The organism is uncultured Senegalimassilia sp. (assembly GCF_934630535.1).
GTDB lineage: Bacteria > Actinomycetota > Coriobacteriia > Coriobacteriales > Eggerthellaceae > Senegalimassilia.
The window spans coordinates 57,672-173,014 of the sequence record NZ_CAKTVU010000004.1 but is presented as its reverse complement, the minus strand read 5'-3'; the positions used below and the strand labels follow the sequence as shown (position 1 = coordinate 173,014).

Annotated in this window: 101 protein-coding genes, 1 tRNA gene and 1 pseudogene (2 of these 103 cut by a window edge); 35 read left to right on the top strand and 68 right to left on the bottom strand. The window is 59.8% G+C overall.

Features of this window, described 5'->3' with window-relative positions:
• Nucleotides 1-2,137 carry the 3' portion of a heavy metal translocating P-type ATPase gene (locus Q0D52_RS04320; protein WP_294380397.1) on the top strand. The gene continues 479 nt to the left of window position 1, outside the view, so 2,137 of the gene's 2,616 nt are visible here — the last part of the coding sequence; its start codon lies off the left edge, out of view; its stop codon occupies nt 2,135-2,137.
• Nucleotides 2,138-2,230: 93 nt separating this feature from the next.
• On the opposite strand, the gene Q0D52_RS04315 is transcribed toward Q0D52_RS04320, so the two are convergent.
• Nucleotides 2,231-3,349 (bottom strand): aminotransferase class I/II-fold pyridoxal phosphate-dependent enzyme, encoded by a 1,119-nt coding sequence (locus Q0D52_RS04315; protein ID WP_294380431.1) that lies wholly within the window; start codon nt 3,347-3,349, stop codon nt 2,231-2,233.
• Between the two features lie 107 nt (nt 3,350-3,456).
• Here Q0D52_RS04315 and dinB point away from each other — a divergent pair, with 107 nt between their 5' ends.
• The gene (gene dinB, locus Q0D52_RS04310; protein WP_294380395.1) at nt 3,457-4,755 is read left to right on the top strand and encodes a DNA polymerase IV; all 1,299 of its coding nucleotides are present in this window, start codon (nt 3,457-3,459) and stop codon (nt 4,753-4,755) included.
• On the opposite strand, the gene Q0D52_RS04305 is transcribed toward dinB, so the two are convergent.
• Nucleotides 4,746-5,714, bottom strand: coding sequence for a helix-turn-helix transcriptional regulator (locus tag Q0D52_RS04305; protein WP_294380392.1), 969 nt, complete (start codon nt 5,712-5,714; stop codon nt 4,746-4,748). The two genes, dinB and Q0D52_RS04305, sit on opposite strands and share 10 nt — an antisense overlap.
• A gap of 295 nt (nt 5,715-6,009) precedes the next feature.
• Between Q0D52_RS04305 and Q0D52_RS04300 the strand changes: the two genes are divergently transcribed.
• Nucleotides 6,010-7,584 carry a YfcC family protein gene (locus tag Q0D52_RS04300; RefSeq protein WP_294362441.1) on the top strand — a complete coding sequence of 525 codons (1,575 nt, stop codon included), beginning with the start codon at nt 6,010-6,012 and terminating at the stop codon, nt 7,582-7,584.
• A 98-nt stretch (nt 7,585-7,682) separates the two neighbouring features.
• On the opposite strand, the gene Q0D52_RS04295 is transcribed toward Q0D52_RS04300, so the two are convergent.
• Nucleotides 7,683-8,576, bottom strand: a complete 894-nt coding sequence (locus Q0D52_RS04295) for a DegV family protein (RefSeq protein ID WP_294362443.1) — start codon at nt 8,574-8,576, stop codon at nt 7,683-7,685.
• Between the two features lie 294 nt (nt 8,577-8,870).
• On the opposite strand from Q0D52_RS04295, the gene ileS reads away from it, so the two are divergent.
• The 8 genes from ileS (at nt 8,871) to Q0D52_RS04255 (ending at nt 19,164) form a co-directional block, all read left to right on the top strand.
• Nucleotides 8,871-11,717 (top strand): isoleucine--tRNA ligase, encoded by a 2,847-nt coding sequence (gene ileS / locus Q0D52_RS04290; RefSeq protein WP_294380390.1) that lies wholly within the window; start codon nt 8,871-8,873, stop codon nt 11,715-11,717.
• A 5-nt stretch (nt 11,718-11,722) separates the two neighbouring features.
• Nucleotides 11,723-12,283 (top strand): signal peptidase II, encoded by a 561-nt coding sequence (gene lspA, locus Q0D52_RS04285; RefSeq protein ID WP_294380388.1) that lies wholly within the window; start codon nt 11,723-11,725, stop codon nt 12,281-12,283.
• On the top strand, nt 12,284-13,351 hold the full coding sequence (locus Q0D52_RS04280; RefSeq protein WP_294380386.1) for an RluA family pseudouridine synthase: 1,068 nt from the start codon (nt 12,284-12,286) through the stop codon (nt 13,349-13,351).
• Between the two features lie 91 nt (nt 13,352-13,442).
• Complete coding sequence (gene hemH, locus Q0D52_RS04275; RefSeq protein WP_294362451.1) at nt 13,443-14,474, top strand: ferrochelatase; 1,032 nt, start codon at nt 13,443-13,445, stop codon at nt 14,472-14,474.
• Complete coding sequence (gene coaBC / locus Q0D52_RS04270) at nt 14,467-15,678, top strand: bifunctional phosphopantothenoylcysteine decarboxylase/phosphopantothenate--cysteine ligase CoaBC (protein WP_294380384.1); 1,212 nt, start codon at nt 14,467-14,469, stop codon at nt 15,676-15,678. Before hemH ends, coaBC begins: the two co-directional genes overlap by 8 nt.
• 137 nt (nt 15,679-15,815) lie before the next feature.
• Nucleotides 15,816-15,892, top strand: a tRNA-Pro gene (locus tag Q0D52_RS04265).
• A gap of 280 nt (nt 15,893-16,172) precedes the next feature.
• Nucleotides 16,173-17,000, top strand: a complete 828-nt coding sequence (locus Q0D52_RS04260; protein ID WP_294380383.1) for an ABC transporter substrate-binding protein — start codon at nt 16,173-16,175, stop codon at nt 16,998-17,000.
• Complete coding sequence (locus tag Q0D52_RS04255) at nt 16,993-19,164, top strand: ATP-binding protein (protein WP_294380381.1); 2,172 nt, start codon at nt 16,993-16,995, stop codon at nt 19,162-19,164. The genes Q0D52_RS04260 and Q0D52_RS04255 overlap by 8 nt, the downstream gene beginning before the upstream one ends.
• A gap of 176 nt (nt 19,165-19,340) precedes the next feature.
• Here Q0D52_RS04255 and Q0D52_RS04250 read toward each other — a convergent pair whose 3' ends face one another.
• Nucleotides 19,341-20,801, bottom strand: coding sequence for a DHA2 family efflux MFS transporter permease subunit (locus Q0D52_RS04250; RefSeq protein ID WP_294380379.1), 1,461 nt, complete (start codon nt 20,799-20,801; stop codon nt 19,341-19,343).
• Nucleotides 20,802-21,373: 572 nt separating this feature from the next.
• Here Q0D52_RS04250 and Q0D52_RS04245 point away from each other — a divergent pair.
• The 17 genes from Q0D52_RS04245 to gluQRS all read left to right on the top strand — a co-directional run bounded on the left by Q0D52_RS04245 (nt 21,374) and on the right by gluQRS (nt 39,104).
• A complete protein-coding gene (locus Q0D52_RS04245; protein WP_294380375.1) occupies nt 21,374-23,293 on the top strand; it encodes a proton-conducting transporter membrane subunit in 1,920 nt (639 codons plus the stop codon).
• Nucleotides 23,294-23,308: 15 nt separating this feature from the next.
• Nucleotides 23,309-24,178, top strand: coding sequence for an NADH-quinone oxidoreductase subunit H (locus tag Q0D52_RS04240; RefSeq protein ID WP_294380373.1), 870 nt, complete (start codon nt 23,309-23,311; stop codon nt 24,176-24,178).
• Between the two features lie 10 nt (nt 24,179-24,188).
• Nucleotides 24,189-24,629, top strand: coding sequence for an NADH-quinone oxidoreductase subunit NuoB (gene nuoB / locus Q0D52_RS04235; RefSeq protein ID WP_294163421.1), 441 nt, complete (start codon nt 24,189-24,191; stop codon nt 24,627-24,629).
• Between the two features lie 5 nt (nt 24,630-24,634).
• On the top strand, nt 24,635-25,681 hold the full coding sequence (locus tag Q0D52_RS04230) for an NADH-quinone oxidoreductase subunit C (protein ID WP_294380370.1): 1,047 nt from the start codon (nt 24,635-24,637) through the stop codon (nt 25,679-25,681).
• A gap of 1 nt (nt 25,682) precedes the next feature.
• Nucleotides 25,683-26,771, top strand: a complete 1,089-nt coding sequence (locus tag Q0D52_RS04225) for a nickel-dependent hydrogenase large subunit (RefSeq protein ID WP_294380429.1) — start codon at nt 25,683-25,685, stop codon at nt 26,769-26,771.
• A 4-nt stretch (nt 26,772-26,775) separates the two neighbouring features.
• A complete protein-coding gene (locus Q0D52_RS04220) occupies nt 26,776-27,156 on the top strand; it encodes a 4Fe-4S binding protein (RefSeq protein ID WP_294360921.1) in 381 nt (126 codons plus the stop codon).
• 115 nt (nt 27,157-27,271) lie between these two features.
• Nucleotides 27,272-27,916, top strand: a complete 645-nt coding sequence (locus Q0D52_RS04215) for a CDP-alcohol phosphatidyltransferase family protein (protein ID WP_294360925.1) — start codon at nt 27,272-27,274, stop codon at nt 27,914-27,916.
• 254 nt (nt 27,917-28,170) lie between these two features.
• Nucleotides 28,171-30,237 carry a VanW family protein gene (locus Q0D52_RS04210; protein WP_294380368.1) on the top strand — a complete coding sequence of 689 codons (2,067 nt, stop codon included), beginning with the start codon at nt 28,171-28,173 and terminating at the stop codon, nt 30,235-30,237.
• 104 nt (nt 30,238-30,341) lie between these two features.
• Nucleotides 30,342-31,616, top strand: a complete 1,275-nt coding sequence (locus Q0D52_RS04205; protein WP_294380366.1) for a phenylacetate--CoA ligase family protein — start codon at nt 30,342-30,344, stop codon at nt 31,614-31,616.
• Between the two features lie 5 nt (nt 31,617-31,621).
• A complete protein-coding gene (locus tag Q0D52_RS04200) occupies nt 31,622-32,050 on the top strand; it encodes a hypothetical protein (protein ID WP_294360933.1) in 429 nt (142 codons plus the stop codon).
• Nucleotides 32,040-33,458 carry a D-alanyl-D-alanine carboxypeptidase family protein gene (locus Q0D52_RS04195; protein ID WP_294380364.1) on the top strand — a complete coding sequence of 473 codons (1,419 nt, stop codon included), beginning with the start codon at nt 32,040-32,042 and terminating at the stop codon, nt 33,456-33,458. Before Q0D52_RS04200 ends, Q0D52_RS04195 begins: the two co-directional genes overlap by 11 nt.
• 22 nt (nt 33,459-33,480) lie before the next feature.
• Nucleotides 33,481-33,921 (top strand): FHA domain-containing protein, encoded by a 441-nt coding sequence (locus Q0D52_RS04190; protein WP_294380363.1) that lies wholly within the window; start codon nt 33,481-33,483, stop codon nt 33,919-33,921.
• 65 nt (nt 33,922-33,986) lie between these two features.
• On the top strand, nt 33,987-35,726 hold the full coding sequence (locus Q0D52_RS04185) for a thiamine pyrophosphate-dependent enzyme (protein WP_294380361.1): 1,740 nt from the start codon (nt 33,987-33,989) through the stop codon (nt 35,724-35,726).
• A 3-nt stretch (nt 35,727-35,729) separates the two neighbouring features.
• The gene (locus Q0D52_RS04180) at nt 35,730-36,320 is read left to right on the top strand and encodes an indolepyruvate oxidoreductase subunit beta (RefSeq protein ID WP_294360941.1); all 591 of its coding nucleotides are present in this window, start codon (nt 35,730-35,732) and stop codon (nt 36,318-36,320) included.
• A complete protein-coding gene (locus tag Q0D52_RS04175; RefSeq protein ID WP_294360946.1) occupies nt 36,320-36,751 on the top strand; it encodes an ACT domain-containing protein in 432 nt (143 codons plus the stop codon). Before Q0D52_RS04180 ends, Q0D52_RS04175 begins: the two co-directional genes overlap by 1 nt.
• A 28-nt stretch (nt 36,752-36,779) precedes the next feature.
• Nucleotides 36,780-38,144: a phenylacetate--CoA ligase family protein gene (locus Q0D52_RS04170; RefSeq protein ID WP_294360949.1), complete on the top strand. Its 1,365-nt coding sequence runs from the start codon at nt 36,780-36,782 to the stop codon at nt 38,142-38,144.
• A complete protein-coding gene (gene gluQRS / locus Q0D52_RS04165; RefSeq protein WP_294380360.1) occupies nt 38,145-39,104 on the top strand; it encodes a tRNA glutamyl-Q(34) synthetase GluQRS in 960 nt (319 codons plus the stop codon). It abuts the gene before it with no gap.
• A gap of 122 nt (nt 39,105-39,226) precedes the next feature.
• Here gluQRS and Q0D52_RS04160 read toward each other — a convergent pair whose 3' ends face one another.
• Genes Q0D52_RS04160 through Q0D52_RS04150 form a run of 3 tightly spaced genes read right to left on the bottom strand, consistent with a single transcriptional unit; the run spans nt 39,227 to nt 41,839 of the window.
• A complete protein-coding gene (locus Q0D52_RS04160) occupies nt 39,227-39,667 on the bottom strand; it encodes a hypothetical protein (RefSeq protein ID WP_294380358.1) in 441 nt (146 codons plus the stop codon).
• Nucleotides 39,668-39,704: 37 nt separating this feature from the next.
• Nucleotides 39,705-40,655: a prenyltransferase gene (locus tag Q0D52_RS04155; RefSeq protein ID WP_294380357.1), complete on the bottom strand. Its 951-nt coding sequence runs from the start codon at nt 40,653-40,655 to the stop codon at nt 39,705-39,707.
• Nucleotides 40,652-41,839 (bottom strand): Mbeg1-like protein, encoded by a 1,188-nt coding sequence (locus Q0D52_RS04150; RefSeq protein WP_294380355.1) that lies wholly within the window; start codon nt 41,837-41,839, stop codon nt 40,652-40,654. The genes Q0D52_RS04155 and Q0D52_RS04150 overlap by 4 nt, the downstream gene beginning before the upstream one ends.
• Before the next feature lie 41 nt (nt 41,840-41,880).
• Between Q0D52_RS04150 and Q0D52_RS04145 the strand changes: the two genes are divergently transcribed.
• Nucleotides 41,881-42,312, top strand: coding sequence for a thioesterase family protein (locus Q0D52_RS04145; protein ID WP_294360963.1), 432 nt, complete (start codon nt 41,881-41,883; stop codon nt 42,310-42,312).
• 239 nt (nt 42,313-42,551) lie between these two features.
• Here Q0D52_RS04145 and Q0D52_RS04140 read toward each other — a convergent pair whose 3' ends face one another.
• The 5 genes from Q0D52_RS04140 to Q0D52_RS04120 all read right to left on the bottom strand — a co-directional run bounded on the left by Q0D52_RS04140 (nt 42,552) and on the right by Q0D52_RS04120 (nt 45,147).
• Nucleotides 42,552-43,139 (bottom strand): hypothetical protein, encoded by a 588-nt coding sequence (locus Q0D52_RS04140; protein WP_294380354.1) that lies wholly within the window; start codon nt 43,137-43,139, stop codon nt 42,552-42,554.
• Between the two features lie 192 nt (nt 43,140-43,331).
• Nucleotides 43,332-43,814 (bottom strand): hypothetical protein, encoded by a 483-nt coding sequence (locus tag Q0D52_RS04135; protein ID WP_294380352.1) that lies wholly within the window; start codon nt 43,812-43,814, stop codon nt 43,332-43,334.
• 8 nt (nt 43,815-43,822) lie between these two features.
• The gene (dut, locus tag Q0D52_RS04130; protein WP_294380349.1) at nt 43,823-44,269 is read right to left on the bottom strand and encodes a dUTP diphosphatase; all 447 of its coding nucleotides are present in this window, start codon (nt 44,267-44,269) and stop codon (nt 43,823-43,825) included.
• A 3-nt stretch (nt 44,270-44,272) separates the two neighbouring features.
• Nucleotides 44,273-44,719, bottom strand: a complete 447-nt coding sequence (gene nrdR / locus Q0D52_RS04125; RefSeq protein WP_294380347.1) for a transcriptional regulator NrdR — start codon at nt 44,717-44,719, stop codon at nt 44,273-44,275.
• 134 nt (nt 44,720-44,853) lie between these two features.
• Nucleotides 44,854-45,147, bottom strand: coding sequence for a hypothetical protein (locus tag Q0D52_RS04120; protein ID WP_294360978.1), 294 nt, complete (start codon nt 45,145-45,147; stop codon nt 44,854-44,856).
• A 120-nt stretch (nt 45,148-45,267) separates the two neighbouring features.
• On the opposite strand from Q0D52_RS04120, the gene lexA reads away from it, so the two are divergent.
• A complete protein-coding gene (gene lexA, locus Q0D52_RS04115) occupies nt 45,268-45,906 on the top strand; it encodes a transcriptional repressor LexA (protein ID WP_294360982.1) in 639 nt (212 codons plus the stop codon).
• A gap of 355 nt (nt 45,907-46,261) precedes the next feature.
• On the opposite strand, the gene hflX is transcribed toward lexA, so the two are convergent.
• From hflX to Q0D52_RS03940, 35 genes are all read right to left on the bottom strand, one after another.
• Nucleotides 46,262-47,581 (bottom strand): GTPase HflX, encoded by a 1,320-nt coding sequence (hflX, locus tag Q0D52_RS04110; protein ID WP_294380346.1) that lies wholly within the window; start codon nt 47,579-47,581, stop codon nt 46,262-46,264.
• A 148-nt stretch (nt 47,582-47,729) separates the two neighbouring features.
• Complete coding sequence (gene dapF, locus Q0D52_RS04105; protein WP_294380345.1) at nt 47,730-48,650, bottom strand: diaminopimelate epimerase; 921 nt, start codon at nt 48,648-48,650, stop codon at nt 47,730-47,732.
• Nucleotides 48,651-48,690: 40 nt separating this feature from the next.
• A complete protein-coding gene (gene miaA, locus Q0D52_RS04100) occupies nt 48,691-49,704 on the bottom strand; it encodes a tRNA (adenosine(37)-N6)-dimethylallyltransferase MiaA (RefSeq protein ID WP_294380343.1) in 1,014 nt (337 codons plus the stop codon).
• Entirely contained in the window at nt 49,661-50,995 is a 1,335-nt protein-coding gene (miaB, locus tag Q0D52_RS04095) for a tRNA (N6-isopentenyl adenosine(37)-C2)-methylthiotransferase MiaB (RefSeq protein ID WP_366930325.1), read from the bottom strand. The genes miaA and miaB overlap by 44 nt, the downstream gene beginning before the upstream one ends.
• 72 nt (nt 50,996-51,067) lie before the next feature.
• Nucleotides 51,068-51,397, bottom strand: a complete 330-nt coding sequence (locus tag Q0D52_RS04090) for a stage V sporulation protein S (protein WP_294360996.1) — start codon at nt 51,395-51,397, stop codon at nt 51,068-51,070.
• Nucleotides 51,398-51,505: 108 nt separating this feature from the next.
• Entirely contained in the window at nt 51,506-52,609 is a 1,104-nt protein-coding gene (locus Q0D52_RS04085; RefSeq protein WP_294380339.1) for an ATP-binding protein, read from the bottom strand.
• Nucleotides 52,610-52,624: 15 nt separating this feature from the next.
• A complete protein-coding gene (gene rny / locus Q0D52_RS04080; RefSeq protein WP_294380336.1) occupies nt 52,625-54,178 on the bottom strand; it encodes a ribonuclease Y in 1,554 nt (517 codons plus the stop codon).
• 264 nt (nt 54,179-54,442) lie between these two features.
• Entirely contained in the window at nt 54,443-55,171 is a 729-nt protein-coding gene (locus tag Q0D52_RS04075) for a RecX family transcriptional regulator (protein WP_294380333.1), read from the bottom strand.
• Nucleotides 55,172-55,203: 32 nt separating this feature from the next.
• The gene (recA, locus tag Q0D52_RS04070) at nt 55,204-56,262 is read right to left on the bottom strand and encodes a recombinase RecA (RefSeq protein ID WP_294361009.1); all 1,059 of its coding nucleotides are present in this window, start codon (nt 56,260-56,262) and stop codon (nt 55,204-55,206) included.
• A 250-nt stretch (nt 56,263-56,512) separates the two neighbouring features.
• Nucleotides 56,513-57,742: a CDP-diacylglycerol--glycerol-3-phosphate 3-phosphatidyltransferase gene (gene pgsA / locus Q0D52_RS04065; RefSeq protein WP_294380331.1), complete on the bottom strand. Its 1,230-nt coding sequence runs from the start codon at nt 57,740-57,742 to the stop codon at nt 56,513-56,515.
• Nucleotides 57,743-57,745: 3 nt separating this feature from the next.
• Nucleotides 57,746-59,092 carry a 30S ribosomal protein S12 methylthiotransferase RimO gene (rimO, locus tag Q0D52_RS04060; RefSeq protein WP_294380330.1) on the bottom strand — a complete coding sequence of 449 codons (1,347 nt, stop codon included), beginning with the start codon at nt 59,090-59,092 and terminating at the stop codon, nt 57,746-57,748.
• 8 nt (nt 59,093-59,100) lie between these two features.
• Nucleotides 59,101-59,598, bottom strand: a complete 498-nt coding sequence (locus tag Q0D52_RS04055; RefSeq protein WP_294361015.1) for a YajQ family cyclic di-GMP-binding protein — start codon at nt 59,596-59,598, stop codon at nt 59,101-59,103.
• A gap of 17 nt (nt 59,599-59,615) precedes the next feature.
• A complete protein-coding gene (locus Q0D52_RS04050; protein ID WP_294380328.1) occupies nt 59,616-60,965 on the bottom strand; it encodes a helix-turn-helix transcriptional regulator in 1,350 nt (449 codons plus the stop codon).
• Between the two features lie 9 nt (nt 60,966-60,974).
• Nucleotides 60,975-63,458 carry a DNA translocase FtsK gene (locus Q0D52_RS04045; protein WP_294380327.1) on the bottom strand — a complete coding sequence of 828 codons (2,484 nt, stop codon included), beginning with the start codon at nt 63,456-63,458 and terminating at the stop codon, nt 60,975-60,977.
• A 106-nt stretch (nt 63,459-63,564) separates the two neighbouring features.
• Nucleotides 63,565-65,412: a ribonuclease J gene (locus tag Q0D52_RS04040; protein ID WP_294361023.1), complete on the bottom strand. Its 1,848-nt coding sequence runs from the start codon at nt 65,410-65,412 to the stop codon at nt 63,565-63,567.
• Nucleotides 65,413-65,482: 70 nt separating this feature from the next.
• A complete protein-coding gene (gene dapA / locus Q0D52_RS04035) occupies nt 65,483-66,373 on the bottom strand; it encodes a 4-hydroxy-tetrahydrodipicolinate synthase (RefSeq protein WP_294380325.1) in 891 nt (296 codons plus the stop codon).
• Between the two features lie 190 nt (nt 66,374-66,563).
• On the bottom strand, nt 66,564-67,331 hold the full coding sequence (gene dapB / locus Q0D52_RS04030) for a 4-hydroxy-tetrahydrodipicolinate reductase (protein WP_294380324.1): 768 nt from the start codon (nt 67,329-67,331) through the stop codon (nt 66,564-66,566).
• 68 nt (nt 67,332-67,399) lie between these two features.
• Nucleotides 67,400-69,625, bottom strand: coding sequence for a polyribonucleotide nucleotidyltransferase (locus Q0D52_RS04025; protein ID WP_294380322.1), 2,226 nt, complete (start codon nt 69,623-69,625; stop codon nt 67,400-67,402).
• Between the two features lie 157 nt (nt 69,626-69,782).
• Nucleotides 69,783-70,070 carry a 30S ribosomal protein S15 gene (gene rpsO / locus Q0D52_RS04020; protein ID WP_042434157.1) on the bottom strand — a complete coding sequence of 96 codons (288 nt, stop codon included), beginning with the start codon at nt 70,068-70,070 and terminating at the stop codon, nt 69,783-69,785.
• A gap of 210 nt (nt 70,071-70,280) precedes the next feature.
• Nucleotides 70,281-70,529: a TIGR03905 family TSCPD domain-containing protein gene (locus tag Q0D52_RS04015; protein WP_294380320.1), complete on the bottom strand. Its 249-nt coding sequence runs from the start codon at nt 70,527-70,529 to the stop codon at nt 70,281-70,283.
• 74 nt (nt 70,530-70,603) lie between these two features.
• Nucleotides 70,604-71,380 carry a DNA repair protein RecO gene (gene recO, locus Q0D52_RS04010; protein WP_294380318.1) on the bottom strand — a complete coding sequence of 259 codons (777 nt, stop codon included), beginning with the start codon at nt 71,378-71,380 and terminating at the stop codon, nt 70,604-70,606.
• Nucleotides 71,381-71,384: 4 nt separating this feature from the next.
• Nucleotides 71,385-73,247, bottom strand: coding sequence for a PASTA domain-containing protein (locus Q0D52_RS04005; RefSeq protein ID WP_294380316.1), 1,863 nt, complete (start codon nt 73,245-73,247; stop codon nt 71,385-71,387).
• A 121-nt stretch (nt 73,248-73,368) separates the two neighbouring features.
• Nucleotides 73,369-74,319, bottom strand: a complete 951-nt coding sequence (gene era, locus Q0D52_RS04000) for a GTPase Era (protein WP_294164157.1) — start codon at nt 74,317-74,319, stop codon at nt 73,369-73,371.
• Nucleotides 74,320-74,345: 26 nt separating this feature from the next.
• Nucleotides 74,346-74,774 (bottom strand): diacylglycerol kinase family protein, encoded by a 429-nt coding sequence (locus Q0D52_RS03995; RefSeq protein ID WP_294380314.1) that lies wholly within the window; start codon nt 74,772-74,774, stop codon nt 74,346-74,348.
• A 5-nt stretch (nt 74,775-74,779) separates the two neighbouring features.
• Entirely contained in the window at nt 74,780-75,244 is a 465-nt protein-coding gene (gene ybeY / locus Q0D52_RS03990) for an rRNA maturation RNase YbeY (RefSeq protein WP_294361042.1), read from the bottom strand.
• The gene (locus tag Q0D52_RS03985) at nt 75,222-76,217 is read right to left on the bottom strand and encodes a PhoH family protein (protein ID WP_294380312.1); all 996 of its coding nucleotides are present in this window, start codon (nt 76,215-76,217) and stop codon (nt 75,222-75,224) included. The genes ybeY and Q0D52_RS03985 overlap by 23 nt, the downstream gene beginning before the upstream one ends.
• A gap of 69 nt (nt 76,218-76,286) precedes the next feature.
• Nucleotides 76,287-77,510 (bottom strand): MiaB/RimO family radical SAM methylthiotransferase, encoded by a 1,224-nt coding sequence (locus Q0D52_RS03980; RefSeq protein ID WP_294380310.1) that lies wholly within the window; start codon nt 77,508-77,510, stop codon nt 76,287-76,289.
• A complete protein-coding gene (locus tag Q0D52_RS03975; RefSeq protein ID WP_294380308.1) occupies nt 77,507-78,304 on the bottom strand; it encodes a 16S rRNA (uracil(1498)-N(3))-methyltransferase in 798 nt (265 codons plus the stop codon). The genes Q0D52_RS03980 and Q0D52_RS03975 overlap by 4 nt, the downstream gene beginning before the upstream one ends.
• A 238-nt stretch (nt 78,305-78,542) precedes the next feature.
• Nucleotides 78,543-79,673: a molecular chaperone DnaJ gene (gene dnaJ, locus Q0D52_RS03970; protein ID WP_294380306.1), complete on the bottom strand. Its 1,131-nt coding sequence runs from the start codon at nt 79,671-79,673 to the stop codon at nt 78,543-78,545.
• A gap of 41 nt (nt 79,674-79,714) precedes the next feature.
• Nucleotides 79,715-80,731: a heat-inducible transcriptional repressor HrcA gene (hrcA, locus tag Q0D52_RS03965; RefSeq protein ID WP_294380304.1), complete on the bottom strand. Its 1,017-nt coding sequence runs from the start codon at nt 80,729-80,731 to the stop codon at nt 79,715-79,717.
• Nucleotides 80,732-80,846: 115 nt separating this feature from the next.
• Complete coding sequence (gene hemW, locus Q0D52_RS03960) at nt 80,847-81,953, bottom strand: radical SAM family heme chaperone HemW (RefSeq protein WP_294380303.1); 1,107 nt, start codon at nt 81,951-81,953, stop codon at nt 80,847-80,849.
• Complete coding sequence (gene dusB / locus Q0D52_RS03955; protein ID WP_294361056.1) at nt 81,946-82,917, bottom strand: tRNA dihydrouridine synthase DusB; 972 nt, start codon at nt 82,915-82,917, stop codon at nt 81,946-81,948. Before dusB ends, hemW begins: the two co-directional genes overlap by 8 nt.
• 9 nt (nt 82,918-82,926) lie before the next feature.
• Nucleotides 82,927-83,121 (bottom strand): hypothetical protein, encoded by a 195-nt coding sequence (locus tag Q0D52_RS03950; RefSeq protein ID WP_294164169.1) that lies wholly within the window; start codon nt 83,119-83,121, stop codon nt 82,927-82,929.
• A 15-nt stretch (nt 83,122-83,136) separates the two neighbouring features.
• The gene (lepA, locus tag Q0D52_RS03945; RefSeq protein WP_294380301.1) at nt 83,137-84,939 is read right to left on the bottom strand and encodes a translation elongation factor 4; all 1,803 of its coding nucleotides are present in this window, start codon (nt 84,937-84,939) and stop codon (nt 83,137-83,139) included.
• A gap of 164 nt (nt 84,940-85,103) precedes the next feature.
• A complete protein-coding gene (locus Q0D52_RS03940) occupies nt 85,104-85,529 on the bottom strand; it encodes a hypothetical protein (RefSeq protein WP_294380298.1) in 426 nt (141 codons plus the stop codon).
• Nucleotides 85,530-85,902: 373 nt separating this feature from the next.
• Between Q0D52_RS03940 and rpsT the strand changes: the two are divergent.
• Nucleotides 85,903-86,160, top strand: a pseudogene (gene rpsT / locus Q0D52_RS03935) (30S ribosomal protein S20); the annotation flags it as partial.
• A 329-nt stretch (nt 86,161-86,489) separates the two neighbouring features.
• Here the strand turns inward: rpsT and holA are convergent.
• The 12 genes from holA to carA all read right to left on the bottom strand — a co-directional run bounded on the left by holA (nt 86,490) and on the right by carA (nt 101,083).
• Nucleotides 86,490-87,467, bottom strand: a complete 978-nt coding sequence (gene holA, locus Q0D52_RS03930; RefSeq protein WP_294380296.1) for a DNA polymerase III subunit delta — start codon at nt 87,465-87,467, stop codon at nt 86,490-86,492.
• A 9-nt stretch (nt 87,468-87,476) separates the two neighbouring features.
• Complete coding sequence (locus tag Q0D52_RS03925; protein ID WP_294380294.1) at nt 87,477-89,504, bottom strand: DNA internalization-related competence protein ComEC/Rec2; 2,028 nt, start codon at nt 89,502-89,504, stop codon at nt 87,477-87,479.
• Between the two features lie 362 nt (nt 89,505-89,866).
• Nucleotides 89,867-90,547, bottom strand: a complete 681-nt coding sequence (locus Q0D52_RS03920; RefSeq protein WP_294361065.1) for a ComEA family DNA-binding protein — start codon at nt 90,545-90,547, stop codon at nt 89,867-89,869.
• A 421-nt stretch (nt 90,548-90,968) separates the two neighbouring features.
• The gene (thiI, locus tag Q0D52_RS03915) at nt 90,969-92,186 is read right to left on the bottom strand and encodes a tRNA uracil 4-sulfurtransferase ThiI (protein WP_294361067.1); all 1,218 of its coding nucleotides are present in this window, start codon (nt 92,184-92,186) and stop codon (nt 90,969-90,971) included.
• A 173-nt stretch (nt 92,187-92,359) separates the two neighbouring features.
• A complete protein-coding gene (locus Q0D52_RS03910; RefSeq protein WP_042434108.1) occupies nt 92,360-92,620 on the bottom strand; it encodes a DNA-directed RNA polymerase subunit omega in 261 nt (86 codons plus the stop codon).
• Between the two features lie 7 nt (nt 92,621-92,627).
• Nucleotides 92,628-93,200: a guanylate kinase gene (gene gmk, locus Q0D52_RS03905; protein WP_294380292.1), complete on the bottom strand. Its 573-nt coding sequence runs from the start codon at nt 93,198-93,200 to the stop codon at nt 92,628-92,630.
• 3 nt (nt 93,201-93,203) lie between these two features.
• Entirely contained in the window at nt 93,204-93,512 is a 309-nt protein-coding gene (mihF, locus tag Q0D52_RS03900; RefSeq protein WP_042434102.1) for an integration host factor, actinobacterial type, read from the bottom strand.
• A 215-nt stretch (nt 93,513-93,727) separates the two neighbouring features.
• Nucleotides 93,728-94,456: an orotidine-5'-phosphate decarboxylase gene (gene pyrF, locus Q0D52_RS03895; RefSeq protein WP_294380290.1), complete on the bottom strand. Its 729-nt coding sequence runs from the start codon at nt 94,454-94,456 to the stop codon at nt 93,728-93,730.
• Complete coding sequence (locus Q0D52_RS03890; protein WP_294380288.1) at nt 94,450-95,349, bottom strand: dihydroorotate dehydrogenase; 900 nt, start codon at nt 95,347-95,349, stop codon at nt 94,450-94,452. The genes pyrF and Q0D52_RS03890 overlap by 7 nt, the downstream gene beginning before the upstream one ends.
• Before the next feature lie 51 nt (nt 95,350-95,400).
• Entirely contained in the window at nt 95,401-96,207 is an 807-nt protein-coding gene (locus Q0D52_RS03885; protein ID WP_294380286.1) for a dihydroorotate dehydrogenase electron transfer subunit, read from the bottom strand.
• A gap of 270 nt (nt 96,208-96,477) precedes the next feature.
• A complete protein-coding gene (gene carB / locus Q0D52_RS03880) occupies nt 96,478-99,732 on the bottom strand; it encodes a carbamoyl-phosphate synthase large subunit (protein ID WP_294380284.1) in 3,255 nt (1,084 codons plus the stop codon).
• Nucleotides 99,725-101,083: a glutamine-hydrolyzing carbamoyl-phosphate synthase small subunit gene (gene carA, locus Q0D52_RS03875; RefSeq protein ID WP_294380282.1), complete on the bottom strand. Its 1,359-nt coding sequence runs from the start codon at nt 101,081-101,083 to the stop codon at nt 99,725-99,727. Before carA ends, carB begins: the two co-directional genes overlap by 8 nt.
• A 371-nt stretch (nt 101,084-101,454) precedes the next feature.
• Between carA and Q0D52_RS03870 the strand changes: the two genes are divergently transcribed.
• The 3 genes from Q0D52_RS03870 (at nt 101,455) to Q0D52_RS03860 (ending at nt 105,924) form a co-directional block, all read left to right on the top strand.
• Nucleotides 101,455-102,651 (top strand): MFS transporter, encoded by a 1,197-nt coding sequence (locus Q0D52_RS03870; RefSeq protein ID WP_294380280.1) that lies wholly within the window; start codon nt 101,455-101,457, stop codon nt 102,649-102,651.
• Nucleotides 102,652-102,744: 93 nt separating this feature from the next.
• Nucleotides 102,745-103,932 (top strand): MFS transporter, encoded by a 1,188-nt coding sequence (locus tag Q0D52_RS03865; protein ID WP_294380277.1) that lies wholly within the window; start codon nt 102,745-102,747, stop codon nt 103,930-103,932.
• 795 nt (nt 103,933-104,727) lie between these two features.
• Nucleotides 104,728-105,924, top strand: coding sequence for an MFS transporter (locus tag Q0D52_RS03860; protein ID WP_294380275.1), 1,197 nt, complete (start codon nt 104,728-104,730; stop codon nt 105,922-105,924).
• A 61-nt stretch (nt 105,925-105,985) separates the two neighbouring features.
• On the opposite strand, the gene Q0D52_RS03855 is transcribed toward Q0D52_RS03860, so the two are convergent.
• From Q0D52_RS03855 to Q0D52_RS03830, 6 genes are all read right to left on the bottom strand, one after another.
• On the bottom strand, nt 105,986-107,278 hold the full coding sequence (locus Q0D52_RS03855; RefSeq protein ID WP_294380272.1) for a dihydroorotase: 1,293 nt from the start codon (nt 107,276-107,278) through the stop codon (nt 105,986-105,988).
• Complete coding sequence (locus Q0D52_RS03850) at nt 107,262-108,206, bottom strand: aspartate carbamoyltransferase catalytic subunit (protein WP_294380270.1); 945 nt, start codon at nt 108,204-108,206, stop codon at nt 107,262-107,264. Before Q0D52_RS03850 ends, Q0D52_RS03855 begins: the two co-directional genes overlap by 17 nt.
• A gap of 3 nt (nt 108,207-108,209) precedes the next feature.
• The gene (pyrR, locus tag Q0D52_RS03845; protein WP_294361090.1) at nt 108,210-108,797 is read right to left on the bottom strand and encodes a bifunctional pyr operon transcriptional regulator/uracil phosphoribosyltransferase PyrR; all 588 of its coding nucleotides are present in this window, start codon (nt 108,795-108,797) and stop codon (nt 108,210-108,212) included.
• A 358-nt stretch (nt 108,798-109,155) separates the two neighbouring features.
• Nucleotides 109,156-110,427 (bottom strand): glycosyltransferase family 4 protein, encoded by a 1,272-nt coding sequence (locus tag Q0D52_RS03840; RefSeq protein WP_294380268.1) that lies wholly within the window; start codon nt 110,425-110,427, stop codon nt 109,156-109,158.
• A gap of 53 nt (nt 110,428-110,480) precedes the next feature.
• Nucleotides 110,481-111,614, bottom strand: a complete 1,134-nt coding sequence (locus Q0D52_RS03835) for an aminotransferase class V-fold PLP-dependent enzyme (RefSeq protein ID WP_294380266.1) — start codon at nt 111,612-111,614, stop codon at nt 110,481-110,483.
• 177 nt (nt 111,615-111,791) lie between these two features.
• The gene (locus tag Q0D52_RS03830) at nt 111,792-112,559 is read right to left on the bottom strand and encodes an acyl-CoA dehydratase activase (RefSeq protein ID WP_294380264.1); all 768 of its coding nucleotides are present in this window, start codon (nt 112,557-112,559) and stop codon (nt 111,792-111,794) included.
• Nucleotides 112,560-112,736: 177 nt separating this feature from the next.
• Between Q0D52_RS03830 and selD the strand changes: the two genes are divergently transcribed.
• Nucleotides 112,737-113,798 carry a selenide, water dikinase SelD gene (gene selD, locus Q0D52_RS03825; RefSeq protein WP_294380427.1) on the top strand — a complete coding sequence of 354 codons (1,062 nt, stop codon included), beginning with the start codon at nt 112,737-112,739 and terminating at the stop codon, nt 113,796-113,798.
• A 149-nt stretch (nt 113,799-113,947) separates the two neighbouring features.
• Here selD and Q0D52_RS03820 read toward each other — a convergent pair whose 3' ends face one another.
• The 3 genes in view from Q0D52_RS03820 to Q0D52_RS03810 are tightly spaced (at most 53 nt apart) and all read right to left on the bottom strand, a layout consistent with a single transcriptional unit that may run on beyond the window.
• Nucleotides 113,948-114,190, bottom strand: a complete 243-nt coding sequence (locus Q0D52_RS03820; RefSeq protein WP_294380263.1) for a DUF3343 domain-containing protein — start codon at nt 114,188-114,190, stop codon at nt 113,948-113,950.
• Nucleotides 114,191-114,208: 18 nt separating this feature from the next.
• Entirely contained in the window at nt 114,209-114,808 is a 600-nt protein-coding gene (gene yedF / locus Q0D52_RS03815; protein WP_294380261.1) for a sulfurtransferase-like selenium metabolism protein YedF, read from the bottom strand.
• A 53-nt stretch (nt 114,809-114,861) separates the two neighbouring features.
• Nucleotides 114,862-115,343, bottom strand: partial view of a double-cubane-cluster-containing anaerobic reductase gene (locus Q0D52_RS03810; protein ID WP_294380259.1) — the 3' end only. Its footprint extends 697 nt past the window's final position; only the last 482 of its 1,179 coding nucleotides appear in the window; its start codon lies off the right edge, out of view — the gene reads right to left on this strand; the stop codon is at nt 114,862-114,864.

The following is a 115,343-nucleotide window of genomic DNA, read 5'->3' as shown; positions in this document are numbered from 1 at the left end:
GACGCTTGCCCATGGCGCCCCGAACATGGATTCGCTCATCGCGCTCGGCTCCGCCGCATCCACCATATACGGCATCGCGGCCATCTACCGCATCGGTTGGGGCATGGGACACGGGGATATCGATTTCGCGCATGCGGCCGCTATGGACCTGTATTTCGAATCCGCTGCCATGATCTTGACGCTCATCACGCTCGGCAAGTACTTCGAGGCGCGGGCGAAGGGCAAGACCACCGACGCCATCACCAAGCTTATGGATTTGACGCCGAAGGAAGCTGCGCGCCGCACGCCGGACGGCGGCGTTGAGCAGGTGCCGGTCGAACAGGTGCGCGTCGGCGATATGCTCGTGGTCAAAGCTGGTCAGAGCGTGCCCGTCGACGGCATCGTCATCGAAGGCGACGGCGTGGTGGACGAGTCGGTCATCACCGGCGAAAGCGTGCCGGTCGGCAAGCATGCCGGCGACGCCGTCACGGGAGCAACCCTGAACAAGTCCGGGTGGTTCGTCATGCGGGCGGACCGCGTAGGCGCCGACACCACGCTTGCGGGCATCATCCGCCTTGTCGATGAGGCAACCTCCACAAAGGCTCCCATCGAGAAGATCGCGGACAAGATCGCGGGCGTGTTCGTCCCCGTCGTCATCGTCATCGCCATCGCTGCGTTCGCCGTTTGGATGGTCCTGTCCGCCGATGTGTCCACTGCGCTCACGCATGCCATCTCCGTGCTTGTGATCAGCTGTCCTTGCGCGCTCGGCCTTGCGACGCCTACGGCTATCATGGTGGGTACCGGCCGCGGGGCCGCCAGCGGCATCTTGGTGAAGTCGGCCGAAGCGCTCGAGGTGGCCCACGACGTCAAGACGGTCGTGTTCGACAAGACGGGCACGATTACCACCGGCAAACCCGTGGTCACCGATGTCGTGCGCGCAGGCGGTGCGGGCGAACAGGGGCTCGCAAGCCTTGCGCTTTCCATCGAGCAGCGCAGCGAGCATCCGCTTGCGCAGGCCGTTGCGGCATGGGCCGAAGCCGCCGGTGCGCAGGTGCAACCGGTCGAGGCGTTCGAGCAGGTTGCCGGCGGCGGCGTGCGCGCAAACGTTGGCGGGGCTTGCGCGCTGGCGGGCAATGCCAGGCTCATGCAGCAGGCGGGGGTGGACATCTCCGCGCTCGAATCGCGCGCCCAAGAGCTTGCAGACCAGGGGAAAACGCCCTTGTATTTCGCCTGCTCGGGCAAGGTGTGCGGTCTTGTCGCCGTCGCCGATACCGTCAAGCCTTCGAGCGCTGCGGCTATCGAGGAGCTGCGCGCCATGGGGCTGCGAACCGTCATGCTCACGGGCGATAACGAGCGAACGGCGCAGGCTATCCAGCGTCAGGTCGGCGTCGATGAGGTGATAGCCGGGGTGCTCCCGCAGGATAAGGAGCGCGAGATCCGCCGCCTGTCCGAGCAAGGCCGCGTCACCATGGTCGGCGACGGCATCAACGATGCCCCGGCGCTTGCGCGCGCCGATGTGGGCATCGCCATCGGTGCTGGCACCGATATCGCCATCGAGAGCGCCGATGTGGTGCTCATGCGCTCCGACGTTCTGGACGTGCCCGCCGCCATCCAGCTGTCGCGCTCCACGCTGCGCAACATCAAGCAGAACCTGTTCTGGGCCTTGATCTACAATGCGGTGTGTATCCCGGTGGCTGCCGGCGTGTTCTCGTTCGCGGGTTTCACGCTCAATCCCATGATCGCAGCGGCAGCTATGAGCTGCTCGAGCGTATGCGTCGTCTCGAATGCGCTGCGTCTGCGTTCGTGGAAGCCCCGCTTCTGCTCGGGTGCGGCGCAGCAGCTGGTTGCAAAGCAAGGGGAACCGAATGAGGAAGCTGCGGATACAAGCGTATTCGAGCAGGATATCCAGGCAATCGATGCGGGTGCGCCCGCAGATGAGGAGGTCATCATGGAAAAGAAGCTTACCGTCGAGGGAATGATGTGCCCGCATTGCGTCGCCCATGTGAAGAAGGCGCTCGAGGGGGTCGAGGGCGTGTCGGAGGCCGTCGTCGACCTTGATGCAGGCACGGCTGTTGCGAAGCTCACCGACGCGGTGGAGGATGCCGCGCTCGTAGATGCGGTCGTCGACGCCGGTTACGAGGTGAAGGGCATCGAGTAGGCCGATCATTTCGCGTTCGGAAAAGCTGCGGCGCCGCCGTTGCATCGGGTTTTGCGTTCCGGTGCGCCGGCGGCGCCGCTTGCGTTCGACGTATCAGCGTCCCGCGACGATCTGCCGCAAAACGGCGATGAACCGTTCGTTGTCCGACCTGGTGCGCACGCTCACGCAAAAATGGCTGCCGGGCGCAACGCCGGGCGTGCGGTCGAGCGTGCGAACCGGGAAGCCCCGCCTTTGCAGCTTGCGCACCAGGTCGGGGGTATCGGCGGCTCCTAGATGCATGGAACGCCCTGGGGCGAACGAGCACATCACGTAATTCGCCTCAGCCGGATAGATGCTGATACCGGGGACCAAGCTCAACATGCACTGCATCCAGGGTATCTCGGTCTCAAGCACCTCGCGCGCCTGCTCAAGGTGATGATCGGGCGCTGCCAGCTTCAGCAGGCGAGCGCTCAACGCGGCGGATGCCGGGCGCTTGATCAGCTGCGAAATGCGGGCGGCCACGGCTGGGTGCGCCAATGCGCACGATAGGGGCATGCCGGGCAACGAGAACGTGTCGGTAAGCGACCGGATGACGATGAGGTTCGAGTGCTCGGCAAGCATGCTCGCCGCAGATTCGCCGCCAAGCGTCAGGTCTATCCCGCGCTCATCCACAATCACCCATGTGCAGGCTTGCAGGTAATCGAGCAGCGTCTGCCGAGCCAGCAGCCGGCTGGTGGGGAAGGCGGGGTTGGCGAGCATGGCCGCGTCGAAGGTCAGGCCCATGCGATGGACCGCCTGCGGCTCGGGAACCACGAACCCGTCGGGGCCGGGTATCTCCACGATACGATGCCCGGCGGTCCCCAGGCATCGCTCGTAAGCGGCGCGCGAGGGCACGGGAACGGCAACGGTGCGCGGTTCGAAGGAGTTCGCCACGGCTGCTAGCGCATCGGTTGCGGAAGCGCCTACTGCCACGCAATCAGGGCTCACGCCGTACCTTTTCGCCAATAGCACGGGAATCTGGGCTTGCGCCGCATGCTCCTCTTCGGGCGTGATGGGGTTTCTGGTCAAGAGGTTCAGTGCCGGGCCGAACGCTTCGGGCATGCCGAGCGGGTTGAGCGTCTGCGAGAAATCAAGCCATTCGATGATGGCGACTTCAGAATCGGGCAGCATATCGGGAGCTGCCGGTGCGGGAGCGAGGGCGCCCCACCCGGTGGTGCGAAGGCGTCCGTTCACATCGTCCAAAGCGCCCTCCTTGCGTTGCTGCCCGATATCGCGATAAAGCCGAACGCATATAGTAGCACAGCGTTTCGCGCTCCGCGCACCGTGGTAAACTGGAACGCATGATCGATTCGAGCGAACATGAGGGCGTGCTGCCTTTGGAGGCATGGGAAGGGCCGGCAATCCTGCTGGTCGACCTTGACGCGTTCTTCGCCTCCGTCGAGCAGCTCGACCATCCCGGATGGCGCGGCAAGCCCGTCATCGTCGGGGGAAGCGCCGACAAGCACGGCGTGGTATCCACGGCCTCCTATGAAGCGCGCGAGTTCGGCGTCCATTCGGCCATGCCCGCGGTAACGGCGCGCAAGCTTTGTCCGCAGGCCATCTGGGCCGCGGGCAGGTTCGACCGGTATAAGCAGGTCAGCAACCAGGTTATGTCCATCTTGAACGACGAGACGCCGCTCGTGCAGCAAGTCAGCATCGATGAGGCCTTCCTTGACGTCACCCCCACGCGAACCAACAGGGAGCACCCCGTTGCCGTGGCGCGGCGCATCCAGCAGCGGGTCGAGCAGCTCGGCGTCACGTGCTCGGTAGGCGTGGGAACCTCCAAGACGGTTGCGAAGATCGCCTCCGATATGGACAAGCCTCGCGGCCTCACCGTCGTCTACCCGGGGACCGAGCGCACGTTTCTCGATCCGCTTCCCGTGCGCAGCATGAGCGGTATCGGCGCCGCCGCCGAGCAACGGCTCAAAAGCCATGGGGTGGAAACGCTTGGGCAGCTGGTGTGCGAGGGTCCGGCGCGCCTTGAGCGTCTGTTCGGGAAGAACGGGCGCGTCATGTACATGCGCGCCTGCGGCCTAGATGACTCTCCCATTCAACAGCATGCGCCGGTGAAATCGGTATCGAACGAGGTCACGTTCGCAAACGACCTTCGCATGCGCGAGGATATCGAGGCGGCCATCAGCACACAAGCGGCGAAAGTGGGCAGACGGCTGCGAGCCAAAGGCTTGTGTGGATCGACCATCGGCCTGCGCCTTCGGTATCCCGACAGGTCAAGCCGATCGGTCCAGCGCAGGCTTCCCCGGCCGACCGACGATGAGCTGCTGTTCGCCCCCGAGCTGTGCGGCATGCTTGGCGAGCTTTGGGAACCTGGCGTCTCGGTGCGCCTTATCGGGGTGTCCGTCTCCGGGTTTTCCGAATCGGAAGGCGTGCAAGAGAGCCTCTTCGATGTGAAGCAGGTCGCCCCGATCAAAGGCGATGCAACGCCGCGCATCCAAGACGAATCGAAGCGACGCGGTTTGCTTGCGGCAACCGACCTGGTGAAAGATCGCTTCGGGGAAGGGGCGGTCCGCTTTGGTCACGAGTTGCGCAATGCCGGCAACACCACCGGCACTGCCGCCAAGAATCCCGCTGATTACAAGTAATCCCAGTAATCCTGGATGAGCTCTTGCCTGTTCGCCTTTTGCGCTTTCTTCAGGATATTGTGAACATGTACCTTCACGGTTCCCGGTGCGAGCGACAGCTCTGCTGCGATGTTCTGGTTGTCTTTGCCCAGCAGCACCAGGCGCAAGATCTCGGTTTCGCGGGGCGTGAGCTTATGGGATGCCGCGTACGGAACCAAGTTGTGATCGATATACGTTTCCACCTGCTCGCCTCCTTGCGTGGGAGGTTCGCTGTGGCGCACGGAAAGATACGTCAACGAAGAGCGTAGCGCCACGAACTCGCAGACCAAGGCGAGCAGGTTCTCGGCGAAGTTACGTTCCGGGAAGAAGCCTAAGGGGACATCGATGTGCCCAGGTCCGACCATCAGCAAGAGGAAAACGTTCTCGGCGACCACGGCTAACAGCAACACCCAAAGCAGCACGTAGAATTTTGGGAAGCGGCTCAATCGAAGCCGTTGCTGCTCGTCATCGGTAGTGATGTATTTGAATGCCGCGAAAAACAGTATCCAGGCGATGAACACCTCGCGCAGGGAATAGAACACGAACATGTGCACATACCCTTGCGGAAGCAGCAGCGTCACACCAAGGCTGGCCCCGACGAACAGGTACGCGGGACCGAACCTCACTACAATGGAATCCTCTTCCACGTACGCGCATACCATCAACCAAAACGACATGAGCGTAGCGCAGCCGAAGATGATGGAAAAAGCCGGATCCCCGATGAAGAACGCCTCATGGGACACCGCCGGTGATGAGGCCATCACGTAATCGTCGCGGAATACCAGCAAGCAGTCGCAGTAATACATGAAAAAGCCCACGAAGCAGTACAGTTGGACTTTGTTGCGCGAAACCAAATAGGAGGCCAGGCAGCATGCCGAGGTCAAAATCGCGCACACCTGCATGGCGATCGAGTAATAAAACAGGAACATGCTTGAATCCACAGCACATCGCTTTCATTTTGGTTATGGGTCCCAGTCTGAGCGAGCTCAGTATACGCTAAATCTCCCAAACAAGGAAACGCCTGATGAAAGGCATATATACCCGGTTTATACCTACGTCTATACCCACGTTTCCTCTGGCGGTATATGCCTAAACCTGGCAATGATGTGGTCAGCCCGAACAAGACGGGCGCAAGTCGCTCGCAACCTAAGCGAACTGAGCCAAGCAGGGCGCGCAAGTTGCGACAACGCTACACCGGACGGGGGTCCGGAACTCCATGAAAGGGGGGGGGTGCATATGTCTACCGAGGCCGCTGCCGTCGACTCCGCAGGCGGGCCCGTGGTGAAGGAGAAGAAGAGGAAGAAGCTTAGTTTCCCGACAGCGTTCACCATCTTGTTCGTCTTGACCATCATCGCGGTTATCGCAACGTGGTTCGTGCCGGCAGGACAGTACGCGAAGCTTCAGTACGTGGCCGATTCCAATGTGCTCACGGTCACAAGCCCGCAAGGTGAGATCAGCGAAGTGCCCGCTACGCAAGACGAGCTCGACCAGCTCGGCGTGCAGATCGACATCGAGCAGTTCACCGGCGGGTCCATCACGAAGGCCATTTCGATCCCGGGCACCTATGAGCAGCTTCAGGCTCAGCCCAAGGGTGCAGCCGACATCACGCAGGCAATGGTATCCGGTACGATCGACGGCGTCGACATCATGGTGTTCATCCTGGTGCTCGGCGGTCTGATCGGCGTGGTGAACGCAACCGGAGCGTTCGAATCCGGTCTGATGGCTTTAACGAAAAAGACCAAGGGACATGAGTTCCTGCTCGTGTTCATGGTCGCCCTGCTCATGGTCCTCGGTGGCACCTCGTGCGGCCTTGAAGAGGAGGCTGTGGCCTTCTACCCGATCCTGGTACCGGTATTCCTAGCGCTTGGATACGACTCCATCGTATGCGTCGGCGCTATCTTCCTGGCCGGTTCCATGGGCACCACGTTCTCCACGATCAACCCGTTCAGCGTCGTTATCGCCTCGAACGCGGCGGGCATCAACTTCATGGAGGGCTTCGAGTGGCGCGTCGGCGGCTGCATCGTGGGTGCCATCGTGGTCATCAGCTACCTGTACTGGTACTGCAAGAAGATCAAGGCAAATCCCGAGGCTTCCTACACCTACGAGGATCGCGAGCATTTCGCTCAGCTGTTCAGCGTTGAACGCGGCGAGACCGCCGCTGCCCACGCAGAGGGCTTCAGCCTGCGCAAGAAGGCCATCCTGGTGCTGTTCATCGCCGCCTTCGTCCTGATGGTGTACGGCGTCATGAACCTGCACTGGTGGTTCCCGCAGATGGCCGCCATGTTCCTGGCCATCTCGATCATCATCATGTTCATCTCGGGTACCGACGAGAAGACCGTGGTGAACGCGTTCATCAACGGCGCATCCTCGCTGGTCGGCGTTTCCCTGATCATCGGCCTTGCCCGCGGCATCAACCTGATCATGGAAGAAGGTCTGATCTCCGACACGCTCCTGTTCTGGTCCTCCAACGCGGTTCAGGGTATGGCGGGTCCGGCGTTCATCCTGATCATGATGCTGCTGTTCTTCCTGCTCGGCTTCGTGGTCCCGTCCTCCTCCGGCCTGGCCGTTCTGGCAATGCCCATTATGGCCCCCCTCGCCGATACGGTCGGCATCGATCGCTACTCCATCGTCTGCGCTTATCAGTGGGGTCAGTACGCGATGCTCTACCTCGCACCTACCGGCTTGGTTTTGGCAACCCTTACCATGTTGGATATGAAGTACTCCAAGTGGTTCAAGTTCGTGTGGCCCATCGTGGTGTTCACCTTGGTGTTCGGCGGTATCCTCCTGTGCGCGCAGGTCATGCTCGCATAATGCCGCAAACATACTCCTTATGAAAAAGGCTCCCTGCGGGGAGCCTTTTTCATGCTGCGTAAACGGGTAGAGCGTTGGAGCCGGGAGGGCAGGTTGCCTTAGTCGCGGCTTGAGGCCAGGAAGAACAGCGCCATGGTGCCGGGGCCGGAATGCGCTCCGATGACGGGGTCGACGTAGTTGATGCGCACGTCCTTGACGCCGAAACGCTCGCGGATCTTGCCTTCGAGCCACTTCGCGTCGTCGATGCAATCGCCGTGGGTGATGAACACCGTCTGCTCGGCGATCGGCGCGTTGCCGGAGCGTTCCATGTGGTCGAGCAGCGCGGTCAACGATTTCTTGCGCCCGCGCACCTTCTCCAAGGGGATGAGGTGCCCCTCGTCGTCCACGTGCATGACCGGCTTGATGTTGAGCAGCGTGCCGGCCCAGGCGCTCGTTTTCGAGACGCGGCCGCCGCGCCACAGAAACATCAGGTCGTCGACGGTGAACCAATGGGCGAGGTGCAGCTTGTTGGCCTCGGTCCAATCGCGCACCGCTTCGATGTCCTCGCCCTGCTCGGCGCGCTGGCACGCATGCCATACCAACAGGCCCTGTCCGCCCGATGCCGAAAGCGTGTCCACCGTCAGCAGCTTGCGCTGCGGATATTCCTCGCGCAATTGCTGCGCTAGAAGCTCCGTTGCCTCGTAGGTACCCGACAAGCCGCTCGAAAAGCCCAGGTACAGGATGTCCCTGCCCTGGTCGAGCAGGCTGCGGAACAGCTTCTCGGTGTCGGCGAGGTTGGGAAGCGAGGTGCGGAACACCTTGCCCTCGCGCATCATGGTGTAAAACTGAGACAAATCGGTTTTCCGGCCTTTGAGATAGCTGCGGTATACCGTGTCGTCCCCATCGGCCATGAACGTCAGCGGGAGCACGTGCAGCTCGAAGCGGTCGATGGTCTCCTCGGTAAGGTTGCAACAAGAGTCGGTAACTATCTCGAAGCTTCGGTTCATGATCATGCCTTTCCTTGCAGCTATTCGTCCATGGGACGCGACGTCGCGACACCCTGAGGTTGGGTGCGGATTGCGGCGCAACTCCCCGTATTCGGCGTATATGTCCACAACAGTATAACCTTCTGAAGCCATATCGTTGCATAACCGCAATGAACGGTACCGCGTTTTCTCTGAGTGCTTTTTCGGAATGTGGCCTGCGCGCGCTTCGTCGCCATCCGTTTCCTATATACTAAACGGGTTTATAAGCAAGGGCGGCATGTTCCGCCTGGGCATAGTTAGGCAAAAGGAAGGCGCGAACTCGTGGCGAACACGTACAAGAACACCATGAATCTCCCGCAGACGGATTTCCCGATGCGAGGCAACCTGCCGGCGTCCGAGCCGAAAAGGCTTGAGAAGTGGGAGCAGGAGCACATCTACGAAAAGGTTCTCGAGAAGAACAAGGACGGCAAGCCCTTCGTTTTGCATGATGGCCCGCCTTATGCCAACGGCCCTATCCACATCGGCCACGCCTTCAACAAGGTGCTGAAGGACTTCGTGAACAAAAGCCACGCCCAGCGCGGGTATTTCACCCCGTATGTGCCGGGTTGGGACTGTCATGGCCAGCCGATCGAGCACATGGTCGAGGTCACCTTGGGTCCTGACAAGATGAAGGAAACGCCCCAGCCTGAGCTGCGCCGCCTTTGTCGCGAGTGGGCAACGAAATACGTCGGCATCCAGCGCGACGGCTTCAAGCGCCTTGGCGTCAACGCCGACTGGGAGCATCCTTATCTCACGTATATCCCCAACTTCGAGGCGGGCAACGTCGAGATCTTCCGTGACATGTACCTTAAGGGCCAGGTCTACCGCGGCCGCAAGCCCATCCATTGGTGCAAGAAGTGCCACACGGCCCTGGCCGAGGCTGAAATCGAATATTCCGACGAGGTTTCGCCGTCCGTTTACGTGAAGTTCAAGCTTGACGCCATGCCCGGCATCTTCGAGGCAGCCGGCGCCACCGGCGATGCCTACGTCCTCATCTGGACCACCACGCCGTGGACCCTTCCGGCCAACGCCGCCGTGTGCCTGATGCCCGACGCCGAATACGTCATGGTCCAGGTCGACGGCTGCAACGTCATCTTCGCCAAGGAGCTCGTCGAGCAGGTCGCCGAGATTGCCGGCTGGGAGGATTATGCGCTCGTGTGCGGCCAGGACGGCCAGCCCATCTCCCTTAAGGGCACCGAGCTGTGCGGCCTTACCTACACCTGCCCCATCCGCCAAGACCTCAAGGGCAAGATCATCTACGGCGACCACGTCACGCTCGATTCCGGCACCGGCTGCGTCCATACCGCCCCGGGCCATGGCCAGGACGACTACCTGGTGGGCTTGCAGTTCGATATCCCCATCCTCATGCCCGTCGACGACAACGGCGTGCTCACCGAGGATGCCGGCCCGTTCGCCGGGCTTGATACCGACGACGCCAACCCTGTCATCATCGATTGGCTGCGCGAGCAGGGCACGCTCGTGGCTGCACGCAAGATCAGCCACAGCTACCCGCATTGCTGGCGTTGCCATGAGCCCGTCATCTTCCGCGCCACCGACCAGTGGTTCGTCTCCATGGAGGAGAACGGCCTGCGCGGCAAGGCCATGGACGCCATCGAGCGCGATGTGACCTTCTATCCCGCCTGGGCCGTCAACCGCATCGGTTCCATGGTGTCGGATCGTCCGGACTGGTGCATCTCGCGTCAGCGCAGCTGGGGCGTGCCCATCCCCGTGTTCAAGTGCGCCAAGTGCGGCGAGACCGTTGCCAACGAGGCTACGTTCGACGCCGTCATCAAGCTGTTCTACGAAGAGGGCGCCGACGCCTGGTTCACCAAGAAGCCCAGCGAATATCTGCCGCACGGCACGCACTGCGAGAAGTGCGGCTGCACCGAGCTTATTCCGGAAAAGGACATCCTCGATGTGTGGTGGGAGTCCGGCGTCACGCACACCAGCGTGCTCAAGCACCGCGCTGACGAGGGCCTGACGTTCCCGGCCGATATGTATCTGGAAGGTTCCGACCAGCATCGCGGTTGGTTCCAGTCCAGCCTGCTCACCAGCGTGGGCGCATATGGCTGCGCACCGTATAAGAACATCCTGTCCTGCGGCTTCACCGTCGACGAGCAGGGTCGCAAGATGTCCAAGTCCCTGGGCAACGGCGTCGACCCGGCGGATGTCACCAGCAAGTGGGGCGCCGATGTTCTGCGCCTGTGGGTGGCATCGGCCGATTACGCGCAGGACGTGTCCATTTCCGACAACATCTTGAAGCAGGTCTCCGACGCGTATCGCCGTTTCCGCAACACGTTCCGCTTCCTGCTGGGCAACCTGTCCGATTTCGACGATCAGGCGAACGCGATCTCCAACTGGCACGACCTTGAGCCCATCGACCAGTACATGATGGCCAAGACCGCCCAGCTGCTTGCCGACGTCGAGCAGGCCTACGACAGCTTCAAGTTCAACGGCGTCTACCGCGCGGTGTACGACTTCGTCAACGATCTGTCCAGCGTCTACATGGACGTCACGAAGGACCGCCTGTACTCCGAGTCGCCCGACAGCCCGCGTCGTCGTGCCGTGCAGACGGTGCTATTCAACATCTTGGAAGTGCTCGTGCGCGTGCTTTCGCCCATCCTGTCGTTCACGGCCGATGAGGTGTGGGAGTGCTATCCCGAGGCCATGCGCAACCGCGAGGGCCGCGTGGGCAACGTACAGCTGGCAGGCTGGCCGCACCGCTCCGATTTCGTGCCCGCGCTTCCCGGCAAGCTTGCCGAAGAAAAGGTGCTCGCCGCTTTCGGCAACGCCCTTGAGGTTCGCGACGTGGTCACCAAGGCGCTCGAGGACGCCCGCGGCGCCAAGGTCATCAACAAGAGCCAGGAAGCCACCGTTTCGGTGACCGCTCCGCAGGCAACCCTCGATGCGCTTTTCGCCTTCGATGCCTCCGTGTTCGAGGAGCTGTTCATCGTGTCCGGCGTGGCGTTCGCCGCAGGCGAGGAGCTTGCATGCGAGGTCAAGCCCGCCGAGGGCGATAAGTGCCCGCGTTGCTGGAACTACCGCGAGCTTGGCGGAAATGCCAACCACCCCGATGTGTGCCAGCGCTGCGGCGATGCCCTTGACGCCATCGGCTTCACCGAGGAGTAAACGGTTTGACCCAGCATGAACCTACGATCATCGCTGGAAGCGAAGGGGCCGACGCAGGATGCGCCGGCCCCGCGCCTTCGGTGCGCTCCCAGGCGCTTCGTCTTGGGGCGATGGGCGTTTTGGCCCTTTGCTGGATCGCCCTGGACCAGGCGGTCAAGTTCGGCATGAACGCCCATGTCGCGGGCAGCGTCCTGTCCGACCCCATAGCGGGGTTGTTCAGCCTTCATCTAGTCCACAACACCGGCGGCGCTTGGAGCATGTTCTCGGGCGCCACGGCTGCTCTGGGCGTGTTCTCCATCGTCATGTGCGCAGCGTTAGCGGCGTTCGCGGTATACGAGCGCGCCCGCATCAGCTGGCCCGAGCTCATCGGGCTAGGTCTTGTCATCGGCGGGGGGATAGGCAACGCCATCGATCGGTTCGCCTTGGGCTACGTGGTGGACTTCGTCGACCTTGCCTTCATCGATTTCCCCGTGTTCAACATCGCCGATATCGGCGTGACGTGCGGATTGGCCTTGTTCCTGATCTCTTGGATCGTCCGTGAAAGCCAGCATAAGGAGGTGCGCTAGATGGGTGCGTTGAAAAGCTATACCGCCTGCGCCGATGATGCCGGTTCGCGCATCGATGCCGTGTTGGCGGCGCGCGGGCTGTATCCAAGCCGCAGCGCGGCGGCCCGGGCTGTGGAAGATGGCGCTGTGTACGTTAACGGCGCCACCGTTGCCAAGAAGCATTCGCTGTGCGCCGGCGATACGGTGGTGTACGAGGTGCCCGATGCCCCTGAGCAGGGCCCCGTGCAGGGCCAGGCCATCCCGCTCGACATCCGCTACGAGGACGATGACGTGCTCGTCATCTCCAAGCAGGCGGGGTTGGTTTGCCATCCGTCGGTCGATCACGCCGATGGCACGTTGGTCAACGCCTTGGTCTACCATTGCGGAGTCGAGCATCTGTGCAACGTTCAGGGCGAAAGCGATCGCCCCGGCATCGTGCATCGCCTTGACCGAGACACCACGGGCCTTATGCTGGCCGCAAAAAACGATGCCGCCGGTTTGGCGCTTATGGCCGATATCCGCGACCGTGCGGTCGATCGCCGCTATCTTGCGCTCGTGCACGGCGTCATCCCGCACGATACCGGCATAATCGATGCGCCTATCGCGCGTTCCCTCAACGAGCGCACGCGCATGGCTGTCCGCGAGTGCCCTTCAGCTCGAGACGCCCTTACCACCTTCCGCGTGCTCGAGCGCTTCGAGCATGGTCCGCGTGACAACGGCTACACCCTTATCGACTGCAAGCTGTACACGGGCAGGACCCATCAGATTCGCGTTCATATGCAGTATGCGAAGCATCCGCTGGTGGGCGATCCGGTGTACAACTCCGGCGCGCCTAAGGATGCCGATGCCAACTTCGGTTTGGACCGTCAGTTCCTGCATTCCTTCCAGGTCGGGTTCACGCAGCCTATGACGGGCGAGGACCTGTTCTTTGCCGATAATCTCACCGATGATCTTGCGGCGGTGCTCGATAAACTTGCTTCTCGCAGCTGCGGTCGTACCGAAGCGGGCAGGGAAGTGTTCGAGATGCTGGCCGAGGCCCCGCATCCGACGGCTCCGGTACACCATCTGGAGGATTTCGGCATCCTATAGTATTTGGTAACGTGCTTTCCGTAAGGCGCGTTATCTCAGGCGGCTTTAGAGGCCGCCTTCTTATTGCAGATGAAGTTTGGAGATGCTATCTATGACGGCATGTGAGAACCCACGTATCGGCGTGTTGCTCGCGAACACGGGCACGCCGAAAAGCCCTGAACCGCATGATGTGCGCAGGTATTTGGGGAGGTTCTTGATGGATGAGCGCATACGGCCGATGGCCAAGGCGCCCTGGTGGTTGATCCTGCACCTGTTCATCCTGCCTGCGCGTTCGGTGAAGTCCGGGAAGAAATACGAGAAGATCTGGACGGAAGCCGGGTCGCCATTCGATGTTGAACATGCCAAGCTTCGGGTGCTGCTCGAGCAGCACCTGCACAGCGAGGGCATGGATGTGCGCGTTCAGGTGGGGCAAAGCTATGGCGAGGACACAATCGGCGATGCCCTTGCTGCGCTTCGCGAACAAGGCTGCGCGAAGGTGATCGTGCTCCCGCTCTACCCGCAAAGCGCGCATTCCACCACGCTGAGCGTCAAGGATGGCGTTGCCGCGGCCATGACGGAGCTGTCGTGGCAGGCTCCGGTGACGTTTGTGGAGTCCTATGGCATGGATAGCGCTTATATCGAAGCCGTCGCGCACGCCGTTTCGGCTGCGGGCTTTGATGCGCAGGCGGGCGACAGGCTGCTGTTCAACTACCACTCCATTCCTATCAAGGACATCGAGCAGGGCGATACCTACGAGCCCCAGACCGGTGCAACCGCCTTGGCGGTGGCGGGGAAGCTTCACCTTGACCGTACGCAATGGACCATCGGCTATAACTGCCGATTCGACAAAAGCCGAGAATGGCTTCAGCCTTTCACGCGCGGGGTTCTTGAGCGTTGGGCACGCGCGCGGCAGGGTCGGGTCTTCATGGTTTGCCCAAATTTCGCCGTAGATTGCCTGGAAACCCTTTATGATATCGATTACGAGTTGGTGCCCTGGTACCGTCAGGCGGTTGAGGAAGCCGGACGTTCGTACGAGGGGAGCGAATTCGTGTATGTTCCGTGCCTCAATGGCACGCCGATGCATGCTTCGGTGCTTGCGCATGTGCTGGCGCCGTATCTAACCGGGAAGGATCATCATGAGTAGCGAGGCTGCAAAACCTCAGAAAACCGTGCTGCTGGGCGTCTCCGGCGGCATCGCCGCATACAAATCCTGTGAGATCGTCCGCGGCCTTCAAAAGGCCGGGGTCCGCGTGAAGGTGTGCATGACCGAGCATGCCACGCACTTCGTCGATCCCGTCACCTTCCGATCGCTTACCCATGAGAAAGTGGCGGTCGACCTGTTCGACGATCCCACCGACCCGATCCACCACATCTCGCTTGCCGAGGAGGCGGATGCTTTCGTCATCGCGCCTTGCACGGCGAACGTTCTCGCGAAGCTTGCCAACGGCATCGCCGATGACCTTCTCACCACCACGGCCCTTGCATGCACCGCGCCGCTCGTGCTGGCGCCCGCTATGAACGTGCACATGTACGAGGCCGCCGCCACCCGATACAACATCGGCAAGCTCGGCATCCGCGGCGCCGTGTTCGTCGAGGCGGACGAGGGTTATCTGGCCTGCGGCGATGTTGGACGCGGTCGTTTGGCCGACCCTGCCGCCATCGTCGCGCGCACGCTCGAGGTTTTGGGAGTGAAGCAGGACCTCGAGGGCAAGCACGTCATGATCACCGCCGGGCCTACCGTCGAGCCTATCGACCCGGTGCGCTATATCTCCAACCGCTCAAGCGGCAAGACGGGCTACGCCATCGCGCGTGCTGCCCGCCGTCGCGGCGCCGAGGTCACGTTGATCTCCGGTCCCGTCTCCATTCCCGCACCCACGGATGTTCGTGTGGTGAACGTGAAGACCGCGCTTGAGATGCTGCAGGCTTGCGAAGAGGTGTTCCCTTCGGCGGATATCGCGTTGTTCTCCGCGGCCGTTGCCGATATGCGTCCGGCTCATGCCGCCGATCACAAGCTGAAGAAGGGCGCGGCCGATGCCGACCTAGGCACCATCCAGTTGGTTGAGAACCCGGATATCCTTGCCACGCTCGGGGCCAAGAAGATGCCGCATCAGGTTGTGGTGGGATTCGCCGCCGAAACCGACAACGTCATCGCCAACGCCCAGGCGAAGCTGGTGAAGAAGAACGCCGATGTCATCGTCGCGAATCGCGTGGGCGAGGGGCTGGCGTTCGGGACCGACGATAATGCGGTGTGCTTCGTGGATGCCGATGAGGTCGACGAGCAGCCCAGCATGCCCAAGGATAAGCTGGCGGACGTGATCCTCGATCATGCGCTGGAGTACCTGCGTTAGGATCCGGTGCGCCTTCGCCATGCGTGCAGGTCGAACGTTTTTCGCGATTCGCAAAAAAGTTTGAAATTACCCCTTGCGCGCTTTCCTGGTTTTGGTATTATAAACGAGCTGCTTCGGACAGCAGCAAATTGAAAGTTCGGGTTGTGGCGCAGTTTGGTAGCGCACTTGACTGGGGGTCAAGGGGTCGCAGGTTCAAATCCTGTCAACCCGACCAGCTTACACAAGCGGGTCTCATGATTACTTGAGACCCGCTTTTTTATTCGCGTCATGTTCTCTCGGGTTCGCGCATGCGCTTCCGTGCTTGCTGCTGTCTCGGCATTTGCGTTGCGGCTAAACGTCGTGCGCAACGGCATTAGCTTTGGTGCCGCATGGGCAATCTATTGATGGGAGCGGGCCTACATTCTGATGGTCGCATCAATCCCGCAACACCCTGTTTTCCTGAGGTAATCCCTAGGGTTCGGTTATACTGCGTAGGGGGTGTCAACGAGGTTAGGATGCACATGCGAAATTGGAAGCTTATCGCGCTCATCGCCATGTTGGCGTTAGCGGTGTGTATGCTTGCCGCCTGCGCTTCCTCAAGTTCGAACGAACCTTCAAGCTCTCCGGAACTGCAAACGCTTGTGATCGGCACCGATCCGTATCCGCCGTTCGCCTCCGATGATGCCGAAGGAAATCCCAGCGGCATCGATGTCGATATCCTTACCGAGGCGCTTGGCCGCATCGGATATAAACCCAAATTCAAATACATCGCTTGGGAAAAGAAAAACGAGCTGCTTGCCACAGGTGAGCTCGATTGCATCGCCGGTTCCTTCTCCATGACCGGGCGTGAGTCGGACTATCGCTGGGCCGGTCCCTATATGAAAAGCCGCCAGGTGGTCGCTGTGGAACCTTCGAGCCCCATCGCCTCCTTCGCCGACCTTGAGGGCAAAAGCGTTGCCGTGCAATCCACCACGAAACCGGAGGGCATTCTTCTCAACCGCACGAATCCCGAGGTGCCTGAGGTGGGAAGCGTGCTCAGCTTCTCCGATCGCTCGTACCTGGTGCCTGCGCTATTGAAGGGCTATGTGGATGCTATAGCCGCTCATGAGACCTCTATCTTGCAATACGAGCAAGATTACGGTGTTGACGTGCGTATCCTGAACGACTCCTTGCTCGATGTCGGTCTTGGCTGCGCGTTCGACCTGAACGATGATCGCGGTATCGACGTTGCACTATCGGGCGCATTCCACGACATGATCGAAGATGGAACCATGCGTCAGATCCTTTCGAAGTACTTCGATGATCCTTCACCGTATCTTCGGGTAGGTGATGTGCGTGGCTAAAACGAATCAGCTAAGCGGACGTTTCTGGGGGATCGTCGTCATCATCGGGATCGTGGTCGTCTGCGTGAGCGGCTTGCTCAGTTTCGGATCGGTGTTCAAGCAAGCTGCCGAGCGCTCCGACAATATCGTCGGTTTTGCGAAATCGCAGAGCTTGATCTACGATTCTTTCAATGATTCGGTTGCTATGACCAGTCAAGTTCTTGCGCTCGAGAACGCTACGCAGCTGGCTCGAAATATCGCATATGGCGCGGATAGCGTCGACCAAGCCGGTCTTGAGCAGATGGCGCGACAGCTTGGCATCTCGAATGCATTCGTCCTGACCGCTGATGGCCAGCTTGTAGGCTCGTACTCCAACAACGACGTCACATTCCAGATGGTGCAACAAGAGGTCACGGATGATGTCGCCCTTGAGGTGATCGACCATACCAACAAGGTTTACGGTACGCGCATCGCCTTCGATGACGGCTCGTATATCGATGTGGGCTGCGCAGCGCGTATCGACGAGCCGGGCATCGTCGTCGCAGGCTATTACACCAGCGAGGCGTTCTCTGATCGTTACCTGCTTTCGCTGCAGAACATGTTAGCCGGCTACGATGTGCGGGACAGCGGCGATATCGTCGTGGAATCCGACGGTTTGGCCGTTGCTGCCAACATGATCACGGATCAAATGAGCGGGGAGATCCAGCTCGATCCCGTTGATGCGCAGGTCGTCCAGGACATCAAAGCCCGGTGCTCGCTTGGAAAGACCACGCTGTTGCTGTCTGGTTCGAAGCTTTACATCGCCTCGGTTGACAAGGCTCGCGATTACTATGTGTTCACCTTTTTGCCTGTTTCCGCATGTTTGGGTGACGTGGTGGGGTTCACATCCGTCGTCGTTGCGCTGTACTGCATCGTCGTTGTCGTTTTCGCTTTGTTCAGGCGCCGGTCAGAGCACGAGCACCTGCATGAGCTGGTACAGCAGGAGCGCGAGTACGCCGATCGTCTTGCGAAGTCGGCGCATCAGGCGCAAAGCGCTAACAGGGCGAAGACGGAGTTCCTGCAGCGTATGAGCCATGATATCCGTACGCCTATCAACGGTATCCGCGGTATGGTCGAGGTTGCCAACGCCTATGATGGGGACCTTGCCAAGCAGCGCGAGTGCCGCCAGAAGATTTGGACGGCATCGGGGATCCTCTCCGAATTGGTGAACGAGGTCCTTGATATGAGCAAGCTCGAAAGCGGCGAGGTGAAGCTCGACCTGCAGCCCACCAACCTTGTCGAGGTCGTCGAGGAGGTTTGCCAGATCATGGAGCGGCAAGCCCAACAGCTCGGCGTGACCATCAGCTGCGATCGAAGCGGTATCGTCCATCCCGTGGTCATGGCAAGTTCGCTGCATCTTAAGCGATTGATCATGAACATCGCCAGCAATGCGGTGAAATACAACAAGCCGGGCGGTGCGGTGCGCGTCACGTGTACGGAGCATGCCTATGAAGGCGGGGCGGCTACGTATCGGTTCGTCATCGCCGATACGGGCATCGGCATGAGCTCGGAATTCCAAGAGCGAATGTTCGATCCGTTCTCCCGTGAGCAGCAAAAGAACGCCGAGCACGCGACGGGCACGGGTTTGGGAACGGTCATCGCCAAGCAGCTTGCGGAGTTGATGGGCGGAGATATCGCATACGAGAGCCGCTTGGGCGAGGGCACGACTTGCATTATCACCTTGCCGCTGGCCATTGATCTTGAAGCATCGTCAACGCAGCTCGATCATCGTGCGCATAGCCAGGCAACGCTCGAGGGCTTGAGCATACTGTTGGCCGAGGACAACGATCTGAACCGGGAAATCGCCGAGTTCGTCCTCACCGAGGCTGGTGCGAAGGTGACGTGCGCAGATGACGGCCTCGAAGCGCTCAGCGTGTTCGAGCAGGCGGATGTCGGTACGTTCGACCTGATACTCATGGACATCATGATGCCAAATATGGACGGCTATGAGGCAACGCGCGCTATACGCTCGCTGCCGCGCGAGGATGCGCAGGCTATTCCCATCGTGGCCATGAGCGCCAACGCCTTCACCGAGGACCAGGTCCGCTGCCGCGAAGCCGGCATGGACGGGCATTTGGCGAAACCTATCGATTCGGGAAAGCTCATCGACGCTCTTGCGAAGATCTCGGCGGCGAAAAAGAAGTAGGGTATTGCAGCGGGATCGCTTAAGAGGGGAGGTAACCTGGTATCTCCAGCTATCTGAATCCGCATCCTTGATGCGTGTGATGCATGCTTCGGCGATCGCGTTTTGTCTGGGTGCAAAAACGGCTCGAACCGCAGGTTGCGATTCGAGCCGTTATGCTGCATGGGGTTGGGATCGTGCTATTCGCCGGCTTTTGCGGTATTCGCGACGGTGTCGCGAATCACATGGGGCTGCTGTCGCACCTGCTTTGCCTCGCGAATCTTCAGCACGCCGAAGATCAACGCCACCAAGCCGATGGCGGAGCACGCCATATAAGCTGCGCTTGTGCCCGACACCGTCGCCTCGACGGTTGCCGCGCCTTGCACCGTAGCGTTCGACGTGACGGTGGTCATGAGCGTCACGATGATGGCGGTTCCCAGACCGCCCGCAACCTGACGTCCGGTGTTGGCGATGGCGTTGCCATGGGCGATTTGGCTGTTCTCAAGCGCATTGATGCCCCAGGTGTTAACGGGCATGTTCGCCAACGATTGGCCCGCCGCCTGTGCGGCGCACAGCACCGCCACCATCACGATCGAGCAGCTTGCATCCATGTGCGACAGGGCGAACAGCGCCACGGTCATGAGCGTCAGGCCGCCTACGGATATGGCTCGCGGGCCGAACTTGTCGAACACCACGCCCGAGATGGGGCTGATAAGGATGCCGACCGCGGCGGCGGGAAGCATCGCCATGCCGGTCTGCAGCGCCGTCGCGCCCATCGCGGTCTGCAGCAAAATGGGAAGGATGGTGTTGGTGACCAGACATGCCGCGTTGATGAGGGTGACGACGATGGCGGCAACGGCGAAATCCCCCGATTTCAGGCACCTAAGATCGAGCAGCGGATCTTCCAGGCGCAGCTGACGACGTGCGAACAACACCAAGCAGGCAACGCCTGCGATGATGCATCCGAGCACCACCGGGCTCGTCCATCCCATCGAGGATGCGCTCGAGAAACCGTACAGCATGCCTCCGAACGCCACGGTGGAAAGCGCGATCGACGGTACGTCAAGATGCGGGCGCTTGCCTTCCCCGACGCTGTCGAGCAAGAACACGGCGCATACGAGCGCTGCAAGGGCCAGCGGCACGATGCAGCCCAGGCAAGCGCGCCATCCGTACGCATCGATGATGGCCCCGCCGACAACGGGTCCGATCGCAGGACCCGCCGACATCACGATGCCGGCCATGCCCATGGCGGTACCACGTTTCTCCACGGGGAACACCAGCATGGGAACCACCGATACCAACGGAAGCAGCACGCCGGATGCGGCCGCCTGCAGCACGCGGCCGCAGATCAGCAGGAAAAAGGTGGGCGCCGAAGCGCACAGCGCCGTTCCCGCGGCGAACGCGCCCGTTGCGGCGAAGAATAGCTGACGGGTGGTGAAACGATCGATCAAGAAGGCTGAAACCGGCACCATAATGCCGCTCACCAGGGGATATATTGACATAATCCATTGAGCCGTGGAGGCATCGATGGCGAAATCGGCCATGATGACGGGCAGGGCAGGGGACATGACGGTTTGATTGAGAAGCGCCAGGAAGGCGCCGAAGACCACAACGCCCGTGATGCGAACACGGTGCGCTGCAGCGGAGCTTGCGTTGTTCAAAAGAAGATCCTCCAAAAGCCGATATGATATTGATCGAATGCGCGTGTTCAACGCGCACGCATCATATGAGCATGGAGGACAGGCTGCATGCGCCGAAGGCGCACAGCGTGGCAGGCGCGCACAGCATGCAGTCTGTGTGGCGAATATGTTTGAATATGTTAACAAGCGATTGGAACATGACGGTTTGCTATCCTAGCAAAACGTTCGGCGCACGAACGGGCGTTTCGTTTATGTCACTGAATCGTCATGCAAACATTGCACCTGATATCAATAAGGCCTCGATGCCGGATTGCTCTGGCTTCGTGGTCAAGCCGTAACTGTTCGGAACGTTCACCCAATATCTTCGACAGAGGCGAACCAACACCCCTATATGCCGTCTACCGGTATTTTGTTGGTAAAACAGACCCATTTACCGAGCATACCGCCCGCCCTCAATGCTGCAAGGGGAAATGGACGATTGGATGGTAGAGTGCTATCCGTGCCCGACGTCCGGGCACGTTCGGCTTTAAGCGGCGCCGCATGGTTTGCTGCGTCGGATTCGGCTAGCAAGGAAAATGAAAGGGGGAGGCAGCGTGGCTCTCATCGGGTTTCTGATTCTGTTCCCGTTGCTCGTGGCCGGTGTGCTGCTGCTCGTGGGCAACGAGACGGCGCGACGCGTCATCGTGTGCTCTTCAGCGGTGATCATCGGATTCGGGTCGGTTTGGCTGGTTTTGGCCAACCTGGGCACGCCGTGGGTCGGGATCGAGTTCTCTTCAGGTGCGATCGATATCGTATGTACGATGATCGGCCTGGTCATCGCGGCGGTCATCCTGTGCTTCGGCGTGAAGTACAAGAACGTCCTGGCATGCGTGCTTGCTGTGGTGCAGGTCGTCGGTTCCGTGGTGTTCGACGTGTTCGTTGCACATGGTATCGAAGTGCAGTACGGCTTGTACCTGGATAGCCTCACGCTGGTCACCACGTTCATCATCGGCGTCGTCGGCAGCGGCATCTGCATCTACGCTTTGGGCTATATGGAGGATTTCCAGGCCCATGAGCCGGCTGATGCCAAGGATCGTCGTCCGAGGTTCTTCGCCCTCATGTTCCTGTTCCTGTCCGCCATGTACGTCATCGTGTTCTCCAACAACCTGTTGTGGATGTTCACTGGCTGGGAAATCACCACGGTGTGCTCGTTCCTGCTCATCGGTTACACCAAAACGCCCGAGGCCATCAACAACGCGTTCCGCCAGATCATCATGAACCTGGCTGGCGGCATCGGCTTTTTGGTGGCGCTGTTCGCCATCGCGCTGACCATGGATACGCTCTCGCTCGTGGAGTTCATCGCCGCCGGCGTCATGGCTCCGGCGCTTGCGGCTCTGCCCGCGGTCGCGTTGGCGTTCGCCGGTATGACCAAGGCGGCTCAGATGCCGTTCCATACCTGGCTGCTCGGCGCTATGGTGGCACCTACTCCCACCTCCGCGCTGCTGCATTCGTCCACCATGGTTAAGGCCGGCGTGTTCTTGCTTATCAAGCTCTCGCCGATCTTCCTCGTATGCCCGGTGGCGTCTGTCATGACCATCCTCGTGGGCGGCATCACCTTCCTGCTGTGCAGCTTCATGGCCATCTCGCAGACCAACGCCAAGCGCGTGCTCGCGTACTCCACTATCGCCAACCTCGGCCTGATCGTGGCCTGTGCCGGCGTGGGCACCCCCGAGGCCGTGTGGGCGGCAACCTTCCTGGTGCTGTTCCATGCTGTGGCCAAGAGCCTCCTGTTCCTGTGCGTGGGCACCGCCGAGCATCACATCGGCAGCCGCGACATCGAGGATATGGACCTTATGTTCGAGCGCATGCCGCGTCTGGCCCGTTTCATGATGGCCGGCATCATGATCATGTTCGTGGCGCCCTTCGGCATGCTCATCGCGAAGTGGGGCACGCTCGTCAGCTTCGCCGACACCGGCAACGTCGCCCTCATCCTCATCCTGGGCTTCGGTTCTGCGGCCACGTTCCTGTTCTGGGCAAAATGGCTCGGCAAGCTTTCGGGCATCGCCGCCCATCCCCTGAACGTCGAGACCACCGTGCATCGCAGCGAGTGGATCGCGCTCATGGTCATGGCCGTGCTCTCCATGCTGTGCTGCGTGGGCCTGCCCGTCCTGTCCACGTTCCTGGTCGAGCCCTACATCTTCGACGTGTTCGGCGTATGCTCCCAGGGCGTCAGCCAGGCGAACTTGTGGGTGGCCGCCCTGCTTTCGGCTGTGGTGTTCATCGTCCTGTTCGGCGGCTTGGGCTCCCAGCAGGTTAAGCAGGTGCCCGTATACCTTGCCGGCGTCAGCGTGAACAACGCGAACCGCACGTTCCACAACTCCTTGTCCGGCGAAACCATGGCAACGTCGCGCAACTGGTACATGGAAGGCGTCTTCGGCGAGCCGAAGGTCGCTCCGGTAGGCGTTTGGGCAACCAGCATCATCATCGTCATCGGGTTCTGCGCAGCAATCGCCACGCTGTACGGACTGCTCTAGGAAGGGAAGTGTCTCATGTATTTGATCCCCATCATCGTGGGCACCATCGCCTTCGCCGTGCTCGCCCCTGTGATCGGTTGCCTGCTTGCCGGTCTTGATCGCAAGCTGTCGGCTCGCATGCAGGGCCGCGTCGGACCGCCCATCTTGCAGCCCTACTACGATGTCCGCAAGCTTCTGGAGAAGGACCGCGCAGCGGTGAACAACGTCGAGGGCACCTACATCACGTGCGCCCTGCTGTTCGCCATCATCGCCGGCGGCATCTTCTTCGGCGGCGGCAACCTGCTGCTGTCCGTGTTCGTGCTCACGCTGTCAAGCCTGTTCTTCATCCTGGCCGCGTATTGCACCCGCAGCCCGTATTCCGAGGTCGGCGCTGCCCGCGAGGCGCTGCAGATCATGGCCGAAGAGCCCATGAGCCTGTTCATCGCCGTGGTGTTCTTCCTGGCAACGGGCTCGTTCAACAGCTGCGCCGTGCTCGGTCTCGAAGGCCCGGCCATTGCAGGCACCTGGATCGCGTTCCTGGGCTTTCTGTTCATCCTCACCATCAAGATGCGCAAAAGCCCCTTCGACCTGAGTTACTCGCATCACGCGCACCAGGAGCTCGTCAAGGGCATCACCACCGAGATGAGCGGCCGCACGCTTGCGAAGGTGGAGGTCATGCACTGGTGCGAGAACGTGTTGGCGCTTGGCTGGATCGGCCTGTTCTTCGTGTGGGGCAACCCCGTCTCCATCGTCTTGGCCGTGGTCGCCGCTCTTGCCGCGTTCTTCCTGGAAATCCTCATCGACAACAACTTCGCCCGCGTGAAGTGGCAGATCATGCTCAAGAGCGCGTGGGCGGTGGCCCTGGTGGCCGGCGGCATCAACATCGCCGTCCTTATGTACCTGTAAGGAGGTCGCAATGGCTTATTTCGCGAAATCGCCGTGGGTCATCCACTACGACGCCTCAAGCTGCAACGGCTGCGACATCGAGGTTTTGGCGGCCCTGTGCCCGGGCTTCGACGCCGAGCGCTTCGGCGTGATCAACACCGGCAACCCCAAGCACGCTGACATCTTCCTGGTCACGGGCAGCGTCAACGAGCAGAACATCTCGGTCGTCAAGGAGATCTACGACCAGATGCTCGAGCCGAAGGTGGTCGTTGCATGCGGCATCTGCGCATGCTCCGGCGGCATCTTCCACGATTGCTACAACGTCATCGGCGGCGTCGACCAGGCTATCCCCGTCGACGTGTACGCTCCGGGCTGCGCGGTGCGCCCCGAGGCCATCATCGATGCGGTCGTCGAGGCCGTCGGCATCTTAGAGGAGAAGCGCGCTGCAATGAAGAACGGGAAGGAGGCGTAAGCGTCATGGCAATACCCGCACAGTACCAGGAGATCTCGGTCGAGGGCCTGCCCGCCCTGTCCGAGCGCATGCAGAAGGAAGGCCATCGCTTCGTGCAGGTGCTCGCCGTCAACACCGAGGCCGGCATCGACGTGCAGTACACGTTCATGAAAGACGGCGTGCTCGAGGTGTTCACCATCAAAGGCGTCACGCCCGAGATTCCCATTCCAAGCATCACCGACCGTTTTATCGCCGCATTCGTCTTCGAGAACGAGATCCACGACCTGTTCGGCGTGAACGTCCGCAACATCGCCATCGATTTCGGCGGTAACTTCTATGCCACGGCGCAGCCTACCCCCATGACCATCATCTCGTCGGCCCAGAAGGCCGCCCGCGAGAAGGCGAAGAAGGCCGCTGCCGCCAAGGCCGAGCGCACCCGCCAGGCCGCTGCCGCCAACGCCAGCTTCGTCACTTCGCATCCCGATGCGAAGGGCAAGGTCACGGGCGTGGCGCCTTCGGCAAACGCCGAGGACATCGAGCTGAAGATGGCCGGCGCCGATCCCGAGAAGATCGCCCGCGTCAAGGCCGCGCTCGCCGCAAAGGCCAAGCGCGCCGAGGCCGAGGCGCAGGCCGCCCGTCCGCAGGTGTACGACGAGGCGCTTGAGGCCAAGCTTGCGGCCATGGACCCCGAGAAGGCCGCCAAGGTGCGCGCTGCCATGGCAGCTAAGGCCAAGCTCGCGGACATGGACCCCGAAAAGGCCCAGGCGGTTCGCGGGGCGCTTGCCAACGAGGCGAAGATGGAAAGCCAGCGCGCCACCGGTCAGGCAACGGCCCAGCAGCAGGCCGAGCTCGACGCCAAGCTCGCCCAGCTCGATCCCGAGAAGGCCGCCAAGGTGCGCGCCGCGCTCGATGCGCGTGCCCGCCAGGAAACCGCCCAGGCAGAGCATGATGAGAAGGTCGCCGTGCTCGAGGAGCGCCTGAAGAACATGGACCCGGAGAAGGCCGCCAAGGTGCGCGCCGCATTCGAGGAGAAGCAGCGCCAAGCGCAGGACAGTGGAAAGGCTGGTGAGTAGCATGGGAAAGGCAACCGTCATCCCCTTCGGCCCGCAGCATCCGGTTCTTCCCGAGCCGCTTCACTTGGATTTGGTCGTCGAGGACGAGAAGGTCATCGAGGCCATGCCGCAGATCGGCTTCGTGCATCGCGGTCTTGAGAAGCTTGTCGAAACGCGCGACTACAACCAGTTCATCTATGTGGCCGAACGAATCTGCGGCATCTGCGCCTTCGGCCATTCCATGGGTTACGCCGAAACGGTCGAGCAGCTCATGGGCGTGGAGGTCCCTGACAGGGCCCAGGCGCTGCGCGTCATGTGGCATGAGCTCTCGCGTATCCATTCGCACATCCTGTGGCTCGGCTTGGCTGCCGACGCCTTCGGCTTCGAGAGCCTGTTCATGCACTGCTGGCGCCTGCGCGAGCGCGTGCTCGACATCTTCGAGAAGACCACCGGCGGCCGCGTCATCTTCTCCGTGGTCAAGGTCGGCGGCGTGGTTCGCGACGTCGACGACGCCATGTTCGCCTACATCAAGCAGGTGCTCGAGGGCCTGAAGGAAGATTACCGTCAGATCATGAACACGCTGCTCACCGACTCGTCGGTGAAGAATCGCCTGGTGGGCGTGGGCTATGTCAGCCATGACGATGCCGTGGCCGAAAGCATGGTCGGCCCGTTCGGCCGCGCTTCGGGCGTGAACTACGATGTTCGCATGCTCGGCAACGGCTGGTACGGCAAGCTTTCCGAGTTCCAGCCCATCCTATCCAACGACGGCGATTGCTATGCTCGCGTGCAGGTTCGTTGCCTTGAGGTGCTGCAGTCCATCGACATCATCGAAGAGGTCATCTCCCGCATGCCCGCCGGCGACATCGAGGTGAAGGTCAAGGGCAACCCTGCCGACGGCGCCGAGGCCTGCAACGTGCTCGAGCAGCCTCGCGGCGAGTGCTATTACTATGCTCGCGGCAACGGCACGAAGTTCTTGGAGCGCATGCGCATGCGCACGCCAACCTCTCAAAACATCGCAGGCATGACTATCGCCCTGAAGGGTTGCGATCTGGCTGATGTCAACAACATCATCCTGACCATCGACCCCTGCATCAGCTGCACGGAAAGGTAGAGCGATGAGCGGATTCAAACTTGGAAAAATGACGTTCGGCTCGCTGTTCAAGAAGCCCGAGACCGTGCTGTATCCGTTTGTGAAAAAGGAACCCCCTGCGGGCTTGAAGGGCCATGTGGTGGTCGACGAGGCCACGTGCATCCTGTGCAGCCTGTGCGTGAAACGCTGCCCCTGCGGCGCCATCGAGGTGGATAAGAAGGGCCGCACCTGGTCCATCGACCATTTCCGTTGCGTGCAATGCGGCAGCTGCACCTATGAGTGCCCTAAGGGCAGCTTGACCATGGAGCCTACCTACCAAAGCGTGTCGCGCCAAAAAAGCGTGCATACCTTCACCATTCCCGAGCAGCCCAAAGCGGCTCCTAAACGTGAAGATGCCGGTGAATAGGTAGACCAATCGTAACCTTTGCGTGTGGGGTAGGTTAGTATAATCGGAAACGAAACTTGCGCGGGGCGCTTTCGGGCGCCCCGTGTTGCGTCGCAAGCCACGGGGTAGGGAACCTATGTCAGCTCAGAAAACCGAAGAAGTCACCAACCGCATCTTCACCATTCCTAACGTCATCTCCTTCATCAGGTTGTGCATGGTGCCGGTGTATATGGTGCTGCTGCTCAACGGCTACGATCTGCTTGCCACGTTCATGTTCGCGCTTGCTGCGGGCACCGACTGGATCGACGGTCAGCTTGCCCGTCGCACGCACTGCGTGTCCAAGCTCGGGCAGTTGCTTGATCCTGCGGTCGATAGGATCCTCATGAGCTGCGGCGTGATCGGCCTCATGCTGGTCGGCCGCCTGCCCATCTGGATCGTGGTGGTCGTCCTGGGGCGCGACCTGATGCTTCTGATCGGGGGCGCGTATCTGCTGAAGCGTTATCACGAGCGCGTCGCCGTCATCTATCCCGGCAAGGTAGCCACCACGTTTCTGTTCGTCGGGTTCGCCGGTCTTCTGTTGAACATGCCGCTCCTTGGCGGTCTTGGCTGGTTTGATGCGTCCTGGTTGCCGGGCTTCGGTTCCGAGGCGTGCTCCTGGGGAATCTGGTTCGTGTACGCCGGTTTGGTGCTCGGCCTGTTCACCACGCTGTACTATCTGCTGGCCGGATATCGCAAGATGCAGAAGGCCCGCAGGCTTGAGGCGAAGGGGCGCGCAAGGTGAGCGCCCCGCAGCATAGCGGTTCTCCCCGCAGGGGCTCTGAGCGTCCTAGTTCGCGAACACGTTCGGGGGATCCTTCCCGCGTGAATGCCGGAAGGCCGCGGCACGCCGGGGGGTCGCCCCGTCACGGGGCTGCCCGCACTTCTTCCCGCACCGCTTCATCTCGTGCGCAACGACAAGGGAATAGAACATCGTCGACGGCTCGAACCGCACAGCGGTCGGGTCGTCGTGCGCGTTCGGCGGCTCACGGCTCCGGCGTGCAGCCTACCTTGTGGACCAAAGAGCAGCGCTCCTCATCGCGTACGGGCGCCGCTCGCGAACGCGGGCAGGTGCGGTCTTCGGGCGGGTCCGCTGTTCTGTCGGTGGCGGGAAGCGTTCTATCCTGGCTTCTGGGTGCGTTGTCGGTCGTCGTTCGGGCGATCGGCCGTGTTCTAGGTGCTTTGCTGCGCGCGTGGTTCAGGCTTGTTCGCAATAGCAAGCCGGCGCTGATCGTTTCCTTGTGCGCCATCGCGTTAGTCGTCGTGTTCTCGTTCGACGGCATATCGCATGCCGGTCGCGCTTACTCCGGCGTCAAAGTCGGCGATATCGACGTGTCGGGTCTGACCGCTGGCGAAATCGAGCAAGCGGTTGAACAAACGTATAATCAGCCGCTTCAACAGGCAAGCGCCACGGTGTTCGCCTCCGAAGAGGCTGCGCAGCAAACCGATGAGGCTGCGGCAGCGCAAAACCAGCAGGACGCGGCGCTTGCCGAGCAGATGGCGGTGGATGAGGCAATGGCCTCGAAGAAGGCATGGCAGACCACCGGCGCCGACCTAGGCGCTACGTTGGATTCCGCGCAGCTTGCCGAGCAGGCGCTCGCGGTCGGTCGTGGCGATGGCGGTTTTTTTGCGCGTATGGGTGCTGGGTTGTTCGGCAAGCGCATCGAGGTTGAGCCTTCGTTCGACGAAGCGGCCCTTGAGGAGTTCGCCTCCGGCATCGATGCGGCGATAGGGCAGGCACGCGTTGACTATGACGTGAAGGTTTCAGGCGGCGTGGCCTATGTTGTGCAAGGCAATGACGGTTGGGAGGTCAACCGGCAAACGCTTGCGCAGCTTCTCAGCGGTACGATGCTCGGCTCCTCCGACGAGCACATCATCGCGCATACCGAGTTCACTCCCGTCCGCATTTCCTCCGATGCTGCCGCCGAGGTTGCCCAAGATGTCACATCGGCGCTCTCCGGCGGTGCGCGTTTCAAGTTCGAAGGGCATACCTGGCAGGCAACTGCTTCCGAGCTGGGCGCTTGGGTCTCCACCTCCGTCGAGCAGGCGGGCGACGGTTGGCGCCTGCGTCCTTATATCGATCAGCAGCTGTCCAAATCGGCGATGGCTTCGGGCATCCGGCAGGCAGAGGGGGATTCGCTCTCAGGCGTCGGATTCGAGGTTAACGATGCGGGCGCGGTCAGCGTCACCACCAACGGCCAAGGCAAGTTGCCTGATGTTTCCGATGCTGCCGAGGCGCTGTCCGTTGCGTTGTTCGGGCAAGGGGACATGGTTTACCCGGCGCAACAGGCTCCCGAAATCTCAGTGGATGCCGAGGATATGCCCAAGCGGCTTTCCTTCCAGGAAGCCGTTGACAAAGGCGTGGTCGGTCCCATCGGCAGCTTCACCACCACCTACACAACAGGTCAAGGCACCGAGAACCGAAACCACAACATCGAGCTTGTGTCCCAGATACTCGACAACTCCGTCTGCAAATCCGGCGAGACCTGGTCTTACAACACCACCACAGGGGACTGTAACGAGGAAAAAGGCTTTCTGGGTGCGGGCGCCATCATCAACGGCGAGTACACCGATTCGGTGGGCGGCGGCATCTGCCAGGTTGCCACCACCGTTTTCGACGCCGTCTACGAATCCGGCCTTCCCGTTGTGGAGCGTCATAACCATTCGCTCTACATTGCCAGCTATCCCGCTGGGCGAGATGCAGCGGTCTCGTACCCCGATCTTGACCTTGTGTGGCGAAACGACACCGCCAGCGATGTTTTGGTAAAGGTTTCCACCCAAGTCGGGTCGGTAACCGCTACACTATATGGAGTCGATCCCGGCTATCAGGTAACCACCGAAACCGGTCAATGGGAAGCGGGCAAGAAGTATTCCACCACCACAAAAGTTGACGATACGCTTGCGCCGGGTACCAGCTACGTGAAAACGCGCGGCACCGACGGTTCGACCATCGAGGTGACGCGTACGGTCAAGGACGTGAACGGAAACATCGTGCGCCAAGACCTGTTCGCCAGCGTGTACGATCCCATCAACGAGGTTATCTTGAAGGGTCCGGATCGAAGCTAGCGGGTTACTTCATATTTAAGCGGCGATACGCGCCCACCGCACGCCAGGCGCCGCGCACAAAGAAAGGTAAAAGAAAGGTGTACTTCCAGCCGGAAATCGAAACGATGTCACGTGAGGAGCTGCGCGACCTGCAGCTCGAGCGCATGAAGTGGTGTGTCCAGTATGCGTATGACAACGTCCCTTTCTATCAGAAGAGCTTCAAGGACGCCGGCGTCGAACCGGGCGACCTGAAAACGCTCGAGGACATCACGAAGTTCCCGTTCATCCTTAAGCAGGACATGCGCGACAACTATCCTGATGGGCTGTTCGCCGTGCCGCGCTCGAAGGTGGCGCGCCTGCATGCCTCTTCCGGCACCACCGGGCAGGCTACGGTCGTCGGATCCACGGAAAACGACCTGCAGCACTGGGGCGAGTGCTTTGCTCGCGGCCTTGCCATCTGCGATTGCGACGAGAACTCCACCATGCAGATCGCCTACGGCTACGGCCTGTTCACCGGCGGCCTGGGCGCCCATAGAGGCGGCGAGACCGCAGGCTGCGCCGTGGTCCCCATCTCGTCGGGAAACACCAAGCGCCAAATCCAGATGCTCAAGGACATGGAGGTCGACGTGCTGGCATGCACGCCGTCCTACGCGCTGCATATCGCCGACACCGCCATCGAAATGGGCATCAACCCCGCAACCGACCTGAAGGTCCGCGCCGGTATCTTCGGCGCCGAGCCCTGCAGCCAGGGCATGCGCGACGAGATCGCCGAGAAACTCGGTGTGCAATATTGCGATGTGTACGGTTTGTCCGAGGTCATGGGCCCGGGCGTCGCCTTCGAGTGCAAGGAGATGAGCGGCCTGCACCTGGCCGAGGATCATTTCTTCGCCGAGATCATCGACCCCGAAACGCTGCAGCCCGTCCCCGACGGACAGTATGGCGAGCTGGTGTTCACCACGCTGACGCGCGAATGCTGCCCGCTCGTGCGCTACCGCACGCGCGATATCACGCGCATCATCTCCGAGCCTTGCGCCTGCGGCCGCACGCATCGCAAGATCGACCGCATCATCGGCCGTTCCGACGATATGCTCATCCTGCGCGGCGTCAACGTGTTCCCGTCTCAGATCGAGCAGGTTCTCACGAGCTTCCCCGAGATCGCCACGCAGTATCAGATCATCCTCACCACGCGCGGTCCGCTCGATCATGTCGAGCTGCGCGTCGAGACCGTGCCCGAGTTCCCGTTCGATGAGATCCGCAAGCTTGAGTCGCTCAAGAAGCGCCTGGCTGCCGAGCTCAAGGCGAATCTGCAGATCGCCGTGGACATCAAGCTCGTCGAGCCTAAGTCCATCGAGCGCAGCGAGGGCAAGGCCAAGCGCATCATCGACCTGCGAAAGGAGTAATCGCGATGATTTCCCAACTCACCGTTTTTTTGGAGAACGAAAAGGGCCGTTTGGCCGCAGCTACCCGCGCGGTCGCTGATGCCGGTGTCAACATGCATGCTTTGTACCTGGCCGACACCGAGGATTTCGGCGTGGCCCGTATGCTGTGCGATACTCCGAACAAAGCAGCTGAGAAGCTGACGCTGGCCGGATGGCGCGCTGCCGTCACGCCGGTTATGGCCGTGCGCGTCCCGGATGTGCCGGGCGGCTTGGCTTCGCTGCTCGAGTTTTTGGACGAGTGCGATGTCAACGTCGAATACGGCTATTGCATGTCGGTTGAAGGCGGGCACGCCATCGACGTGCTGAAGGTTTCAGGCGACGAGGATATCGAGCAGAAGCTTGCAGATGCCGGTTTCGCGCCCGTTTCCGCAGAGGATGTGTACATTGTCGACTAGCTTCACCTTGCATAGTGGGCTGAACAAGCACGCACGCGCTATCGCGTGCGTGCTTGTGTTCGTGCTGGCCCTCACCCCCGTGATCGGCGGCGTTTCCGAAGCGTATGCCGATGTGCGCAAAGCCGATATCGTCATGGGCGAGACGGTGGATTCTCGCGGCTTGGCGGTTGCCCAATGCCCGAACATCGATGCCGAGCGCGCCACCGTGGTGGATGCGGACGGGAACGTATATTTCGAGCGCAATGCCGATCAGGCTGCGTGCATCGCCTCGGTCACCAAGATCATGACGGGCGTCGTGGCGCTCGATGCCGTGGCTTCCGGATTGACGTCCCTTGATTCGACGATCACCGTTTCAGCCGCTGCTGCTGCGGTGGGCGAGTCTTCTGCCGGTTTGCAGGAAGGCGATACGATGTCGCTCAAAACCGCGCTCTACGCGTTGTTGGTGCCTTCGGGCAACGATGCCGCTATCGCCATCGCCGAATCGGTCGGTGCGGCGCTCAGGTCGAGCGGCACCGCTTCGGGGGATTCCGATGTGCAAGCCTTCGTTGCGCAGATGAACGCCACGGCCCAAAAGCTCGGCTGCACGAACACGGTTTACGAGAACCCTCACGGCCTTGATTTCGATCAATACGAGGGAAACCTGCATTCCACCGCAGCCGATCAGGCGAAAGTGGTCGCCTATGCCATGACCAACGACACGTTTCGCTCCATCGTCGGAGGCGGGTCCACCACTATCACGGTGAAACGAGGCGGGTCTTCGGCCGATGTGTTCCTGGAAACCACCGATGGTTTCTTCGATATCAACGATGATGCCATCGGCGTCAAAACCGGTTACACTGAAAAGGCTGGAGCTTCGTTTGCCGGCGCTGTCAACAAGGACGGGCAGGAGCTGTACGCCATCGTTTTGGGTTCAAGCTCTGAAAGCCAGCGCTTCTTCGATGCGGACGAGCTGGTGGAGTGGGTGTTCGAACACCGTAAAACCTATCAGCTTGCCAATTGCGATCAGAACACGCAGATGAACGGGGCTTCCGTGCCCTTGGTGGCGCAGGTTGCGCACGACGATTGGATAGACCGTACGGTTCCGGCAACGTTCGCCGATCCGGAATGCGCCGTAGAGGTGTTCGACCTCAACGGCAATGTCAGCCAAACCGTGCAGTTCAACGAGCTTCACGGCACGGTGAAGGCCGGGCAGGTTGTCGGCACCGTTACGTTTAAGCAACGCAATCAGGTTATCGCCACGCAAGATCTGGTGGCTTGCAAAGACGTTGCCGCCCCGAACTTCTTCGAGGGCATCGGCATCGCCTTCGACAGGTTCATGCGCGGTTTTTCTGGCGGGGACAAAACAGCAACCTCGCAGCTGTTGAACACCACGCCGCTTATCGTCGACAAAACCTCTTCGACGCAATAGCGGCATGTAGGAAGGAGCAATCATGACCAACGTTTGCCCGGTGTGCAATAACCCGGTAGGTCCCGAGGACTCGGCGTGTCCCCATTGCGGCTTCAAGCTGCAAGGGTCCACGCAGCGCTTCGCGCCGTTGCAGTTCGGGGAAGACCAGCTGGTTGCCGCCGCTAAAACCAAGCCAACCGCTGTTCTGCACGTTGTTCGCGGGCCGCAAACCGGCGTATCCTTCAAGTTGGGCGACATGAAGCTCAGCATCGGCCGTAGCCCGCAGTGCGACGTCTTCCTCAACGATATGACCGTATCCCGTATGCATGCCTCCGTTCAGCCGGTAGCTTCAGGATATGAGATTTCCGACGAGGCATCTTTTAACGGGGTATGGGTTAACAACAACAGCATCGATACCTATCTTCTTGCCGATGGCGACGTCGTTCAAATCGGCGCATTTTGCTTGGTGTACAAAGAGGAGTAGCGCCGCAGGGTATCTTGCGGTTTCAAATGGACGTCGCTTCAGGCGTCCCCACAGACGGGAGCAACATGGAACTGTTATCTGGAAACGAGGCGATAGCCCAAGGCGCATGGGAGGCTGGTTGCCGTATCGGAGTGGCATACCCCGGCACGCCTTCCACCGAAACGCTTGAGACTTTTGCGAAGATGGATGGCGTGTATGCGGAATGGTGCGTCAACGAGAAGGTTGCCGTCGAGGTAGGCGTCGGCGCTAGCGCCGCCGGTGCCCGCGTGCTGTCCACCATGAAGCACGTCGGCGTCAACGTTGCCGCAGACCCGCTTTTCACCGCCGCATATACCGGCGTAGGCGGCGGTTTCGTGGTGTTGGCCGCCGACGATCCGGGCATGTATTCTTCCCAGAACGAGCAGGACTCCCACTACTATGCTGCTGCTGCGCACATTCCCATGCTCGATCCTGCAGACTCCGCAGAGGCATTGGCGTTCACCCGCAGCGCATTCGACCTCTCCGAGCGTTTCGACGTCCCGTTCTTCATCCGCTCGTCGGTGCGCGTATCCCATACGAAGTCGCCGATCGAGCGCGGTCCGCGTACCGAGCACGCGCTCAAGCCCTACGAAAGCAACCCGGGCAAATGGGTTATGATGCCGGCGTTCGCCAAGCCGCGTCGCAAGGTCCAGCTCCAGCGTCTCGATCAGCTGTCCGAATGGGTTGAATCCTGTGAGTTCAACCGCATCGAGCGCAAGGATTCGAAAATCGGCGTCGTATGCGCCGGCGCCGTCTATCAGCATGTGGTGGAGGCCCTTCCGGACGCTTCCGTATTCAAGCTGGGCGTCACGTACCCCTTGCCGAAGCTGGCGCTGCGCGACTTCCAGGCATCCGTCGAGGAGCTTTACGTTGTGGAGGAGGCTTCGGAGTATTTGACCGACGCCGTTCGCGCCGCGGGCGTTCAGGTTGCCGAGTTCCCGTGCGGCCTGGTTCGCGATGGCGAATTGTCTCCTGGCCTGATCCGCGCTGCATTCGGCCAGGAAGCTCCTGCGCATACTCAGGCTCCCGATGATGTGCCGGGTCGTCCTCCTGCGTTGTGCGCCGGATGCCCGCATCGCCTTGTGTTCAAAGAGCTCTCCCGCATGAAGGCCGTCGTCACCGGCGATATCGGCTGCTATACGCTCGGTGCGCTGCCCCCGCTGTCCGCTGTGGACACGTGCATCGATATGGGTGCATCCGTTTCCATGTCCCATGGTTTCGAGCTAGCTTGGGCCGGCACCGAGCATCGTCCCGTGGTCGCGGTCATCGGCGATTCCACCTTCGCGCATTCCGGTTTGTCGGCGCTTATCAGCACCGTCTATAACAAGGGTGCGGGAACCGTTTGCGTGCTTGACAACCGCACTACGGCCATGACGGGCCGACAGGGCAATCCGTTCAACGGCGAAACGCTGCAGCATCGTCCGTCCCGTGAGCTTGACATGGAAGGCGTGCTCACCGCCATCGGGGTGCCCGATGTCCGCACCGTCGATCCCAACGATATGAAGGCGGTTCGCCTTGCGTTGCGCGAGGCTACCCGTTCTGACGAGCTGTCCGTTATCGTGTTCCGCAGCCCCTGCGTGCTTATCGACCGCATCCGCAAGCCTGCCTACACGATCGCTGATTCGTGCACGGCGTGCGGCGTATGCACCACGCTTGGGTGCCCGGCGATCGCGACCAACGACGACGGCCACGCCGTTATCGATCAGGCCATGTGCATCGGCTGCGGCCAGTGCGAGCAGTATTGCGCATTCAAGAGCATTGTATCCACGGTTAAGGAAGGGGAGTAACCCATGTCCCAGGCAACTACCGTTTTGCTGTGCGGCGTCGGCGGTCAGGGCACCATCCTTGCTGCCGATTTGCTGGCCCGCACCGCCCTTGCGAGCGATTACGACGTGAAGATCTCGGAAATCCACGGCATGTCCCAGCGCGGAGGCGCCGTCACCACGGTGGTGCGCTTCGGCGCCGAACCGGTTGCAAGCATGGTGGCCGACCACGGCTGCGCCGATTGCGTCGTTTCCTTCGAAACCACCGAAGCGCTGCGCAACCTGCCCTTCGTTCGCGAAGGCGGTTATTTGCTCGTTGCCGACGAATCCATCAAGCCGCTCCCCGTGCTCACGGGCAAGGCGAGCATGCCCGAAAACGCCCGCGAGAAGCTGCAGGCGGCGGGCGCTTCCCTTATTCCCGCCGGCCCGATTGCCGAGAAGGTGGCAACGGTGAAATCGGTGAACGTGGTATTGCTCGGCGCCTTGGCAACGCGTTTGGATTTCTCCGAAGCTGTTTGGAAGGAAGTCATTTCCAAGCATGTTCCGCCTAAGACGGTTGAGGCGAACCTGCGTGCATTCGATGCAGGTTACGAATTTGCCCGAAAGGGGGCCGAATAATGAGCGTCCAGCAAATCAGCGTGTTCGTTGAAAGCAAGCCGGGGCATCTGTCCCGTGTCGTTGATGCGTTTACGCAGGCCAATGTCAGCGTGCGCGGTTATAGCGCTTCCGATACCGGCGATTACGGCATCGTTCGATTCGTGGTCGATGACCCCGATCGCGCGCTGCAGGTATTGCATGATATGAATTGCGCTGCTACCAAAACGCGCGTGCTGTGCCTGCGCCTCGAGGACAAACCTGGCGAGCTTGCTCGTGTATTGAAGGTGCTCTCCTCGTGCGGCATCAACGTGCAGTACAGCTATTCGCTCATTTCCACGTATATCTGCCTGTATGTCAAAGATCTCGATCAAGCGGAGAAGCTGTTGGCCGACCAGCCCGTTGAGCTGCTTGATCAGAAGGATTTTCTCCATATGACGGCTGATATTGCCTAGCCTCGCACGTTAGATAGGGTGTTGTCTCATGATCGATATCACGGAAAAGGGCGCAGCGCTTTGCGCGGCTGCCGAGGGCCGCTTCGATGAGCTGCCCATCCATAACCCCGATGTGGAATGCTGCTCACGCGAACGCATTCGAGCCATTCAGCTTGAAAAGCTTATTGCGCAGGTGAAGTGGACCTATGATCGCGTTGCTTGGTATCGCGACCAGATGGACGAGATGGGCGTGAAGCCCTCCGACATCAAGTGCCTGGAAGACGTGCGGAAGCTTCCCTTCACCGACAAGCATGCGCTGCGCAAGACGTTTCCCTATGGCATGTTCGCTGTTCCCTTGGATGAGGTGGTGGAGCTTCATTCGTCTTCCGGAACTACGGGAAAGCCCATCGTCGTGGGCTATAACCGTCATGACATGGACGTATGGAACGATTGCATCATGCGTCTTGTGCAGATGGCCGGCGTCGTGCCCACCGATCGCGTGCAGATGGCCTTTGGCTACGGCATGTTCACCGGCGGGTTCGGCTTGCACTACGGTTTGCAGCGACTTGGCTGCATGATGATCCCCGCAGGTTCGGGAAACACCGAGCGTCAAATCCAGATGATTCAGGATTATGGCACCACGGTGCTTGTGTCAACGCCTTCCTATGCTTTGCATATCTGCGAAGTCGGAGAGAAGATGGGCTACGACTGGTCCACTTCCACGCTTCGCGTAGGTCTTTTCGGCGGTGAGCCGTGTCCTCCGGGTATGAAGGCGGAAATCGAATCGCGCATGCATATCGTCTGCACCGACAATTATGGCCTGACCGAGGTTATGGGTCCTGGCGTGTCGGGCGAATGCCTTGCTGAGCGAGACATGCAGCATATCGCCGAGGATCATTTCCTGTGGGAAGTGGTGGACCCTGAAACCGGCGAGCCTGTTGCCGATGGCGAGATGGGCGAGCTGGTACTCACTCCGCTTGATAAACAGGCTATTCCGGTTTTGCGTTACCGCACACACGACTTGACGTGCGTGGTAACGGAGCCTTGCGCTTGCGGTCGTACTTCCGCAAGGATGAAAAAGGTTCGTTCTCGTTGCGATGACATGCTCATCATTCGCGGTACGAACGTGTTCCCCAGCCAAGTGGAGGATGTGCTTTCGGGCATCGAAGGCGTCACTCCCCATTATCGCATCGTGGTCGACAACGAAACCGGTTTGGACCGCATGGTCGTTCATGTGGAACTGAAGCCGGAGGCGTTTAGCGACTCGTTCGAGGAGATGGACAAGTTCCGTAAGCGCATCGAGAAGGAGCTCAAGAGCGTTATGCTCGTTGCTTCGAAGGTTAAGCTTGTTGAACCGGGTGGAATCGAGCGCTCGCTTGGGAAGACCAAGCATGTCCAGGACTTGCGTAAGTAAATGATGCCGCAAACTCATTCTTTTGAAACAGGAGCGAACCGTCCCGTGGTGGGGCGGTTCGCTCCATCTCCGACCGGTCGTATGCATGCGGGGAATATCTATGCCGCCCTTACGGCGTGGCTGGTTGCCAAGTCTCAAGGTGGAACGATTGTTTTGCGCATTGAGGACTTGGATCGAGACCGTTCAAAGGCTGAATATATCAGCGCAGTGCAACGTGATTTCGAGTTATTAGGCCTTACGTGGGATCACGGTCCGTTCTTCCAGCATAACCGAGATGAGGCGTATTCGGAAGCGTTTCAGGTTTTGGAGCGTCTGGGATTAGTGTACCCGTGCTTTTGCACACGCGCTGACTTGCATGCTGCATCTGCGCCGCACAGGGGAGAGAAGTTCATCTATCCCGGCACCTGTCGCAGTTTGTCTGCGGAACAGGTTGCTGCCAAAAGCTTGCTAAAGGCTCCTGCTCAGCGTTTACGCGTACCGGATGCCATGTACTCCTTCGAAGACATGGTGCAGGGACATTATGCGCAAAACTTAGCCGATGACTGCGGTGATTTTCTTATTCGCCGTTCCGATCAGGCTTTTGCGTACCAGCTTGCCGTAGTTGTTGATGACGCGGCGCAAGGTGTTACCAGCGTGGTAAGGGGCGTTGACCTGCTGTGCTCGACGCCTCAGCAGCTCTACCTGCAGGAACTGCTTGGCTTGGGTCATCCGCGATACGCTCATATCCCTTTGCTGGTAGCGGAGGAAAATCGTCGGCTTTCGAAACGCGATCACGATGCCGGTTTGGAAGAGCTGCTTGCAAGGTATAAGACTCCGGAAGCCGTTATCGGTCACATTGCAGGTATTTGCGGACTTACACCTACGTGCGATCCGGCAACGCCTGAACAGCTTTTGGAAACGTTCGATATCGCGAAGCTGTCTGAGCTATTCAGCGACCCTGTTCAAATTCCCTGGAGCTAACCATCTCTTGATGCTACCAGCGTCAAGAGATGGTTAGCGTTTCGCGCGATTGCGATTATGGTCGCACGCAATGCGTTCGTTATCTTCTCGAAGAACTAATTTGACAGCTGTGAGTGCAAGCCTTAGAAGACAACCGCCATCACGCTGAGCAGAATGCATTGCACTAAAACGAAAATGGTTACGCGCACGTTGCTGCTTTTGAATTTTGCTTTTGGGTCTTTCGAGCCGATTAGTTTCAGATACAGTCGAACTATTGTTACCAAGAACGCAACCATTGCGATATCGCATGCAATTGAGAATATCTGGGCCATTTCGTAAATGCCCATGCTTCGCCCGATTTCATAGAACAGCAGACTTGCGTCGGTGGCAAAAAAGGCAAACGTAACAGCGCATGCCAACATGCCGATTTCCTTGGCTTTTGCATCTTGTTGCTGTTTCTGATGATTTGCTTTCTCGTCATATTTGTATACCAGCTGAAGACAATTGCCATTCATCAATTGAAAAGCAACGAACAGCGAAGCGCATCCAAAGATGACGGCGAAGAAGATTTGCAGCAATCCCATGAATGGACCTCATCTCTCTAGTGTTTGAGCATCGTTTCTACCACACGATAACAGAATTGCTTGCGAGAATCGCTGCTGCGTACCAGGCACCTAAAGCGATGTTCACCGAGCAAATCTGCGACATTGCGGCTTGTCGGGTATTGGGTGCCAGTGGATTGCTTCGCAAAGCTTTCAACAACGGATATGTCGAGAGCAACATGAAGGGAATCATGATAAGACCTTGCGTAAAGAAGACGCCGACGATAAGGATTATCGCAATCAACCATAGCCACAGTATAGCGTGGTACAACGTACGCGCTTTCTCTCGATTCAGCAGCACGGATAGCGTGCGTCGATGAGCTACGATATCTTTTTCGATGTCGCACGTGTTGTTTGTGAACATGATCAAACCGATGCCGAGAATCTCCGGTAGAGCCCAAAGCATGGCAAGGGGAGTAAGAACGCCTGTGAGAACCTGATAGCATGCCAACGGGATAAGGCCTCCCATGACGATGCCGCTGACAGCTTCCCCGAGCGGAAGGTAGGAAATAGGAGTTTTGCCCGCAGAGTAGAGCACAACGAACACTGCCCCGACAGCGCCGATTGCAAGGGGAATCAATCCTGCGTGATAAATCACGTAGCCACCAAGGACAAATGCTGAAATCAGCAAAGCAATGGCAAACACAAGCGCGCTTCTGGGGTTTACATTGTTGTAAATCAGAACGGCATCGGTGGGATCGACATCGTCTTCCGACGAATCGGTTCCCTTCACATAGTCGTAGTAATCATTGAACGTGTTTACTGAACTTTGCATCAGAATGCAAATTGCTAGTAAGACAACAGCTAACGTGGCCGATACCTGGTAACCGGTTGCGATAGCCAATGAAGTTGCTACAGCAACAGGCACAATTGCAGCTGGCCAGGTGTGGGGTGCGGCGATATCCAATGCCATTTGAGCCGTGAAACGACCATAGGCCCGTTCCTTAGGATTCGATGAGAGGCTTGTCATTGATTGTTTCGCTTTCTAGGATCGTTTTGCAGAAGACCGTTTCCCGCATCTTTAATGCGGGCAATAGTTTGATTTTTCAACGTGGCGCCAAGACTTCCCAAGGTAGATGCCAGGAACTGCTTGGTATCGGAGTCGAGTTTTGATCCGGCGCCCATAACGGTGGCGACGTTGGCTCCCAAACGAGTTTGAAATTCAGCCCAGCTTGTTGCGTTGGTCTGCATGATCAAATCATATATCGTTTGAATGAACCGTTCGCGCTCCGCGGGCGTTTTACTGCGCAACCACGTGTCCAATGCTTCATCGAAGAACTGAGCGGAAGCGTTCAAATCTTCTTGATACACGAAATCGTTCCCATCCACTATCCACGAGAAAGGATGGTGTTGGAAAATGGCCGATGCCGACGACTGCACTACACGGTAATCATCGCGGCGTTCCAGTATCATTCCGAATGCGGAAGACTCGGGGACAAGCTTGTGCAGTTTGCGATCGTAATCTGCGGTTGTGCGACGAGGGGAGGGGTCTTCAAGAAACGAGGGTCCGTCGTGATCGTACACGGCCACGATTCGCTGGTAGGTACCTTCATCTGTGCACAAAGCCGCGTATTGCGCAAGGTTTCCGCCTTTCGAATGACCGCCAAGTATGAGCGGGCATTGCGTGGCCGAAGAGACACCGGAAACATATGCAAGGGCGGAGCGTTGGGAGGGAATGACGGGTTTATATGAGAGATTGAAATCCTCTTTCCAGCCCGTTAGCGTTCCGTCGGTTCCACGGAACGCGATATAAGCCATGGCCCCGCTCGTAGAATGCAAGAAAAACGTAGTAGCCGAGAATTGCTTATCAACTGCGTCGGAGATTTCGTCGACGAAGAACGCTACGGAAACGTTTCGATAGCGTCGACTTGCCCGAATTGCTTGAACAAAGCGTAGGGTGTCCTCAGAGTCCTTTAGCCAGCTCCCTTCAGTGAGCCAGTCGACTTCGCATAGGGCCAATATATCGGATAGCAATACGGGAGTTGAGGTGTGCGTATCCAATGGGCAGCTAACCGTGGAAAGCTCAGGTTTGAGAACAAGCTTATCGAAATTGAAATAACATAGCGATGAAAGCACTAGTGAATCAACCGCGTTCACGGGTGATTCGGTAAACGTTCGCTGTTCGCGTTCGATATACGTTACGATTGAGTCCATTACTTCATTCTAATCGTTTTACTAGGTTCTTGGAGGTTGCTATGAAAGTTTGCACACCCATAGCCGTTCGTTATGCGGAAACCGACAAGATGGCGGTTGTCTACCATGCGAACTACTTGCTGTATTTCGAGGATGCCCGCACCCATTTTCTCGAGGAACTTGGGTATCCCTATGAACAAATCGAGAAAGCTGGATATTTGTCTCCCGTTGTGTCGTTTGAGATTCATTACGGAGAGCCTTTGCGGTATGGCGATGTGGCCGTTGTTCGCACTTGGGTCAGCGAATCGCGGGGTACTAAAACTACCTATTCGTACGAGGTGTTCAAGCAAGGCGACGATATCGAGACCGCTAAACCTTGCTGCACCGGCAGCAGCGTACATTGCCTTGTCGATGCCAGCACGTTTAAGCCGGTGAGCATTAAACGCACGTTGCCTGAACTGTTTAATCTTTATGAACAGGTTTGTGAAGGATAGGCAATGAATGATAGCGGACTCCAAGGCTAGCGATCAGCAGCATCTGAATCTATCATTACGTGGGTAGCGATTCGATCGGTTTGCATAGCAATCTCAAGCCTACACATACTTAATTGAACTTACAAGCAAAGTTATAACGCTTTGCAGAGTTAACGGACGGCCCCTTGAAGTTGCGATTGCGAACAAAAACCTTTTAACAAAATCCTTTTCACATTTGCTTACATGTTCGCAAAACTGAGCTAGCCTTGCAGGGCTTTCAGCAATGCTCCGTTGATGTCGCTGTCGACAACCCATGACTTATCGACCTTATGCAAGGTTACCGTAATAGGGTCATGTGTCACGGGTGCTGCTGCACTGATGATAGCGAGTGTGCTTTCGGCAACTTCGGATTTCGTTTGCTCCTCAGTGTTGTTTGCACTCGCACCGGATTCGAAATCTTCCTTGGCTTTCTGGTCAAGGGCGGCAAAGATGCTGTTCGTGGTTTTGCAGGTTATGGTGACATCGACGGTTGCCGTGTCCTTGTTGATATCGATAGAACCTAGCGTGTAGTCAAACCCATCAAGGAACGTGGAGATATACGTTACCGGGTCTATGCCGATATCTGAGATCTGCTGCTTGGCATCGTCTGAGAGCAAGCTTGCCAATGTAGCCTCATCTTTTGATTTGATAGCTTCCAGGGGTTGAGAGATCGCTTGTTCGATGCGCTCCTCGTTCGAAGGGCCGCAACCTGTTAATCCTAACAACAGAAAACTAGTAGCGACCATCACTGCAGCGACACAGGCGACACGAATCGATATCGACTTGAAATCTAGTGCTTTAGAGTTCATGGACCTACCACCTTAGAATTTCAGTTCGCTAGTTTACATAACATATATTATCGATAAATTAATAGACGGCCTTTAATTCACTCGAGTGGGCTCTTGGATTTCAAAGAGCCCACTCTTCGGTTTTGGATTGCTGATTAGCCACGTTTGCTGATGGTCGGCAATTGACATATCGAAGGACTTGCGGAATACGCCTTAACCCCATGTCGAGGAACCAGCAGCGGTTCCTGCGCTCATATTGCCGGCAACGCTTGCAAAGTCCCCGCTTTGGAGCATCTGCTCGATGACGGGAAACATGATTACAAACGAGATCGCGTTAAGCGCTACGGCTACCAAGCAGATGGTCAATGCGGTACGCGTTGATTTCAGCATGTCACGAGCCACTGCGGCGGTTTCGTTGGATTTCTGCATGAGTGCTCGCAATTTGCGGTATGCCAGAAACGCGCAGATGGCGCCAACGCTTCCTAGCAAGATGCCACCAACAAACAGCGAAACAGGACCTGCAATGTAGGCAAAAGTCGTTTGCGAACGTACAGACCTCAGCGTACGTTCATCTAGCGCGTTCGGCTTAAACTGCTTATCACCGTTATCGGGGTTCGATTGCGTTTCCGCATTGTTATACGGCTTACGATTCTCGTCGAGGTAAGGACCTGGACGGTTGTCATTTTGATCGGCCACATTTGCTCCTAATTGCTTACTCCGCTGCTACCGAAACCCGATGCCCCTCGTTGCGAGCATGACAATTCCTCGACGTGCTCGAATTCGATTAATGGCACGGGCATGACGATAAGCTGTGCGATTCGGTCACCGATTTCAATCGTAAACGAATCGTTTGGGTCGGTGTTCACAAGAACAACCTTTAACTCGCCTCGATAATTGCTATCAACAAGGCCGGGTGCGTTGACGATAGAGATGCCATGTTTAGCGGCCAAACCGCTGCGGGGTAAAACGAAACCTGCATATCCTTCAGGAAGCGCGATTGCCAATCCGGTTGGCACCATTGCGCGCTCCTGGGGTTTCAGCACGATTCGCTCAACGGATCGCAGATCTACGCCAGCGTCACCGTTATAGGCGGTATGAGGAATCTGGGCATCGTTGCAAAGGATTTTTATCGGGATATGCACGGTACTCATAGGCTATTTCAACCCTTCAAGAGCTGCAGCGAACTCCTCAACATTTTGAAAATCTTTATACACGCTTGCGAAACGTACGTACGCAACATCATCAAGCTTGGCTAACCGCACCAACGCCATGTCGCCGAGTTCTTTTGAGCCGATCTCGCTCTTGGATGCATTGCGAAGCTCCGCTTCAATGCTGTCGATCAATGCGCCCAATTGCTCGGGAGCGATAGGTCGCTTTGCGCAGGCAATCAAAAGACCCCTCATTAGCTTCTGTCGGTCGTAGGCTTCAGACGACCCATCGGACTTGATGATGATGAGCGGATTGTCGCCTAAGCGCTCATACGTAGTAAACCTTCGACCGCATTCGAGACATTCGCGCCTACGACGAATGCTGCTGCCATCATCAGATGGACGGGAATCAACTACTTTGGATTCTATGTTTCCGCATGCCGGGCATTTCATACAATCGCACTCCTTCGCTCGATGATATGTAGCCTAACATACAAGATATAGCGGTTAATACCCAGTTGTAAAAGAGTGCATCAAATCGTGACACAAGATATTGACCTTAGAAGTAAGCTGGGACAAGCAAGGTTTTACAAAATCCCGGCAACAATGGTAAGCAACGTAATCAGACCAATCACGCCAATGGTTTGGGCTGGGGTTGCTCGCGATTCTGACCGGCGAAGCGTATGGGGGTTATGGCGATTGTCTATATTGGCGCAATCGTACTGCTGATTCGGAACGCGAGAAGATGACGTTGCCCCGCTGATTTGCCGTGAATCATTGCCGGCTCCGGGGAATTGAATAATATGCGCAGATGAAACGCGCATATCGAGCTTAAGTGCCGTCGTTCCGTTAACCGCCGGATGAGAATCACCGTGTTGCATATTTCCTCCCCTTTGCTCTTGCGTAGAACCTTTGTTCGCATATATAATAGAGCGAACAAAGGTTCATGTCAACAGAGAAACAAACGGATGTTCGTTATGCAAACCTCGAAAGGAAAGCCCATGACCGAGAAGATCACTAAGCGCCAGCAGGCTGTGCTCGATGTCATCGAGCAGTGTATTCGCGAAAAGGGCTTTGGTCCCACGGTTCGCGAAGTGTGTCAGGCTTTGGGGCTTTCCTCTCCTTCCACGGTGCATGTTCACTTGAAAGCCCTTGAGGAAAAAGGCCTCATCAAACGCGATGCATTGAAATCGCGCTCGATTGCGCTCACCTATCCGCTAGACCATACGGAAGACGCAACGAATATCATCCAAGCTCAGTTTGACGATATCGTTTCTGTTCCGTTGGTTGGAGATGTTGCTGCAGGCGTCCCCATCCTTGCCGAGCAAAACATCACCAACACCATGTCGCTGCCTACCGAAATCGTTGGCGATGCCCCGTCTTTTATGCTGTCTGTGCATGGCGAAAGCATGATCGAGGCAGGCATTAACGATGGTGATTACGTTGTGGTTAAAGAGCAGCCGGTCGCAAACAACGGGGACATTGTTGTTGCCATTATCGATGATGGTGCCACGGTGAAACGCTTCTACAAAGAGCAGGATCATATTCGACTGCAGCCGGAGAACTCCTCCATGGACCCCATTATCACCACCAACTGCTCTATTGCCGGCAAAGTGGTCGCTGTCTTCCGTCGTTTGTAATCGTATCGTTTTGGGTCAAGGCGTCCTATCGGACGATGTTTGCTATGCATTGTTCTAACGGGCGATTACCTGATAGATATTTGTGGTCGAGAAATACAGGAGAGCACGAATTCGGTCAACTCACCACCGGTATATCTTGATCGTTCGATCACGTGCTTTGCGTTCATTGCTCATGCCCGCAAAACCCAGATGTTCGAGCCGTCATCAATTAGGAATGTCAATGGCGGCTCGAATGGTGCAAGTTCGATGAAACTGATTTGACTTCGTGCAAGTCTTTCATGCAAATGTAATCGGTTGCGATCCTGTTATTTGCTGATAGCTGTAGGTGGTGTCTAATCCGCATAAGGCCTACTTGCTATTCCCCCCTTTGCACGTTGCAAAACGCTGTGAACTCATCAACAAATGGTTTTGGTACCAACATCGTAAGATGAGTGCCTGTTTCGATGTGTTCTTCGGTGATGATCCTGCATCGCTCATGCGCCTTCGACACCATATCGCCTCGTTGATATGGAATCACTACATCAAGGTGCGTGTCTTGAGCGGATGCAACATGGGCGATCCTATCGACAAGCTGGTCTATGCCCTCCCCTGTTTCCGCTGATACCAGCAATGCATCATATCGATGAGCTAATGCTTCCTGCTCTTCTGCCGGAAGCAAATCGCATTTATTGAAAACCAGCAATCTGGGCAATGCTTGCGCCTTGATTTGCTCGAGCACTTCATCGACTGCAAGTATTTGCTCTTCGAATTCTTCTGATGACGCATCTACAACATGCAATATCAAATCCGATCCGGTGATTTCATCCAAGGTAGATTTAAATGCTTCAACCAGAGTAGTGGGAAGCTTTTGAATGAACCCGACGGTATCGGTCAGCGTTATCTCGCGTCCTTCTGGTAATTCATACTTCCTTGTTGTGGAATCAAGCGTTGCAAACAATTTATCGTAAGCAAGCACGTCGGCTTTCGTCAGTCGATTCAGCAAGCTAGACTTTCCAGCATTGGTATAGCCGGCGAGCGAGACCTTGAACATTCCGCTTTCGTATCTGCTCTCTCGCTGTACAGCACGAACTTCAGCCAAATGCGCAAGTTCACGTTTAATGCTGGTAATTCGTTTGCGAACCAATCGGCGGTCTACCTCCAGCTGGCTTTCACCTTCGCCGAAACGACTGCCTACACCACCGCCCATGCGGTTCGATGCCAAATGGGACCACATGCCTCGAAGCCTAGGAAGCAAATATTGGTTTTGTGCAAGGCGAACTTGCAAACGGCCCTCTTTAGTTGTTGCGTGAAGTGCGAAAATGTCCAGAATCAAGGCGGTGCGATCGATCACTTTCAAGTCTCGATCTACGGCTTTCTCAAGGTTCGATTGCTGCGAAGGGGTCAGCTCGTCATCGAAAATAATCAGGTCAGCACCAGTCGATCTGCAGAGGCGTGAAATCTCCTCTACCTTTCCGCTTCCCACGAAAGTCCTAGGATTGGGAGATTCAAGCTTTTGGGTGGTAACAGCCACCGTATCTGCTCCGGCAGTGTCCGCCAAACGCTCAAGCTCTGCCAAAGAAGATGAGATATTCCAACGCATACCGGGACGTTCGACGCCGACAAGCACGGCTTTTTCACGCTTCTCTTCAAACGTCGTTTTTGCGCCTTTGACTAACACCGATTGGTATTCTGACATCGGCAATCCTCTCGGGTGGTTTCAAGCTGGTTTTCGTCAATTGGGATGGATTACTGCCTATGCTTGATTAGTTCCTGCGAAATGAAAACAAGCGCAGGTTCTTGCCTGCGCTTGTCGATAGTAACATAAGCGATTCAGCTACGAAAAACTACACTTCCACGGTACCCTGGAAAGCTTCCGTTGCGGAACCAGTCATCATGACATGATCGTCGGAATCCCAGTTGATGTGGAGCGTACCACCACGCAGCACCACATCGTTTTCCCTGGATGCACGCCCAGTCAATGCTGCTGCAACGTTAGTAGCACACGCGCCGGTGCCACAAGCAAGAGTCTCGCCGCACCCACGCTCAAACACGCGCATTTCAATAGCATTATCCCCGACATGGGCAAACTCGACGTTGGTTTTCTCGGGGAACGTTGCATGGCTTTCGTAATATGCGCCGATTCGATTTAAATCAAGCGTTGTCAGGCACTTATCACCGGCATTGACGAACAGTTCATCAGGAAGCATGCCGAAGTCATCAATGAAGCAAATAACATGAGGATTGCCCATCGAGACACAGGTAAAGGCAAAATCACCCCAAGGAGATGGGATAACTTGTTCTTTCACAAACCCGATACCTTCATCGGTTTGAGCGTTTGCAGGCAAATCAACCGGAACATCTTGCGGATCAAGCACCGGATGACCCATATCGACGGTTGCGAACGTCAACTTGTCATGTTTGTCAACTTCGAAGCTGATCGGCTTGGGACCGGCTAACGTGTCAGCTACGAAACGGCCATCGCTGGCAAGCACGTAACCGCGGTCGACAAGATACTTTGCAAAACAACGAACGCCATTGCCGCACATTTGAGCAAGCGTGCCGTCGGCGTTAATGTAATGCATATACGCTGCGCATTCAGAGCGTTCCGAAGGGCGAACCATAATCACCCCGTCTGCGCCGATACCAAAATGACGATCGCAAAGCAAAGAAACCTGCTGTTGCGTCAATTCGATATCTCGTGAAAAATCATCGATGAAAACGAAATCATTGCCAAGACCATGAAGCTTAACAAAATCTAATTCCATGAGGTATTACGCACGCTCCTTTGAGAAGTTAATACACGTTCTATAGTTTATCAATCAAAGCCAGGGCTTCGTTTGCGAGTGCTTCGGTATCCCCTGAATCTGCGCAAAGCCAGTGAATCCTCTTGTCTTTCTTGAACCAAGTTCGTTGACGCTTAGCGTATCGGCAGGTTGAAACCTTTATAGACTCAACGGCCTCTTCCATAGGAGTGTTGCCGTCAAGTGCGGCTACGATTTCTTTATAGCCGATTGCCTGTGGTGCGGTTATCCCATCGCGGAAGCCGGATGCAAGCAGGGCTTCAACCTCCTGAATGAGCCCTTTGTCGATCATGGCATCTACTCGCGTCCGAATACGTCCGCGCAGTATATCTGGGTCAACCGATAATCCAATAAACACCGCAGGAACCCATTGCGGCAAGGTTTGAAGGCGCTGTTTTTGAATCGCATAGCTATCCCCTGATTCAAGCAGCTCAAATGCGCGAACTACTCGTTTCACATCGGCTGGCGGAATGATTTGGGCGCTTTCAGGGTCACGCTTGTTCAACTCGCTCCATAGCGCATCGACCCCATGTGCAGCGGCAAAAGTGTTCCAACGTTCACGAATAGGGTTATCGACTTGCTCGCCATCAGGGAATTCATAGGCATCGATTGCCGCGCGCACGTAAAAACCCGTTCCACCGGCCAAGATGCTGCGCTTTCCCTTTGATTCGATTTCAACGAAGCTCTGGCGCGCGTAAGCTTGAAACAATGCTGCCGAAAACGGTTCCCCGGGATCGACCAAGTCAAAACCATGATGGGAAACGAGGCGTTCGCTTACGGGAAGCTTTCCCGTCCCTATGTCCATACCGCGATATACCTGCATGGAATCAGCGCTGACCACTTCGCCGTTTATCCGCTGTGCGATTACTTGTGCGACATCCGTTTTTCCCGAAGCGGTAGGGCCTACTACGCAGATTACAGGCTGAGACAAGGCTGCAGCAGCCGCATTAACGGATATTGCAGCCTTTGATGCGTTATTCAACGATCTCGCCAGCCAAATACCAGGTTTTTGCTTCATTCACCCGAACGTTCACAATGGAACCGGCAAGCTGCTCAGGCGTTTTGCCGGCAGGCACCGGCGCGTGAACCGTTTGATTCTTCGGGCTTTTACCTGCAATGAGCAACTCATCGCGTTTAGAGGAGCCTTCCACCAATACCGGAATGGTAGCTCCCAGATCAAGCTGGTTTTTCTCGAATGCGTGCGCTTGAACGATATCCACCAAGCGGTCGAATCGCTTCTGGATCACGTCGTGCGGGGTATTGTCCTCCATGCTTGCTGCTGGAGTCCCCTCTCGCTTCGAGTAGATGAAGGTGAACACCTGGTGATAGCCGATTTCGTCGACAAGACGAGCCGTATCCATGAAGTCCTTCTCGGTTTCGCCGGGGAATCCCACGATAATGTCGGTGGATAAGGCGATATCCGGGCAAGCATCACGTAATTTGCTCACCAGCTGCCGATAATGCGCCGAAGTGTAGCGGCGATTCATAAGCTGCAAAATGCGATCAGACCCGGACTGAGCCGGCAGGTGCAAAGCCGGCATCAGCGAGCGCAGCGTTCCGAACTGAGCGATAACCTCATCGGACAAGTCTTTGGGATGGCTCGTGGCAAAACGCAAACGTTCAACGCCCGTCTCGTCAAGAGCCTTGAGAATCTGAGTAAAACGAGGGCTACCATACAAATCGCGCCCATAAGAGTTAACGTTTTGGCCAAGCAGCGTGATTTCTTTCACGCCTGCAGCAACATAGCGCTCCGCTTCGGAAACGATATCTTCGATGGGACGCGATTTCTCACGACCGCGCACATATGGAACGATGCAATACGTGCAGAAATTGTTGCATCCGATGGTGATGGGAAGCCATGCTGCCCACGAATGTTCTCGGCTTGTCGGAAGCTCAGTGGGGAATGAAGCGGATGCATCAAGCACCTCGACCTGATGACCGCCTTCTTCGATGGCGGCTTGCAGCAAATGCGGCAGCGAGGAGAGATTATGCGTTCCGAAAACCACATCGAGATGAGGGAGCTTCTTCGTCAGCTCATCGCCGTCGCGCTGGCCGATGCAGCCTCCCACCGCAACGATGCGCTTGCTCAGCGGAGAACCGGTTCTCACGGGTATGTTCTTCAGGGAAGCAACCTGACCGTACAAACGCGTATCTGCCGCCTCGCGCACACAGCATGTCATATAGATCAGTATGTCGGCTTCCTCTACGGTGTCCACCATTAGGCCGCCAAGACCCTCGAGCATACCCGCAATGCGTTCGGAGTCGTGTTTGTTCATCTGGCATCCGAAGGTGCGGACGCAAAAGGTCATATTCATGAAGGGAGTTTGCATAAGGATATGGTTCCGATCGTATTGAGAATGTGAATGCTGCGAATGTCGAATCTATTCGCTAAGAGAAGGGTCTTCGATTGGCGTGCCTCGCGTATATCGAGGGTCGATGGCGAAACGAATGGCGGTGCGATATTCCCCATCGATCACAATGTCGGCAAACGAGGGGATGCACGCGACTTCGATGCCGACCGGCGAGAGAAACCCTCGAGAAATGGCGATTGCTTTGACCGCTTGATTCACCGCGCCGGCGCCGACAGCTTGGATTTCAACGCCAACGCCATCTTTTACCATGCCGGCAATGGCGCCCGCTACTGAAGCAGGAGACGATTTCGAGGAGACTTTCAGGCACCCTGATTCTGGGGCTTGTTGTTCGGCATTCATGCATTCACCTTTTCGTGTTCTGTTTGACCTGTGTTTCGGCGTAATAAAATGCAAGCTAAATTGTAGCTATAACGAAATATGTCCGCAACATAATGTGGAAGACCTGCGCTAAGACTGCATGACAACAGGTATGGTGATGCGGATGGCATCTTTGCTCACCTTGATCTGCGGTTCAGTGCTGTCATCGAGAAAGTACGCATCCGCCAGGTCGGCGTAAGCTTGTGAGATTTTGCGCGCGAAACGCGCAGCATCTTCGTCGGATAGCTTCAATCCTTTCGCGGGTCTCGCTGTGCTTGGCTTCTCGCGCGCGATGCCTTTTTCGTCTTCAAGCGCATCGGATGCTTGCAGCCCTTCGATTTTGATTTTCGAAAGCAATGGTGGCAATGGGGCGATTTGACCATCGAGAATGCGGCGTGCAGAACGTTCGGACATCAACAAACCAAGAGATTCCGCTACTTGATGGAACCCCGAAAGGCTTGCACAAGCTGATAAACGCTTGCATACAGGGAGTTTCTGATCGTTTCCACCAGCGAGCCTATCGGCAGCCGATAGGCTACCGAGCCCGAATGCAAACAGCGTTGCCGCGATATCCGTTGACGAGCCCATGAACACATTGACAGAGGTGCGAGATTCGACAGCGAACTCGCAAGCGGTTCGCAGAATGTTCTTCGGCCCACGCACGGAAACCGTTCCTGCTTCATTGAGTTCAAACGTAGGGAAACTCGATTGATCTGTTTTCTCGGGAAGCTTTTCCAGATTCGTTTCGACAACGAACGCCGAACCTAATCCCGCATCCGAGGCGACGATTTCCGCAGACTCGGCATTGACCGCAATGGAATACAGTGCCATGCCGCGGCCGTGAACGCCCCACTTATCCACATGCATGGAATCAAGCTTCGAGGTGACACGGGGTTCGAAAACCGTGCTCTGCAGATGTTTTGGGACGCCATCCCCGTCATCGATCATCACGATTCGCCTGGTAGTTCCCTCGCGAGTGCAAGCGACGAAGATGTTAGAAGCGTGAGCATCACGCGCGTTTCGCAGCATCTCGATGATGATATCCTCCGATGATCGGATATCCTGTGCTGCTTGCCGACGTTCCGCTTCCGAGCTACGTAAACGAACGAAGCCACCTCCGAGATCGGTTTCGACTCGAAGGTGGCCTTCTCCGCAAACGTCTTCGATAAACGAGGCAAGATTGCCATCGCCCATAGTTGACGCCTTTCGTTATTTTGCGATACCGATAGCTCGGCTCTCGCGGATGACAACGACTTTCACCTGACCAGGATACTGCATCTCGTCCTCGATACGCTTGGCGATATCGTGGGCAAGCACAGTGGTCTGAGCTTCGTCAACCACTTCCGGCTGCACCATGACGCGAACCTCGCGACCGGCCTGGATTGCATAGGTGCGCTCAACGCCCTTGTAGGAGTTTGCGATTTCCTCAAGCTTTTCCAAACGCTTGATGTATGCGTCAAGCGTTTCTTTACGAGCGCCGGGACGGGCAGCGGAAACCGCATCGGCGGCTTGCACGAGCACATCGAGAACGCTGTTGGGCTCAACATCGTTATGATGCGCCTCGATGGCATGCACGATAGAGGGCTTCTCGCCGAAACGACGAGCCAGATCCGCGCCGATGACCGCATGGCTTCCCTCAACCTCATGGTCGACGGCTTTGCCAAGGTCGTGCAGAAGGCCTGCGCGTTTAGCGGGAATTGGGTCAAGGCCAAGTTCGGAGGCCATAACACCGGACAGGTAAGCAACCTCAAGCGAATGATTCAGCACGTTCTGACCATACGAGGTTCGGTAACGCAAGCGTCCAAGCGTGCGAACGAGCTCGGGGTGCAGATCATGGATACCGGTATCGAAAGCAGCCTGCTCGCCTGCCTCCTGCACTCGCTGGTTCACGAGCTTTTCCGCCTTGCCGAACATCTCTTCGATGCGGGCGGGGTGGATACGGCCATCGGCGATAAGGTTCTCCATGGTGACGCGGCCGATTTCACGGCGAACCGGATCGAAGCAGGAGATGGTTACGCATTCAGGCGTATCGTCGATGATGAGATTGGTGCCGGTAAGCTGCTCGAAAGAGCGGATGTTGCGGCCCTCACGGCCGATGATGCGGCCCTTCAGGTCATCGGAAGGGATATGGATCGCCGAAACGGTGGTTTCGGCGGTATGATCTGCAGCTACACGCTGAATGGCAAGGCTGAGGATGGAGCGTGCCTTCTTATCGGCCTCCGCCTTGGTGCGAGCCTCGGAATCGCGGATGATAGCCGCGGACTCGTGCGCCACCTCGTCTTTAAGCGTATCGAGAAGCTCGGTTTTCGCCTCATCGGCAGTCATGCCCGCAACCTGCTGCAGGCGAATGCCGATTTGCTCTTCGGACTCGTCAAGATCGCGCTGGCGGCGATCAAGCTGGCCTTGCATGGAGGAGATCTGATGCTCGCGGGAGTCCAGAGACTTTTCGCGCGTGTCGAGCGATTCAACGCGGCGATCCAAAGACTCCTCGCGCTGATTCACGCGTTGCTCCGCGGCACGCACCTCCTTCAAGCGCTCTTTGTTCTCGGCCTGGGCCTCCTGGCGAAGACGCAATGCTTCGTCCTTGGCTTCGACCACTGCTTCACGACGCAAAGTTTCTGCCTGGCGCTTCGCGTCCTCGACGACGGTATGCGCTTCGTCGGCAGCGCGTTGGGCCGTTGATTTGGCAACGAATTTATTGATGACGAAACCGGCGGCGATGCCGATTACGGCGCCAACGATAAGCCAAATAATGGATTCCATGCTTGTCCCCCTTTCGAGTTTGGACGGGTACTGTGGGTTTCATAGGTTCCATTGCATAAAAAATCCCGGCATAACCGGGCATGAGCGTACGTGCGCAACGACTGGACGTATACATTTGTTTATATATTCCAACAGTGCCGTATAAGGCACGGTAGCTCAGGCTTATATTTCATGATAAAGGTTCTCTTTGAAATGGAAAAGGGCAACCATGCAAAAAAGCCGGTTCTACAGGAGAAACCGGCTTTTTAATGGCCTATGATCGGATCAATGGGCCGAAAGGCCGTCGCACCTGCATCGTTCCTCGAATATACGAGCTGCCGATGCCGCCACACTTGATGCATATCCTTTTTGCACGAGCTTTCGATATGCCGCTTCGCGAGTTCGTTTGGCTTTAGGCGGCTTGGCATCAAGCAGGCACAATGCGCGAGTTAGTTCATCTGGCCCGTTTTCGTTTGATAGCGCATCTTGGTATGCGGGGACGCTGCAAGGGTCGATATCCGCTTGTTCGAGCTCGAAAGCGATGCCCCGAAGCCCCTTTCCTTGGGAAAGCCTGCTTCGAACCAATACATCCGCGTAGCGCTCATCGCATACAAGTCCGCAGTCGATGGCCCTCTGCACAGCTTCGGATGCGACGTGCTCATCAAAACCATTTGCTATCAGTCGTTTACGAAGCAAGGTGCTGGCATGTTCGCGAATGCACAACAGGCGTTGGATTTTCGCAAACGCCTGTTGTGCTTGATCGCAATCTGCATCTGCATGCTTCGTCTGCTTGTTCTGCAGCTTCTGACCGTTGGCGCAACGACTCGAGCCCAAGCAACCATCCTGCAGAGGTGCGCTTTCAGACTGGAAGGTTTCCATGCAAGCAGCGTGTTTGCGATTCGGATTGGCAACGCCTAAAGCATCGGCTTCGTTTCGGGATGCGTGCTCCGAATACAGTTCATGCGCACCTGAGCCTTCTTCGATGGCTTTGATCCGGGCGCGCAGATCAGCCAAACAGCGCTCCCTTGCCATTGCATGCTGCATAGTTATTTCTTGCCCTTGGGTTTCGCCACGGGGTTGACGGCGTCGAAGTCTTCCTGCTCCTTGGTGATGATCGGGATATCGAACGCCTCTCGAACCTTCGTTTCCAGCTCATCGCGAAGATCGGGGTTCTCTTTCAACGTATGCTTTGCCGCTTCACGTCCTTGCCCTAAGCGCTCTTCACCATAGGTGTACCAAGCGCCCGATTTCTTGGCGACCCCTGCTTCCACCGCCATATCGACGATGCATCCCTCTCGAGAAATGCCTTCACCGTACATGAGGTCAAACTCTGCCTGGCGAAATGGCGGCGCAACCTTGTTCTTGACGACCTTGGCACGAACGCGGTTGCCTACGATTTCGCCATCGCGCTTAATGGAATCGATACGGCGAACATCGATTCGCACGCTGGAGAAGAATTTCAGCGCACGTCCGCCCGTTGTGGTTTCGGGGTTTCCGAACATCACGCCGATTTTCTCGCGCAGCTGATTAATGAAGATGCACGTGGTGTTTGATTTAGAAAGCGAGCCCGCAAGCTTTCGAAGGGCTTGGGACATAAGCCTTGCTTGCAGACCGACGGTGGTATCGCCGATCTCGCCTTCGATTTCGGCTCGGGGTACCAATGCCGCGACGGAGTCGATGACAACGCAATCGATTGCGCCCGAACGGACGAGCATGTCGCAAATCTCGAGAGCCTGCTCTCCGAAATCGGGTTGGGAGATGAGCACATCATCGATGTCCACTCCCAAGCGAGCCGCGTAGACCGGGTCAAGCGCATGCTCTGCATCGATGAACGCGACGACTCCGCCGAGTGCCTGTGCCTCTGCGAGAATTTGAAGCGCAAGCGTGGTTTTACCGCTAGATTCGGGTCCATATACTTCTATGATTCGGCCACGCGGAACTCCGCCGATCCCCAAAGCCGCATCAAGCGGCAAAGCGCCGGTGGGGATAGCGCCGATGTTCAGATCATGACCGCCATCGCCGTATTTCATGATGGAGCCTTTGCCGAACTTTGATTCGATTTGGTCGGTTGTGACCTTGAGCATCTTAGTTTTTTCTTCATTCATGCGCTGGTTACCCTTCCTTTGCGCTGCATTGCAACGCTACTGATTATACGAACGCTTGTTTCATAGTCAAGTACCAAATACAAACATCGGTACGACTTTTACTATGATAGCTCCCCCATCTTGCCCAACGCTTGCGCTCAATATCAAACAGGTTCACCTGAACCTTGCACGGTTGTCGGGTGAACCTGTTCGATTTCTACATTGTTAGTGCTGTTTCCGGACGCCGTCTATGGCGATGCGATGCGCGATTTCAGTTCGACCCCTGCTGCTGGCCGCACACAGCGGCATCGAGCATACGCAACGCTTCGAATACGGTCTGCAGGCGCACTTGATTGCGATCGCCCTCGAAATGCTTCCTTTGCGCCGTGATGCCGTTATCGTTTGCGCAAGCGAAGCAGACGGTTCCCACGGGTTTTCCCGGTTCTGCCCCGGACGGTCCGGCGATACCGGTGACGGCTACGGCGACATTGCAGGAAAGATCATTGCGGGCGCCTTGCGCCATATGTCGCGCTACCTGCGTGCTTACCACTCCGAACTCTTCGATAACCTGCTCAGGCACATCGAGGACGTCGGTTTTCACACCGGTAGCGTAGCTTGCTATCCCGCCGCGTACGACGGCGGAGCTTCCGGAAACCGAGGTCAATGCGGCGCTGATCATCCCGCCGGTAAGGCTTTCGGCGGTACCGATGGTGATGCCGCGTTCACTTGCGTGGGCAATCACCTGCGCGGCAAGTTGCCCAACATGAGCTGCATCCACCTCGTTGATACCCGAATCTTCTTCATTGCCGTCGATATTCGATTTGGCGGATGATTGCTTGCGTTTCGCCCGCTTGGAAGGCCCCAAGCCGATCAGCTCACGGGCTTTCGAGATATAGTCGAGCATGGACACTACCGTCAGCAGCAGGGCGATTGCCATGACGATCCAGCTGATCACCCACATCACGTCCGAAAACGCCTCGACGAGCGTACCCATCATGTAGCTATCTTTGATAGTGAACAATACGATGGCGATCATCTGGAACACCGTTTTGAACTTGCCGTACCAGCTAGCGGATATCACCGTACCCTTGCTGGCCGCAACCATGCGCACGCCCGAGACGATGAACTCGCGGGCGACGATGATCAGGGCAACCCAGCTTGGCAGCGAACCGAGCTCGATAAGCGCCAAAAGAGCCGCCATGACCAAGATTTTGTCGGCAAGGGGATCCATGAACTTGCCGAAGTCGGTGACCTCGCCACGGCTTCGCGCCAGATACCCGTCAAGCCAGTCGGTGCAAGAGATCAGCACGAAGATGGCAGCGGCGATAAGGCTTTTGGAATGCTCCGCCAGATCGGGCAGATGAAACCACTGAGGCCAAGGGCTTAGCAGCACGACAACGAACACGGGAACCAAGCAGATGCGGATGAGCGTGACGATGTTCGCCGGTGTCCACAATTTCGCAGAGGCCTGCGGGGCGGCTTCTACTTGCAGAAGATGCATGGCCTATTCGCCTTCCATTTCGTAAAGCAGCGTATCGGTGATAGTGGCCTGAACGATGCGTCCCGGCTCTCCATTGTCGACATAGGTTACGCCATCGACCTCGGGGGCCTGGCACATCGCACGGCCGAACAGCTGACCGTCTTCTTCCCGGCCTTCGATAAGCACGTCTAGCGTCTTGCCGATGCGAGAGGCAACGAGCGGCGTGCAAACGTCATCCGCAAGGTCGCGCAAGCGTTGCGCGCGATACGCTTTCTCGTCATCGTCGACCTGGTCAGGCAGGTCGAATGCCCTGGTGCCCTCTTCGCGGGAATATGCGAACACGCCGATGTAATCGAAGAAGCCCTCTTCAACGAAATCGCAAAGCTCGTCGAAGTCCTCTTCGGTTTCGCCGGGAAAACCCGCGATAAGCGTGGTGCGCAGTGTTACCCCGGGAACCATCTCTCGGATATGCTCGATCAGCGATTCGTACTCTTCGCGCGAACCCTTGCGATGCATAGCTTTCAGGATGCTCGGCTGAACATGCTGGAGCGGGATATCGAAATAAGAGCAGATGTTGTCGTGCTCGGCAACCGTTTGCAGCAGCTCGTCGGTGATTCCTTCCGGTTGGATATACATGACCCTGAACCAGGTTTGGGCGAATTCGTCCGCAAGGGAGCCGACAAGCCAAGCCAGGCTCGATTCGTTTTCGAAATCCTGACCCCAACGTCCCGTATCCTGGGCGATGAGCACGATTTCCTTCACACCCTCGGACACGCGGTCGGCCACATCCGCGCGAACGGTTTCGTAGTCGAAGCTGTGGTACCTGCCGCGGATATAGGGGATGGTGCAGTACGAGCAGAAGCGGTCGCACCCATCCGAGATCTTCACGTATGCCGAAACGGCGCGCGAACCGTTAACGGCAACCGCGCCTTCGGGCACGGCGCCGAGCATAGCGGCCTTCATGCGCTCGAGTTGCACTTGATCGATGTCAAGCGCTTGCGCGATGACCTGGACGATATCGTCTTCCTTGCTGCACGGAACGAAAGCCGAGGCTTCGGAAAGCTCGGATTCCAGATCCTGCCCGTAACGGGCAGGCATGCAACCGGCGACGATGAGCGCCGCGCCCGCCGCGACATTGGGCATGCCCGCAACCTCGAAGATGGCCTCGAGGCTTTCCTCGGTAGCGCTTTGGATGAACGAGCACGTGTTCACCACCACGGCATCAGCGGCTTCGGGATCCTGCTCGATGACGAAGCCGCAACGCTGAAGCTGCGATTGCATGCGCTGGGTGTCCACCTCGTTTTTCGCGCAACCCATGGTGACGAACGCGACGCGAGGACTCTCGATTTCAAAGACGTTTTCGGTTTCCACGGGATTCCTTAGCGGTAGTTGACGTACTGGAGCGGCTGGCCGTAATCCTGGCCCTTCAGGAAGGCGATGACCTCCTGCAACGTGTCGCGAGAGGCGGAGGAAACGCGCAGCTTGTCGCCTTCGATGGTGACCTTCACCTTGAGCTTCTGCGCCTTGATGTCCTTGTTGATCTTGCCGGCGGTTTCCTTATCGATGCCCTCGACGATGGTTGCCGTCTGCCGCACGCTTTGACCGGTTGCCGCCTGGGGGTCGCCCCACTTGACGGCGGTGAGGTCGATGCCTCGCTTGATGAGCTTGCTGCCCATGATGTCGATGACCTGGCGAGCAACGAAATCAGCGGGGGCCGCTACTGTGATGGTCTTCTTCTGCTTGTCAAGTGATAGCTCGGCGCCGGAGCCTTTCAGGTCATAGCGCTGCGAAAGCTCCTTTTTCGCCTGCTGATATGCGTTATCGACTTCCTGCATATCGACGGTGGACACCACGTCGAAACTGGATTCCTTAGCCATGATGTTCTGCCTTTCAACTAGTAAGAATACGTTGACGATGAAGACTGGGTACCCGTTGCGCTTGTGCCAGACCCGGTCGTCGAAGAATAGCCCGTTCCCGTAGACGACGTGGTGGAGCCTGTCGACGAAGAGCCGTTGCCGGTGCTCGATTGCGCAGAGGTTCCGTTCGACGTTGAATTCGTAGACGCAGTGGAACCGGTGGTACTCGATGAGGTGCTAGAAGTATCAAGCCCCTCGACCTTCACGTCAGGGTGATCTTTCGCCCACGATGCAAGGTAATCCTTGAAGTTCACCGTGGCTGTTGGCATGCCCGTGGTCGCATCGCTGGTGAATTCGACCTCCTTGCCGTCCATGGTGACGGTGAATCCCGAGGAGACCCAGGTAGACAAACTCCAGGTGCCGGCAACGTCAACCGTTTCATCAAACGGCCCGGTGAGCATCTGCTCGGTTGCCTGCCCGTCCTGCGTGATGATCACGTAGGCCTGCTGGCCCTTGGCCAGCTTGTATTCCACCTTCACGCTGGTGGGCACCGTTGCTGTGGATGATGACTTCGTATCCGAATCGTTGTTGTTGTCGCTGTTGTTATTGGAATTATCTTGGCTGACCCCGCTGCCATCCGCCGATGTATCGGTGACGCCGGTGATGGGAACCTTAGCGACCTCCTGCGTGGAAGCAGCTCCGCGATTCCCGAAGGCAAGCGCCACGATAATGACGAGCAGCAGCAGGATGATCACAATGACCGCAACATAGGGCAACCTTGCCTGCATGCCCCGGCCGACGTTATTCTGCGACCCGGAATAGAAGTTGGTGAACTGGGTGGTAACGGCCCCGCCGAAATGGTTGGAGCGACGGCTTTCGTTTTCCGCACGCGCCGCACGGGAAGCAAGCGATTCTCGATATTCGCGTTGAGGCTGCTGTTCGCGACGCGGCATGCGCTGCGTGCCCTGGCGCTGGCCCCGCTGAGTACGCTGCGAGCGACGACCATCGGTGCGCTCGTTGTCATAGCGCGACGAACGCTGCGAACCTTGTCCACGACCATCATGGCGCCCGTCGCCGCGCGAAACCGACCTACGGCCCGAAACATGCGCCAGCGAATCGGATTCGCCGCGGGTGCGCCCGACCTGGTAAGCGTATGCGTCATCGAGATACATACGCGTGATATCGGCAGGATTGAGCCCGACCAGCTTCGCATATGCGTTCACCATGTTTCGCGTGTAACCGCGTGCAGGCAAACGGGAAAAATCGTTGTTCTCGAGGGCGCGAAGGATGTCGGGTCGAATGCGCAGCCGACGAGCGGCCGACTGCACGTCGTAGCCTTTCCGCTCGCGCGCTTCGCGCAATACGGTGCCGAATGAAACCTGGCCCATGCCTTCTCCTTATTGATTGTCACCGTCATGTTGCTCGAACGCTTTGAGCGTTTCAAGCTCCATGGCATCGACGAGTACTTCACGGGGCTTGCTGCCGTTCGGCGGACCGACGACGCCCTTATCTTCCAACATATCCATTATACGCCCGGCACGGGAGTAACCCACTTTAAGGCGCCTTTGGATATTGGACGTGGAACCCAAACCGCTCGATACCACCAACTCGGCCGCCTCCCAAATGAGCGGGTCATCATCGGCGCACGTGCCGCCGCTGGCATCCGAGGGGCACGATCCCAACGTGATTAGATTGGTGGATAAGATCTCGGAATGATACTCCGGCTCGCCCTGACTGCGCAACTTCTCCACAACCGCGTTGATCTCGTCCTCGGAAACGTAGCAGCCCTGGATGCGCATGGGCTTTGCATACTCCGGTTTGCTCAGGAGCAGGTCGCCTAGGCCGATGAGGTTTTCGGCGCCCGGCGTGTCCAAGATAACGCGGCTATCGATGCCGCTTGCCACGTTGAAGGCGATGCGGTTCGTGATGTTGGCCTTAATCAAGCCCGTGACCACGTTGGTGGAAGGACGTTGCGTGGCGACGATCAAATGGATGCCGGCAGCGCGCGCCAACTGGGCGATACGGCTGATGGAGAACTCGACCTCCTTGCCGACGTTCATCATCAAATCGGCAAGCTCGTCGATGATGATGACGATATAGGGCAGTTCATCGCCAAGCTCGTTGTCGGGCAGCTCCTCTCCCGCTTCCTGCGCAGCCTTCGCCTCGGCTTGCGCCGCCTGCACCTTAGCGTTGTACTGGCCGATGTTTCGCGCTCCTACCTTCGAAAACACCTTCAGGCGACGCTCCATTTCCGCAACGCCCCAGCTCAAAGCGCTTGCCGCTTCCTTGGGCTCGGTCACGACGGGCACGTATAGGTGCGGAATGCCGTTATACGGTGTGAATTCGACTCGTTTCGGGTCGATCATGATGAAGCGCACCTCGGACGGAGTCGCCCGCATGAGGATGGACATGATCATCGCGTTGATGGAAACCGACTTACCGGAACCGGTGGTACCGCCGATAAGCAGATGGGGCATCTTCGCAAGATCGGAAACGATGCAGTGGCCCTCGACATCCTTGCCGATGGCGATCTGCAGCGGACCGGGTGCCGCATCTTTGATGACATCGCCGAGCAGCACCGTTTGGCGCGTGCGATTGGGCACCTCGATGCCGACGTAATTGGTTCCGGGAATAGGCGCGAAAATGCGCACGCCGGGGGCCGCGAGCGCTAACGCGATATCGTCCTCAAGGGCTGTGACGCGGCTTACGCGCACGCCGGCCGGAAGGTCGACTTTGAACAAGGTGACCGTCGGGCCGGCAACCCAACCCACGACCTTTGCCATGATATTGAAGTCCTCAAGGGTCTCCTGAAGACATGCTCCGGTTTCCTGAAGCTCGGAATCGGTTGCCAAATCCTTCTCCGGATCGGTGGAGACGGCGAGAAGGTCCATAGGCGGAAGCTCGAAACCCTGCTCGGGACGCGGGGTGGCAACCGGCGTAGCGGCCTTCGAGGATTTTTTGGGCATCGACGGTGCAGCATCGCGCTCGATAGGCTTGCGACGTCCCAGCTTGCGCGTGATGGTCTCGGGAGCGCTCTTCGCATCTTCACGGGAAGGGCCGCCTTCGGCGGATGCCGCAGCGCTGCCATGTCGACGATTTGAGGACGCAGGACGCTTGAGCGTTTGCGTTTTCGCGGTTTCCAATTCCGCAAGCTCGGCCTCGTCGAGCGTTTTCGCCTTCGGGCGGGAAACCCTTGCAAACGCCGGGGGCGGAACCACGCCATGCTCGCGCTCGTCTGCCGCTTCCCGAGCCTCGGCAAGCGTGCGCAGCTTCTCGATGATGCTCGATACGGAAAAGCCGATGATGATCAGCCCCGCGATCGCAAGACCGAAAAGCACGATGGCTGATATCACCTTGCCGAACAGCGTCAAGCCGCACCATGCGATGCCCGCGCCGATATAGCCTCCGCGCGCGGAAAGCTGATCGGCTAAGAACAGGTTATCCGTAGCGTCGGGAGCGGCTTCGGGCGTGAACAGCGCGAGAAGGGATAGCACCGCGAGAAACAGCATAGCCAGCCCTACCGAAACACGCAGCGGTATACCTTCCTTGTCGATTCGGACAAGGAAGCTTGCCCCGATTGCAACCAGGAAAAACGGCAGCAGATACGCGCCGATGCCCAGGCACAGATGCAATAGCTGGGACACGAACGAGGTGATAAGCGCATCGGTGGGAACAACGGCGGCCACGAACAGCACGATACCGAGCAGCGTTACGGCAACGCCGGTGATATCGCGCTTGGTGCGCTCGTCGAAGATTCGCGGCTGGGCGGGAGCCGAGGCCGTCTGTTTGGCGGCTCGCTTCTGCGCAGGGCTTGCAGCTTTCGATTTGCCGCCGTCGGCCTTTTTGGATGAGGTTGATTTGTTCGATGCAGTTCGGGCCACGCCCTCCCCTTTCGTGCTAAAGCGTTTCCGCTGTTGTTCGAGCAAGCGAGCACCTGCGCGCAATGCAACGCAGGTGCTCGTCGACAGATTGATGTATAAGGCGATGCTAGATGTCCAACAGGTTCACCACCGTCATGGGACGGGTCTTCGTGCGTTCCCAAAGCAGGGACAGGAGCGCATCGCGAGCGGCCTTTTTCAGCTCCTTGCCCGAAGCGCCCTTCGACAGCGCCTTGGTCAGAGCGTTCTTCACGCACTTCTCGCACTCCTGGACCAGATAGCCGTCGTCGCCGCCGGTGATGCCGTGCATCTCGACTTGCACGTTGCCGGCAACGGCCTTCTTGCGGCCGGAAACCGCAGCCGCGATGACGGCGAAGCCCTGCGCGGAAAGCGCCGTGCGCTCCTCGAGCACCTGCTCGGAGGTATCGCCGACCGACAGGCCGTCGACGAGCACGATGCCGGATTGCACGACCTCGCCGTGCTTGACGCCCTTCGTGGAAAGCTCAAGGCTCTCGCCGTTCTCGCAAATGAAGACGTTTTCAGCGGGAACGCCGACGGCTTCCGCCAAACGGGCATGGGCGCGAAGATGCGTGGCCTCGCCGTGCACCGGCATAAACGCCTTAGGCTGCACGATGGTCAGCATGATCTTCAGCTCTTCTGCCGAAGCATGGCCGGAGACATGCACGCGGCCACGGGACTTGTCGTACACATCGGCGCCGATCTTCGCCAAGGAGTTGACCACCTTTGTGACGGCCTTCTCGTTGCCGGGAACAGGGGTTGCCGAGATGATAACGGTGTCACCCGCCTCCATATCGATGGTTTTGTGCTCACCTGCGGCGATGCGGGCCAAAGCGGACAGCGGCTCGCCTTGGCTGCCGGTGCACATGATGACCACCTGCTCGGGCGGGATGCCCTTCAGGTCGTACGCATCGATGATGTCCTGGTCGGAGATCTTCAGATACCCCAGCTTGCGAGCGATATCGGTGTTCTGAACCATCGAACGACCAGTGACGACCACCTTGCGCCCGTTTGCCACGGCGGCATCGCAGATTTGCTGCAAGCGATGGATGTGGCTGGCGAACGACGCGATGATGACGCGGCCCTTCGCCTGTGCGATGATGCGCTGAAGCTCCTTGCCAACCTCAGCCTCGCTCGGCGTGAAGTTGGGGTTGGTGGCGTTCGTGGAGTCCGACATCATGAGGTCTACGCCCTCATCGGCGAAGCGCGCCAGTGCCCCGAAATCGGTATGCACCCCGTCGATGGGCGTTTGGTCGAGCTTGAAGTCGCCGGTATGCAGCACGTTGCCTGCAGGGCTGCGGAAAAAGACGCCTACCGCTCCGGGGATGGAGTGGTTCACGGCGAAGAACTCGGCGGTGATGCAGCCGAGATTCACCTTGTCGCCCGGCTTGATCTCCACGAGCTTGGCGTTTTTGATCCGATGCTCTTTGAACTTGCCCTCGATAAGGCCCAGGGTCATCTTCGTTGCATAGATGGGCACCTGGCGATCAAGGTCTTTGATGAGGTAGGGCAAAGAACCGGTATGGTCTTCGTGGCCGTGCGTGATCACGATGCCGCGCAGCTTGTCGGCGTGCTGCAGCACATAGGTGTAATCAGGCAGGATAAGGTCGACGCCGGGATGGTTGTCGTCGGGGAACATCAGGCCCGCATCGTCGAGCACCATGTCGCCCTTGCATTCGAACACGGTCATGTTCTTGCCGATGGCATCCAAGCCACCGAGCGGGATGATCTTCAGCGTGGCGCCGCGATCCTTTTTCGAGGAATCGAAGGAGCGCTTACGGGAGCGCGGGCGCTTACGGGTTTGGTCGGTGTTTCCCTCTTTCGTAAGCTTTGGGCGCTCGAGATCAAGCTTGACATGCTTGACCGTTTGCGTGCTTTTGCCGCTGTTCTCAGGGCGCACGTCACCATTGCGCTTTGAACGCTGTTCGTTTTGATCCATGTATTGATTTCCTTACTGCCAACAGACAGCAGGGCCGCATGGATTGGAGCGGCCCTGCTGCGTATCCTGGCTACAGGACGCCGACCTCGCGCATGGTGCGCTCAAGCTCGGCGGACTGCTCGGCAGTGGCATCGACCAGCGGCAGGCGCACTCCGCCTACCGGGAAGCCGGCCAATTTCAGTGCCTCTTTAACCAGGATGGGGTTCGCTGTCTTGAACAGCCCTTCCATGAGGGGCATGAGGCGCTCGTTTGCAGCGGCGGCTTCTTCCCACTTGCCTGCCGCGCACAACTCCACGATCTCCTTCATTCGAACAGGAGCAACGTTTCCGATGGTGGAGATGACGCCCACGCCACCCAATTTCATAATGTCTAAGGTTGCCGAATCGTCGCCGGAGTATACGCAGAAGCCCTCAGGTGCGCCCTCTACGATGGCCTTCACCTGATCGAAGTCTCCGGAAGCCTCCTTGATCGCAACCACGTTATCCAGATCATGCGCAAGACGCAGCGAGGTTTCCGCGGTCATGTTCACCGCGCAACGTCCCGGGATGTTGTACAGGATGATCGGCAGCTCAACCGAACGCGCAATAGTGCTGAAATGCTGATACAAGCCCTCTTGCGGAGGCTTGTTGTAGTACGGTACGACGCACATGAAGCCGTCGACGCCGAGCTTGGCGACATCGCTTGCGAAGCCGACCGTGTCCGCCGTGCAGTTGTCGCCGACGTTGGCGATGACCGGAATACGGCCATCGACCGCAGCCACTACAGCCTTGAACAGCTCGATCTTGTCCGGATAGAACACCGTGGGAGATTCACCGGTGGTGCCGTTGATGATCAGCGAGTCGGCGCCGCCCTTTACCAAACGGTCAGCAAGCTCCTGAGCACGATCGAGATCGAGATCGAGATTGTCCTTCATGGGCGTGACCATGGCCGGAATCATGCGACCGAAACGAGGATTTCCCATCGTTGGCACCTTTCTGTACAAGCATGGTTTACCACCATGCACCTGAATCGCAAAATGCAACTTCGCCATATTATGCCACGGCACCCCGAAGGGCGCCGTGAAGTCATTAAATTGTCACGCTCAAGAAACAAATGTTGCCGTTTAAGTGGTAATAGCAGCCATAAGCGGCACGGATTCGGCAAACAACCGCCTATTCCATGAAGTTCTCGAGGCCGACGATGAGGCCGGAACGCTGGCCGACGCTTCGAATGCCGAGCAGCACGCCGGGCATGTACGAAGTGCGGTCCCACGAATCGTGACGAATGGTAAGGGTCTGGCCCATGGAGCCGAACACCACTTCCTGGCTGGCCACATAGCCCATGGAGCGAACGGAATGCACGGGAACGCCTGACACCAAAGCACCACGGGCCCCTTCGCACCCGGCGATCTCGGTTTCCTTGCCCGGTGCCGCGCTTTGACGGCCATCACGCGCCTCGGAGATGATCTCGGCCGTGCGGACGGCGGTGCCGGAAGGAGCATCCTTCTTGTTGCAATGATGGAACTCGAGCACTTCCACCTCGGGGAAGAACGGCGCTGCCGCTTTGGCGAACTGCATCATGAGCACGGCGCCGGTGGTGAAGTTCGGGGCATAGAACAAGCACGTTCCTTCGGGGGCAAGCGCGGCCAGTTCTTCGAGCTTGTCGTTTGCAAGGCCCGTGGTGCCCACCACGCAATCGATGCCCGCCGCAAGCGCGACGCGCAGATTGCCCTCGACGACGGAAGGCTGGGTGAAATCGACGAGCACATCGAACCCGCCGGCATGTACGGCCTGCTCAACCGTTTCATACACCGCGAAGACCTTCGAGGAGCCATGCGGATCGATTCCGCAGGTCACCTGCATATCGTCGGCAGCGGTGACCGCATCGACGACGGCTGAACCCATACGTCCGGCAAAGCCGGAAACGGCGACGTTGATCATGTTGATGCTCCTTCGTAGAAAGATGGCGGCCTGATTCGGCCGCCATCGATAGCTATCGGATATACCGCTTATTGGGACTCATGACGGCGACGAGGGGTGCGATTGGCGCGACCCGGGCGCACGTCCCGCTGGCCGCCTTCGCGTTTGCCGCCCTCATGGCGATCATGGCCGCGATGCTCGCGCGGCGCGGGGGCGCTTCCTTCGGGAGCATCGGGCTTGTCAAGACGATCAAGCGAGATCTTGCCCGTCTTGGGATCGATCTCAAGCACCTGCACCTTGACGGTATCGCCGAGCTTCAGCACGTCCTCGACCGAGCCGACGCGGCCGTTGGCCACACGGGAGATGTGAAGCAGGCCGTCCTTGCCGGGGGTGAGCTTGACGAAAGCGCCGAAGTCCTTGATGCCGACAACCTCGCCCTCGAAGATCTCGCCGACCTCGGGCTCCTTGACGATGCCGAGGATCATGGCCTTGGCAGCCTCGCCCGCCGGGCCCTCTATGGCGGCGATATGGATGGTGCCATCTTCCTGGATGTCGATCTGCGCGCCGGTTTCGTCCTGGATGCCGCGCACGACCTTGCCACCGGAGCCGATGACGTCGCGGATCTTGTCAACCGGGATATGGATGGTCTCGATGCGCGGAGCAGTGTCGCGCAGACTTGCACGCGGCTCGGGCAGCTCGGCGAGCATGGCCTTCAGGATGTGCGCACGACCTTCGTGGGCCTGCTTGAGCGCACGGCCGAGGATCTCGGTGGACAGGCCCTTGGCCTTATTGTCCATCTGCAAAGCGGTGATGCCCTTCTCGGTACCGCACACCTTGAAGTCCATATCGCCGAGGAAGTCCTCGATGCCCTGGATGTCGGAAAGGATGACGATGTCGTCGCCTTCCTTGATAAGACCCATGGCGATACCGGAGACCGGGGCCTTGATCGGAACGCCCGCATCCATCAGCGCCAGCGTGGAACCGCAGGTGGAAGCCATGGACGAGGAGCCGTTGGACTCCAGGATCTCGGAAACCACGCGGATGGCGTAGGGGAACTCGTCTTCAGAGGGGATCACCGGCAGAAGAGCGCGCTCAGCCAGCGCACCATGGCCGACCTCGCGGCGCTTCGGGGCGCCCATGCGACCCGTCTCGCCGGTGCAGTACGGCGGGAAGTTGTACTGGTGCATATAGCGCTTGCCCTCGGCCGGGTCGATGGTGTCAAGACGCTGCCACTCGTTGAGCATGCCGAGCGTGGCGATGGAAAGCGCCTGGGTCTGGCCGCGCTGGAACAGACCGGAGCCGTGGACGCGCGGCAGATAACCGGGCACGATGTGCAGCGGACGGATCTCGTCGGCGCGGCGGCCGTCGGCGCGCTCACCGGTTTCGATGACCATGGAGCGCATGGCCTTCTTCTCAAGTGCCTTCAAGGCAGCGGCGATGTCGGAGCCCCAAGCGGCAAGCTCTTCCTCGTTGAAGGACTCTTCCTTGATGCGAGCCTTGAGCTCCTCGACCTTGCCCATGCGAGCCTGCTTATCGGCATCGCTCAGAGCTTGGGACATCTCGTCGAAGAACGGGGAGATGCGCTCGTCGATGGACGGGTCGGCAACGTGGATAGGCCACTCGACCGGGGTGATGTCGCAACGATCGAGGAAGCGCTGCTGGGCTTCGCAGAACTTCGCGATGGCCTGCTGGCCGAAGTCCATAGCGCGCAGCATAAGATCCTCGGAAACCTCGTTGGCGCCAGCCTCAACCATGGAGATGTAGTCGGCGGTACCTGCGATGGTGAGCTCCAGATCGGAGGTTTCCTGCTCCTCGTAGGTGGGGTTAACGATGAACTCGTCGGTCTCGGGGTTGTGGGCGATGCGCACGCAAGCCGCAGGGCCGTCGAACGGGGCGCTGCCGATCATGAGCGCAGCCGAAGCGCCGCCGACGCAGATGCAGTCGGGAGCGTTCTTGCCATCGCACACGAGCGTGGTGGCAACGACATGAACCTCGCGCTTGAAGCCGTCGACGAAGCCGGGGCGGATGGGACGGTCGATCATACGGGCGGTCAGCGTGCCCTTCTCGGACGGACGTGCCTCGCGCTTGAGGTAGCCGCCGGGGATGCGCCCGACAGAGTACATCTTCTCCATGAAGTCGACGGTCAGCGGGAAGAAGTCGTAGTTCTTCTCCTCTTTGGAGATGACGGCCGTGACAAGCACGGTGGTCTCGCCCTGCGTGACCAGCACGGCGCCGGTAGCCTGCTTGGCCAGCTCGCCCGTTTCGAAGCGGTAGGTCTTGCCGTACAGCTCGAAGGACTCGACGATCTTTTCCATGTGGTGTTCTTTCCTTCTCTATTCCTTGACCGCCGTAGTGCGGCCAAGCTTCTTCGGCCAGGGGTACTCACGTTTCCCGCTTGCCGCGAGCAGGCACGCCCTTGCGCGCCCGACCGCTATGCAAAAGCCCGCGCAGCGCTGCGCGGGCTTTCGTTGACTAGATGTTGTCGCGGATGCCGAGCTTCTTGATGAGGGCACGGTAACGCTCGATGTCGCGCTCCTTGATGTACTTGAGCAGACCACGACGCTTACCGATGAGCATCATCAGGCCACGGCGGGAATGGTTATCCTTCTTGTGGGTCTTCAGGTGCTCGGTGAGGTTGCGGATACGCTCAGACAGGATAGCGACCTGCACATCCGGGTTGCCGGTGTCATGCTCGTTGGCGCCGAACTCGGCGACCAGCTCTGCGGTGCGCTCTTTCGTGATGCTGAGTTTGCTAGGCATGCTAACTCCACCTTTCCTGCGGGCTTTGCCCGCCTTCCGTGCAGCTATTGCTGCGCTCTACTTGCTTTCCGCTGGGATCCATGCGAAATGGGGACCAAGCTGAAAGTGGCTGCCGATACGGCAACTTGTCTAGAATACGATGACCGAGCGCTTGCGCGCAAGCCTATCGGATCGACCTGCACAGCTTGCGCACATATCCGCTACCTGCGCCTATTGCGCCTGACGGGCCTCGCGCAGGGCTTGGACGAGCTGGTCGGCACAGCTGGTGGAGCGGCGACCGCAGGTGTTGCCCTCGAGAACGGCGGCGACGTCCTCGACGCTTTTGCCGTTGACGAGCTTGCCAATAGCCTTGAGATTGCCGTCGCAGCCGCCGACGAAGTCAACATGCTTGATGGTGTCGCCGTCAAGATCGACGTGGATCTCGCGCGAGCAGACGCCTTTGGTTCGATAGGTATACATGCAGATATCCTCTCTCTTCGATGATGCAAGTATGGCACATCGGCCTTCTGCCAAATTGCCGTTGAGGCAAGCACCTAAAACAATCCGCAGGTGAACATGAAATTGAGCGATTTGAGCCGAACGGAGGCGTGCACCTGCGCCCAGGTTTGGCACAGGCGAAGCACATCGAAGACGCACGACTGGTCCACCTGGGCAGAAGCGATGTCCGAAAGGCGCATTCCCAGCAACGCCCTTGCCCATGAAAGCGTTTCCGGGGCAAGACCCGCCACATCGGAGACGCGGCAAGCGTCGCACACCACGCCGCCCTCGCTCGACGAGAACGCGACCGTCCGATGAGGGAAACCCCCGACGTCGCAGGCCAGCGGCTCGCCGCACACGCAGCATCGATCGAGCGAAGGGCGGATGCCCAAAAACGCGAACGCCTTGAGCAGCCAGGCCGCGCAGATGGCGGGAGCGTGCTCGGGGTCGGAGGCCGCAAGCGTATCGAAAGCCGTATGCGTAAGCGCGAACAGCTTCGGGACCTCAAGCCCCGGCTGGGTGATACGGTCGAGCAGCTCGGCTATGGGGGCCGCGCAGGCGGCAAGCTCCATGCTTTGCCGCAACGAGGCATTACCGACGACCAGCCGTGCTTCCTTGACGATATCAAGCGAACGGCCTTGCGCCAACAGCACATCGGCTTGCGCATAGAGCTCCAAACGGGAACTGAACTGGCTGGTAGGCTTTCGGGCCCCCTTCGCAACAGCACGGATCTGCGACCCATCTTGCGCAAGCAGGGACAAGATCAGATCCGACTCCCCTAGCTTGGTCTTGCGCAAGACCAAGACGCGCGCATTGTAGGTGCTTTGCGCCACTGGGCTACTTGAACGACACCGAGGTGACGTTGTTCGAGGAATCGAAGGTCACCGTTCCCGACACCTGCTTGGAATCCCCTGCAACCGAGATGGTCTGCCCGAGAACCGTGACAGACTTGGACGCCTTGCCCGACGCGGTGAAGGCCACCGTGTTGTTGCCCTGATAGGAGACGCTATCAACAGAGGACACGGTGAATGCCGATCCATCGGTTGCGGTAAGCGTGGTAGATGCCAAATACGAACGGGCAGCAGCGGTCAGCTCGCTGGCACGGGATTTCGCAAGCGAGATGACGACGACCGTGTCGGAGGTGACCTTCGAACCCACGGCAGGCTCGACGCCCATGATGGCCCCTTCGCTTGTAGTCTCGCTGTAGGTGTACACGGCGGTAGAGGAAAGCCCGGCGTCCTTGATGGCCTGCACGGCTTCATTATAGGTCATACCGGAAACATCGGGCACGGTGTAGGCCTGGGCCACCGTAAGCGTGATGGCAGTGGAAGCCTTGGCCTTCTCGCCCTCTTCGGGGCTCACGGAAAGCACGGTGCCCTCAGCCTCGTCGGAACGCTCCATCTGCACATCTACGTTTTCGAATCCATTGTCCGAAAGCGCCTTCAGAGCGCTATCCTGGCTGGTGCCGACCACCTTGGGAACGGTTCGCGAGGTTGACACATGGATGACGACCTCGGCGCCTTCCTCCTGTCGCGCACCGGCGCCCGGGTCCATGAGCAGGACCAAGCCTTCCGTGGAATCGGAGGGGACGGTGGTGGACCTTACCGTGAAACCCTTGTTCTGCAGCATGTAGGTGGCATCAGCCTGCGTCATGCCCGTGACGTCGGGAACGACCTTTCCGCCCCACAGCTCCATTTGATACGTGACACCAGCAGCCGTTCCCGCGGCGAGAAGCACCACCAGCGCCACGGTGGCGGCGATCTTCGAACCGGGAAGACGCTTCGCCTTGGCTTCCGTCTTCTTCTTGTCTTGCTGCTTCGCCTCGCCGGCAACGAGCTTTACATCCTTGTCGGCGTGCTTGGGCTGTTCTTCCTTGGGCGACGCTGCGGGCTTTTCAACAACTTCCTTAAGCTCGGAACTTTGCTGCTGGACCTCTGCAGCCTTGGCTTTTTCAGCTTTCTTCTTCTTGCGATCGCGCTTCTTCTTATTGGGGTCGGGCGCGATGAAATCCTTCTGTTGCGACAGGTCGGCATCGGTGATGCGCGGCATCTGCATGGTGTCTCCCGCATGCCATGCGGCCTTCGGCGGCACATATCCGGGATAGACGAGGAACTCGTCGAAACCGGACAGATCAGGCTCCCAACCCGATTTGAACGCAGGCGATGCGGGCTTGGGCCCGAGCGTTTGGGTTTTCTCGGACTCGAAGGCAAGGTTGCGGATATCGGGAAGATCGAGCACGTGCGTACGCTGATGCGCTACATCGTCGGCCTCGCTATCATGCTCATCAGGACGATCCTTGATATCCCCGCTAGCTTCCCGAGCATCTTCGGTTGCATCTTGTTGCGCTTGGGAATCCTCTTGCGCATGGGCATCCGGGCAGCAAGCATCGTCATCCTCTTGCGTTGCCGTATCTAGCTGAGATGCCTCATCGGGGGTATCCTCGGACGCTTCATCGGAGGAGTCCGCCTCGTCGGCGCCATCAAGCTCTTCGGCTTCTTTGCCAGCGCTTTCGGGGGCATCGTCTTGCTCATCGATGGCCGCCTCTTCTTGAGCGGCCTGATCAGATTCGGCTATCTCCAACGCATGGGCAGGTTCCGCGCCTTCGATCTGCTCGAAGGCGGTACGGGGCAGTTTGGCCCCGCACTCGTCGCAGAACTTCGCGCCATCGCGATTTTCCGTGTGGCAAGAAGGACAGATCATGCTTGAGACTCCCTTGCGCGTGCTTACGTTATAGTTTCCTGTAAATTGTACCCAAAAACAGGATTGAGGTGCCGCTTGGCACCCCAATCGCAAAATATCTTATAAACCTGAAAACAAGCTGTTACAAACCCTCGCCGTACCCGAACCGTCGGATTTGCGTGGCGTCACGGCGCCAGTTCTTCTTGACCTTCACCATAAGGTCAAGGTACACGCGCGTGCCGAGAAGCTGCTCAAGGTCTTCGCGAGCCTCCTGGCCGATGCGCTTGATGGCGCTGCCGCCCTTGCCGATGATGATGCCCTTCTGGGAATCGCGCTCCACGTAGATGCGGGCCAGGATGCGGTTGAGGTCCTTCTTCTTCTCGTATTCCATGTGCTCGATGGTGACGCCGATGGAATGAGGAACCTCGTCGCGAAACGTTCGCAAGATTTTCTCGCGGATGAACTCGGCCACGATGACCTCGATCGGCTGATCGGTTTCCATGTCCGCGGGAAACCACGCCGGTCCCTCAGGCAAGAAGCACTGCACCTCTTCGATGAAGGCGTCGATGTTGTACCCGGACTCGGAGGAAAGCCCCACCATGGCGTCCCAATTCGCCAGCTTCTTGGCAGCTTCGGCCTGCTCGTGCATCTGCTCGGTGGTGACCAAGTCGCCCTTGGACAAGACGCAGATCTTTTTGGCGTGTTTGCAGTGCGGGCCGTCAAGCTGGGCAGCCACCCATTCATCACCGCGACCGACGGGTTTGCTGGCATCGATGAGCATAGCGATGACGTCGACGTCCTCGAGCGCCTTGAGCGCCGAGGTGTTGAGCTCCTCGCCGAGCGCATCGTGAGGTTTGTGCAAACCCGGGGTATCCACGATGATCATCTGCATGTCGTCGCGGGTATATACCGCACGGAAGCGATGGCGAGTGGTCTGGGCGGTGTTCGAGGTGATGGCGATCTTCTTGCCCATGATGGTGTTGAGCAAGGTTGACTTTCCCGCATTGGGTCGGCCGATCAACGTAACGAAGCCGGATTTGAAGCCCTCGCCGGAAGGGGGCGCGGCATGTCCGAAATATGCATCGAGATCCATGAAGTCTCCTAGGTCAAAAAGGTTGTTTACGAAACGATCAGAGCGAGCAAAGGCGGGATGAAGACGATGCAGCCGACCACAAGGGAGGCAAAGGCGCCTGCAAGCGCAGCGCCCGCCGCGCAATCCTTCGCCCGTCGAGCCAGTTCGTGATACCCGGGGCTGGCAAGGTCGACCACGGCTTCGATGGCCGTGTTCACCGTTTCGAGCGCGAACATCATGCCGATGCAGATGATGACGGCAAGCCATGAGGGCGCATCGATGCGCAATGCGAAGCCGAGCGCTACCGCCACCACGGCCATGCATGCGTCGATGCGCAGATTACGTTCGCTGCGAACCGCTTCGACAAGACCGCGCCCGGCATTGGCGAACGCGGAAGTGAGCTTATACCGCTGCCCTTCGCCCTTCGTTTCAGCGGAGCGCACGAAGGACTTGTTGTCGGGAGATGCCTGTCCCATAGCCGTTATCGCGCGTTCCAGGCGGCTAAGATCTCATCCTCTAGGGCCTCCATGACCTTGGCATCCTCTTCGACGATGTGATCGTAACCGCAAAGATGCAGCAATCCGTGCACGAACAGCAGGCTGATCTCCTGCTCGAGCGTGGTGCCGAACTCATGGGTTTGACGCTCGGCCACATCCGGGGCGATGACGACATCTCCGAGCTCGTAGACATCGCCGAAGCCCGCCGGGACCATATCGGAAAGCTCGTCCTCGACGCCGTCGCATTCGAAAGACAGGACGTCGGTGGGTCCTTGCATCTCGCGGTACTGCTCGTTGAGGCGCGCGATCTCCTCGTCGGTAACGAAGCTCAAGGACACCTCGGTGTTCTCAGGCTTTTCCTGATGATCGAGCACGAACTGAGCGAGTTCGACAAGCGGCATGTCCTTCAGGTCATCGCCGCGGTAATCATAGTTGATTTGAACGTCCATTGCTGCCCTTCTTCTGCATGGCGTCGGCCTGTGCGCGGTCGTACGCCGAAACGATGGCCGCCACGAGCGAGTGGCGAACTACATCCTTACCCGAGAACCTGCAAAACGATACGCCTTCGATACCGCCGAGGATATCCTCGATACCCTTCAAGCCCGAAACGCCGCGCGGCAGATCGAGCTGGGTGACATCGCCGGTGATGACCATCTTCGACCCGAATCCAAGACGCGTGAGGAACATCTTCATCTGCTCGGGCGTGGTGTTTTGCGCTTCGTCCAAGATGACGAAGCTGTCGTTGAGCGTTCGTCCGCGCATGAAGGCCATAGGCGCGATCTCGATGACGTTGCTCTCGATGAGCTGTTGCGCGCGTTCCATGTCGGTCATGTCGAACAAGGCATCGTAGAGCGGGCGGATGTAGGGATCGACCTTCTCGTTCAAGGTGCCGGGGAGAAAACCCAGGTTCTCCCCCGCCTCGACCACGGGACGCGTGAGGATGATGCGCCCGACCTCCTTGCGCTTGAGCGCGGCAACGGCCATGGCCATGGCAAGATAGGTTTTGCCGGTGCCCGCAGGCCCGATGCCGAAGGTGATGGTGTTCTTGCGAATGGCGTCCACGTAATGCTTCTGCCCGGAGGTTTTCGGCCTGATGGCACGCCCGCGGTACGTGAGCAGGATATCCTCGCGAAGCATGGAGGGTGTGAACTCGGCCGTGCGGAGCAGATCGAGGGCGCGCTGCAGGAAACCCTCGTCGGGAGCGCCGCCGCCTTCGACGAATTTGAAAAGCTCGGAGAACAGCGCCACGAGGGATTGCACCTCGACCGGATCGCCTTCGAGCACAACCGAATCGCCGCGTACCGTGATACGCGCATCGAACGCCTCTTCGATTGTGTGGAGCAGGCAATCGCCCGCTCCCACCACGAGCGCCATGTTCACGGTTGGCGGCGCGGTGAGCGTGATATGCGTTGAGTCTGTCATGCCTGCAAGTATAGCACGCCCGTTCGCGGTTTCCCCGCGCACGCGAAGGGCGCACATGTAGCGCACAAGCTAGAGCGTGACGGCAACCAGTTGCCCGATGCGCGCCCCTTGAGGCGCGGGCACCTCGAAATAGCTTTCTGTCATGGCCTGCCCCGCTTCCTCCACCAACGCAAGCTCCACCGATCCGGCGCGATCCGAGAGCTGCTGGGCGCGAAGCGCTTCGGCGACCTCGCGCAAATGCTTCGCACGGGCGGAACGGACTTCGGGATCGACCTGGTCGCTTCGCTCGGCAGCCGGCGTTCCCTGGCGCTTCGAGTACGGGAACACGTGGATCTTCGTGAACCTGCAACGTTTCGCAAGCTCCACGGTATCGCCGAACTCCTGGTCGGTCTCGCCCGGGAATCCGCAGATGATGTCGGTGGAAAGCGAGAGCCTGGGCATGGCGGCGTAAAGCTTTTCGACAAGATCCTTGAAATACTCCGCGCTATAGGGGCGATGCATTTCGCGCAACACCTTCGAGTTGCCCGACTGCAAAGGCAGGTGCAGATGACGGCAGATGCGGCCCTGCGATCGCGCCATCAGCCCAATCAGGTCATCGGAGACATCACGGGGTTCGATGCTGGAGATGCGGAATCGACAAGCAGGTTGGCCGATTCCGTGGATATCAGCGGTTTCGGCGAGCAAGCGTTCGAGCAACGCATCGAGGCGTTCGCAGCCGTTTTCGCCCTGCTCGCGCCAGGAACCCAGGTTGATGCCGGTGAGCACGATTTCGCGAACGCCTTCGCGCGCAAGAGCGACGCACTCGGAGACGATAGCCTGGGAAGGGCGGCTTGACGCACGGCCGCGCGCAACGTGAACGATGCAATACGTGCAGGCGTTGTTGCATCCGTCCTGCACCTTCACGCCCACGCGCGTTCTAAAGCCATCGCCGACCGCAAGCGGCACCGCCCCGTGGCCGATAGGCCCGACCAGCCGATCGAGCACGTCATCTACCTGCAGCTTGCCTGCGATATGCACCCGATCGGGGTCCATGGACATGAACGCATCGGCATCGATAGCTGCAGCGCAACCCGTGACCACCACATCCGATGCGGGATTGGCTCGCAAGACCTGCCTGACGGCCTTTCGCGTCTTCTTCTCGGCCTCCCCCGTGACGGTGCACGTGTTGACGACCACCACATCGGCGACATCCGGACCCGTTTCCAAACCGCCGCGCGCAAGCAAGCCGGAAGCGAACGAGTCAGACTCCACGCGGTTGACCTTGCATCCGAGGTTCACGATAGCGAAGTTCATGCGCGCTCACCTGCCCCCAAGCCGCCCATTTCGTACAGCACCAACGCGGGCGCCACGATACCGGCGGTTTCGGTGCGCAGGATGGAGAACCCCAGCGACACTATGCGCGCGTTTGCGTTGCATGCAAGGATTGCTTCCACCTCTTCTTGGGTAAGACCGCCTTCAGGGCCCACCACGACCGCGATCTTCGCAAGACGATTTGCGGATGCATTGCGAACCGCCGGACTAAGGGCGTCGCGCAGCAATGCGGTGCCGGGCGCTTCCTCCCAACACACCACGACGGCGTCGAATGCAGCAAGCGCCTGTTTAAGCTGCGCAAGCTTCATCGGCTGATGCACATGGGCAAGGTGGGTTTGCCCCGATTGCATGGCGGCGCTTTTCGCGATAGCTTGCCACCGATCGGTTTTCGAGGCCGCCTTCTTCTCGTCGACCCTCATGATGCTTCTTGAGGCGGCGAAGGGAATGAACTCGGATACGCCCAGCTCAGTGGCATGACGGATGACCGTTTCCATTTTGTCGCCCTTGGCAAGGCCCTGCACCAGGCAGATATGGGCTGCAAGCGGCTTGGCATCAAGGTGGCCCGATATGGCAACGACGGGCATGGAGCCCTCGAAGGATTTGATCTCGCATTCGAAATAGTCCTGAGCCGCATCCACTACGGCGATATGCTCTCCAGGGCCAAGACGCAGCACCTTGGCATGCTTCGCATCATCACGCGAAAGACCCAATGGGAACTGTTCTTGGGTCTGGTCGGCCAGAACCTGTTCATCAAGGAAAAATTGAGGAAGCGACACGGGAATCCTTATCTTTGAGCATACGGCTTCGGCGCAGATGCGAGCACATGAGGATTGCTTGACCGAAACCACGGAAGAAGTGAAACGAAACAGCTCAGCACCCAACCCCCCCCATCAAGCATAACGGCATGAGCGAGATCGCAAGGGAGCGGAAACGCTTTGCGCAACCGTCCGATCAGCGGTTGCGCAAAGCGTCGCACACGAGCCGAACCGCTTGCAAACCAAGCGGGGAAACGGACTAGTTGAACTTGTCGCGCAGCTTCTGCAGCGGCGTGCGAGCCTCGGCAACGTCCTCGCCCATCTCATGGGCCAGTTGCTCGAGCAGCTCTCGTTGCTTCTTCGTGATCTTCTTCGGCACGACCACGGTGACGTGAACGTACATATCGCCGCGCGCCTCGCTGCGGAATCGCGGCATGCCGAAGCCCTTCACGCGCACGATCTGGTCGTTTTGCAGGCCTTCGGGAATGCGGACCTTGACCTTCTCGTCCTCGAAGATGCCGTCGACCTCGATCTCGGAGCCGAGCGTTGCCTGAACGATGGACACGTTGGCGCGGCAATGCAGGTCGTCGCCGTCGCGTTCGAAGAACTCATGGGGTTGGATGCGGCAGGTGACGATAAGATCGCCGGAAGCCGCGCCGCGCAAGCCGGCTTCGCCGAAGCCGGTCAGACGAAGCTGCTGGGAATCGCGGATGCCGACGGGAACCTCGACCGTGACGCGCTGGCGATCGGGCACACGGCCTTGGCCGTTGCATTCAGGGCAGGGGTTGTCGATGGTTTGCCCGGTGCCGTTGCATTTGCTGCAGGTGGTTGCCGTCTGCATATCGCCCAAGAACGTATGCTGAACGGTGACCACGCGGCCCTTGCCGCCGCACTCGGGGCAGGTGACCTGCTTGCCACCTTCGGCCATGCCCGAACCATCGCAATCGGCGCACGGGGCCAAACGATCGTAGACGATCTCCTTCTTGGCGCCGGTGGCCACTTCCTCAAGGGTCAGGCGCAGCCCGACGCCCATATCGCGGCCATCGGTACGCTGCTGACGGTGACCGCCCGCTCCAGCACCGCCGAAGAAGCTGCTGAAGATATCGCCGAAGCCGCCGCCGAACAAGTCGTCGAAATCGACATAGCCGTTACCGCCGCCTGCCGCGCCGGGAACGGTGCCGAAGCGGTCGTACTGAGCGCGCTTGTTCGCGTCGCTGAGCACATCATATGCTTCGTTGAGCTCTTTGAACTGGTCCTCGGCATCGGGGGCCTTGTTCACATCAGGATGCAGTTCGCGCGCCTTGCGGCGAAACGCCTTCTTGATATCCGCCTCCGTGGCATCACGGGAGACGCCGAGAACTTCGTACAAGTCCTTCGCCATAGCGGCCATATCCACCTTTCCATACCCCGGCAGGGCGCCCCGCCGGGTTCCTACAAATCACCGAGCGCAGTGCCCGCGATGCGGACCGCGCGTAATACCTTCGAATAGTCCATGCGCGTAGGGCCGATGACCGCCACCACGCCGGCGGAATCCCCGCGACCGTACCGGCTGGCCACCACCGAAACGCCGGAGAGCTGGGAAGCCTGGTTCTCCGATCCGATGCGCACCGTTGGGCGGCCATCTGCCTGGCATGCCGTGTCGTCAAGGATATGCAACAGCACCGTGTCGTCCTCGAGCACCTGCATGACGGGAAGCACCGCTTGCGATTGGCTGAACTCGGGCTGAGACAGCAACGCGCTGAACCCAAGGCTATGCGCGCGCGAGCCTTCGCCTTCCCGCAGGCACGAGAGCACCTCGTCGAGCGTCATGCGCACGAGCGGATCGGCGAACGCCTCCGACATGCCCCGGCCCAAACCGTGCTCTATATCGTGCAGCGTGTTGCCGCCGAACACCTCGTTGAGCAGATGCTGCACGCGGGCCAATTCGTCGCTGGAAACCTCTTCGGCGAAATCCATATGGCGATTGAACACCTGGCCGTCTTCGGTGACCACCACGACGAGTGCGTTGGTGGGCGTCAACGAGATGAGCGAAAGCTGCTTGATATGCAGATCGAGCACCGACGGGGCGAGCACGATGGACAGGCAGTCGGTAAGGCGCGTTAGGGCTTCGGAGGTCTGCTCGACCAGATCGTCAAGCTCCGAAGCGCTTTTCCTGAGCTTGTCAGCCGCCTCCTGGCAACGCTCGTCCTCTTGTTCGCCGCCTTCCTGAGAGAGCAGGTCGTCGACGAAGGCGCGGTAGCCTTGGTCGGTGGGGATCCTGCCCGCAGAGGTATGCGGCTGGGCGATATAGCCCCCATCCTCGAGAACCGAAAGCTCGTTGCGCACGGTCGCAGGGCTTACGCCGAGCTGGTAACGTTCGGTAAGCGTGCGCGAACCTACCGGCAGAGCGCGCGCGACGTATTCCTCGATCAGCGCTGCAAGCACTTTTTGACGCCTATCCGAAAGCACGCTTCCCCACCATCCTTTCACCCACTACGGTATAACCATTTCGTAACAGCTAATATTAGCAGCGAGATGATGTGAGTGCTAAATATTGCACCGAATCGTAAGAAACGGCTACTCCCTATGCTAAATCGAACAGGGCGCCGTAAAGCTGATTACCGCACAACCACCCGCGCTCGGTAGGCCGCCACAGGCCGTCGACGTGCTCGCACAACCCCGTCTCAGCCAGCTCCGCCAGCGTCTCCAAGGTTTTCGGGAGCAGCTGCGCGGCGCGTTGCACCAATTCATCGGAAATGCCACGGGACATGCGCATTCCCAGCATCATGTCCTCGGCAACCATTTCCCTGGCATCAAGATCGTCGGTGACTTGTCCGTCCTGCACGCGCATGCGCCGCTCGGCGTTCTGCGTCATGCTAGCTGCGCTGCGCCCCAGGCCAAGATAGGGAACGCCGGTCCAATACGCGATGTTGTGGCGGCACTCGAACCCGGGTTTCGCATAGCTTGCGACTTCGTAGCGCGCATAGCCGGCCTGCGAGAGGATACGCGCAGCAACCTGCATATGCTCGGCCTCGACGTCATCATCGGGCTCTTCGATCTGCCCGGACAAGACCATGGCATCGAAGGGCGTGTGCGGCTCGATGGTGAGGGGGTATACGCTGATGTGCGAAACGCCGCACTCGATGGCCGTTTTCACACCGTCCTCGAACGATTCGATGCTTTGCCCGGGAATGCCGCACATAAGGTCGACGCTGACGTTGTCGAACCTCTCCCGTGCATATGCGATAGCCTGCTTCGCACCTTGCGCATCATGGGCGCGTCCTAAGATGTTAAGCACATGGTCATCGAAGCTTTGCACGCCGATGGAGAGCCTGTTGACGCCAAGCGCCCAGATGTCACGAACCATGGAAGAGGTAAGGCTTTCGGGATTCGCCTCCATAGTGCATTCCACGTCGGGTTCCAGGCGCATGGAGAGCCCCAGGGTGTACAGCAGCATGGACAGCCGCGCCATACCCACATGGGAAGGGGTGCCGCCGCCCAGATACACCGTCGAGATGCTGCCAAGCTCCCCTTCTTTGGACTTACGGCGGATCTGCAGGCACAGATCCTCCACGTAATCATCGATCTGCGAGCTGTCCGCGGGCACGGCGGCGGTGGCGAAATCGCAGTAGCTGCAGCGTTTCACGCAAAACGGCAGGTGCAGATACAGCGCGCGGTAAGGATCATGCATGGCTTCCCGCAATCTCGAGCAACTCGTCGAACACGGCATCGAAATCGTCGACGCCCACGCACGCGTTGATCTTCCCGCGCGCCGCAGCGGCGCCGGGAAGGCCCGTCATATACCACATGGCGTGCTTTCGCATGCGAACGATGTTGCGGCCCTCGCGCTGCGCGAGCAGCCGCGCATGGCGTCGGGCCATGGCGATGCGCTGCTCGACGGTAGGCGCACAAGGCTCCGCCGAACCCGCAAGGGCCGCGCTGGCCTGGGAGAATATCCAGGGATTGCCCTCTGCGGCACGCGCGATCATGACGGCGTCGCAACCGGTTTCGCGAGTGATGGCCACGGCATCGGCGCCGCATTTGACGTCGCCGTTGCCGACCACCGGCACATCCACCGCCTGCTTGACGCGCGCGATGACGCCCCAATCGGCGCACCCGCGATACAGCTGCTCGGCATAACGGCCGTGCACCGCGACCGCAGCGGCCCCGGCATCCTGCATGCGAACCGCGAATTCGGGAGCCGTTTCGCAGCCCATGGCCCAACCACGGCGGAACTTCACGGTAACGGGATGTTCCACCGCCCGGCTTACCGCAGACACGATGGAGGCGGCCAGGTCCGGATCGCGCATAAGCGCGCTGCCATCGCCTTTCGTGACGATCTTGCGCGCGGGGCAACCCATGTTGATGTCGATATAGGCGAGATTCTCGCCCATGACCTGCTCGATCCAAGCGGCTTGGGAAGCCATGGTGTCGGGCTCGTGGCCGAACAGCTGCACAGCCACCATGTCCTCCCCTTGCGCCAAATCGAGCAGATGACGCGTTTTCTCATTGGCATATGAAAGGCCTTTAGCGGACACCATTTCGGTGTACGTCAGATCGGCGCCCTGCTCGCGGCACAGCGTGCGAAACGCCATGTCTGAAACGCCCGCCATAGGCGCAAGCAGAAGGCGATGGCGTCGGAAGAAATCGTACATGGGACCGCCCTACATCGCAGACAGGATGCTCACGCCGGAAACGAGCGTGAACACGAGCAGCACGACAAGGGCAAGCACCACCACGATGCAGCCCACGCCAGCGGCCTTCGTGCCGCCCCGTTGCGCCCGCTCGAGCTCTTCGCGAGCCTTCTTATCGTCGAACGCGTCGTCCAACCAGTTGTATTCGTCGCGCTTTGCGCCCATATTTCGCAACAGCCCCTAATCGTCGACCTTCAAAATAGCCATGAACGCCTCTTGCGGCACCTCGACGTTGCCGATGGCCTTCATGCGCTTCTTGCCCTGCTTCTGCTTCTCAAGCAGCTTGCGCTTGCGGCTGATGTCGCCGCCGTAGCACTTCGCAAGCACGTCCTTGCGCTTGGCCTTCACCGTTTCGCGCGCAAGCACGCGCCCGCCGATGGCGGCCTGGATGGGAACCTCGAACATCTGGCGAGGGATGATCTCCTTGAGCTTTTCGGTGAGCACGCGGCCGCGATCGTAGGCCTTATCGCGATGCACGATGAAGCTGAGCGCGTCGATGGGCTTGCCGGAAAGCAGGATATCGAGCTTGACCAGGTTCGACGGCTTGTACCCGTCGAAGTCGTAGTCAAGGCTGGCATAGCCTTTGGTGTTGGACTTGAGCTTGTCGAAGTAGTCCATGATGAGCTCGGACAGCGGGATCTCCCAGAGCATTTCCACCGTGTGCTGTGACAGATAGTTCATGGTGACGAACGTGCCGCGGCGCGCAACGGTGAGGTCCATGACGGCTCCGACGTAATCGGGCGGGATGAGGATCTTCGCCTTCAAGTAAGGCTCCTCAATGCGCTCGATCTCGCCGGGGTCGGGCATCTCCTGCGGTGAATGCAGGCTGATCATCTCGCCGCCTTGGCGGAACACGTGATACTCCACGGAAGGCGCGGTGGCCAGCAGGTCCAAGTTGAACTCGCGCTCCAAGCGCTCCTTGACCACCTCCATATGCAGCAGGCCCAAAAAGCCTACGCGGAAACCGAAGCCGAGCGCATGGGACTTCTCCGGCTCCCAAATAAGCGCCGGGTCGTTGAGGGAGAGCTTCTCAAGCGCCTCTTTGAGCGGCTCGTATTGGTCGGAGTCGATGGGGAACAAGCCGGTGTACACCATGGGCTTGGCCTCGCGGTAACCCGGCAGGGGCTCGTCGACGCCGCCCTCGGCCAACGTGAGCGTATCGCCCACCTTCACCTGGGAAAGGTCCTTCAGGCCGGTGACCAGGTAGCCGACCTCGCCCACGCCGAGCTGCGGCAGCGGCTCCTCGGCGGGATGGCGCGCTCCCACCTCTTCGGCCAAGATGATCTTGCCGCTGGCCATGAGCTTGAGCTTCTGGCCTTTGCGCATGGCGCCATCGACCACGCGCACGAGCGCCACGACGCCGCGATACGGATCGAAGTAGCTGTCGAAGATGAGCGCGCGCAACGGGGCGTCCGCATCGCCTTGGGGCGCGGGGATGTTGTAGACCACGGCCTCCAGCAGGTCATGCACGCCCACGCCGGTTTTGCCGCTGGCCAGGACGGCGTCGTCGGCCGGGATGGCAAGGCCGTCCTCGATCTCTGCCTTGACGCGCTCGGGCTCGGCGCTGGGCAGGTCGATCTTGTTGATGAGCGGGATGATCTCGAGGTTGGCGTTCATGGCCATCATGGCGTTGGCCACCGTCTGCGCCTCGACGCCTTGGGTGGCGTCGACCACGAGCACGGCACCTTCGCATGCGGCCAGGCTGCGGCTGACCTCATAGGTGAAGTCGACATGACCCGGCGTGTCGATGAGGTTGAACTGGTAGGTTTCGCCATCATCAGCGGTGTAGTTCACGCGAACGGCCTGGCTTTTGATGGTGATGCCGCGTTCGCGCTCGATGTCCATGCTGTCAAGCAGCTGGGCCTGCATGTCGCGATGAGCCACGGTGCCGGTCATCTCCAAGACGCGATCGGAGAGCGTGGACTTACCATGGTCGATATGGGCGATAATGCTGAAGTTTCGGATATGCGATGGGTCGGTCATGTCCCCTCTTGCTTTCTTAACGCCGTGTTATTGCGACGGTTGCACGCCGACGCTATGCAGGCGGGAGCCCCCGCACCGCGCATGATGCGCCTCCGGCGTGCAACCATAATGTTTGCATAGAAACGGATTCTACCAGCTGGCGGCCGTTCCCTGCCGCCATAGCACTACAATTCCACGTCAGCGGGGCCCGACGCCTCCGGCGACACGGTGACGAGCTGGGCTTTGACGTCTGTCCCGGTCGTGCAAAGCGCCCAAGTGCCCTCGGACAGCTGCACCTGGGCCGAACCGTCGACCACCTTCACCGAAGAGACCTGTTCGGGAACGAACTTCGAACCGTCCTGGGTAACGAAGATGGGCTTGCAGACCAGAACCTGATCGGCGGAGGTTCGGACCGACACGGAGCCGTTCGATTGCACGGCGGACGAAGGGGTTGCGTCGTCGTAGACCTGCTTGCTGCCGGAGTGGCAGCTGGAGCAATCCTGCCCCTGGTCGATGGCCTCATGTTGGCCGGACCCGCAGCCGACAAGTGCCAACGCCATTGCAAGCGCACAGGCTGCGCTTGCGGAGATGACAACCTTTCGAGCGTTCATTATCCAACCCCTTTCAAGAGAAAATGCGTTATCGAGTTGTGCATTGTTCTGCACAACTGCAAATCAATAGATGCAAAACCATGCGATATCGGGTATTCTATCTCATTGCGTATCCGGTATATGCGCGGCCTTGCAATCTACGCAGGGCATCCGCAGACAAGGCTGCATGAAGGATCATCGTGGTGCCGGGTGGCCGATTGGCTAGCTGAATGGGAAATCCTGTCCATTCCCGCATATGAACGCTTTTGCGCTGTGCGCACGAAGCCATATGCCAATCCGTCACCTGTGCATCTCTCCCACTCCTTCGCAGCTGCGCCGAATGCGCAAAGCAAGCCGAAACGGCGAAACCACGTTAGAACGAAGGAGTTTCACAATGGCAAACATCAAGAGCCAGAAGAAGCGCAACATCACCAACGAGAAGTCCCGTCAGCGCAACCGCGCCATCAAGTCCGAGCTGAAGACCGCTGTGCGCGCTGCACGCGAGGCCGTTGCCGCCGGCGACGCAACTGCTGCTTACGCCAAGGGTCTGTACGCTTGCCGTCTGCTCGACAAGGCCGTCTCCAAGGGCGTTATCCACAAGAACCAGGCCGCTAACCGCAAGTCCGGCGTGATGGCTCTCGTCAACACCATCGTCACCGACGAGGTGCGCGCCGCTTACGTGAAGCCCGAGGCCAAGAAGCAGGAGGCCACCGGCTCCAAGAAGGCTGCTCGCAAGGCTGAGAAGGCTGCCGCTTACAAGGCTGCTGCCGAGGAGAAGGCCAAGCGCATTGCCGAGCAGCAGAAGCTCGAGGCCGCTGCCGCAGAGCGCAAGGCCAAGGAGGCCGCTGAGGCTGCTGCCGCCGAGGCCGCCGCTGAGGCTGAGGCCGCTGAGGGCGAAGAGGCTGCTGAATAGCATCTCACCTGCTGGTGAATCAAGAACGGCTCCGGATTTCCGGAGCCGTTCTTTTTTATATAGCAGCGCTACCCGCGCTTCGCGGTAACGTTCACCACCCATTCGCGAAACGCCTCATCGGGGTCGGCACCGCTTTTCATGGCCTGCTCGGTATCACGGGCAGTGATGAGGGCGCGCCGCAACTCCTGCGGAGTGTACTTTCGCGCCCAAGCCGCATGGTTTTTCACGCGCCAGTCGGGTTGTTTGAGCGCAGCGGCTATTCCGCGGCCCTGCCCGCGAGCGGCAAGGCTTTGCGCGCACATGAGCTCACGGATACGCGTGACGCACATGGGAAGCAACGCATGAGGCGACACCGATTTCATGCGCTGCAGATTGAGCAGGCACTTGGCGGTATCTCGTGCCGCAAAGGCGTTCGTGAACTCCCAAGGCTTGACTTCGGCTGTGCGGCTGACAAGCGAGCGCACCTCTTGCTCCCCGACCGCAGCGGTGCCGGAATGGGCAAGGGCCACCTTCTTGATCTCGGCATCAAGGTGAACGGTGTCCTCGCCAACCAGGTTCACAAGGGCAATGGCCGCGCCTTCCGAAAACGTGACGCCATGGCCAACCGCCATGGAACGCACCAGTTTGGGCAGGTCGCGAGCCTTTGGCGGAGCGCAATCAATCACCGCGGTTTTGCCGTGCTTGGCAACCGCTTTGTACAAGCACGTGTTCTTCGCAAGCTTCTCGGCGATAAGGGCGAGCACGGTGGTCTCGCAAGGCGCATCCAGATAGCTGACGATCGGTTCAGAGTCGGCCTTTTTCAGCTTATCGGCATCCCGAACCTCCACCAAACGGACAGGCGATGCGAACGGAATGGTGTTGCAAGCGTTGACCACATCGTCGCCGGTGAATTCGGCACCCTCGAACACATCGGAGTTGAACGACAGGTCGCCCATGCTCGAAAGCCGTGCACGAAGCCGCTTCATGACGGCATCGCGCTTCAAGGCGTCCTCGCCGGTGATGAGGTACACGGGAAGCAGGGATTGGTTGTTCTTCGAATCAGTCATGTCCCTATTCTACCGCAGCGTTTTCACGCTGATATGGTCCTTGGCGAATCTGCACGCGACATCCCCGTGCTCGTCGGTGCGCACCACCGCGCTTCCTGCACGCTCGAGAGCCTCCACCGTCGATGCGGCAGGATGCCCGTAGCGATTCCTGGCCCCCACCGAACAAAGGGAGACACGAGGAGACAACTTAGCGGCCTGATCTTGCGTCAGCGCGTTTTTGGACCCATGATGACCTACTTTGTACACGTCGACGCCCTCTATCAGCCCGGCGGAGAGCATTTCCGCCACCTCCTCATGCTCGGCATCACCCACCAACAAGCTTCGCCATTCACGGTTGCCGTCCCTATCGAAATCGGTATCCACCGTAAAGCACAGGCTATCGCCGTTTCCGCCTTCGTCTTTAAACGAAACAGGCCACACACAGGTGAAATCAAAATCGCCGAGCCGCAGCTTATCCCCTTGCGATAGGCCCGCGACCCGGTCCTTCCCCACCAGCGATTCGGCTTCCCGGCGAAGCTTTCCGCAAGATTCGCACGAGCACGCAAGGCCATCACGGGCAAGTAAAACGCGATCGACCTGCACCACGCCCTGAAGCGATGCGAGCGACCCCATGTGGTCGTCATCGGGATGCGTGACGACAAGGGCATCAAGCCGAGTTACGCGATGCCGCGCCAATGCTTGGCGAAGCAAGGCATCTTGGTTTCCCGTGTCCACCAACACCGAACGACCGCCGCTGCGGATCAAAATGGCATCGCCTTGTCCGACATCGAGCGCCACGATCTCACTGCCTCCATACGCAATGGGCAACTTCAACAGGGCAAACGCAAAAGCGACCACTACGCCGGTCACCGTAAGCAACCGATATACCGAGCGGGAATCAGGCTTCGGCCACCGCAACCACAACACGCAGGCCACCGCGAAACCCGCAAGCAATGCGACCGAGGAAGGACCGATGACCGGGATGCTCGCGTAGGGAATCGACGCACAAGCCTGGACGACTTTGAGCAGCAGCGACGCGCCCCCGCAGGCAAGGGAGGCAACGATATCAGGCGACGGCAACGATGCGCATGCGACCGCCCCTATGATTCCGGCTGCGCATACCGGGCCGAACAGCGGCGCGGTAGCGATGTTCGCAAGCGGAGCAGCTAAAGGGAGCTGGCTGAACAAGGCTGCCGAAAACGGCGTTGCGAGCACCGATGAGGCGAACGTCAACGCCAACACCTCGCGGACAAAAGCCGGTAACCATCCCATGCAAGCCTTCAGCCACGAGTTGACCAACCCACCGAACACGACGATCCCAAGCGTGGCCAAAACCGACAGCGCGAACGAGGAGGACAACGCCGCCTGAGCATCGAGCGCAAGCATAACGGCGATGCAGCACCCGAGCGCAGATAACGACGACGCCCGTCGCCGGGCCGTCCATGACGTCATACCGGCCAACGTCATGAGCGTAGCTCGAATGGCGGAAGCAGGCATAGCGGTCAGCGCCAGATACGCGGCGAGCAACGCGATTTGAACCGATACCGATATCGGCTTGGGAAAACGCAACGCGCCAAGTATCGAGGCCACGAGCGCCGCCACGATGGACAGATGGGCACCCGAGACCGCAACCACATGCGCAAGGCCGCTGACCTGAAACTGCCGGTATACCGACTCCGGCAAATCAGCCCTCCATCCACAGGCGATTGCCGCTGCAAGGCCCGAATCCCCGCGCAGCGGCTCGGTGAGCGCCCGTACGGCACGTTCCCGAAACGATAGCAACGCAGCACCTGGACCCTGAAGCGTTACGTTCTCGCAGGTTCTCAGTGTGACGTTCGCGGCGATACCCCGTTGCCAACCCCATGATGCGCGATCTTGCGAAAGCTCGGATATCGACCCGTAGCCGGCGAACCGTTCACCATAAAAGGGAAGCTTGGACCCACTAGGGAAAGCGACTTTCGCCGTAAACGATCGGCCGGACCCCTCAACATGCACGCGCGCCGTGCATGAAACGCCGAATTCTCCTTGCACGCCATCGGATAAAGTGGTGATATGCATCAGCCCTTGCGATTCGAGGGCGACCTGCTGGGCTTGATGGAGCCGAACACCTTGCGCGAAGCCTAAAACGCCACCGCACAACAACCCCGCCATCAACACCAACGCAAGCAGACGCCTGCGGCGGCGCAAAAGCATGTAGAGACAGCACAAGCAGGTCGCAATACCGCCCACGCACAACGCAATGCAAACAGCGATTGAAAGCAAACGCGCGCACAGCAAAGCGGAAGCACACCCCGCCCAAAGGCCCAGCGCAAACGCGAGTACCGGCGGAATCGCCGGACGCGAGGGAAACGGTGCATCGTCTTCGGCAACCCAGGCATCGGGGACAACCGAGCCCCTAAGCAACTCGCCTTGAGCGGCGCCTACCCGACGCAAATCGAATCCGCCAATGAAGCGTACTTCTTTTCGCCGATACCGGAAACCCGCTTGAGGTCCTCAACGGTTTTGAACGGGCCGTTAGCCTGCCTGTCCGCAACGATACGCTGAGCCAACGCAGGCCCTACCCCGTTGAGCTGCTGCAGCTGATCGGCGGTTGCCGTGTTGATATCGACCTTTCCATTTGCGAAAGCACTGCCAGCAGACGCAGCCGGCAACCCGGAATCAGCACCCGCAGGCACCTCAGAGCCGTTAGCTTGCTGCAAGCTGGGAACGATAATCTGTTCCCCATCCTTTACCTCCCGGGCAAGGTTGATCGCATCAACGGCAGCATCCTCGGCAAAGCCGCCGGCCGCGTCGACCGCCTGCTGCACACGCGCATTGCCGGCGAGCTCATAGAGCCCGGGACGGACAACCGACCCTCCGACATGCACGAACAGCGAAGCGCTCTCATTTTGCGCAGCACCCTCCAGTCCCGAAGCCTCCTGCGAAACATCCACCTTCTCAACGGTGAAGGCGGAATCCGGTGCGAGCACCGATGCCAAGCCCGCGCCGCCCGCAACCAAAACGCAAATCGCAACAGCCGTGATGCCGATCACAACCGGAAGCCGAGCACCGCCCATGTGCAGCTTGGCCCGAACCGAATCGGCATACCGAACGAAATCCATAAGAGCCCCTTTCCTTGGTTGCGGAAAGCATAGCTCCGCCAACTTGCAGAACCCTTGTCGAGAAGGCCGGTCTTAGTCGCATGAACCTTGCACGATCAAGCAAATTCAACCTGGACGCGGACCTCGCAAACACCACGAAATGTCGTTGAAAATTCGCGAGCATCTCGAAGAATTAACTAATAAGCGCTCCTCGCGCTAAATGACAATGGCAAGCAAGTCCGAAAGACCGATCGACTCTTGTAAATCGACTCAACTCGATAAGCACCTTGCCTCAAATCAGTGGGCCGCGCACGCCGTCGGGTTTAGTTTACATGTAGCCGGACACGCGAAAAGGCCGCGCATCAGCACGGCCTTTTCGCATTTGGTTTCATATAACACCCAATGATCAGGCACCGACCCATGGCGTTATGTGCAAGAAATACTATTCCTTGCGAGGCTTTTTCCTCTTGTAGCCGGGGCACTTGTAATCGTGCGGCTCAGCGGCATCTGCAAGTTCACAAACCCATTGATCGACGGGAAGGGCCGCCTCGGCCTCAAGCACGTCCTCGAGCTGCGCATGCGTTTCAGGGTTGCGCGGCATGAACAGCGTGCAGCAATCCGGGGCATCCTGGGACGAGATCTCGAACGTGCCGACCTGTTGGGCCATATCGATGATCTCAAGCTTGTCGGTGCCGATAAGGGGACGGAACACCGGCATATCGACCGCCGCATCGGTGCAGCGGATGTTATCCAAGGTTTGCGAGGCAACCTGGCCGAGCGACTCGCCGGTTACCAGGGCCTTCGCCCCTTCTCGGCGGGCGATTTCCTGCGCGACCTTGAACATAAGGCGGCGATACATGATAACGCGCAGCTGAGGCGGCACCGTCAGCGAGATCTCGCGCTGGTAATCGCCGAACGGCACGACGTACACACGGCCGATGCACCCGGTCTTCTCAAGCACGTGCGCGATATCGTCGACCAAATACTCGCTGGTATCGCTGGTTTGCGGACGGCCGGAGAAATGAACGCCGATGCATACGGCGCCGCGGCGAGCCATGCGCCACGTTGCCACCGGGGAGTCGATGCCGCTTGACAGCAGGCAGGCTACCTTGCCCGAGCTTCCAACCGGAAGGCCGCCGACGCCGCGCACGCTGCGAGCGTACACGTAAGCAGCGTTCTGCACCACTTCGACGCCCACCACCACATCGGGGTTCTTCATCTGCACCTGTTTTTCGGGATGCGCCTCGCACAGCGCAGCGCCGATGATGCGATTCATATCCATGGACCCGACTTCGAAATCGGTATGATTGCGTCGAGCCTGCACTTTGAAGCTGGTGAAGTCGTCGACATCGGCCATGGCCGCCAGCGCCGCTTGCTCCATTTGCGCAAGATCGCGCTCGCACTTGTAACCGGAGGATACGCGGGCAACGCCGGGCACCTTGCGGATGAAGTCGGCACAGCGCTTCTCGGTCTCCCAGTCGGTGCCCTCGCGCAAAAACACGCACAGTCGGCCGGAAATTCGATGGATGGTGACCACATCGAAATCGGAGAGCAGCGCCTCAAGGTTTTTGAGCAGACGCATCTCGAACGTGGAGCGGTTATGCCCCTTCAGCCCGATTTCATGGTAGTGGACCAGGCAAATGCGCTGGAATTCGGTCATATGAACAGCCCTTCGAAACAGACGGTAAGCGGGTAAACGGAACAAACCCTCTGTCGTCCTGCAAGCCTTCGCGCTACTTGCAACGCACGCGGCGCAGCAAATAATCAGCGAGGCTGGCGCAGGACGCCAGAGGGTTCACACGTCAAACGAAAACTGCTTGGCGTAGATATAGATTAGTGGTTCTCGGCGTCGATGGTTTCCGGGTCGTAGGAAACGTCGCCGCGGGCGATTTCGGAGAAAGCCATGGAAAGCGGCTTCTTGTCTGCGGCTTTGGCGATTTCGACGGCGGTTTGCAGCTGGATGGCGCGATCGCGCTGGCCACGCATCATGTCATTGATGTCATGAGCGCGCTTAGACGCCAGAGCGCACAGCAAGAAGCGGTCGTTATCGGTTGCGTCCAGAAGGTCGGTGATCCTCGGTTCGATGATGCTCATAGGGTAGTTAACCTCGCGTTTTCTCGGCTTGTTCGTTCACGTATGAGACGAGCTGCGAAGCAGCTTCGTCAAGATTATCGTTCACAAGCTGTATATCATACTCCATTTTATGGGAAAGCTCCACCTTGGCAGCCGCAAGTCGTTGCTGGATGACTTCCTCGGTTTCGGTATCGCGACCGCGAAGGCGCTGCTCGAGCACCTCCATGGAAGGCGGCTCGATGAAGATCAGATGGGCATCGGGCACTTTGTCCCTGACCTGGAACGCCCCTTGCACATCGATCTCGAGGATGACCTGCTGACCTGCTGCCATATGCTCCTGGACGCTGGCCCTGGGCGTACCGTAATGGTTGGACCCGTACACCGCCCACTCGAGCAAGCCGTCGGAATCGATGAGCTGCTGGAACTGCTCAGTGGTTTTGAACTGGTAGTGAACGCCGTCTATCTCGCCTGCGCGGGGATCGCGCGTGGTGGCCGAAACCGAGACCCACGCATCGGGAACCGCCTGCACAAGTCGGGCCACCAGGGTGCCTTTGCCAGCACCTGATGGCCCGGAGATGACGAACAGATTGCCGCGGCGCACTGCCTAGCCCAGACGCTCGAGAAGCGCGACCTGCTGACGCTCGCCAAGACCGCGAAGGCGGCGGCTTTCGGCGATCTGCAGCTCCTTCATGACCTTCTCGGCCTTGGCCTTGCCGTAACCGGGGAGGGTTTCGATGAGCGTGGAGACCTTCATGCGGCCGATGACCGGGTCGTCTTTCATGTCGACCACCTGGGCAAGCGTGAGCTTGCCGGCCTTGAGATCATCGCGGACCTGCGCGCGCTTGATGCGAGCAGCCTTGGCCTTTTCAAGGGCCGCCTGACGATCTTCAGGGCTGAGTTGGGGAATAGCCATCAGTAATCTCCTTCGTGTAAATCAAGCGTTGTCGAGATACTAGCACGTCAACCGTTATCGACAACAACCAGTTACCCAAATCACAAAAAAGTTTTCGCGGAAAAATGGCCTTGTACCTGGGATTCTTCTGAATCCGACGCAAAGTCACCCTTTTTCAGCGACAAGATATTATGCACGAACGCAGTCACATGTGCCACGAACGCGCGAAATTCCCACTAGTCCAATTCGGCCACGATGGCGTCGAAGGCGGCTGCCGGGTCGGCTGCCTGCATGATGGGGCGGCCGATGACGATATGCGATGCGCCGTTCTCGAAGGCCTGCTTCGGCGTTGCCACGCGGGACTGGTCGCCGAGCGCGCTGCCGGCGGGACGCACGCCCGGCGTGACGATATAGCCCTCGGGGCCAAGCACCTCGCGGAGCATGGCCGCCTCCTGCGGGGAAGCCACGACGCCGGAGATGCCGGAGCGCTTGGCCTGTTCGGCGAGCACATTGACCTGCTCGGACATGGGACGGGTGACGCCGGTGTCGGCCAAGGCCGCCTGGCTCATGGAGGTGAGCACGGTGATGCCCAAGGTGATGGGCACGTCGAAGCCGTATTCGGCCGCGGCGCGCTCGGCGCCCTTTTGCGCCGCGCTCATCATGGCGACGCCGCCGATGGTGTGCATCGTCATCATGTCCGCGCCGCTAGCGGCAGCCGAATACGCCGCACCCTCGACCTGATGCGGGATGTCGTGGAACTTCAGGTCCAAGAACACCTTGAAGCCGCGCTCTTTCAGGGCGTATACGACGGCGGGGCCGTTGGCGTAGAACAACGTCATGCCGATCTTCATCCACGTGGCCTTGCCCTGCAGCTTGTCGGCCAGCTCGAAGGCCTCTTCGATGTCGCAGTCCAGGGCGACGATGACGCGGTCGCGCTCGGGGATATCGGAAAACGTGGTTAGCATTGCAGCGCTCCAATCAGTTCGTTGACGTCTTCGACGCCATGACGCTCGCAATACTCGGCGATGCCGTCGATGACGTCTATGGTTGCCTGGGGGTTGACGAAGTTCGCGGTGCCCACCGCCACGGCGGTGGCGCCAGCGAGCAAAAACTCCACGGCGTCGATGCCGTTCGAGATACCGCCCATGCCCAAAAGCGGCACCTTCACCGCATTGTGGCACTGCCACACGCAGCGCAGGGCCACGGGCTTGATGGCGGGACCGGAGAAGCCGGCGAAGGGACGCGACGTGAGAGTGCAGCGGCGATCGGCGTCGATGGCCATGCCCATGAGTGTGTTGATGAGCGAGATGGCGTCGGCTCCGGCGGACTCGGCGGCGCGGGCGATCTCGGCGATATCGGTGACGTTGGGCGTGAGCTTGACGATGAGGGGACGGGCGGTAGCCTGACGGCACATGCCCACCACCTTCTCGACGGACTCCACGTGCGTGCCGATGGTCATGCCGCCGGCATCGACGTTCGGGCACGAGATGTTGACCTCGTACGCATCGACGGGTGCATCTTCAAGCGCTTCGATGACCTGCACGTACTCGTCGAAGCTGTGACCGGACACGTTGACGATGGTGGTTGCTCCCACCTCGGCAAGCCACGGCAGCTCGCAGGCCTTCAGATGCTCGACGCCGGGGTTCTGCAGGCCGATGGAGTTGAGCATGCCCGAAGGCACCTCGGCGATGCGCGGGGAGGCGTTGCCCTCCCACCCGTTGAGCGAGACGCCCTTGGTGGTGACGGCGCCCAAGGCGGAGACGTCCACGAAATCCGAGTACTCGCGGCCCGCGGCGAAGGTGCCGGATGCCGTGGTCACGGGGTTTTTCATGGAAAGCCCGCCGAGGTTGACGGCCATGTTAACGCTTGTGGGGGCCGCAGTTGCGGGAAGCATGGGGGTTGCAATCATCTACCACACCACCTTTTCTGCATCGAACACCGGGCCGTCGACGCACGAGCGCTTCTTGCCGTCGACCGTGTCCACCACGCAAGACAGGCACGCGCCCACGCCGCAGGCCATGCGCTTTTCCAGAGAGATCTGGCACGGAACGCCGGCTTCGGCGGCTTGACCGGCCACGATCTTCATAAGGGGCTCGGGGCCGCAGCACGCCACATACTGATACGGCGCGCCGTCGACGCCGGCGGCAAGCGCCTCCTGCACCAAGGAGGTGCAGAACCCCTTACGGCCGAGCGTGCCATCGTCGGTTGCCACGCGCACATCGCGGGACAGAAGCTGCTCGTAGCGCTTCAGGCACACGAGGGCATCGGCGGTCTGCGCGCCGAGCACCACGTCCACGTGCACACCCGAACCGACGAGCTCCTGGCACAGCATGAACAACGGGGCCGCGCCAACGCCGCCGCCCACGAGCAACGCGCGCTGCGTACCGGCGGGCGCCTGCCAGCGGCGACCGACCGGCCCGATGAGCTCGGCGGATTCGATTTCGTTGGCCACATCAGGTGCGAGCGCGGCAAGATGGTTCGTGCCGAAGCCCACCGTTTGATACAGTACATCGAGCGTACCGCCGGCCGCATCGGCCGCATACACCGAGAACGGACGGCGCAGCACATGGCCTTCCATTCCGGGGATCTTCATATGCACGAACTGACCGGGTTCGATCGCGGCCGCGATGGCCGGCGAGGAAAGCGTCATGAGATACAGATTCGGACCGACGCATTCGTTTTCCAGAATGCGGACCCGCTCGTTCACAAGCGCCACAGGGCTCCTTCCGTCACGGTGGCCGCGATGCGGCCCTTGCTACGTTGGGAGCGATTGTACCATTGCTGCAGCTAGCAAGCGCAAAGCCGACAGTTCGAACGCAAACGGACCACGAGCGCGCCCGAAGCGCCCATGCGCGGGTAGACAAGATGCGACGGGCGAAAAAACGGCAACGGGGACGGCGCCTCGCGCGGCATGCGAAACGCCGCCGTGCGAAACACGTCCCCGTCGCCTATCCCCTGCCGGCGCGCGACCGCAGGGCGATGTGCTTTACCGCGCCGAATCCCCCTCGATCGGCAAGGAGTGCTGCGGAAGGTCTTGCAGCGCGATCGCCGACAGCCCGTTGGCGCGCATGGCCTCCAAACCCGCCGCCATGGCCTGGGCGCCCGCAAGCGTGGTGATCTGCGTGACGCCGTGCTTGACCGCCTCGGTGCGAAGCTCGTAACCATCGTCGCGGGTAGCATGCCCGAACGGCGTGTTGACCATCAGGGCGATCTTGCCGTCGATCAGCATGTCGAGCACGTTTGGCTCGCCTTCGCTGATCTTCTTCACCGGTGTACAGTCTACACCGGCTGCGCGAAGCGTGCGCGCCGTACCCGAGGTAGCCACGATATGGAAGCCGAGACGCGCGATGTCGCGTGCGATGGGCACGATGCCGCGCTTGTCGCGGTCGCAGACGCTCACGAACACCGTTCCGCCCTCGGGAAGCTTGTAGCTGATGGCAAGCTGGGTCTTGGCGAACGCGCACGGGAAGTTCTCCGCAATGCCCATGACCTCGCCCGTGGATTTCATCTCGGGACCGAGGATGGTATCGGCGCCCGGGAAGCGGCCGAAGGGCATGACCGCCTCCTTGACGCTGAAGTGGTCCAGACGCCGCTCATCGCTTGGCAAGCGCAGATCGGCGATGCTCTCGCCCGCCATGATGCGGGCCGCCGCCTGGGCCAGGGGCACGCCGGTGGCCTTGGAAGCGAACGGCACGGTGCGGCTGGCGCGCGGGTTCGCCTCGATCATGTAGATGACCTGGTCCTTGATGGCGAACTGGATGTTGAGCAGGCCGACCACGCCCAAGCGAAGCGCCAAGCGGCGCGCGATGGAGCGCAGCTGCGCCTGGATGGCATCGGAAAGCGAGAACGGCGGCGTGCAGCATGCCGAGTCGCCGGAATGGATGCCGGCCATCTCGATATGCTCCATGATGGCGCCGACGTAGGTTTCGTCGCCATCGCACAATGCGTCAAGGTCAAGCTCGACGGCTCCCTCGAGGAAACGGTCGAGATACACCGGGTGATCGGGCGTAATCTTTGCGGCTTCCGCCATATAGCGCTTCAGCTGCCCGTCGTTGTAAACGATGCCCATGCCGCGCCCGCCGAGCACATAGCTCGGGCGCACGAGCAGCGGGAACCCTATTTCGGCGGCAACCTGTCGCGCCTGCTCGAACGTGGTCGCCTGCCCGGCGGCCGGATAGGCGATGTCGAGCTCGTCGCATACGGCACGGAACCGGTCGCGGTCCTCGGCAAGGTCGATGGCCTCGGGCTTGGTGCCCATGATGTTGACGCCGGCATCCTGCAGGGCCGCCGCCAGCTTAAGCGGGGTCTGCCCGCCTAACGTGACCACCACGCCCTCGGGCTGCTCAACGTCGACGATGTCCATAACGTCCTCGAAGGTGAGCGGCTCGAAATACAGCTTGTCGGAGGTATCGTAATCGGTCGACACGGTCTCGGGGTTGCAGTTGACCATTATCGTCTCATACCCCGCGTCGCGCAGCGCATAGCTGGCGTGCACGCAACAGTAATCGAACTCGATGCCCTGTCCGATACGGTTCGGACCGGCGCCTAAGATCATGACGCTCTTGCGACCCGGCGTGGGAACGGCCTCGTTCTCGTCGGCGTCATAGGTCTTGTAATGGTACGCCGTGGTGCCGGGGAACTCGGCGGCGCAGGTGTCGACCGTCTTAAACGCAGGCACGACGCCGAGCTGCTTGCGGCGAGCGCGCACCTCAAGCTCATCGGACCCGGTCAGGTGTCCAATCTGCACGTCGGACAGGCCCATACGCTTAAGCAGCCGAAACGCTTGCGCGTCAAGCCCGTCAAGCGACATCCCGCGAAGGTTCTCCTCGACGGTGACGATATCGCGCATACGGTCGATGAACCAGGGGTCGATGCCCGTGGCCTCGTGCATGCGCTGGGTGCTCCACCCGCGGCGCAGCGCTTCTGCCATATAGAAGATGCGATCTTGCGTGGGACGGCCGACCAGGTCGTCGAAGCCGTCCTCCTCCAGCACGTCCTTGCATTTGCCGTCGGCGTTCAGGCCGGCGCGCCCGTTCTCCAACGAGCGCATGGCCTTGCCCATCGCCTCCTCGAACGTGCGGCCGATCGCCATGACCTCGCCCACGGCCTTCATGCGCGTGGACAGCACATCATCGGCGCCCTGGAACTTCTCGAAGGCGAAGCGCGGCGCCTTCACCACGCAATAGTCGATGGACGGCTCGAAACATGCCGGCGTGGCCTTGGTGATATCGTTGACGATCTCATCGAGCGTGTATCCGACGGCAAGGCGCGCCGCGGCCTTGGCAATGGGGAAACCGGTAGCCTTCGATGCAAGCGCCGAGGAGCGCGATACGCGCGGGTTCATCTCGATGACCACCATGCGGCCGTTTCGCGGGTTCACGGCGAACTGCACGTTCGACCCGCCCGTTTCCACGCCCACCTTCTCAAGGATCGCCAGACTTGCCGCGCGCATGCGCTGATACTCCACATCGCTGAGCGTTTGAGCAGGGGCGACGGTGATGGAATCGCCCGTATGCACGCCCATGGCGTCAAGGTTCTCGATGGAGCAGACGATGATGCCGTTGCCGGCCTTGTCGCGCATGACCTCCATCTCGTACTCTTTCCAGCCCTCGATGGATTCCTCGACGAGCACCTCGCCGGCTGGCGACAGCTCCAGGCCCTGCGGCACGATCAGGCGCAGCTCATCTTCGTTGTGCGCGATGCCGCCGCCGGCACCGCCCATGGTGAAGCTCGGACGCAAAACCACCGGGTACCCGAGCTTTGCCACGATGGCCAGCGCGTCCTCGACGCGATACGCGTAATCGCTGCGAGCCGTCTCGATGCCCAGCTCGGCCATGCACTCGTTGAACAGCTTCCGGTCCTCGCCGCGCTTGATGGCGTCAAGATCACAGCCGATCATCTCGACCCCGTACTTCTTCAGGATGCCCGATTCCGCCAGCTTGACGGCGGCGTTCAAGCCGGTTTGCCCGCCCAAGGTGGGCAACAGCGCATCCGGGTGCTCACGGGCGATGACCCGCTCGATGAACTCGGCGGTGATAGGCTCGACATAGGTGCGGTCGGCCATGGCAGGATCGGTCATGATGGTAGCCGGGTTCGAGTTGACCAGCACAACGCGGTAACCCTCTTCCTTGAGCACCTTGCAAGCTTGCGTTCCGGAGTAGTCGAATTCGCACGCCTGGCCGATGACGATGGGGCCCGAGCCGATGACCAGGATGGTTTCGATATCGTTGCGTTTAGGCATTCGCGGGCTCCTTCGCTGCTTCGGCGCCGAACCGCCAGCCGCCCAAGCGGTCGACGGCGATGTCGATGTCCAGATAATCCTTGCGTCCCTCCATCAGGCGCGCGAACGCCGTGAACAGATAGTGCGCATCGGTCGGGCCCGGGGCGGCCTCGGGGTGGTACTGCACGCAGAATGCGGGGACGTCCAAAAACGCCACGCCTTCCACCGTGCCGTCGTTGAGGTTGACGTGGGTGAGCTGAATGCGCCCGAAACGCTTGTTCCGCACAACGGGGGCGATGCCGGCGCGCACCCAGAAACGCAGGTCATCGTGATGTTCGGTATGCCCGCCGGAAAATTCGGGCACAAGCTCGCCCATGCTGGGGAACAGCACGCCGAACCCATGGTTTTGCGCCGTGATCTCCACGCGTCGCGTGAGAAGGTTCATCACGGGATGGTTGCCGCCTCGATGGCCGAACTTGAGCTTCTCGATGTCGGCGCCGGCGGCCTTGCCCATCATCTGGTGACCCAGGCAGATGCCGAACATCGGCACCTTGCCGAGCAGCTTCTCAACCTGGGAATACGTGCCCGAAACCGCATCGGGGTCGCCGGGGCCGTTGCTTAAGAACACGCCATCGGGATGCTGCGCGAGCACGTCCTCGGCCGGCGTGTCCCACGGCACGCACGAAACCGAGCACCCGGCGCGCACGAGCCCGTCGAGGATGGAGCGCTTCACGCCGCAATCGTAGGCGATCACGTTGAAACGGGTAGCAGGGGCTTCCGTCAAAGCGAACCGCACGCTGTCCGGCACATCGTCGGCGGTATGCGCATAGGGGCGCTCGCACGACACCGTGGCGGCAAGGTTTTGCCCCACGATGCTCTCGCTCGCGCGCACTTTCGCCAGCAGGCTTTCCGCATCGTCGTCGACGGTGGAGATGATCGCGCGCTGGGCTCCGTGATCGCGGACGTGACGAACGAGCGCACGCGTATCCACGCCCTCGATGGCCACCACGCCGCTACGTTTCAGATACTCGGCGAGCGGCATGTCGCTTCGCCAATTGCTCGGCGTCGCGCACATATCGCGAACCACCAGGCCCCGCAAAGCGGGCTTGGCCGATTGCGCATCCTCAAGGTTCACGCCGTAATTCCCGATTTGCGGATAAGTCAACGCTATGATCTGGCCTGCATAGCTCGGGTCGCTGATCACCTCGAGATAGCCCTCGAGCGAAGTGTTGAAGCAAATCTCACCGAACGCCTCGCCTTCGGCGCCGCGTGCGCTGCCGAAGAACACCGAACCGTCCTCTAAAGCCAAAGCCGCCCTTACGCCAACCCCCTTCGAGGTCCCGCGTAGCAGCTGTTCCGTTACGTTGCTCACATGCAACTCCTTTCATGATGGCAAGCGCGAACCGACCCCTTGACGCGGCGGCCCCGCAAGTCGAGGGCCGAACAGCATGTCGCCAATGCCGTCCATCGCCTGCCATATTCCTTTTCGGTCTCTCCGTACCGCCCTTAAAGGACTCCGAGCAGTATACATCTTGATAGCTGTTTCAATTCCTATTTATGCGGTTTTATTACCTATTGTTAACGTAATATGCAGTGCAATTATTCCGTATTTTTGTGCAGGCGCACATAAACCCCAGGTGGGACGCGAATTTCAAGCTGATTTGCCATTGAGGGAACCCTTCTTGGCGTAGTAGGATGTCCGATAAACGGGGAAACGCTCAGAGATCGGAAAGGGGAAGATCAATGGGAATCGACGACCGGGCGACAAGCCAGCCTCCTGGCGCGATGCGCGGCGCCATTGTGGGAACGGTGGCGCTCGTAACGGTGTTCGCCGCCGCCTCCGCGCCTATCCCGCTGTACGCCACATGGCAGCAGCAACTGGGGATCTCCGCCTCCGATGTGTCCATGACCATCGTCATGTACCTGTTCGGCGTGCTGACCGTCCTGTTCTTCGCCGGATCGTTGTCCGACGCTTCCGGGCGCAGGCCGACCGTCGGCGCCGCGCTCGCCTGCGGCGTTGCCGGATGCCTGCTGTTCATGGGCCTCTCGAACGGCCCGATGCTTCAGTTCGCCCGTTTCGTACAAGGGGTTTCCTGCGCGCTGTCCATGAGCGCCACCTCGGCGTTCGTGATCGACTGCACTTCGGAGCGCCATCGCACCTTCGGCATGACCATCGCAAGCACCGGCTACCTGATCGGGCTTACCGTAGGGTCCCTGGGCATCGGGTTTTTCGCCACGGTGTCCACCGCCTACTGGCAGGTATTCGCCGTTTTCGGGGTCATCATGCTCATCACGATGCTCGCGCTGCCCTTCACGCCCGAAACCGTGCACAACCGCATCACTCTGAAAAAGGCGATCAAGCCCATGACGCATGTGCCGGCACATCTTCGCGGGCTGCTGCCTATCGTTGCCGGCGGCTATATATCTACATGGTCGATCGGCTTTTTCTTCCAGTCGCTGGCCACACCGGCCTCGGTGGACTACTTTGCGGCCACCGATCCGCTCATCCCTTCCTTGGTGCTGGCCTTGGCCATGGCGCCGAGCGCCCTTGGAGGCCCGCTTTCCGCGCGTATAGGCACACGTCCCTCGATGATCTTCGGCTACATCATCATGTTCTGCGCGGCCGCCGCTCTGGAGGCATGCATGCTTCTAGGCGTTCTAGTCCCCTATCTGCTGATCGAGGTGGTGTTCGCCATCACCTCGGGCATGATCTTGTCCTCAAGCCTGCACATGCTCATCAGCGCATCCACGCCGCAGGAGAACGCCAGCGTGGTAACGCTTGCCAACCTCAGCGGCTATGTGGGGTCGACCGTCGTCTCCACCATCCAAACCGCGCTCACCGCCACATTCGATCTGGCAACGGTGTATGCCATCATCGTTTTGCTGGCCGCCATCTCGATCGTGCCGGGATGCGTGGCGATGTTCAAGCAACGGGGATAACAGCAAGCGAAAAGCCCTTTGCGTCGGAATCGATCGCCATGCTTCGAAGGATTCCGGCGCATGCCGTCGGGCTTGCAATGACGAGGAGGGGACATGAACGAAAGCCGCAACGCATCGAATGCAAGAGACCTGAGAAGCGCCATCATCGCGGCGTGCGCCATGCTGCTGACCTTCGCTGCGGTGGCGGTGCCCGTGCCGTTGTACGCCGAGTACAAGATAGCCCTAGGCCTCACCGACGCCGACATCTCGCTGACCATGGTGTCGTATCTGATCGGCGTGCTGACCATCTTGTTCATCGGCGGTTCGCTGTCGGATGCGCTTGGACGCAGGCCGCTTGTGGCCGCCTCGCTGCTGTTCGGCGCGCTTGCCTGCGCACTGTACATCTGGTTGCCCAACGGCATCGCCTTGCAGGTCGCGCGCATGGTGCAGGGCGTTTCCTGCGGGCTTACCATGAGCGCCACCTCGGCGTTCATGCTCGACTGCACCTCGCAGCGCTATCGCACGTTCGGGACCACCATCGCAAGCACCGGATGTTTGATCGGCATGATGATCGGGTCTTTGGGCATCGGCATCTATGCCACGTTCTCGCGCGACTACACCCCCCTGTTCGCCGTGCTCATCGTGCTGATGGCGCTCACCGTCATCCTGCTCCCCCTTGCGCAGGAAACGGTCACGCAGCGGATCACCATCCGCAAGGCCATCAAGCCGCTTGTGCGCATCCCGAAAAACCTGCGCCCGGTATTCCCCCTTGCCGCCGGATGCTATATCGCCGCATGGGGCACCGGCGTGTTCTTCCAGTCGCTGTCGACCCCCGCTGCGGTTGCGTACTTCCAATCAACCGATCCGCTGATCCCCGCGCTCATGTTCGCGCTTGCCATGGCTCCAAGCGCGCTCGGCGGCCCCATGTCCGCCCGTACCACCACGCGCTTCGCCGTGTACGGCGGCACGGCGCTGCTGTGCATCACCTACGCGATCTTGTGGGTCACGCTGACGAAGGGCATGACGGTGCCCTTCCTGATCGCCGACGGCGTGTTCAGCGTTTCCACCGGCATCCTGCTTTCGGCCAGCATGCACATGCTCATCAGCTACAGCGACCCCGCGGACAGCGCAAGCGTGGTGTCGCTGATCAACTTCACCGGCTATGTGGGGTCGACCGTGGTGAGCATCGCAATGAGCGCGATCGCGAACACGATGGCGCTCGGCACCGTCCTTATGGTGGGATTCGCCATCTCCATGGTGTTCATGATCCCTGGTTTCGCAACAAGGGCGCTGCGCAAATAGCTTGCCTGAGCAGCCCCTGCCTTTTTTGAAACCGGACATATCCGAATGCGCCTCAATACGGCGACGAAGTCGAGGGCCGGACATCCTAAGCTCGGGAACGCTATGCGCAATCCACGCACATTCCCGAGCTTTTCTGTTTGTTCCCTTGTTGAGGATACGATATTCGCTGAGTGCGGTTTTACCGGCACGCTTATTCAATATTTAGCACTATTCTCAATATTGTATGCAGCTGTTATTCGTTGCAATCTTCCTTTGCCGCAAACTGGATGCGGGTCATGGCCGATTTTCCCAAAATGACACCTGGACGAAGCGCCAAGGGCCATGTACGATGCCGACAAAGGAGGGAACCGAAGCCAAGGACGAGCCGATGAACCAGACCGAATCAGCCACAAGCCAACCTCCGGGTGCCGTACCGCTACCCGATGAGATCGTTGCCACAAGGGCCTTATCACCGCGCTCGCTGCGTCGCTGGCTTCCGTTGCGCTGCACGCACGCCCCGGACAATCACCAAAGCATAAGATAACGGGACTTCGCGCTTCATCGCCCCGCGCATAGCCGACATCCGCATGATTCCGTTTTCGCCGTCCGACCTTGAAACGTCGGCATGGTTCGTTACGGTTTCCGCTTCGCGAATGCGCGTTATCACCGGCTACCCCCGCTTATGCGACTATCCAACACAGTTCTCTAATACGGTCCTGCCGATGCAAGGCCAGAACGACTGCGCGTTGAGGCACGGGCAATGTGCCGGGCAGCGCAAAACCGATTCAGAATAGTCAAAGAAAGGACGATGTGCTTGTGACTGAGATAGATAACGACGGCAAAACCGCGGAAAGCTGGCGAAGCGCGCTTATCGCCACCGCCGCCCTGGTTGCCGCCTTCGCAGCCGCAGCGGTACCCATACCGCTTTACGCAGACTACCAGATCACGTTGGGGCTTACCGATTCCGATATCTCGATGACCACCGTTTACTATCTAGCGGGCGTGGTTTTCGTGCTGTTCATGGGCGGGTCCCTATCCGATGCCCTCGGGCGCAAGCCCTTAGTAGCAGCCGCATTGATTTCAGGGGCCGTAAGCTGCGCATTGTTCGCGTGGCTGCCAAGCGCTACGGTCCTGCAAGGAGCCCGATTGGTACAAGGCATCTCATGCGGGCTGACCATGAGCGCCACCTCGGCGTTCGTGCTCGACTGCACATCCCATCACCACCGTACGTTCGGCACCACCATGGCCAGCACCGGCGCGCTCATCGGCCTTACCGTAGGATCGTTGGGCATCGGGGTTTTCGCCATATATTCGCAATGCTATGCGATCGTGTACGTTGCATTCGTTGCAGCGATGCTGCTCATTTGCGCGTTGCTGCCCCTGACGCACGAGACGGTCACGCATCGCATCACGGTACGACATGCGGTCAGGCCGCTGGTGCATGTGCCCAAAAACCTGCATGGGGTCTTTCCCATCGCCGCGGGATGCTATATCGCCGCCTGGGGAATCGGGATGTTCTTCCAATCGCTTTCGACGCCGGCTGCCGTGCAGTATTTCGGTTCCACGGACCCGTTGCTTCCCGCCATCATCCTGGCACTGGCCATGGCGCCGAGCGCGCTGGGAGGCCCCATGTCCGCTCGCACCTCTACGCGTTTTGCGCTCGGAGGCGGCAACGCGTTGATGTTCGCAACCTGCGCCGGCCTGTTCTTCGCGTTGAACGCGGGGGCGAAAATTGTGTTCTTGCCGCTATGCTTCGTGTTCGCAGTCGCTTGCGGCATCATCTTGTCCGCTAGCCTGCATTTGCTGGTGAGCTACAGCGACCCGTCGGAAAGCGCCACCGTGATCTCGCTCATCAACTTCGGCGGATATGCGGGTACCACCATCATCAGCGTCCTTATGAGCGCGCTTGCCGCAACCACCACGCTGGCGAACGTACTTGCGCTGGTGTCCGTTATCGGAGCCTGCGCCATGATCCCCGGAGCCATCATGGGACTTAGGTCGATTCGCAAGTAAACGAAAGCGGGACATCACCGTTGAGGTGATGCCCCGCTTCATGTGCAGGCTGGGTTCGCGATTACTCGACGATCTTGCCGTCTTCCATGGTGGCGTAGCCGCCGACGTACACGTCGGTTGCACGGCCGGTGAGCTCGGCCCCGATGAAGCCGGAGTTCTTCGCCTTGCTGCAGAAGTCCGCAGCGTCGACGGTCCAGGCGGCCTCGGGGTCGATGACCGTCAGGTCGGCGGTGCAGCCGGCCTCGAGCGCCACGCGCTCCACGCCCAGGATGGCGCGCTGGTTGGCGCCCATGAGCTCGGTCATACGCTCCCAAGAGATCTTGCCGGTGGCCACCAGGTTGGTGATGACCAGGCCCAGGCTGGTCTCCAGGCCGATCATGCCGAACGGCGCCAGCTCGAACTCGCGGTCCTTCTCCCATGCGGTGTGCGGGGCATGGTCGGTGACGATGGCGTCGACGGTGCCGTCGACCACGCCGGCGATAAGGGCCTCGGCGTCGGAAGCCGTGCGCAGCGGCGGGTTGACCTTGAGCGCCGTGGAGTAATCGTCGCCGATGTTGTCCTCGGTGAGGAACAGGTGATGCGGGGTGACCTCGCAGGTGACCGGCAGGCCCTCGGCCTTGGCGGCGCGCACCATGTCAAGGCCGCGCGCGGTGGAGATGTGCTGGATATGCAGCTTGCAGCCGGTCAGGCGGCACAGGGCGATATCGCGGGCGATCTGCAGCTCCTCGCCTTCTGCCGGCCAACCCAGAAGACCCAGGCGCGTGGAGGCGACGCCCTCGTTGACCTGACCGTCGCCGACCAGGTCCTCGTCCTGGCAATGGCTCATGATCACGCGACCGAACTGGCTGGCGTAATCCATGACGCGGCGCATCATGCCGGCTGCCTGGATGCCGCGGCCGTCATCGGTGAAGGCAACGGCGCCGTGAGCGACCATGTCGCCCATCTCGGAGAGCGTCTCGCCCTTCAGGCCCTGCGAGCAGGAGCCGGACACGTGCACGCGGCACTTGCCGGCCTGGGCGGCGATGGACTTCACATACTCGACGGCGACGGCGTTGTCGACCACCGGGTTGGTGTTGGGCATGGCGCACACCGCCGTGAAGCCGCCATGGGCTGCGGCGCGGGTGCCGCTGGCGATGTCTTCCTTCTGCTCGAAGCCCGGCTCGCGCAGATGCACGTGCATGTCGACCAGGCCCGGTACGACGATCTTGCCGGCCAGGTCGCGCTCGACGCCCTTCTCCAGGGTAAGACCCTTGCCGATCTCGACGATCTTACCGTCGCGGATGAGGATGTCGGCGGTTTCGTTCAGACCGACCTGAGGGTCGATCACGTGCGCGTTCTTAAGCAGTAATGCCATCTTCGCTCCCTCCAAGCAGCAGGTACAGGGCGGCCATGCGGGTCAGGATGCCGGCATAGACCTGGTCAAGGATGACCGAACGCTCCGGGTGGTCGGCCATAAAGGAATCCAGCTCGACGCCACGGTTGATGGGGCCGGGATGGCAGACGATGCAGTCGGGGCGCATGAGCTTGTTGCGCTTCTCGGTGAGGCCGTAGAGCATGTTGTACTCGCGTAGGCTGGGGTACGGCGCACCCTCGAGGCGCTCGCGCTGGATGCGCAGCATGTACACGACGTCGAGCTCGGGGAGCACCTCGTCGATGTTGTGCGAGATGTGGTCGACGCCGAGCACCTCGGGGCATGCAGGCAGCAGCGTGGGCGGGGCGATGGCGGTGACCTCGCAGCCCATGATCTTCAGGGCCGGGATAAGGCTGCCGCACACGCGGGAGTGCCCGATGTCGCCGACGACGCCGACCTTCAGGCCGTCGAGACGGCCCTTGGTCTGCCAGATGGTGTACAGGTCGAGCAGCGCCTGCGTGGGATGCTGGTGCTTGCCGTCGCCTGCATCGATGACGTGGACGCCGGACACATCGGCGATCTTGCGCGGCACGCCGGCGTGCTTGTCACGCACGACGATCATGTCGATCTTGTAGGAGCACAGCGTTTCCACCGTGTCCACCAGGCTCTCGCCCTTGACCGAGGAGGTGGAGCTGCCGCCGAAGTTCAGGCTTGCGGCGGACAGGCGCTTCTCGGCCATCTCGAAGCTCGAGCGCGTACGGGTGGACGGCTCGTTGAACATGTTGACCACGGTGAAGCCCTTGAGCGTGGGCACCTGCTTGATGCGACGCTCGTTGACCTCTTTGAACTTCACGGCCGTTTCCAGGATGGCCATGATGTCATCGGCGGAATACTCCGTGATGTCGATAAGATGCTTATGGTTGAAAGCCATTCCCTATTCACCTCCCAGCGGTGCGGCGCCGATGTGCGCGCCGTCGGACATTTCCAGAATCTCGACCTCGGACTTGCCATCCACTTCCTCCAGGAACAGGCGCACGTTCTCCTGTGCGGCGGAAGGCACGTTCTTGCCGACGTAATCGGCGCGGATGGGAAGCTCGCGATGCCCGCGGTCCACCAGCACGGCCAGCTCCACGCGAGCCGGGCGGCCGATGTCCATGAGCGCGTCGAGCGCGGCGCGGATGGTGCGGCCAGTGAAGAGCACGTCGTCGACGAGCACGACGTCCTTGCCGTCCATATCGAAGTCGATCTCGGTGGAATGCACTTCGGGGGCGAAGTGGGTGGCGAAGTCGTCACGGTAGAAGCTGATGTCAAGCTTGCCGAGCGGCACCTTCGTGCCCTCGATCTGCTCGATCTTCTCAGCCAGGCGCTTGGCGAGCAGGTCGCCGCGCGTGACGATGCCGACGAGCGCGAGGTTGTCCGCGCCCTTGTTGGTCTCGAGGATCTGATGCGCGATACGCATCAGAGAGCGCTCGATCTCGTCTGCGTCCATGCAGACGTTCTTGACCGTCCCTGCGTCAGTCATACACACCCTTTCTCTAGTCGAGTGCGTACAGACAGACACGTCTTTCGGGAAAGCCGCCGAGTTTTTCGGCCCGCCCGAACCTTGACGCCATGTCGCAAGGCATAAAAAACGCCTTTGCGGCTGACAAAGGCTTCATCTCAGATCCGCTCTTGTGAAAGCGAGCGATTCGGGTGTTACCTTGTCGGTCTCTCTGTACCGCATTTAAAGGAACTGTTGGCAGTTTATGCGGACAGGCGCGGTTTGACAACCCCGAATATCGAAAAAACAACCCGAGCGGTCGGATTTTATGCAACGAGGCGCAATCGGCGGGCGCAGATGGGCGAGTCGGCCCCACCCGCCGATGCGATTCACGCGGAAGCTAGCCGACCAGCGCGGCCATGCGGGCGGCCAGAGAACCCCAGGACACGGCGGTGGCATCGAAGCCGGTTCCCTCAAGGGGGCTCGCCGCAGCCGCTTCAAGCTGCTCCCGCAGCGCTTCCGAAAGACGCTGCTCGAAGGCCGGCAGATCTTCGGGCGCGGGCACGTCGACGCCCTCGATGCGCGGCGGTTCCACGAACGAGACGGGGGCATCGGCGAGGCTCGCATCGAGCCACGGGCGAACGCCGGGCAGGCTCGTGACCACCGCTCGGCACCCGCTTGCAAGCGCCTCCACCGTGACAAGCGGCAGCCCCTCGAAAAACGAGGGCAGGACGAAAACGTGGCTTCGGTTATAGGACAGCACCAGGTCGTCTTGCGAGACGCGCCCGCCGAACACCACCGGGAAACGGCAGCCACCGGCCAGCTTCACGATGCGATCGTATTGCACCTGGTCGCTGTAGCCGCCGACCAGGCATAGCTCCACGGCCTGCGGGTCGAGGGGCAACAGGTCCATGGCGCGTATGAGGCTTTCCACACCCTTGGCGCGGCAGATCTTGCCCACATACAACACACGCAACGGCCGAGCGGCGCGCAGGCCGCCACGAGGAGCGAACTCCTGAGAGTTGTAGCCGGTCCCCACGACGTGGATGCGATCGGCAGGCAGGTCGAACAACTCGGCGATCTCGGCCTTCTGCGCCTTGTGCAGCGCCATCACCCCATCGAGCGAGCGGACGGCTGCCATGATGCGGTCCTTCTCAAGGTCATGGTTGCGCAGCTGGCGAAGGTCGGTGGAATGGCAAACCGCCCAGATCGGGCACGGGCGCCCCTTCCGACCCGCCGCTTCCCCATTCGCGTCCGGTAACCGATTTTCACCGGCAAGCTCATCGAGCACGTCGCAAGCCGTGGAGCAGGCCAGGTACAGATGATGGCAGATGATCGCCTCGGGCTTGAAGTCGAGCACCGCCTGTCGGATGCGTTGCCCGAACGCGCTGCGGAAGGCTTGGACCATCTCCGGGGTCATGTCGCGATATCGCGTGGCCTCATAAGGCATGACGTCGCTCATGCCGCACACGGGAAAAGGCAGCTCGGGCGTGCGGAAACGCACCGGAAAGAACTCGACGCCGGGGGCGAGCTGCGGCGAGTCGTCCTTATCGATGCCGGCGATGACGGCGACTTGGTGCCCAGCGGCGGCCATGGAGGCCACCGTTTCTGCCAGGTACACGCCGCTGCCGGTGCTATCGGGCTTTTGGGCGGATATGCAGAGGATGCGCATGAAGGTCCTTTCGGGAACTGAAAGCATTGGGTTCGGAAGCGTCGCGGGAGACCCTATGAGCGGGCGATATCGCGCAATGCGTTCAGGGCATCGTCGCAATCCTGCAGCGAGTTCATGGCGCCGAAGCTGAAGCGCACCACCCCCTGCTGCTGCGTGCCGAGCGCCGTGTGCATGAGCGGGGCGCAATGCGCGCCGGGACGGACGCATATGCCCCACCCCTGCGAGAGCCTGTCGGCGATCTCGCCGGAATCGGCATCGCCGACGTTGACGGCGACGATGCCGCAACGCCGCCCTGAGCCGCCGCCGAGGACCTGCATGCCGCGGATGTCCGCAATGCCGTCCAGGAAACGCGCGACCAGGCCCTCGATGTGCGCCTGCACGTCGGCCACGCCGCGCTCGCCCAACCAGCGGCACCCCGCCGCAAGGCCCGCCAACCCGTGCGCGTTCGCCGTACCCGCCTCAAGAGCCTCGGGCATGAAACGCGGATGGCGCTCGTCGAAGCTGTGAACGCCCGAACCGCCTTCCACAAGCGGCGCGACATCAAGGCCCGGACGCACGCATAGCCCGCCAGTGCCCTGCGGCCCGTACAGGCTTTTGTGACCGGTGAAGCACACGACATCGGCGCCGATGCCCGATGCCGAGAACGCCCATGCGCCGGCGGTCTGCGCTGCATCGAGGATGAACAGCGCGCCGGCCTTATGGGCGGCGGCGGCCATGCGCTCGATGTCGTACACATCGCCGGTGACGTTGGAAGCATGCGTGACCGCGACCAAGCTGGCGCCGACGACCGCGCGCTCGTAAGATTCCCAATCAAGCGAGCCATCGGGCAGGATGGCGGCAACGCGCACCTGGCAGCCGCGCTCGTCACGCGCACGATTGAGCGGGCGCAGCACGGAATTGTGCGAAGCGGCCGTGGTCACGGCGATGCCACCCGCAGGAAGCAGCCCCTCGATGGCGATGTTGAGCGCCATGGTGGCGTTCAAAGCGAACGAAACGCTGCCGGCGCCCCAGGCGTCGAGCAGGTTGGAAACCGCCTGGCGCGCTCCGAACACCGCCATGCTCGCATCGAGGGCCGCCTGATGCGACCCGCGCCCCGGGCCGCCGAAAGACGACATGGCCCCGCATACCGCATCGATGACGGCCTGGGGCTTATGCATGGTGGTGGCCGCATTATCCAGATAGATCATGGCATATACCCAATCGTTTGAAGGTGATATCGGTTACCGGTTTCCACCGGAATCTTGAGAGCATCATGAAGACAGATCGAGAAAGACGGATGCGCCCGCGAAACGCGCATGATGGACCGCGAGGCGGAAGCCGCACAGCCCATCCGCGAACAGCAACGTCGGCAAGGGCCCGAAACGCTACGCTGCGCCTTCGAGCTCGGCGGCGGTGATAGCCGCGCCCAAAGCCCCCGCGAAACGTGCGTCGGGGCAAGAACCTACCGGGGAGCCCAGCTCGGCCTCCAAGCGCGAGCGAACGTAATCGTTTTCGCACAGGCCGCCCGTCAGGTGATAGCGCGCCGCAGGGACCTGCCCCACCAGCGTGCACACGCGCGCCACCACCGAATCGATGACGCCGCGGGCGATGTTCTCACGCGGCTCACCCTTGCCCACCAAGGAGATGACCTCGGATTCCGCGAACACGGTGCACATGTTGGAGATGACGGTGGGCTGTCCGGCCGCGGCCAGGCGGGCAAGCTCGGCTTGGCTCACGCCCAAACGGTCCGCCATGATTTCCAGGAAGCGCCCGGTCCCCGCCGAGCATTTGTCGTTCATGACGAACTTGCGCACCTTGCCGCCGGCAAGGCCGATGGCCTTGGTGTCCTGCCCGCCGATGTCGATGACGGTGCCGTCTTCGCCGAACAGCGCCGATGCGCCGCGAGCGTGGCAGGTGATCTCGGTGACCACCTTGTCCGCATACGGCACCGCCACACGGCCGTAGCCCGTTGCCACCACCGGCATCTCGCCCGCCTCGAACCCCTCGCGGGCAAGCGCGCCGCGCACCTGCTCGGCAACCTCGACGCTTGAGAAGCCGGTGGGGATGACCAGCTTGAACGCGATGGCGCCCGAAGAGTCCGCCACGACGGCCTTCGTAGCCGTGGAACCGATGTCGATGCCGATGCCCGCCATACCCGATGCTCCCTGTCTTTCGTTGCAAGCCCATGAAACCGCACCCCATCAGACGCTTTCGCATCTGATGCAAATAGATGCATACCTTCATGCGACTATACTATACTGGCAATGATACCGACACGACCCCATAAGAAAGGACCGCGCATGAGCACGGACAACCCCGCGAGCGGCGCCATGTGCGACGGCGATCGCATACGCCTGACCACGCTCACCGACAAAGGCGGTTGAGCGGCGAAATGGGGTCCGGGAGACCTCTCCGAGATTCTGCGCGATATCGCGCCGGCCGTGCCCGATCCGAACCTGCTGCTAGGCTTCGACACCGCAGACGACGCGGCGGTTTGGCAGGTGGACGAAAACAACGCCGCAGTGCTGACGCTCGACTTCTTCACGCCAGTGGTCGACGACCCGTATGAGTTCGGCGCCGTTGCCGCGGCCAACGCCCTGTCCGACGTGTTCGCCATGGGCGGCAGGCCCGTCACCGCGCTCAACATCCTGGCCTTCCCCAGCTGCATGGGCACCGAAGTGGTGGGAGACGTGCTGCGCGGCGGCGCGGACAAGGTGCGCGAAGCCGGGGCGTTCGTGGTGGGCGGCCATTCCATCGAGGACGACGAGCCCAAGTACGGCCTTTCCGTATTCGGCCTGGTGCACCCCGAGCGCATGGTGCGAAACGGCGGGGCGCTGCCAGAAGACGTGCTGTACTACACGAAAACGCTGGGCACGGGCATCATGAACGCCGCGCTGCGGGCGAAGCTGCGAACCGACGAGGACTTGCGCCCGGTCATCGACGGCATGATGGAGCTCAACCGCGCGGCAGCCGAGGCCATGCTGGAATGCGACGCGCACGCGTGCACCGACGTCACCGGTTTCGGCCTTGCCGGGCACCTGCACGAGATGCTCGAAGCGTCGCACTGCGCGGCTCGGCTGGACTGGGACGCGTTGCCCCTGTTCGACGGCGTGTACGAACTGTCATGCGACTACTGCCGCCCCGGCAAGACGTTCGGCATCATCGACTGGGCAAACGCGTTTGTGGAACAAGGCGGCATCGAGGACTTCGAGTACGACGACCGCATGGGCGTGCTGTGCGACCCGCAAACCTCCGGCGGCCTGCTTGTGGCCATCCCACCGGAAAACGCAAGCCGCTTCGAGGCGGAATGCGAACAGCGCCAGGGACGCAAACCCACCCGCATCGGAACGTTCGAAGCCGGTCCGGCGGGCAAGATCTTCGTGAACTGGTAAGCGCGAAGGACGGCGCATCGCAGGGCGCCGATCAGGCGCCGCGCACGACCGCGCATCAGGCAATGCGACGGTCGACCCGGCGGCGCATATAGCTGCAACAGGCAAGACGCAAAACAAGGGGAGCCGTCAAACGACGGCTCCCCTTGCGTTCAGTACAGATCCACTTCGGTGATAGCCTCGAAGGCAAGCCCCCGCTGCCCAAGCGCTTGCTCGAGCGCTTCGCGCTGCTCGACCGGAACGCTCCAGGCAAGGCCGCACCCCGCCGAAATCTCGGAAGGCACCGGGATGACGCGCCCCGGCAGGACGCCTCCGGCCGCGGCGGCCTGCACGGCCATCGCATCGGCCGTGCTATGGAAGGTCACCACCGCATGCGGCGTTTTGCATCGCTGCATCTTGCATACCGCCAACGGTTAGGGGCGCACGACGACGCCGGCCTCAAGCTGCTTTTGGACGATGACGTACATGTTCGTCACCTCGCCCACCGCAAGCTTATCGGCGATGCCGAAATGGTTGAGGCAGGTTCCGCAGCTGAAGATCTCCACGCCGGCTTCGGCGAGCTTTTTCAGGTCGTCGAGCACGGGGCTGCCCTCGACGGTCAGATGCACGCCGCCGTTGTAGGCCAGGATGGCCGCCGGCAGCTCGTCTTGCTGGGTGAGCGCGAACACGAAAGCCTTCATAAGCGTGGCGCCAAGCTCGTCGTCGCCTGCGCCCATGAGCTCGCTCGACAGCACGACCACCTTGCTGCCCGCCGGCACGAGCGGCTGGCATTCCTCGCATACCTCGGCGGCAGCTTGAGCACCCTTCGTGAAGGTCACGGCGAACTCGGTTTCGCCGCGCTGCTCGGAAGCCGTTTCCACCTTGAGCGACTTGCCGAGGTTCTCCAGGTTGTGCATGGCCGTCTTGTTGTCCACCAGCACCTCAAGGGCGCCCTCGCCCATGCCGGCAAGGGCCTTCTTCGCGTTCACCACAGGCAACGGGCACGCCTGTCCCTTGCAATCGAGCTTCTCCATGAGCATCTCCTTTCCGCGGCGTTTTACGCGCCGCACTTGCGCGAATCAATGAGCTACAGCATCTCGATGAACGCGCCCAGGCGGGTTTCCACCTGGCCGGCATCGTTGGTGGAATAATCGGTCTCAAGCTTCATGTAAGGCACGCCGGCTTGCTCGCAGGCGCGCTGCACGCGCACGGCCTCGATGTTGAAGGTGTGGCATGCCTGCAGCACCACTTCGACCACGCCGTCGACCTTGTATTTCTCCACCATGTCCATCATATGCTCGATGCGGCCGTCGTTGGGCGACATGACCGAGCAATTGATCTGCAGATAGCGATCGGAGATGGCGCGAAGGATATCGGGAGCGTCCTCATCGACGAGCATGCCCTGCGTGCGCTCGCCCGAGCAATCGTCGATGCACACGATCACGCCGCCGGCGCGCTCGGCGGTCATGCCCACCTTCTGGATGACGCCTCCGGTGGGGCAGCCCGTGATCATGATGCGCTTGGCGCTGGCGGGAACCGGCCGCTCCCCCGCCTCGTAGGCGCTGCGAC

What these genes read in the sequence shown, in the direction of transcription:
- Q0D52_RS03865 (WP_294380277.1), top strand. Translation starts at nt 102,745, where the DNA reads ATGAACGAAAGCCGCAACGCATCGAATGCAAGAGACCTGAGAAGCGCC.
- pyrF (WP_294380290.1), bottom strand. Translation starts at nt 94,456, where the DNA reads ATGCTAACCACGTTTTCCGATATCCCCGAGCGCGACCGCGTCATCGTC.
- hemW (WP_294380303.1), bottom strand. Translation starts at nt 81,953, where the DNA reads ATGCATGATCCTTACCGCGCGCTGTATCTGCACCTGCCGTTTTGCGTG.
- Q0D52_RS04215 (WP_294360925.1), top strand. Translation starts at nt 27,272, where the DNA reads ATGTCAGCTCAGAAAACCGAAGAAGTCACCAACCGCATCTTCACCATT.
- Q0D52_RS04170 (WP_294360949.1), top strand. Translation starts at nt 36,780, where the DNA reads ATGATCGATATCACGGAAAAGGGCGCAGCGCTTTGCGCGGCTGCCGAG.
- dapA (WP_294380325.1), bottom strand. Translation starts at nt 66,373, where the DNA reads ATGGGAAATCCTCGTTTCGGTCGCATGATTCCGGCCATGGTCACGCCC.
- Q0D52_RS03830 (WP_294380264.1), bottom strand. Translation starts at nt 112,559, where the DNA reads ATGGCGGGCATCGGCATCGACATCGGTTCCACGGCTACGAAGGCCGTC.
- Q0D52_RS03910 (WP_042434108.1), bottom strand. Translation starts at nt 92,620, where the DNA reads ATGAGCATCATCGAACCGAGGATCACCGACCTTCTGGACGCAACCGAT.
- Q0D52_RS04230 (WP_294380370.1), top strand. Translation starts at nt 24,635, where the DNA reads ATGGCAATACCCGCACAGTACCAGGAGATCTCGGTCGAGGGCCTGCCC.
- Q0D52_RS04015 (WP_294380320.1), bottom strand. Translation starts at nt 70,529, where the DNA reads ATGTATACCTATCGAACCAAAGGCGTCTGCTCGCGCGAGATCCACGTC.
- carB (WP_294380284.1), bottom strand. Translation starts at nt 99,732, where the DNA reads ATGCCTAAACGCAACGATATCGAAACCATCCTGGTCATCGGCTCGGGC.
- ybeY (WP_294361042.1), bottom strand. Translation starts at nt 75,244, where the DNA reads ATGGACGTTCAAATCAACTATGATTACCGCGGCGATGACCTGAAGGAC.
- mihF (WP_042434102.1), bottom strand. Translation starts at nt 93,512, where the DNA reads ATGGCTATTCCCCAACTCAGCCCTGAAGATCGTCAGGCGGCCCTTGAA.
- dinB (WP_294380395.1), top strand. Translation starts at nt 3,457, where the DNA reads ATGATCGATTCGAGCGAACATGAGGGCGTGCTGCCTTTGGAGGCATGG.
- rny (WP_294380336.1), bottom strand. Translation starts at nt 54,178, where the DNA reads ATGGAATCCATTATTTGGCTTATCGTTGGCGCCGTAATCGGCATCGCC.
- Q0D52_RS03870 (WP_294380280.1), top strand. Translation starts at nt 101,455, where the DNA reads ATGGGAATCGACGACCGGGCGACAAGCCAGCCTCCTGGCGCGATGCGC.
- dapB (WP_294380324.1), bottom strand. Translation starts at nt 67,331, where the DNA reads ATGATCAACGTCGCCGTTTCCGGCTTTGCCGGACGTATGGGTTCAGCC.
- dusB (WP_294361056.1), bottom strand. Translation starts at nt 82,917, where the DNA reads ATGTACGATTTCTTCCGACGCCATCGCCTTCTGCTTGCGCCTATGGCG.
- Q0D52_RS04090 (WP_294360996.1), bottom strand. Translation starts at nt 51,397, where the DNA reads ATGAATGCCGAACAACAAGCCCCAGAATCAGGGTGCCTGAAAGTCTCC.
- Q0D52_RS04160 (WP_294380358.1), bottom strand. Translation starts at nt 39,667, where the DNA reads ATGGGATTGCTGCAAATCTTCTTCGCCGTCATCTTTGGATGCGCTTCG.
- Q0D52_RS04180 (WP_294360941.1), top strand. Translation starts at nt 35,730, where the DNA reads ATGTCCCAGGCAACTACCGTTTTGCTGTGCGGCGTCGGCGGTCAGGGC.
- Q0D52_RS04300 (WP_294362441.1), top strand. Translation starts at nt 6,010, where the DNA reads ATGTCTACCGAGGCCGCTGCCGTCGACTCCGCAGGCGGGCCCGTGGTG.
- Q0D52_RS04295 (WP_294362443.1), bottom strand. Translation starts at nt 8,576, where the DNA reads ATGATCATGAACCGAAGCTTCGAGATAGTTACCGACTCTTGTTGCAAC.
- Q0D52_RS04005 (WP_294380316.1), bottom strand. Translation starts at nt 73,247, where the DNA reads ATGATCTGTCCTTCTTGCCACACGGAAAATCGCGATGGCGCGAAGTTC.
- coaBC (WP_294380384.1), top strand. Translation starts at nt 14,467, where the DNA reads ATGAGTAGCGAGGCTGCAAAACCTCAGAAAACCGTGCTGCTGGGCGTC.
- Q0D52_RS04280 (WP_294380386.1), top strand. Translation starts at nt 12,284, where the DNA reads ATGGGTGCGTTGAAAAGCTATACCGCCTGCGCCGATGATGCCGGTTCG.
- Q0D52_RS03840 (WP_294380268.1), bottom strand. Translation starts at nt 110,427, where the DNA reads ATGCGCATCCTCTGCATATCCGCCCAAAAGCCCGATAGCACCGGCAGC.
- rpsO (WP_042434157.1), bottom strand. Translation starts at nt 70,070, where the DNA reads ATGCCTAGCAAACTCAGCATCACGAAAGAGCGCACCGCAGAGCTGGTC.
- Q0D52_RS04055 (WP_294361015.1), bottom strand. Translation starts at nt 59,598, where the DNA reads ATGGCTAAGGAATCCAGTTTCGACGTGGTGTCCACCGTCGATATGCAG.
- Q0D52_RS04260 (WP_294380383.1), top strand. Translation starts at nt 16,173, where the DNA reads ATGCACATGCGAAATTGGAAGCTTATCGCGCTCATCGCCATGTTGGCG.
- Q0D52_RS04205 (WP_294380366.1), top strand. Translation starts at nt 30,342, where the DNA reads ATGTCACGTGAGGAGCTGCGCGACCTGCAGCTCGAGCGCATGAAGTGG.
- Q0D52_RS04175 (WP_294360946.1), top strand. Translation starts at nt 36,320, where the DNA reads ATGAGCGTCCAGCAAATCAGCGTGTTCGTTGAAAGCAAGCCGGGGCAT.
- Q0D52_RS04150 (WP_294380355.1), bottom strand. Translation starts at nt 41,839, where the DNA reads ATGGACTCAATCGTAACGTATATCGAACGCGAACAGCGAACGTTTACC.
- lepA (WP_294380301.1), bottom strand. Translation starts at nt 84,939, where the DNA reads ATGACCGACCCATCGCATATCCGAAACTTCAGCATTATCGCCCATATC.
- nrdR (WP_294380347.1), bottom strand. Translation starts at nt 44,719, where the DNA reads ATGAAATGCCCGGCATGCGGAAACATAGAATCCAAAGTAGTTGATTCC.
- lexA (WP_294360982.1), top strand. Translation starts at nt 45,268, where the DNA reads ATGACCGAGAAGATCACTAAGCGCCAGCAGGCTGTGCTCGATGTCATC.
- era (WP_294164157.1), bottom strand. Translation starts at nt 74,319, where the DNA reads ATGGATCTCGATGCATATTTCGGACATGCCGCGCCCCCTTCCGGCGAG.
- Q0D52_RS04145 (WP_294360963.1), top strand. Translation starts at nt 41,881, where the DNA reads ATGAAAGTTTGCACACCCATAGCCGTTCGTTATGCGGAAACCGACAAG.
- holA (WP_294380296.1), bottom strand. Translation starts at nt 87,467, where the DNA reads ATGACTGATTCGAAGAACAACCAATCCCTGCTTCCCGTGTACCTCATC.
- hflX (WP_294380346.1), bottom strand. Translation starts at nt 47,581, where the DNA reads ATGTCAGAATACCAATCGGTGTTAGTCAAAGGCGCAAAAACGACGTTT.
- recA (WP_294361009.1), bottom strand. Translation starts at nt 56,262, where the DNA reads ATGAATGAAGAAAAAACTAAGATGCTCAAGGTCACAACCGACCAAATC.
- Q0D52_RS04040 (WP_294361023.1), bottom strand. Translation starts at nt 65,412, where the DNA reads ATGGATCAAAACGAACAGCGTTCAAAGCGCAATGGTGACGTGCGCCCT.
- yedF (WP_294380261.1), bottom strand. Translation starts at nt 114,808, where the DNA reads ATGGAGAAGCTCGATTGCAAGGGACAGGCGTGCCCGTTGCCTGTGGTG.
- dnaJ (WP_294380306.1), bottom strand. Translation starts at nt 79,673, where the DNA reads ATGGCCGCTATGGCGAAGGACTTGTACGAAGTTCTCGGCGTCTCCCGT.
- Q0D52_RS04185 (WP_294380361.1), top strand. Translation starts at nt 33,987, where the DNA reads ATGGAACTGTTATCTGGAAACGAGGCGATAGCCCAAGGCGCATGGGAG.
- Q0D52_RS03925 (WP_294380294.1), bottom strand. Translation starts at nt 89,504, where the DNA reads ATGCATATCACCACTTTATCCGATGGCGTGCAAGGAGAATTCGGCGTT.
- Q0D52_RS03950 (WP_294164169.1), bottom strand. Translation starts at nt 83,121, where the DNA reads ATGGGCGCAAAGCGCGACGAATACAACTGGTTGGACGACGCGTTCGAC.
- Q0D52_RS03980 (WP_294380310.1), bottom strand. Translation starts at nt 77,510, where the DNA reads ATGAACTTCGCTATCGTGAACCTCGGATGCAAGGTCAACCGCGTGGAG.
- Q0D52_RS03850 (WP_294380270.1), bottom strand. Translation starts at nt 108,206, where the DNA reads ATGGCTTTCAACCATAAGCATCTTATCGACATCACGGAGTATTCCGCC.
- Q0D52_RS03940 (WP_294380298.1), bottom strand. Translation starts at nt 85,529, where the DNA reads ATGAACGCTCGAAAGGTTGTCATCTCCGCAAGCGCAGCCTGTGCGCTT.
- pyrR (WP_294361090.1), bottom strand. Translation starts at nt 108,797, where the DNA reads ATGACTGACGCAGGGACGGTCAAGAACGTCTGCATGGACGCAGACGAG.
- Q0D52_RS03995 (WP_294380314.1), bottom strand. Translation starts at nt 74,774, where the DNA reads ATGGGACAGGCATCTCCCGACAACAAGTCCTTCGTGCGCTCCGCTGAA.
- gluQRS (WP_294380360.1), top strand. Translation starts at nt 38,145, where the DNA reads ATGATGCCGCAAACTCATTCTTTTGAAACAGGAGCGAACCGTCCCGTG.
- miaA (WP_294380343.1), bottom strand. Translation starts at nt 49,704, where the DNA reads ATGAAGCAAAAACCTGGTATTTGGCTGGCGAGATCGTTGAATAACGCA.
- thiI (WP_294361067.1), bottom strand. Translation starts at nt 92,186, where the DNA reads ATGACCGAATTCCAGCGCATTTGCCTGGTCCACTACCATGAAATCGGG.
- Q0D52_RS03890 (WP_294380288.1), bottom strand. Translation starts at nt 95,349, where the DNA reads ATGGCCGTCAACCTCGGCGGGCTTTCCATGAAAAACCCCGTGACCACG.
- Q0D52_RS03855 (WP_294380272.1), bottom strand. Translation starts at nt 107,278, where the DNA reads ATGGCATTACTGCTTAAGAACGCGCACGTGATCGACCCTCAGGTCGGT.
- Q0D52_RS04200 (WP_294360933.1), top strand. Translation starts at nt 31,622, where the DNA reads ATGATTTCCCAACTCACCGTTTTTTTGGAGAACGAAAAGGGCCGTTTG.
- Q0D52_RS04225 (WP_294380429.1), top strand. Translation starts at nt 25,683, where the DNA reads ATGGGAAAGGCAACCGTCATCCCCTTCGGCCCGCAGCATCCGGTTCTT.
- Q0D52_RS04190 (WP_294380363.1), top strand. Translation starts at nt 33,481, where the DNA reads ATGACCAACGTTTGCCCGGTGTGCAATAACCCGGTAGGTCCCGAGGAC.
- Q0D52_RS04220 (WP_294360921.1), top strand. Translation starts at nt 26,776, where the DNA reads ATGAGCGGATTCAAACTTGGAAAAATGACGTTCGGCTCGCTGTTCAAG.
- Q0D52_RS04240 (WP_294380373.1), top strand. Translation starts at nt 23,309, where the DNA reads ATGTATTTGATCCCCATCATCGTGGGCACCATCGCCTTCGCCGTGCTC.
- dapF (WP_294380345.1), bottom strand. Translation starts at nt 48,650, where the DNA reads ATGGAATTAGATTTTGTTAAGCTTCATGGTCTTGGCAATGATTTCGTT.
- miaB (WP_366930325.1), bottom strand. Translation starts at nt 50,995, where the DNA reads ATGACCTTTTGCGTCCGCACCTTCGGATGCCAGATGAACAAACACGAC.
- Q0D52_RS04155 (WP_294380357.1), bottom strand. Translation starts at nt 40,655, where the DNA reads ATGACAAGCCTCTCATCGAATCCTAAGGAACGGGCCTATGGTCGTTTC.
- Q0D52_RS04050 (WP_294380328.1), bottom strand. Translation starts at nt 60,965, where the DNA reads ATGGGCCAGGTTTCATTCGGCACCGTATTGCGCGAAGCGCGCGAGCGG.
- Q0D52_RS04140 (WP_294380354.1), bottom strand. Translation starts at nt 43,139, where the DNA reads ATGAACTCTAAAGCACTAGATTTCAAGTCGATATCGATTCGTGTCGCC.
- dut (WP_294380349.1), bottom strand. Translation starts at nt 44,269, where the DNA reads ATGAGTACCGTGCATATCCCGATAAAAATCCTTTGCAACGATGCCCAG.
- Q0D52_RS03835 (WP_294380266.1), bottom strand. Translation starts at nt 111,614, where the DNA reads ATGATCTATCTGGATAATGCGGCCACCACCATGCATAAGCCCCAGGCC.
- Q0D52_RS04025 (WP_294380322.1), bottom strand. Translation starts at nt 69,625, where the DNA reads ATGGAAAAGATCGTCGAGTCCTTCGAGCTGTACGGCAAGACCTACCGC.
- Q0D52_RS03820 (WP_294380263.1), bottom strand. Translation starts at nt 114,190, where the DNA reads ATGCAGCGATGCAAAACGCCGCATGCGGTGGTGACCTTCCATAGCACG.
- Q0D52_RS04120 (WP_294360978.1), bottom strand. Translation starts at nt 45,147, where the DNA reads ATGCAACACGGTGATTCTCATCCGGCGGTTAACGGAACGACGGCACTT.
- Q0D52_RS04085 (WP_294380339.1), bottom strand. Translation starts at nt 52,609, where the DNA reads ATGGGCGATGGCAATCTTGCCTCGTTTATCGAAGACGTTTGCGGAGAA.
- Q0D52_RS03985 (WP_294380312.1), bottom strand. Translation starts at nt 76,217, where the DNA reads ATGACAGACTCAACGCATATCACGCTCACCGCGCCGCCAACCGTGAAC.
- pgsA (WP_294380331.1), bottom strand. Translation starts at nt 57,742, where the DNA reads ATGCATCTTCTGCAAGTAGAAGCCGCCCCGCAGGCCTCTGCGAAATTG.
- hemH (WP_294362451.1), top strand. Translation starts at nt 13,443, where the DNA reads ATGACGGCATGTGAGAACCCACGTATCGGCGTGTTGCTCGCGAACACG.
- nuoB (WP_294163421.1), top strand. Translation starts at nt 24,189, where the DNA reads ATGGCTTATTTCGCGAAATCGCCGTGGGTCATCCACTACGACGCCTCA.
- Q0D52_RS03920 (WP_294361065.1), bottom strand. Translation starts at nt 90,547, where the DNA reads ATGGATTTCGTTCGGTATGCCGATTCGGTTCGGGCCAAGCTGCACATG.